General features: G+C 67.1%; 87 protein-coding genes, 1 other RNA gene and 1 pseudogene (2 of these 89 only partly in view). 66 read left to right on the top strand and 23 right to left on the bottom strand.

The window, feature by feature from the left end:
- Together EO139_RS11150 and folK are read left to right on the top strand one after the other, a co-directional pair.
- Positions 1–267 carry the end of a hybrid sensor histidine kinase/response regulator gene (locus EO139_RS11150; protein ID WP_119129579.1) on the top strand. The gene continues 1,236 nt to the left of window position 1, outside the view, so 267 of the gene's 1,503 nt are visible here — the last part of the coding sequence; the start codon falls outside the window, past its left edge; its stop codon occupies positions 265–267.
- Between the two features lie 92 nt (positions 268–359).
- Positions 360–872, top strand: a complete 513-nt coding sequence (gene folK, locus EO139_RS11145; RefSeq protein ID WP_126970628.1) for a 2-amino-4-hydroxy-6-hydroxymethyldihydropteridine diphosphokinase — start codon at positions 360–362, stop codon at positions 870–872.
- A gap of 12 nt (positions 873–884) precedes the next feature.
- On the opposite strand, the gene EO139_RS11140 is transcribed toward folK, so the two are convergent.
- Positions 885–1,622, bottom strand: a complete 738-nt coding sequence (locus tag EO139_RS11140; RefSeq protein WP_115676035.1) for a pteridine reductase — start codon at positions 1,620–1,622, stop codon at positions 885–887.
- Here EO139_RS11140 and EO139_RS11135 point away from each other — a divergent pair.
- Positions 1,621–2,874, top strand: a complete 1,254-nt coding sequence (locus tag EO139_RS11135) for an SAM-dependent methyltransferase (RefSeq protein WP_206515138.1) — start codon at positions 1,621–1,623, stop codon at positions 2,872–2,874. The two genes, EO139_RS11140 and EO139_RS11135, sit on opposite strands and share 2 nt — an antisense overlap.
- Positions 2,862–3,278, top strand: coding sequence for a VanZ family protein (locus tag EO139_RS11130; protein ID WP_104583797.1), 417 nt, complete (start codon positions 2,862–2,864; stop codon positions 3,276–3,278). Before EO139_RS11135 ends, EO139_RS11130 begins: the two co-directional genes overlap by 13 nt.
- A gap of 665 nt (positions 3,279–3,943) precedes the next feature.
- Here the strand turns inward: EO139_RS11130 and EO139_RS11120 are convergent.
- Positions 3,944–4,804 (bottom strand): 2OG-Fe(II) oxygenase, encoded by an 861-nt coding sequence (locus EO139_RS11120; protein ID WP_126970624.1) that lies wholly within the window; start codon positions 4,802–4,804, stop codon positions 3,944–3,946.
- A 189-nt stretch (positions 4,805–4,993) separates the two neighbouring features.
- Between EO139_RS11120 and EO139_RS11115 the strand changes: the two genes are divergently transcribed.
- The 25 genes from EO139_RS11115 to EO139_RS10995 all read left to right on the top strand — a co-directional run bounded on the left by EO139_RS11115 (position 4,994) and on the right by EO139_RS10995 (position 40,848).
- Positions 4,994–6,472: a hypothetical protein gene (locus EO139_RS11115; RefSeq protein ID WP_104649732.1), complete on the top strand. Its 1,479-nt coding sequence runs from the start codon at positions 4,994–4,996 to the stop codon at positions 6,470–6,472.
- Between the two features lie 79 nt (positions 6,473–6,551).
- The gene (locus EO139_RS11110; protein ID WP_126970622.1) at positions 6,552–9,203 is read left to right on the top strand and encodes a TonB-dependent receptor; all 2,652 of its coding nucleotides are present in this window, start codon (positions 6,552–6,554) and stop codon (positions 9,201–9,203) included.
- Positions 9,204–9,361: 158 nt separating this feature from the next.
- Positions 9,362–10,174, top strand: coding sequence for a type II secretion system protein N (locus tag EO139_RS11105; RefSeq protein ID WP_126970620.1), 813 nt, complete (start codon positions 9,362–9,364; stop codon positions 10,172–10,174).
- Positions 10,171–12,252 carry a type II secretion system secretin GspD gene (gene gspD, locus EO139_RS11100; RefSeq protein WP_126970618.1) on the top strand — a complete coding sequence of 694 codons (2,082 nt, stop codon included), beginning with the start codon at positions 10,171–10,173 and terminating at the stop codon, positions 12,250–12,252. Before EO139_RS11105 ends, gspD begins: the two co-directional genes overlap by 4 nt.
- 4 nt (positions 12,253–12,256) lie before the next feature.
- Positions 12,257–13,744 carry a type II secretion system ATPase GspE gene (gspE, locus tag EO139_RS11095; RefSeq protein WP_126970616.1) on the top strand — a complete coding sequence of 496 codons (1,488 nt, stop codon included), beginning with the start codon at positions 12,257–12,259 and terminating at the stop codon, positions 13,742–13,744.
- The gene (gene gspF, locus EO139_RS11090; protein ID WP_126970614.1) at positions 13,731–14,927 is read left to right on the top strand and encodes a type II secretion system inner membrane protein GspF; all 1,197 of its coding nucleotides are present in this window, start codon (positions 13,731–13,733) and stop codon (positions 14,925–14,927) included. Before gspE ends, gspF begins: the two co-directional genes overlap by 14 nt.
- Positions 14,928–14,955: 28 nt before the next feature.
- On the top strand, positions 14,956–15,420 hold the full coding sequence (gene gspG, locus EO139_RS11085; protein ID WP_126970612.1) for a type II secretion system major pseudopilin GspG: 465 nt from the start codon (positions 14,956–14,958) through the stop codon (positions 15,418–15,420).
- A gap of 27 nt (positions 15,421–15,447) precedes the next feature.
- Positions 15,448–15,930: a GspH/FimT family pseudopilin gene (locus tag EO139_RS11080; RefSeq protein ID WP_126970610.1), complete on the top strand. Its 483-nt coding sequence runs from the start codon at positions 15,448–15,450 to the stop codon at positions 15,928–15,930.
- Positions 15,914–16,294 (top strand): type II secretion system minor pseudopilin GspI, encoded by a 381-nt coding sequence (gene gspI, locus EO139_RS11075; RefSeq protein WP_126970608.1) that lies wholly within the window; start codon positions 15,914–15,916, stop codon positions 16,292–16,294. Before EO139_RS11080 ends, gspI begins: the two co-directional genes overlap by 17 nt.
- The gene (gene gspJ, locus EO139_RS11070) at positions 16,291–16,914 is read left to right on the top strand and encodes a type II secretion system minor pseudopilin GspJ (RefSeq protein ID WP_126970600.1); all 624 of its coding nucleotides are present in this window, start codon (positions 16,291–16,293) and stop codon (positions 16,912–16,914) included. Before gspI ends, gspJ begins: the two co-directional genes overlap by 4 nt.
- The gene (gene gspK, locus EO139_RS11065; RefSeq protein WP_104583807.1) at positions 16,911–17,903 is read left to right on the top strand and encodes a type II secretion system minor pseudopilin GspK; all 993 of its coding nucleotides are present in this window, start codon (positions 16,911–16,913) and stop codon (positions 17,901–17,903) included. The genes gspJ and gspK overlap by 4 nt, the downstream gene beginning before the upstream one ends.
- Positions 17,900–18,988 (top strand): type II secretion system protein GspL, encoded by a 1,089-nt coding sequence (gene gspL / locus EO139_RS11060; protein WP_104583808.1) that lies wholly within the window; start codon positions 17,900–17,902, stop codon positions 18,986–18,988. Before gspK ends, gspL begins: the two co-directional genes overlap by 4 nt.
- The gene (gene gspM, locus EO139_RS11055) at positions 18,985–19,461 is read left to right on the top strand and encodes a type II secretion system protein GspM (protein WP_104583809.1); all 477 of its coding nucleotides are present in this window, start codon (positions 18,985–18,987) and stop codon (positions 19,459–19,461) included. The genes gspL and gspM overlap by 4 nt, the downstream gene beginning before the upstream one ends.
- Before the next feature lie 5 nt (positions 19,462–19,466).
- Positions 19,467–20,177, top strand: coding sequence for a type II secretion system protein N (gene gspN, locus EO139_RS11050; protein WP_126970656.1), 711 nt, complete (start codon positions 19,467–19,469; stop codon positions 20,175–20,177).
- Positions 20,178–20,902: 725 nt separating this feature from the next.
- The gene (locus EO139_RS11045) at positions 20,903–23,611 is read left to right on the top strand and encodes a TonB-dependent receptor (protein WP_126970598.1); all 2,709 of its coding nucleotides are present in this window, start codon (positions 20,903–20,905) and stop codon (positions 23,609–23,611) included.
- 165 nt (positions 23,612–23,776) lie between these two features.
- Positions 23,777–26,671 carry a beta-galactosidase GalA gene (galA, locus tag EO139_RS11040; RefSeq protein ID WP_126970596.1) on the top strand — a complete coding sequence of 965 codons (2,895 nt, stop codon included), beginning with the start codon at positions 23,777–23,779 and terminating at the stop codon, positions 26,669–26,671.
- The gene (locus EO139_RS11035) at positions 26,668–29,091 is read left to right on the top strand and encodes an alpha-N-acetylglucosaminidase (RefSeq protein ID WP_126970594.1); all 2,424 of its coding nucleotides are present in this window, start codon (positions 26,668–26,670) and stop codon (positions 29,089–29,091) included. Before galA ends, EO139_RS11035 begins: the two co-directional genes overlap by 4 nt.
- 121 nt (positions 29,092–29,212) lie before the next feature.
- Positions 29,213–30,379 carry a heparan-alpha-glucosaminide N-acetyltransferase domain-containing protein gene (locus tag EO139_RS11030; RefSeq protein WP_126970592.1) on the top strand — a complete coding sequence of 389 codons (1,167 nt, stop codon included), beginning with the start codon at positions 29,213–29,215 and terminating at the stop codon, positions 30,377–30,379.
- Between the two features lie 256 nt (positions 30,380–30,635).
- On the top strand, positions 30,636–31,358 hold the full coding sequence (locus EO139_RS11025) for a GntR family transcriptional regulator (RefSeq protein ID WP_164739039.1): 723 nt from the start codon (positions 30,636–30,638) through the stop codon (positions 31,356–31,358).
- Positions 31,359–31,404: 46 nt separating this feature from the next.
- Positions 31,405–32,682: a sugar MFS transporter gene (locus tag EO139_RS11020; protein WP_104583815.1), complete on the top strand. Its 1,278-nt coding sequence runs from the start codon at positions 31,405–31,407 to the stop codon at positions 32,680–32,682.
- A 40-nt stretch (positions 32,683–32,722) separates the two neighbouring features.
- Complete coding sequence (locus EO139_RS11015) at positions 32,723–33,790, top strand: LacI family DNA-binding transcriptional regulator (protein ID WP_104583816.1); 1,068 nt, start codon at positions 32,723–32,725, stop codon at positions 33,788–33,790.
- Between the two features lie 5 nt (positions 33,791–33,795).
- Entirely contained in the window at positions 33,796–34,824 is a 1,029-nt protein-coding gene (locus tag EO139_RS11010; protein WP_104583817.1) for an SIS domain-containing protein, read from the top strand.
- Between the two features lie 2 nt (positions 34,825–34,826).
- Positions 34,827–35,981, top strand: a complete 1,155-nt coding sequence (gene nagA / locus EO139_RS11005; protein ID WP_126942753.1) for an N-acetylglucosamine-6-phosphate deacetylase — start codon at positions 34,827–34,829, stop codon at positions 35,979–35,981.
- Positions 35,982–36,201: 220 nt separating this feature from the next.
- On the top strand, positions 36,202–37,569 hold the full coding sequence (locus EO139_RS11000; RefSeq protein ID WP_206515137.1) for a S41 family peptidase: 1,368 nt from the start codon (positions 36,202–36,204) through the stop codon (positions 37,567–37,569).
- Between the two features lie 747 nt (positions 37,570–38,316).
- Complete coding sequence (locus tag EO139_RS10995) at positions 38,317–40,848, top strand: TonB-dependent receptor (protein WP_126970652.1); 2,532 nt, start codon at positions 38,317–38,319, stop codon at positions 40,846–40,848.
- Positions 40,849–41,030: 182 nt separating this feature from the next.
- On the opposite strand, the gene EO139_RS10990 is transcribed toward EO139_RS10995, so the two are convergent.
- On the bottom strand, positions 41,031–42,263 hold the full coding sequence (locus tag EO139_RS10990) for a multifunctional CCA addition/repair protein (protein WP_126970650.1): 1,233 nt from the start codon (positions 42,261–42,263) through the stop codon (positions 41,031–41,033).
- Positions 42,264–42,721: 458 nt separating this feature from the next.
- Entirely contained in the window at positions 42,722–44,695 is a 1,974-nt protein-coding gene (locus EO139_RS10985; protein WP_206515136.1) for a transglycosylase SLT domain-containing protein, read from the bottom strand.
- A 265-nt stretch (positions 44,696–44,960) separates the two neighbouring features.
- Here EO139_RS10985 and EO139_RS10980 point away from each other — a divergent pair, with 265 nt between their 5' ends.
- Entirely contained in the window at positions 44,961–47,840 is a 2,880-nt protein-coding gene (locus tag EO139_RS10980; protein ID WP_126970590.1) for a TonB-dependent receptor, read from the top strand.
- Between the two features lie 934 nt (positions 47,841–48,774).
- Here the strand turns inward: EO139_RS10980 and betA are convergent.
- The 7 genes from betA to EO139_RS10940 all read right to left on the bottom strand — a co-directional run bounded on the left by betA (position 48,775) and on the right by EO139_RS10940 (position 57,488).
- Complete coding sequence (gene betA, locus EO139_RS10970; protein WP_126970588.1) at positions 48,775–50,445, bottom strand: choline dehydrogenase; 1,671 nt, start codon at positions 50,443–50,445, stop codon at positions 48,775–48,777.
- Positions 50,446–50,617: 172 nt separating this feature from the next.
- Positions 50,618–52,090, bottom strand: a complete 1,473-nt coding sequence (gene betB, locus EO139_RS10965) for a betaine-aldehyde dehydrogenase (protein ID WP_104586016.1) — start codon at positions 52,088–52,090, stop codon at positions 50,618–50,620.
- Between the two features lie 40 nt (positions 52,091–52,130).
- Positions 52,131–54,110: a choline BCCT transporter BetT gene (gene betT, locus EO139_RS10960; RefSeq protein ID WP_104586014.1), complete on the bottom strand. Its 1,980-nt coding sequence runs from the start codon at positions 54,108–54,110 to the stop codon at positions 52,131–52,133.
- A 136-nt stretch (positions 54,111–54,246) separates the two neighbouring features.
- A complete protein-coding gene (locus EO139_RS10955) occupies positions 54,247–54,984 on the bottom strand; it encodes an endonuclease/exonuclease/phosphatase family protein (RefSeq protein WP_104533297.1) in 738 nt (245 codons plus the stop codon).
- A 49-nt stretch (positions 54,985–55,033) separates the two neighbouring features.
- On the bottom strand, positions 55,034–55,849 hold the full coding sequence (locus EO139_RS10950; protein ID WP_126970586.1) for a thiol:disulfide interchange protein DsbA/DsbL: 816 nt from the start codon (positions 55,847–55,849) through the stop codon (positions 55,034–55,036).
- A 91-nt stretch (positions 55,850–55,940) separates the two neighbouring features.
- Entirely contained in the window at positions 55,941–56,591 is a 651-nt protein-coding gene (locus tag EO139_RS10945; protein WP_126970584.1) for a thiol:disulfide interchange protein DsbA/DsbL, read from the bottom strand.
- A 96-nt stretch (positions 56,592–56,687) separates the two neighbouring features.
- Positions 56,688–57,488, bottom strand: a complete 801-nt coding sequence (locus EO139_RS10940; RefSeq protein ID WP_164739813.1) for a c-type cytochrome — start codon at positions 57,486–57,488, stop codon at positions 56,688–56,690.
- Positions 57,489–57,632: 144 nt separating this feature from the next.
- Here EO139_RS10940 and yihA point away from each other — a divergent pair, with 144 nt between their 5' ends.
- Entirely contained in the window at positions 57,633–58,256 is a 624-nt protein-coding gene (gene yihA / locus EO139_RS10935; RefSeq protein WP_024939454.1) for a ribosome biogenesis GTP-binding protein YihA/YsxC, read from the top strand.
- Between the two features lie 73 nt (positions 58,257–58,329).
- Here yihA and EO139_RS10930 read toward each other — a convergent pair whose 3' ends face one another.
- Entirely contained in the window at positions 58,330–59,304 is a 975-nt protein-coding gene (locus tag EO139_RS10930) for an MBL fold metallo-hydrolase (protein WP_126970582.1), read from the bottom strand.
- 104 nt (positions 59,305–59,408) lie between these two features.
- Positions 59,409–60,245, bottom strand: a complete 837-nt coding sequence (locus EO139_RS10925) for a helix-turn-helix transcriptional regulator (protein ID WP_104649709.1) — start codon at positions 60,243–60,245, stop codon at positions 59,409–59,411.
- Positions 60,246–60,557: 312 nt separating this feature from the next.
- On the opposite strand from EO139_RS10925, the gene EO139_RS10915 reads away from it, so the two are divergent.
- The gene (locus EO139_RS10915) at positions 60,558–61,922 is read left to right on the top strand and encodes a glutamate--cysteine ligase (protein WP_104586009.1); all 1,365 of its coding nucleotides are present in this window, start codon (positions 60,558–60,560) and stop codon (positions 61,920–61,922) included.
- A 121-nt stretch (positions 61,923–62,043) separates the two neighbouring features.
- Here the strand turns inward: EO139_RS10915 and EO139_RS10910 are convergent, their stop codons facing one another.
- Both EO139_RS10910 and EO139_RS10905 read right to left on the bottom strand, forming a co-directional pair.
- On the bottom strand, positions 62,044–63,564 hold the full coding sequence (locus EO139_RS10910; protein WP_126970580.1) for an ATP-binding protein: 1,521 nt from the start codon (positions 63,562–63,564) through the stop codon (positions 62,044–62,046).
- On the bottom strand, positions 63,561–64,280 hold the full coding sequence (locus tag EO139_RS10905; protein WP_104649706.1) for a response regulator transcription factor: 720 nt from the start codon (positions 64,278–64,280) through the stop codon (positions 63,561–63,563). Before EO139_RS10905 ends, EO139_RS10910 begins: the two co-directional genes overlap by 4 nt.
- Before the next feature lie 137 nt (positions 64,281–64,417).
- Here EO139_RS10905 and EO139_RS10900 point away from each other — a divergent pair, with 137 nt between their 5' ends.
- The 7 genes from EO139_RS10900 (at position 64,418) to fghA (ending at position 73,238) form a co-directional block, all read left to right on the top strand.
- The gene (locus tag EO139_RS10900; RefSeq protein ID WP_126970578.1) at positions 64,418–65,518 is read left to right on the top strand and encodes a glycosyltransferase; all 1,101 of its coding nucleotides are present in this window, start codon (positions 64,418–64,420) and stop codon (positions 65,516–65,518) included.
- 227 nt (positions 65,519–65,745) lie between these two features.
- Positions 65,746–66,045 carry a hypothetical protein gene (locus tag EO139_RS10895; protein ID WP_126970576.1) on the top strand — a complete coding sequence of 100 codons (300 nt, stop codon included), beginning with the start codon at positions 65,746–65,748 and terminating at the stop codon, positions 66,043–66,045.
- A 363-nt stretch (positions 66,046–66,408) separates the two neighbouring features.
- Positions 66,409–69,978: a PAS domain S-box protein gene (locus EO139_RS10890; protein WP_241235950.1), complete on the top strand. Its 3,570-nt coding sequence runs from the start codon at positions 66,409–66,411 to the stop codon at positions 69,976–69,978.
- Positions 69,979–70,256: 278 nt separating this feature from the next.
- Positions 70,257–70,532, top strand: a complete 276-nt coding sequence (gene frmR / locus EO139_RS10885; RefSeq protein WP_016902624.1) for a formaldehyde-responsive transcriptional repressor FrmR — start codon at positions 70,257–70,259, stop codon at positions 70,530–70,532.
- Positions 70,533–70,595: 63 nt separating this feature from the next.
- Positions 70,596–71,705, top strand: coding sequence for an S-(hydroxymethyl)glutathione dehydrogenase/class III alcohol dehydrogenase (locus EO139_RS10880; protein ID WP_104585998.1), 1,110 nt, complete (start codon positions 70,596–70,598; stop codon positions 71,703–71,705).
- Between the two features lie 68 nt (positions 71,706–71,773).
- A complete protein-coding gene (gfa, locus tag EO139_RS10875) occupies positions 71,774–72,349 on the top strand; it encodes an S-(hydroxymethyl)glutathione synthase (RefSeq protein WP_104586020.1) in 576 nt (191 codons plus the stop codon).
- A 58-nt stretch (positions 72,350–72,407) separates the two neighbouring features.
- Complete coding sequence (gene fghA, locus EO139_RS10870; protein WP_126970572.1) at positions 72,408–73,238, top strand: S-formylglutathione hydrolase; 831 nt, start codon at positions 72,408–72,410, stop codon at positions 73,236–73,238.
- A gap of 579 nt (positions 73,239–73,817) precedes the next feature.
- Here the strand turns inward: fghA and EO139_RS10860 are convergent.
- On the bottom strand, positions 73,818–75,227 hold the full coding sequence (locus EO139_RS10860) for a PLP-dependent aminotransferase family protein (protein ID WP_126970568.1): 1,410 nt from the start codon (positions 75,225–75,227) through the stop codon (positions 73,818–73,820).
- Positions 75,228–75,309: 82 nt separating this feature from the next.
- On the opposite strand from EO139_RS10860, the gene EO139_RS10855 reads away from it, so the two are divergent.
- Both EO139_RS10855 and EO139_RS10850 read left to right on the top strand, forming a co-directional pair.
- Positions 75,310–75,603, top strand: coding sequence for a PhzF family phenazine biosynthesis protein (locus EO139_RS10855; RefSeq protein ID WP_241235949.1), 294 nt, complete (start codon positions 75,310–75,312; stop codon positions 75,601–75,603).
- Positions 75,600–76,526, top strand: a complete 927-nt coding sequence (locus EO139_RS10850) for a DMT family transporter (protein ID WP_126970564.1) — start codon at positions 75,600–75,602, stop codon at positions 76,524–76,526. Before EO139_RS10855 ends, EO139_RS10850 begins: the two co-directional genes overlap by 4 nt.
- A 39-nt stretch (positions 76,527–76,565) precedes the next feature.
- Here the strand turns inward: EO139_RS10850 and EO139_RS10845 are convergent, their stop codons facing one another.
- Positions 76,566–76,904, bottom strand: coding sequence for a hypothetical protein (locus EO139_RS10845; protein ID WP_161960113.1), 339 nt, complete (start codon positions 76,902–76,904; stop codon positions 76,566–76,568).
- A 1,261-nt stretch (positions 76,905–78,165) separates the two neighbouring features.
- On the opposite strand from EO139_RS10845, the gene EO139_RS10835 reads away from it, so the two are divergent.
- From EO139_RS10835 to EO139_RS10810, 6 genes are read left to right on the top strand one after another with little or no spacing between them, the layout of a single operon-like run.
- Complete coding sequence (locus tag EO139_RS10835; protein ID WP_006452907.1) at positions 78,166–78,258, top strand: potassium-transporting ATPase subunit F; 93 nt, start codon at positions 78,166–78,168, stop codon at positions 78,256–78,258.
- A 15-nt stretch (positions 78,259–78,273) separates the two neighbouring features.
- Positions 78,274–80,088, top strand: coding sequence for a potassium-transporting ATPase subunit KdpA (gene kdpA, locus EO139_RS10830; protein ID WP_126970562.1), 1,815 nt, complete (start codon positions 78,274–78,276; stop codon positions 80,086–80,088).
- A gap of 11 nt (positions 80,089–80,099) precedes the next feature.
- Positions 80,100–82,148, top strand: a complete 2,049-nt coding sequence (gene kdpB / locus EO139_RS10825) for a potassium-transporting ATPase subunit KdpB (protein ID WP_126970560.1) — start codon at positions 80,100–80,102, stop codon at positions 82,146–82,148.
- 3 nt (positions 82,149–82,151) lie between these two features.
- Complete coding sequence (gene kdpC, locus EO139_RS10820) at positions 82,152–82,805, top strand: potassium-transporting ATPase subunit KdpC (RefSeq protein WP_126970558.1); 654 nt, start codon at positions 82,152–82,154, stop codon at positions 82,803–82,805.
- Positions 82,806–82,860: 55 nt separating this feature from the next.
- Positions 82,861–85,521 (top strand): sensor histidine kinase KdpD, encoded by a 2,661-nt coding sequence (locus EO139_RS10815; RefSeq protein ID WP_126970556.1) that lies wholly within the window; start codon positions 82,861–82,863, stop codon positions 85,519–85,521.
- On the top strand, positions 85,511–86,227 hold the full coding sequence (locus EO139_RS10810) for a response regulator transcription factor (protein WP_104584534.1): 717 nt from the start codon (positions 85,511–85,513) through the stop codon (positions 86,225–86,227). The genes EO139_RS10815 and EO139_RS10810 overlap by 11 nt, the downstream gene beginning before the upstream one ends.
- A gap of 10 nt (positions 86,228–86,237) precedes the next feature.
- On the opposite strand, the gene EO139_RS10805 is transcribed toward EO139_RS10810, so the two are convergent.
- The 4 genes and pseudogenes from EO139_RS10805 to EO139_RS10795 form a co-directional block, all read right to left on the bottom strand.
- Entirely contained in the window at positions 86,238–87,632 is a 1,395-nt protein-coding gene (locus tag EO139_RS10805) for an FAD-linked oxidase C-terminal domain-containing protein (protein ID WP_206515141.1), read from the bottom strand.
- A pseudogene (locus EO139_RS21575) lies at positions 87,629–88,166 on the bottom strand (metal-dependent hydrolase). Before EO139_RS21575 ends, EO139_RS10805 begins: the two are co-directional and overlap by 4 nt.
- 16 nt (positions 88,167–88,182) lie before the next feature.
- Entirely contained in the window at positions 88,183–88,551 is a 369-nt protein-coding gene (locus EO139_RS10800) for a YraN family protein (RefSeq protein WP_104584541.1), read from the bottom strand.
- Positions 88,552–88,555: 4 nt separating this feature from the next.
- The gene (locus tag EO139_RS10795) at positions 88,556–90,286 is read right to left on the bottom strand and encodes a penicillin-binding protein activator (protein WP_104584544.1); all 1,731 of its coding nucleotides are present in this window, start codon (positions 90,284–90,286) and stop codon (positions 88,556–88,558) included.
- A gap of 82 nt (positions 90,287–90,368) precedes the next feature.
- Between EO139_RS10795 and rsmI the strand changes: the two genes are divergently transcribed.
- Positions 90,369–91,190 (top strand): 16S rRNA (cytidine(1402)-2'-O)-methyltransferase, encoded by an 822-nt coding sequence (rsmI, locus tag EO139_RS10790; RefSeq protein WP_104649691.1) that lies wholly within the window; start codon positions 90,369–90,371, stop codon positions 91,188–91,190.
- Positions 91,191–91,353: 163 nt separating this feature from the next.
- Positions 91,354–91,780: RNase P RNA component class A (rnpB, locus tag EO139_RS10785), an RNA gene on the top strand.
- Between the two features lie 665 nt (positions 91,781–92,445).
- Here the strand turns inward: rnpB and EO139_RS10780 are convergent.
- Positions 92,446–93,201 (bottom strand): NRDE family protein, encoded by a 756-nt coding sequence (locus EO139_RS10780; protein WP_126970552.1) that lies wholly within the window; start codon positions 93,199–93,201, stop codon positions 92,446–92,448.
- Positions 93,202–93,515: 314 nt separating this feature from the next.
- On the opposite strand from EO139_RS10780, the gene mraZ reads away from it, so the two are divergent.
- The 15 genes from mraZ to lpxC all read left to right on the top strand — a co-directional run bounded on the left by mraZ (position 93,516) and on the right by lpxC (position 111,188).
- Positions 93,516–93,971, top strand: coding sequence for a division/cell wall cluster transcriptional repressor MraZ (gene mraZ / locus EO139_RS10775; protein WP_016903087.1), 456 nt, complete (start codon positions 93,516–93,518; stop codon positions 93,969–93,971).
- Between the two features lie 14 nt (positions 93,972–93,985).
- Positions 93,986–95,044 carry a 16S rRNA (cytosine(1402)-N(4))-methyltransferase RsmH gene (gene rsmH / locus EO139_RS10770; protein ID WP_164739816.1) on the top strand — a complete coding sequence of 353 codons (1,059 nt, stop codon included), beginning with the start codon at positions 93,986–93,988 and terminating at the stop codon, positions 95,042–95,044.
- Positions 95,041–95,304 carry a cell division protein FtsL gene (gene ftsL / locus EO139_RS10765; RefSeq protein WP_005991913.1) on the top strand — a complete coding sequence of 88 codons (264 nt, stop codon included), beginning with the start codon at positions 95,041–95,043 and terminating at the stop codon, positions 95,302–95,304. The genes rsmH and ftsL overlap by 4 nt, the downstream gene beginning before the upstream one ends.
- A 79-nt stretch (positions 95,305–95,383) precedes the next feature.
- Entirely contained in the window at positions 95,384–97,252 is a 1,869-nt protein-coding gene (locus EO139_RS10760) for a penicillin-binding protein 2 (RefSeq protein WP_104584549.1), read from the top strand.
- An 8-nt stretch (positions 97,253–97,260) separates the two neighbouring features.
- Positions 97,261–98,736 carry a UDP-N-acetylmuramoyl-L-alanyl-D-glutamate--2,6-diaminopimelate ligase gene (locus EO139_RS10755; protein ID WP_206515140.1) on the top strand — a complete coding sequence of 492 codons (1,476 nt, stop codon included), beginning with the start codon at positions 97,261–97,263 and terminating at the stop codon, positions 98,734–98,736.
- Entirely contained in the window at positions 98,733–100,226 is a 1,494-nt protein-coding gene (gene murF / locus EO139_RS10750) for a UDP-N-acetylmuramoyl-tripeptide--D-alanyl-D-alanine ligase (protein WP_126970548.1), read from the top strand. Before EO139_RS10755 ends, murF begins: the two co-directional genes overlap by 4 nt.
- Complete coding sequence (mraY, locus tag EO139_RS10745; protein WP_104538520.1) at positions 100,216–101,301, top strand: phospho-N-acetylmuramoyl-pentapeptide-transferase; 1,086 nt, start codon at positions 100,216–100,218, stop codon at positions 101,299–101,301. Before murF ends, mraY begins: the two co-directional genes overlap by 11 nt.
- Positions 101,301–102,674: a putative lipid II flippase FtsW gene (ftsW, locus tag EO139_RS10740; RefSeq protein WP_119129623.1), complete on the top strand. Its 1,374-nt coding sequence runs from the start codon at positions 101,301–101,303 to the stop codon at positions 102,672–102,674. Before mraY ends, ftsW begins: the two co-directional genes overlap by 1 nt.
- Positions 102,671–103,951 (top strand): undecaprenyldiphospho-muramoylpentapeptide beta-N-acetylglucosaminyltransferase, encoded by a 1,281-nt coding sequence (gene murG, locus EO139_RS10735; protein WP_126970546.1) that lies wholly within the window; start codon positions 102,671–102,673, stop codon positions 103,949–103,951. Before ftsW ends, murG begins: the two co-directional genes overlap by 4 nt.
- A complete protein-coding gene (gene murC / locus EO139_RS10730) occupies positions 103,948–105,381 on the top strand; it encodes a UDP-N-acetylmuramate--L-alanine ligase (RefSeq protein WP_104584564.1) in 1,434 nt (477 codons plus the stop codon). Before murG ends, murC begins: the two co-directional genes overlap by 4 nt.
- Positions 105,378–106,334 (top strand): D-alanine--D-alanine ligase, encoded by a 957-nt coding sequence (locus EO139_RS10725; protein ID WP_126970544.1) that lies wholly within the window; start codon positions 105,378–105,380, stop codon positions 106,332–106,334. Before murC ends, EO139_RS10725 begins: the two co-directional genes overlap by 4 nt.
- Before the next feature lie 106 nt (positions 106,335–106,440).
- Positions 106,441–107,277, top strand: coding sequence for a cell division protein FtsQ/DivIB (locus EO139_RS10720; protein ID WP_115676112.1), 837 nt, complete (start codon positions 106,441–106,443; stop codon positions 107,275–107,277).
- Entirely contained in the window at positions 107,274–108,509 is a 1,236-nt protein-coding gene (ftsA, locus tag EO139_RS10715) for a cell division protein FtsA (protein WP_003485272.1), read from the top strand. Before EO139_RS10720 ends, ftsA begins: the two co-directional genes overlap by 4 nt.
- A 290-nt stretch (positions 108,510–108,799) precedes the next feature.
- On the top strand, positions 108,800–110,044 hold the full coding sequence (gene ftsZ, locus EO139_RS10710; protein ID WP_126970542.1) for a cell division protein FtsZ: 1,245 nt from the start codon (positions 108,800–108,802) through the stop codon (positions 110,042–110,044).
- A 232-nt stretch (positions 110,045–110,276) separates the two neighbouring features.
- Positions 110,277–111,188 carry a UDP-3-O-acyl-N-acetylglucosamine deacetylase gene (gene lpxC, locus EO139_RS10705; protein ID WP_126970540.1) on the top strand — a complete coding sequence of 304 codons (912 nt, stop codon included), beginning with the start codon at positions 110,277–110,279 and terminating at the stop codon, positions 111,186–111,188.
- 186 nt (positions 111,189–111,374) lie between these two features.
- On the opposite strand, the gene EO139_RS10700 is transcribed toward lpxC, so the two are convergent.
- Positions 111,375–111,821: a DUF721 domain-containing protein gene (locus EO139_RS10700; protein ID WP_104543326.1), complete on the bottom strand. Its 447-nt coding sequence runs from the start codon at positions 111,819–111,821 to the stop codon at positions 111,375–111,377.
- Here EO139_RS10700 and EO139_RS10695 point away from each other — a divergent pair, their 5' ends adjacent.
- Both EO139_RS10695 and secA read left to right on the top strand, forming a co-directional pair.
- Positions 111,822–112,766: a M23 family metallopeptidase gene (locus EO139_RS10695; RefSeq protein WP_104649684.1), complete on the top strand. Its 945-nt coding sequence runs from the start codon at positions 111,822–111,824 to the stop codon at positions 112,764–112,766.
- A 155-nt stretch (positions 112,767–112,921) separates the two neighbouring features.
- On the top strand, positions 112,922–115,343 hold the 5' portion of the coding sequence (gene secA, locus EO139_RS10690) for a preprotein translocase subunit SecA (RefSeq protein ID WP_104584574.1). The gene runs 317 nt beyond the window's last position; the window shows 2,422 of its 2,739 coding nt (coding positions 1–2,422); it begins with the start codon at positions 112,922–112,924; the stop codon falls past the right edge of the window.

Here is a 115,343-nt window from a genome sequence, read left to right as displayed (position 1 = left end):
GGCGCAGCGGCGCTGCAGCTGGTGCAGCAGCACGCGATGCCGGACCTGGTGATCATCGACAGCGACATCATCCAGCTGTCGGCGGTGAGCGTATTGTTGAGCATGCAGGAGCTGGGCTATCACGGCCCGGCGATCGTGCTCGAAGATGTCGGCGCGCCGCTGCAACGTTCGTACTTTCCGCCGGATATCCCGGTGCATGTGCTGCGCAAACCGCTGGAGATGCGCCGGGTGTTCCGCGCTGTGGCGCACGCGCTCGAAGTGGCCTGAGGCCAGGGTTTGGCGCGTTGCGGGCGGGCATGGGCGCATGCGGCACGATGGCAACAGTTGACGCTGATGCGGGCTGCATGCGCGAATAACGCATGACCACCGTGCTTCTCAGCCTCGGCAGCAATGTCCAGCCGACCCACTACCTGCGCCTGGCCGTCGACGCCTTGCGCGCGCGCTTCGGCCCACTTGCCATCTCCCCGGCGTATCGCACGCCGGCGGTGGGCTTCGACGGGCCGGACTTCATCAACAACGCCGTGGCGCTGGACACGGACATGGACCTGCCGGCGCTGGACCAGTGGCTGCATGCGCTGGAAGATGTGAACGGCCGCGATCGCAGCGGCCCGCGTTTCAGCGACCGCACCCTGGATGTGGACGTGGTGTTCTTCGGCGATTGCATCGTCCAAGGCCCCGGACATCTGCGCATCCCGCGGCCCGAGCTCAAGCATGCCTTCGTGTTGAAGCCGCTGGCCGATATCGCGCCGGACTTCGTCGACCCGCTGAGCGGGCAGACCCTGGCCGCGCTGTGGCAGGCGCATCCGCAGCACGGCGTCGCGTTCACGACGGTGCAGCTGGATCCGGCCCCGGCGCTGGATGTGGCGCGCTAGCGTCGTTGCAGCTCAACTGAGCTGACGGCCGCCATCCACATGCAGGGTGTGGCCGGTGACGAAGCCGGCATCGTCCAGCAGCCAGCGCACCGCCTCGGCGATTTCCTCGGGCGTGCCGATGCGCGCCAGCGGCGTGCGCGCCAGCAGCGCCTGCCTGGCGTCTGCAGACTTGCCTTGCTCCGGCCACAGGATCGCACCGGGCGCGACCGCGTTGACGCGCACCTCTGGGGCCAGCTCCAGCGCGAGCGAGCGGGTGAGCATCTCCAGCGCGCTTTTGGACGCGCCATACAGCGGATGGTTGCGCATCGGCTGCTGCGCATGCAGGTCGGTGAGGTTGACGATGGCGCCGCGGTGCTGGCGCAGCTGCGCGGCGGCCGCCTGGGCGATGAAGAACGGCGCGCGTGCGTTGACGGCGAACAACTCGTCCCATTGCGCCGCCGTCGCTGCGCCAAGCGCGGTGGGATAGAACGCGGAGGCATTGTTGACCACGCCATCCAGGCGGCCGAACGCGGCGATGCAGTCGGCAACCAGCTGCGCCGGCGCCTCCGGCAAGCGCAGGTCGGCGTGCAGGGCCTGCGCACTGCCGGCGCGCTGCGCGCAAAGCTCCGCCACACGCGCGCCGAGCGCCTCGCCGGAGCGGTGCGCATGCAGGGCAACGCGGTAGCCGGCCGCATGCAGCGTGGTGGCGATCTGCGCGCCGATACGGCGACCTGCACCGGTGATCAACACCACCTTGGAACTGTCTGTCATGGCGTACTCGCTCGGCGTTGCAAAGGGCTCGGCTATCCTGTGCATTGTCCCCGCAACCGGTGCCCGCATGCACGCCGACCTTCCTATTCCCGATCCGGACGCCCTGGCGCACAGCGAGCAGCTGGCTGCGCATCTGCGCGCCGAGATTGCCGCCGCCGGTGGTGCGATTCCGTTTTCGCGTTTCATGGAGCTGGCGTTGTATGCGCCGGGCTTGGGCTATTACAGCGCCGGCTCCAGCAAGTTCGGCGAGGCCGGCGATTTCGTCACCGCGCCGGAGCTGGGACCCTTGTTCGCGGCCACCGTGTCCGGTGCGCTGGCGCCGGTGCTGCAGCAGCTCGGGCCGCAGGCGCGCGTGCTGGAAGTGGGCGGCGGCAGCGGCGCATTCGCCGAAGTCACGCTCAAGCGCCTGCTCGAGCTGGATGCGCTACCGGAGCGTTACGCAATCCTGGAGCCCAGCGCCGACCTGCGCGAGCGTCAGCGTGAGCGGCTGGGACGCAGCCTTATCCCGCCGGTGTTCGACCTGGTCGAATGGCTGGACGGTCCGTTCCCGGACGATTGGGATGGGGTGCTGTTCGCCAACGAGGTGATCGACGCATTGCCCACGCCACGCTTCACGCTGCGCGACGGCGAGGTGTATGAGGAAACCGTGGTGCTGGATGCGCAGCAGCAGTTCGCGCGCGGCGAGCAGCCGGCCGACGCATTGCTGGGCGCGGCGGTACGGCACCTGGAACGCTATCTGGGGCAGCCCTTCGCCGATGGCTATCGCTCCGAGTTGCTGCCGCAGTTGCCATACTGGATCCAGGCCGTGGCCGGCGGGTTGAAGCGCGGTGCGATGCTGTTCGTCGACTACGGTTACCCGCGTGGCGAGTTCTATCGTGCACAGCGCGAAGACGGCACCTTGCGCGCGTTCTATCGCCATCGCATGCATGAGGATCTGTATCGCTGGCCGGGCCTGCAGGATCTGACCGCGTCGGTGGACTTCACCGCGTTGGCCGAGGCTGGCACCGGGGCCGGTTTCGAGTTGGCTGGCTACTGCACTCAAGCCAGCTTCCTGCTCGGCAACGGCCTGGATGCGTTGCTGGCACAGGCCGATACGCGCACCGATGAAGTAGGGCGCATGCGCTTGCGCGAACAGATCAAGCGGCTGACCTTACCCAGCGAAATGGGCGAGCGCTTCCAGGTGATGGGGTTTGCGCGCGATGTCGATTTTGCGCCGGCATTTCTGGCGGGCGATCTCACATGGCGGTTGTAAGCCCGGCGCTGCGGCCGTTCCATCGACCACGGTTGTGGGTAGGCCTGTGGATTGCCGCAATCCTGGTGGTGATTGCAGTGTGCATGGGGCCGCCGCCGGAGTTTCCGGAACTGCCTTCCAACAGCGACAAGGGCGAGCACTTCTTGACGTTCGCGTTGTTGTGCTGGGGGGCGGTGCAGCTGTTCGCCACCCGGCGCGCGCTGTTGTCTGCGGCATTCGGATTGGTGCTGCTGGGGATCGGCATCGAGATCGCGCAAGGGGCACTGACCACCAACCGCAGCGCGGATCCTTATGATGCGTTGGCCGATACGCTGGGCATCCTCGCCGGCTTGTGCCTGGCGTGGACGCCGCTGCGGTGGGTGATGCTACGGATGGACAAGCGCATGTTCGGGCGGCGCGGATAGGTCTCGTGCAGATCGGTTGATTCGTGGTTTTTCTGCAGGATCCTTGCCGGCCCACCATCGCGGGACACGCTGCAAGGAGGAGTGGCCGATCGACGGCTCTGCGGATAGATCAGCTGTAGAGCGGGTGATGTGCCGTTTTTCTGCAGGGCCCTTGCCCGCCCACCATCGCAGGACACGCCGCAAGTACGTCCATGTAGGCTCTTACGCGGCATCCATGCCGCGTAAGGTCCCGCGACGGTGAGCGGGCAAGGACCTGTGGAGATGGTCGGTGCGCATGTAAGAGCAGTGCTGGATGTGTGCCTTGTTCGATCTTGAGGCATCGGCTCCGCGTCTGATGTACGCCGCACCACAGGCAGCTTTTCAGATGAGGGCCGACCAACTGTCTGGTGCGGTGCCCTCGCCGGTTGCGGGACCGTGTGGGGGCATGGATGCCGCCACCGAGCCCCCAGGGACGGGTTCACGGCGTGTCCCGCAAGTGGTGAGGGCGCCGCGCCCTCGACTCACCGTGCTTTTGATTCAAACATCCGATCGCGACTGAAGAACCATGCCGTTGCAGATCTCGGCTGCGTTGTACGTCGTGTATCTGAGTGGATCTGCATGGGGATAATCCGGTTGCATCACGATCATCGACGACCGGGCGATTACGTACGTCTGTGGCGCAGCTCTCAGCCGGGCAGGCGGACTGCACGCTCGCGCAGCCACTTGGTCGCGACCCACTTTTCGCCGGCCAGTACCGGCGCGCCGGCGTGCAGGCTGCGTGTCATCGGATGCGGGCGGTCGTAGCTGAAGAACACCGCGTTGCCCTTGACGGCGGCCACGTCCAGATGCGCATCGGGAAAGCGCGTGGCGCCGCCGCGTTCCGGCGTGTTGAGATACATCACCAACGATGCGACGCGCTGACCGCCGGCCTGCAGCAACACCGGTGTGCCTGCGGCAGCAGGGTCGAAGTAATCGTAGTGCGGCTGATATTCGGCGCCGGTGGCATAGCGCAAGACTTGCAGTCCTTCGCCGTGGTCGACCGGCCAGTCGAGCAGGCGTGCGATGCGTGCTTCGACGCGTTGGCATAGCGCGTCCTGCCCCAGCTGCAGGCACATGCTGTGGCTGGTGCGCGCGGCATGCACGATCTGCGCGCCGTTGTCGTTGTCCACGGTGCGCGAACGCACCAGGCGTGGCTGCGCCAGCGCAATCAATGCATCGCATTCGGCATCGGACAGAAAATCGCCCAGCACCACCACGCGCGGCAGCAACAGGCTGACCAGCACGCGTACCTGGCGATCGCCCAGGTCCAGCAGCGAGGCATCGTTGTCCTGCAGCAGCGCTGGCACGCGTACCGGCACCGGCAGGCCATGCGTCTGCGCGTGGTGCTGGATGTGGTTACGCAGCAGGGCTTCGACTGCGTCGATGGCGTCCTGTTCGCTCCAGCCTTGATCCAGGAGCGGCTGCAGCGCCTGTTCGGGCGGCTGGCCGGCCATTGCCTGCGCAATGATCCAGTCGCCCAGGGCGGCGGGGATGGTGGTCGAGGTCATCCCGCTACAGTGCATGTCACTGTGTGGCAGGCATATGTCAATTGTGTCGTGGTAAGACAAATGACACAGACACCCCCTATAAAAGTGACGGGGATCTAGAACGTGCTCGCCACTGCAGTGGGCGGAACGCAGCCAATTCTTGACGACTCCTCTTCATACCGGACCTTTTTTGACCTGGAGATCAGCCGCATGTCCGTTCGCAATAGCAGCAAGACACTTCTCATGACGTTTGGTACCGCGCTGGCGTTGTCGGCCTGCGGTGGTGGTGCAGATCGTGTCGCCTCGCCCGGCGAGGGCGCATTTCCGCCGGCACCGACGCCGGCTCCCGCACCGACTCCGGCGCCCACGCCGGCACCGACGCCGGCTCCCGCACCGACCGGCCCGGCCGCCGATTGCCCGACCGGTTTTTCCAATGTCGGCACCATCGCCAACAACACGCTGCGCGCCTGCCAGCTGCCGGACACCATCAACGGCAATCTGGTGGTGCCGGCACGTGCGGGCACGGCGTATTCGATCAGCGGACGCGTCAACGTGGGCACCGACCGCGGCGGCAATGCCATCGCTCCGGCCGCCGGCAGCACGCAGGGCATCCTGACCATCGAACCGGGCGTGACCTTGTTCGGTTCGGCCGGTAGCGACTACATCGTGGTCAACCGCGGTTCGCAGATCTTTGCCGAAGGCAGCGCCACTGCCCCGATCGTGTTCACTGCACGCCAGGCCCTGGAGGGCCAGGTCAGCGCCAACACCATCGGCTTGTGGGGCGGCATCGTGGTGCTGGGCCGCGCGGCCATCAACAACTGCCCGGGCACCACGGTCTCCGGCACGCCGGAATGTCAGGCGCAGGTGGAAGGCACCAACGCCTTCTACGGCGGTAACAGCGCCACCGACAACAGCGGTTCCCTGCGCTACCTGCGGGTGATGTATTCGGGGTTCGAAATTTCGCCCAACAACGAGCTGCAGGGCATCACCCTGGCCGGCGTGGGCAGCGGCACGCGCCTGGATCATGTGCAGATCCACAATAGCTCCGACGACGGGATCGAATGGTTCGGTGGCACCGTCAATGGCAGCCACATCGTGATCACCGGCGCCGACGACGATTCGCTGGATACCGATGCCGGCTGGAGCGGCGCCCTGCAGTTCGGCATCGTGGTGCAGCGCGCCGGCGGTGGCGACCGCATGAACGAGTGGAGCAGCCTGCGTCGCCAGCCGTATTCGCGTCCGAAGGTGGCCAACTTCACCTACGTGGGCAATGCGCGTGCCGGTGCGGCGATCATGCTCAACCAGGGCACGCAGGCCGCGTTCTACAACTCGGTCGTCACGCGTCCGGCCGGTGGCACCGGTGATGGCCTGGTGTGCTTCAACTTGGCCGATACCGACACGCTCGGGACCTTCAACTCGGTGTTCTTCGCCTGCCCGACCGCCTTCGGCAGCGATGCGCGTGCGGCCACCCAGTTCGCGGCCGGCACCAACAATGTCGCCAATGGCGTATCCACGTTGCAGAACACCTTCGTCAATGGCGCCAACGAAAGCGCCGTGCCGGCCTTCCAGGGCTTGAACGGGGTGAGCAGCTTCTTCCAGCAGGTGAACTACATCGGTGGCGTGCGCGATGCCAACGACACCTGGTGGCAGGGCTGGACCTGCGGCCTGACCGCCGATCGTCCCTGCTGAGGCACAGCATCGCCAGGCAGCCCACGCGGCTGCCTTGTGATGCGTCCAGCTTCATCTTTCAGTTGCCAGGGCTCCCACGATGCGAACCTCCGCTGTCGCCCGTCTCTCGCGGACGGGCCTGTCTCTTTCCATTTCCACCTTGCTGTTTTCCGGTGCTGCGCTGGCGCAGTCGACCAGCACCGATGCCGGCTCCACCACTGGCACCAGCAGCACCACCAGTGCGCCCAAGCAACTCGACCAGGTCGTGGTGCGTGGCGAATACATTCCCGAACCGATGCTGCAGACCTCGGAGGTGGCCTCGTTCGTCACCCGCGAGGACATGGAGCGCACCGGCGACAGCAGCGCGGCGGTGGCGCTGACGCGTGTCACCGGCCTGAGCCTGTCGCGCGGCAAGTATGTGTATGTGCGCGGCCTGGGCGAGCGTTATTCCTCGGCGTTGTTCAATGGTTCGCCGTTGCCCAGCCCCGAGCCGATGCAGCGGGTGGTGCCGCTGGACCTGTTTCCCAGCGATGTGCTGGACAGCGTGACCGTGCAGAAAACCTATTCGGCCGATTATCCGGGCGAATTCGGCGGCGGCGTGATCGATCTGCAATCGATGGCGGTGCCGGACAAGCCGTTCCTGTCACTGACCGTGGGCGGCGGCGTCAACAGTGTCAGCACCGGCGAAAAAGGCCTGACCTACTACGGCTCCGGCGATGACGAGTGGGGCTATGACGATGGCACCCGCAAGCAGCCCGGCGCGTTGCGCGATGCGATCCAGAGCGGCCGGCGCGTGGACCTGGGCAGTTTCTCGCGCGAGGACATCCGTAGCATCGGCCGTAGCTTGAACAACGCCAACCTGTACGTGCTGCAGGAAAAGGACAGCATCGCCCCGGACGTCAATGTCGGCGGCAGCGCCGGTTACAGCATGGACGTGGGCGAGGCCAAGCTGGGCATCATCGCGGTGGCCAGCTACGACAACGAGTGGCGCACGCGCACCGGCAAGCAGCAGGATGGCATCTTTGTCGGCGATACGGTCGAGTTCAATTCCAACTACGACTTCGCCACCACCCGCAACAACGTGCGCACCAACGGCATGCTGGGCCTGGGCTGGGAGTACGGCAGCCACACCATCGGCTGGACCACCTTGTATGTGCACGATGCGTTGAAGGTCGCGCGCAGCCGCGCCGGCCGCGACGAACTGGCCGGTTTCGATGTGCGCGACGACAACACCGAGTGGTACGAGCGCCAGCTGATCAACAACCAGCTACGCGGCACGCACGCGTTCGGCGAGTACGACGACTTGAAGATTGAATGGCGCGCAGCGGTGGCCAACGCCAGCCGCGATGTGCCGTACGAAACCGGCATTCGCTACGAGCTGCTGGATGGCTACTGGGCGCACGATGCCTCGCGCGTGCAGAACTACACCCGCTTCAGCAAGGTCGACGACACCGTGGCCAGCGGCGGGGTGGACGTGACCTGGCGTTTGCCGATCGAGCACGATGTCACCATCAAGGGCGGTCTGGCCTATCTGGACAACGACCGCAGCGCGTGGAGCCGCGAGTTCCGCTTCCTGGCGCTGGATGGCCCGCTGCCGTTCTACAACCAGTTCCAGCGTGTGGATTACCTGATCTCCGATTACAACCTCAGCAACGATCTGCTGCGCCTGCGCGAGACCACCGGCAGCTTTGGTGCGGCCGCGTACGATGCGACCCTGAAGGTCAAGGCGGCGTATCTGCAGATGGAGGGCGAGATCGTGCCGACCCTGCGCGCCACCGTCGGCGTGCGTTACGAGGACGCCACGCAGGCGGTGCATCCGTACGACATCTTCACCGGCGCGCGCCAGGACAGCGTGGCACCGCTGGAAAACAGCTACGCGCTGCCATCGGCCACGGTGACCTGGAATTTTGCCGAGAACCAGCAGCTGCGCTTTGGTGCGTCCAAGACCATTGCCCGCCCGCAGTTCCGCGAGATGGCGCCGCAGCAGTATCTGGACCCGGATATCGACCGCCAGTTCTTCGGCAACCCGTTCCTGGTCGATAGCGAGCTGGTCAACCTGGATGCGCGGTACGAGTGGTTCTTCGAGCCGGGCGAGTATTTCACCGTCGGCGCGTTCTACAAGAGCATCGACAAGCCGATCGAAGCCATCGTCAACGATGCACCCGGCGGCGGCATCGTGCAGAGCTTCATCAATGCACCCGAGGCCACCTTGTACGGCATCGAGCTGGAGGCCAAGAAGTATCTGGACCTGCCGATCGGGGCCGACTGGTGGGGCGACAAGCGGGTGTTCGTGTCCGGCAACTACACGCGCACCAAGTCGGAGGTGAGTGCCAGCGATGGCGACACCGTGCAGCCGTTCGGCTTCACCGCACCGGTGCAGGCGACCTTGTTCATCCGCGATGGCTCGGCCTTGCAGGGGCAGTCCGATGACATCGCCAACCTGCAGATCGGTGTGGAAAGCGAGAGCACCCACAGCCAGGCCACCTTGATTGCCAACTATGTCGGCGAGCGGGTGTCCGCGCGTGGTCGGCCGGGGCAACCGGATTACATCGACAAGCCCGGCACCTCGCTGGATCTGGTGATCAAGAAGGGCCTGGTATGGTCGGGCAATACGCTGTCGTTGAACTTCGCCGCACGCAACCTGCTCAAGACCAAGTACCAGGAATATCAGAGCCTGGGCAGCAATCGGGTGGACCTGTACGAGTACCAGCCCGGCGTGACGTATGACCTGAGTGTGACAGCGCGCTTCTGATCCGACGCCCGCTGCCGGTATCGCAAACGCCCGCCCTGCCTCGCATGGCGGGCGTTTGCATCTGGGTCCGTGTCACCGTATGTCGGCCTGTGTCATCACTTTCTTCGAACTGACACATTGCGGCCGCATTCTGTCATCCGACCGCAATCCTGAGACGGATGTCCGCTTTGCAGCGCGTTTTGCCCTCCTTGAAACCCCTGATGTCGGCGCGTGGCCGCAGCGCACTGGCCTGCGTGCTGCTCGCGTTGCTGGCGCTGCAATGCGCGCGCGTGTTGTGGGTGGTGATCACCCCGATCGGGCCGCTCGGCACCGCCCAGGTCGCCACGCCTGCACAGGCGGAGCTGCCCGCACTGCGCCGCGATGTATTCCATCGCAGCGTTCCGGAGGCCAGCAGCGACGGCATCGTGTTGCATGGTGTCCGCACAGGCGGCACGCAAGCGGCCGCGTTCCTGAGCAGTGGCGATGGCCGACAAGGCGCGTATCGCATTGGCGATGGCGTGGCGCCTGGCGTGACGGTGCAGGCGATCGCGAGCGATCACGTGCTGCTGCGTACCGGTGGTGGCGTGCGACGTCTGGCCTTGGTGGAATCCACAGCGTCGTCGGCACCCCCCTCGCCAGCAACGAGCGCGGCAGCAGCCACCAGCGCCGCACCTGCGGTGATGTCGAATGTCGGCGCAGCGGCTGGCGCAGCCACGGCAATGGCTGTCGACCCGCAACAACTGCTCACCACCGCCGGCCTGCGTGCAAGCGAAGACGGCAGCGGGTTCACCGTGATGCCGCGCGGCGATGGCGCATTGCTGCGCCAGGCCGGCCTGGCCCCAGGCGATGTGCTCACCCAGCTCAATGGCCGCGCGCTCGATGCCGAACACCTGCGCGAGCTGCAGGACGAACTGCGCGATGGCCAGGCGGCCACGCTGACCTACCGCCGCGATGGCCAGACCCACACCATGACCTTGAAGCGCCCGCAATGACTGCTGCCCGCCCCGCATGGCTGCTTTCGGCCACCTTGTTGCTCGCACTGCCGGCGGTGCCGATGGTGTCGCTGCATGCCGCCGACGCACCGGCCGTGCGCCTGCAGGACGTGGACCTGCGTGCCTTCATCCAGGACGTGTCGCGTGCCACCGGCATCACCTTCATCGTGGACACGCGCGTGCAGGGCACGGTCAACGTAGCGCGCGCGCAGGCGATGTCGGAACAGGACCTGCTCGGCATGCTGCTGGCGGTCTTGCGTGCCAATGGCTTGATCGCGGTGTCCAGCGGGCCGTCGACCTATCGCATCATTCCCGACGATACCGCTGCGCAGCAGCCCGCCAGCGCCGCCAACGGCAACCTGGGGTTCGCCACGCAGGTGTTCACCCTGCAACGCGTGGACGCGCGCAGCGCTGCGGAGATTCTCAAGCCGCTGATCGGCCGTGGTGGCGTGATCATGGCGATGCCGCAAGGCAACAGCCTGCTGATTGCCGACTACGCCGACAACCTGCGCCGTGTGCGTGGCCTGGTCGCGCAGATCGACACCGACCGCGCGGCAATCGACACGGTGAGCTTGCGCAATAGTTCCGCGCAGGAACTGGCGCGCACGCTGACCTCGCTGTTCGGGCAGGCCGGCGAACGCAGCAACGTGCTGTCGGTGTTGCCGGTGGACAGCAGCAACTCGCTGATCGTGCGTGGCGACCCGGCACTGGTGCAGCGCGTGGTGCGCACTGCGGTGGATCTGGATGGGCGCGCCGAACGTCGCGGCGATGTCAGCGTGGTGCGGCTGCAACACGCCAGCGCCGAGCAATTGCTGCCGGTGTTGCAGCAACTGGTCGGGCAGAGCCCGGGCAACGAGGCGCAGCCCGGGCAGGACACGCGCTCCAGCGCGGTGGATGTGGCCGCCGCTGCTGCGGGCGCCGCGCAGACGCAGGTGATCACACCGGCCGCCGGCAAGCGCCCGGTGATCGTGCGCTACCCCGGCTCCAACGCCTTGATCATCAATGCCGACCCGGAAACCCAGCGCGCCTTGATGGATGTGATCCGTCAGCTGGACGTGCATCGCGAGCAGGTGCTGGTCGAAGCGATCGTGGTGGAGATCTCCGACACCGCCGCCAAGCGTCTGGGCGTGCAGCTGCTGTTGGCCGGGCGCAATGGCACGGTGCCGTTGATCGCCACGCAGTACAGCGGCGCGTCGCCGGGCATCGTGCCATTGGCTGCGGCGGCGGCCGGCACGCGCAGCAACAACGGCGACGACGACTCGGTGCTGGAACAGGCGCGCAATGTGGCCGCGCAATCGCTGCTGGGCCTGAGCGGCGGCCTGATCGGGCTGGCCGGGCAGAGCAATGATGCAGTGTTCGGCATGATCATCGATGCGGTCAAGAGCGACACCGGCTCCAACCTGTTGTCCACCCCGTCGATCATGACCCTGGACAACGAGCAGGCACGCATCCTGGTCGGCCAGGAAGTGCCGATCACCACCGGCGAAGTGCTGGGCGCGGCCAACGACAACCCGTTCCGCACCATCCAGCGCCAGGACGTGGGCGTGGAGCTGGAAGTGCGCCCGCAGATCAATACCGCCGGCGGCATCACCCTGGCGATCAAGCAGGAAGTCTCGGCCATTGCCGGGCCGGTCAGCGCGCAGTCCTCGGAGCTGGTGTTCAACAAGCGCCAGATCGAAACCCGCGTGGTGGTGGAAAACGGCGCCATCGTCGCGCTTGGCGGCCTGCTCGACCAGAACGACCGCCAGACCGTGGAGAAGGTGCCGCTGCTGGGCGATGTGCCCGGGCTGGGCGCGCTGTTCCGGCACAAGTCGCGCAACCGCGACAAGACCAACCTGATGGTGTTCATCCGCCCGACCATCATCCGCGACGCGGCCGATGCGCAGCGCATGACCGCACCGCGCTACAGCTACCTGCGCGATCGCCAGCTGGCCGATGGCGACCCGGAAGCCGCGCTCGATGCACTGGTGCGCAACTACCTGCGCGCACAACCGCCGCAGCTGCCGGGGGCGCCGTCGCCAGCCGTGCCGGCGCCGGCAACAACGCCTGCGCCCGGTGCGCGTCCCGCGCAGCGCTGATGCCATGAACACTGCGCGCGCCAGCATTTCCTATGCGTTCGCCAAGCGCCACGGCGTGGTGCTGCTCGGCAGCGACAGCGCCGCGCAGATCGGCCTGCGCGAAGGTGGCGATGTGCAGGCGCTGATCGAGCTACGGCGTGCGCTAGGCATGCCGTTGCAGGTGCGCACGCTGGCGCCGTCGGTGTTCGACCGGCATGTGTCGGAGATCTACGCCGATGCCGGCATGGAGCAGGGCGTGCAGGTGGAGGCGCTGGACCTGCACGGCAGCCTGGATTCGTTGATCGACGACATCCCCACCGCCGATCTGCTCGACAGCCAGGACGATGCACCGATCATCCGCCTGATCAACGGCATCATCGCCGAGGCCGCGCGCCTGGGTGCCTCGGACGTGCATCTGGAATCCTACGAATCGCGGCTGCGCGTGCGGCTGCGCGTGGACGGGGTGATGCGCGAAGCGGCCACCTTGCCCGGACGCATCGCGCCGCTGCTGGTGTCGCGCGTCAAGGTGATGGCGCGGCTGGATATCGCCGAAAAACGCATCCCGCAGGATGGCCGCGTGTCGCTGGTGATGGGCGCCAAGGCACTGGACGTGCGTGTGTCCACGCTGCCGACGCGCAGCAGCGAGCGGGTGGTGCTGCGCATCCTGGACAAGGAACAGGGCACCTTGTCGCTGGCCCAGTTGGGCATGCCGCCGGCGGTGATGCACACGGTGGAGCGCGCCCTGCAGGTGCCCAACGGCATCGTGCTGGTGACCGGGCCGACCGGCTCGGGCAAGACCACCACGCTGTATACGGCGCTGAGCCTGCTCAACGATGGCTCGCGCAACATCCTCACGGTGGAGGACCCGGTGGAATACGCCATCGACGGCGTCGGCCAGACCCAAGTCAATGCACGTGTCGGCATGACCTTCGCGGCCGGCTTGCGCGCCATCCTGCGCCAGGATCCTGACGTGGTGATGATCGGCGAGATCCGCGACACCGAGACCGCGCAGATCGCCGTGCAGGCCAGCCTCACCGGCCACCTGGTGCTGTCCACCGTGCACACCAACGATGCGGTGGGCGCAGTCACGCGGCTGCGCGACATGGGCATCGAACCGTTCCTGCTCGCATCGAGCCTGCGGCTGATCCTGGCCCAGCGGCTGGTGCGGCGCCTGTGCACGCAGTGCCGCGCCCCGCGCCCGCTGGATGCCGGTACCCGCCAGATGCTGGAGGCGCCGGCCGATGCAACGCTCTACGGCGCGGTGGGCTGCGCGGCCTGCCATCACAGCGGTTACGCCGGGCGCGTGGGCGTCTACGAAGCCATTGCGGTGGATGATGCGATGCGTCGGCTGATCGGCGACAACGCCGATGAAGATGCCCTGGCGGCGGTGGCCTTCGCACGCGCACCGCGCCTGGGCGATGCCGCGCGTGCAGCGGTGCTGCAAGGCCTCACCACACTGGAAGAGGCGCTGCGGGTGACCCGCCAGCAGGACGATGCGCATGCCGCGGTTTGACTACACCGTGCTCGATCTGCACGGGCATCGACGCCAGGGCGTGATCACCGCCGACTCGGCGCAGGGTGCACGCGCGCAACTGGAGCAGCGTCAGTGGGTGCCGGTGCGCGTGGAGGCGGCGGTGGCTGCCAGCAGCGTGCGTCCGGCGCGTTTCAGCGGCAAGGATCTGGTGCTGTTCACCCGCCAGCTGGCCACGCTGGTGGAGATCGCTCCGCTGGAGGAAGCGCTGCGCACCATCGGCACGCAGTCCGAGCGTCGCGGCGTGCGCCGGGTCACCAGCCAGACGCATGGGCTGGTGGTCGAAGGCTTCCGCCTGTCGGATGCGATGGCGCGCCAGGGCAGTGCGTTTCCGCCGTTGTATCGGGCGATGGTGGCCGCCGGCGAAAGCGCCGGCGCGTTGCCGCAGGTGCTCGAGCGCCTGGCCGATCTGCTGGAGCGGCAGGCGCAGGTGCGCAGTAAGCTGCAGTCTGCACTGGTCTATCCGGCTGCGTTGGCCCTGACCGCCGGTGCGGTGGTCATCGTGCTGATGACCTTCGTGGTGCCCAAGGTGGTCGACCAGTTCGATTCGATGGGCCGCGCATTGCCATGGCTGACGCGCGCGGTGATCGGCGTGTCGAACTTCCTGCTGCATGCAGGCATTCCGCTGCTGGTGGCACTGGTCATTGTGGTGATCGCCGCATTGCGCCTGCTCAAGCGCCCGCAGCTGCGCCTGGCGGCCGACCGCGCCGTGCTGCGTGCGCCCTTGCTCGGCCGGCTGATCCGCGACCTGCATGCCGCACGCATGGCACGCACGCTGGCGATCATGGTCAACAGCGGGTTGCCGTTGATGGAAGGCCTGATGATCGCCGCGCGCACCGTCGACAACCGCGCCTTGCGGCTGGCCACCGACAATATGGTCACGGCAATCCGTGAGGGCGGCAGCCTGGCCGCGGCAATGAAGCGCGCCGGCGTGTTTCCACCGACGCTGCTGTACATGGCCTCCAGCGGCGAAAACAGCGGGCGCCTGGCGCCGATGCTGGAACGTGCCGCCGATTATCTGGAGCGCGAGTTCGCCTCCTTCACCACCGCGGCGATGAGCCTGCTGGAGCCGGCCATCATCGTGCTGCTCGGCGGTGTGGTGGCGGTGATCGTGCTGTCGATCCTGCTGCCCATCCTGCAATTCAACACCCTCGCGCTTGGTTGAGCGCGGCCGCCTATTTCTGGAGATCCTCATGCAGTCCATCCGTCATCGCCAACGTCCTTGCTCGCTGTCCTCGCAAGCGCGAACGCGCGGCTTCACCCTGGTCGAGTTGATGGTGGTCATCGTCATCATCGGCCTGCTTGCCACGGTGGTGATGATCAACGTGATGCCCAGCCAGGACCGCGCCATGGTCGAGAAAGCGCGCGCCGACGTGGCTGTGCTGGAACAGGCGCTGGAGACCTATCGCCTGGACAACCTCAGCTACCCGAGCACCGAACAGGGCCTGCAGGCCTTGCTCACTGCGCCGAGCGGCCTGACCCGGCCGGAGCGCTATCGCCAGGGCGGCTATATCCGCCGCCTGCCCGAAGATCCGTGGGACCATGCGTATCAATACCGCCGCCCGGGCCGCAGTGGTGGCTTCGACGTCTACTCGTTCGGTGCCGATGGCGCCGAAGGCGGCGACGCCGACAATGCCGATATCGGCAACTGGCGCTGAGGCCGGGCAGTGTTCGCGCAAGCCGCCATGGCAAGCCAATCCCGTGGACGCGCGTCGCCGGCGCCTGCGCGCGGCTTCACCTTGCTCGAGTTGCTGGCGGTGCTGGTGATCACCGCACTCGCCAGCACGTTGGTGGTGCTGACCTTGCCGGATACGCGGCGCGACCTGCACGACCAGGCCGATGCATTGGCCGGTGCCTTGGGCAATGCCCGCGACGAGGCGATCCTGAGCCTGCGCATGGTCGAGGTGAGCATCGATGCCGGTGGTTATGCATTCCGCCGCCAGGCGCAGCAACGCTGGGTGCCGCTGGATGAAAGACCTTTCGCCGCGATGCGTTGGCCTGCCGGTGTGCAGGCGCAGATGCCGGTGGGTGGCACGCAGGTGAGCGTGCGCTTCGACCCCACCGGTGCGGCCACGCCGCAACGCATCGCGCTGGCCGACGGCCAACAACAGCTGCTGGTCGTGGTGGACGCCACCGGCGTGGTACGGGTCGATGCACCACGGCCGTGATCCCCGTGCCTGCGCCGGGTTCTCGCTGCTCGAACTGATGGTCGCGCTGGCGATCTTCGGCATGGCCGTGGTCGGTCTATTGAACGTGTCCGGCGAAAGCACGCGTACCGCGGTGGTGCTGGAAGAGCGTGCGCTGGCCGCGGTGGTGGCGGAAAACCAGGCGATCGACGCGATGCTCGCGCCTACGGCCGCAGCACTGGTACCAGCCAACGGGCAGGAAACGCTGGGCGGACGCAGCTGGGACTGGCAGCGTCAGTCGATGCCGGCCGGTGCTGCGGGCATCGTGCGCATCCAGGTGCAGGTGCGGGCCGCAGCGCAGGCGCAGGAACTCGCCAGCCTGAGTGTGCTGCGGAGTGCCGAATGAGCCGCGCACGTCGCAGCGCAGCGTGTGTCCGTGGCAGCGCGGGCTTCACCTTGATCGAGCTGCTGGTCGCCCTGGCGGTGTTCGCGCTGGTGGCAGTGGCGGCGGTGGTGGTGATGCGGCAGAGCATCGACCAGCACGATGCCGTGCGTGCGCGCCTGCAGCACGTGCGCGAGTTCCAGCTTGCGCATGGCCTGCTGCGCAGCGACCTGCAACAGGCCGCAGTGCGGCGCACGCGCAATAGCGAAGGCAGCGCTGCACGCACCGCGTTCGTCGCAAGCCCGCCCGGTGTGCCCGGGCCCCTGTTCGGTTTTGTGCGACGCGGCTGGAGCAATCCGGATCACGCGCCGCGCGCGTCGCTGCAATATGTGGAATACCGCGTGGTCGACGGACGCCTGGAGCGCAGTGCGCGTCCGGCCCTCGACGGTGCGGTCGCCGGCACGCCGCAGGTGGTGTTGCATGGCGTGCGCTCGGCGGTGGTGGGGTTCCACTATCGCGCGCAGTGGAGCGACGGCTGGAGCGGGGGGCTCGACGCGCTGCCGGATGCGATCTCGCTGGAGCTGGACCTGGAACAATGGGGCCGCGTACGCCAGTTGTTCCTGCTGCCGGAGGGGCGCGGATGACGGCCTTGAATGCACGCAGGCAGCAACGTGGCGTCGCACTGCTGACGGTGCTGTTACTGGTCGCGGTGATGACGCTGCTGATGGTCGCGGTGCTGGACGATCTGCGCTTTGGCCTGCGTCGCACCGGCAACGGCGAGGCGATGACGCAGGCGCAGTGGTATGCGCTGGGCACCGAAACCGTCGCACGCGCGCGCCTGCAGGCACTGGCCAGGCGTGATCCGATGCGCACCACGCTGGAAGGCGGCTGGAACGATCAGCCGATCATCTTCCCGCTGGACGACGGCACGGTGAGCGTGCGCCTGCGCGATCGCGGCGGCTGCTTCAATCTCAACAGTGTGGTCGCCGGTGCGCCCGAGCAATGGCAGCGCAGCGACGATGGCGCAGGCCAGTACCGCGCATTGCTGGACGTGCTGGGCATCGCACCGCAACAGGCACAGGCGCTGACCGATGCGCTGGTGGACTGGATCGACAGCGACAGCCAACCCGGCGCACAGGGGGCCGAAGACGCACACTATCTGCAATTGGCAGTGCCGCGACGCACCGGTGCGACCCTGCTGGCGGGCGTCGGCGAGCTGCGCGCCATTGCCGGCTACACGCCGCAGGTGATCGCGCAGTTGCGGCCGTATGTGTGTGCACTGCCGGAGGCGCGCCTGTCGCCGATCAATATCAATACGCTGCGCCCGCAAGATGCGCCGGTGTTGGTGGCACTGACCGAAGGCGTGCTGGAACTGCCGGCCGCGCGCCGCGTCATCGCCGCGCGGCCGGCCGCAGGATGGCGCGACGTCAGGACCTTCCTGAGCCAGCCTGCGCTGATCCAGGCCGAGCCTTCCAATGCGGTGCTGGAACAGATCGCACTACGCACCAGTTACTTCTCGCTCTACAGCCAGGTCGACCATGCAGGCGCGCAGGTGATGCTGGATGCCTTGCTGCAACAAGACCCTGCAGGGCGCGTGCGGCTGGTGGCGCGTCAATGGAGTTCCGACGAATGAGTACCAGCTTGCTGTTGCTGCCCGCCGATGCCACTGCGCCGGCGATCGCCGTGCGGGTGGATGCGCAGGGGCAGGTGCTGTCGCAGCGCCCGGCCAGCGCGCCGTGGGAACCGTCCGCACGTACCGTGCTGGTGGTGCCGGGCGTGGATGTACATCTGCGCTGGCTGCGCTTGCCCGGCCGCAGCATCGCGCAATCGGTCGCGGCTGCACGCCTGCACCTGGCCGAGCACCTGGCGGTCGAGACGCCTGGCCTGCATGTGGTGATTGCCGATCGCGTCGAGGCCGATGGCACGCGTCTGGTCGCTGCGGTGGACGACGCGGTGATGCAGCAGTGGCTGGCGCGCGCAGCGCAGCTGGGTGTCGTTCCCGACGCGGTGGTGCCCGATTGCCTGTTGCTGGAACCCGGCGCGGACGCTGCGGCAGCAGTGATGGACTGGGATGGCCGCTGGCTGATCCGCGGCGCAGGGCTGGCCTGCAGCCTGGAGCCGGAGGCCGCGCGCATGCTGCTGGGCGAACGCGCACCGGCACCGCCGCCGGCACCTGACGCCGCGCAAACCATTGCCGGCTTTGCGCGAGGCGCCATGCGCGCGCCGATCAACCTGCTGCAACACGCATTCGCCGCAAGGCCGGCCGCTGCACAGACGGTCACTCCGCGCCGTCTTGCGGCGCTGGCCGCGCTGGTGCTGCTGTCGCCGCTGGTGCTGTTGCTGGCGCAGACACTGCGCTACGAACTCGGCGCGCGCCTGCTGCAATCGCGCGCCGCTGCGCAGTTGGGCGTGCGCGATGCGGCGGCGGTACCGGCCGCATTGCAGGCACGCCGGCACGCGGGTGCGGCCGCCGATGTCCTGGCCGTGCAGCTCGGCAGCCTGTTCGCAGCGGTCGATGCCGTTCCGGCGGCGGAACTGGACCAGCTCGACTATCAGGCCGCGCAGCCGCTGCGCGGCACACTGCTGCACAGCGATGGCGCCAGCCTGCAACAGCTGTCCGCGCGGCTGGCCGAAGCAGGATGGCAGCTGCAGCCGGGCAGTAGCCAGACCGAAGACGAGCGCATGCGGACACCGTTCGCACTGGAGCCAGTGCGATGAATGCACGCCTGCAACGCAGCACGCAGTGGTGGCAGGCGCGCGCGCCGCGCGAGCGGTTGATGCTGGGCGTGATGTGCGCCGCGCTGGCCGCGTTTGTCGGCTGGTACGCGCTCTACACCCCGTTGCGGCACTGGCACGCCCAGGCGCAGGCGCGCTATGCCGTTGCGGCGCAGCTGGTGCTCGATGCATCTGCACAGGCATCTGCGAGCAGGCGTACGGCGGCACCTGGTACGACGGCACTGAACGAGCGCATCGCCAGCAGCGCACGCGATGCCGGCGTCAGCATCACCTCGCAGCAGCGCAGTGCAGCGGGTGGGGTGGAGGTGCAGATCGATGCGGTCAGTGCCGTCACCTTGTTCGGCTGGCTGGAGCGGCTGCGCCAGGCGCATGGACTGGTGCCGACCCAGCTGAGCATCGTGCGCGACCAGGGCCAACTCCGGGTACGCTGCGGGTTTGCGGAGCCTGCACCGTGACGCGCCTGCGCTGGATCCTGATCTTCCTGCTGATGGTGGGTGTCGCGCTGCTGGCATGGCTGCCGCTGCGCCTGGTGCTGCCACGGGAGGGCCTGCCATTCTCGGCGCTGGACGTGGAGGGGCCGGTATGGGCCGGCACCTTGCGGCAGGTGCAATGGCAAGGCATCGCCTTCGGCGATGTCACGGTACGGCCGCGGCTGTGGCCACTGGTGCGCGGAGAGCGCCAGGTGCACCTGCAGGCCACGCAGCTGCAACTGCTGCTGGTGGATGGCGCGCAACACGGCATCCGCGATGCGCAGGGCCAGTTGCTGTTGCGCCAGCCAGCGGGCATGGCGTTGATCGATCTGGCATTGGAGCTGCAGCAGGTGGATCTGTTGTTCGATGCCACCGGCTGCGTGCAGGCAGCTGGGCGGGTCGGCCTGCAAGTGCTGGCAAGTGGGGCGGGCGAGCTGCACGGGCTACCGCCGTTGCGCCTGTCCGGACAGCCGCGCTGCGTGGGCGACACCGCCGTGCTGACCCTGCTGCCCGACGCCGCGCTGCCTGCCGGCGTACAGGCCGATGCACAGCTGCAGCTGTGGCGCGATGGACGCTGGCAGCTGCAGTCGCGTGTCGATCCGGGGCAGGACGCGGTGCTGGGCGTGGGCCTGCAGTTGCTGGGCTTTGCCGCCACCCCGGAGCGCACCTTGCTGCGCGTCGACCAGGGGCAACTGCGCTGAGCGCAGCTTTGCTGGCCGGGCGTGGCGCGATTTTCCATCTGCACCATTCGCGTGCATGGGCACGGCCGGTGTCCTTGTCCCGGCCAACGCAGCGCCGCTTCTATCCAGTCCGCTGACATCGTTGTCGCCCTGGCGCGGCTTGCAGTCATCGCTGCAGGGCGTGGATGCGGCGACGCGGCAGGCATGCCGCCCTCGATGACGTAGAAGCGCGCGGCACCGGACTGTGATGCCACCCACAGTGCTTTCGGTGCATCGGCTGCCGCCGGATCTTTGGAGAATTGGTCTGGTTACCGGCGATTGGTCGGTGACTGGTCCTGTGACAACGATACCCGCGCCGCACCCAAATGACCCTGCGCGCACCGTCGAAGGTCTTGGAAAACAAGCCTTAGGGCGCGATCCCGGCCGGGCGGAAAACGCTTTCGACAGTGACTGTTGACAGGATCTTTTAAAGACCATAAGAATCAAATCCACTGAATTGGTATTTGCCAGTCAGGGCCGTTGATCAGCAATGGCAGGCGATGACCGTCCTGGGAGGGAGACGGCATCGGCACCCACGGGGGGCCGTACGGGGTGCTCGTAGACAACAGATCGCAGGCGGTTCCGGACGTCCGGGACTGGTGGCCTGTGCGCGCGTGGGTGGGTTGCCCAACGCCGGGATCTGTCAGCGCTGATCGATCGGAATGCCAGCCGCGTCGTCGTCCAGCCATTCCACCTCAGGATCTCCCATGTCACCTGTCCCGCGTGCCGCGTTGCGTTGTTGTTCGCCCTCCTCGCTGTCCCTCGCCATTGCGCTGTCGCTGCTTGCCTGCGGCGCCAACGCGCAGGCGCAGGAATCGCCGCCGGCGGCATCGGCGCAGATTTCCCAGCTCGACACCGTCAAGGTCACCAGCTCCTACCAGAAGAGCCTGATCACCGCGATGGACAACAAGCGCGACGACGTGCGCATGACCGATGGCATCTCCGCGCAGGACATCGGCAAGTTTCCCGCCGAAAACATCGCCGAGGCGATCCAGCGCATCCCGGGCGTGCAGATCTCCACCATCAACGGGCGCGGCTCCACGATCAGCGTGCGTGGCCTGGGCCCGCAGTACTCGGCCACCACCATCAACGGCCAGGTGATCAAGAGCGCCGACTTCACCGATGGGTTCCGCTACGACATCATCCAGCCGGAAGTGGCCGCCGGGATCGAGGTGATCAAGTCGCCGTCGGCGGACATGGATGCCGGTGGCCTGTCCGGCACGGTCAACATCAACACCACCAAACCACTGGACTACCAGCAGACCAAGCTGCTGTTCTCGGCCAAGACGCAATATGCGGAGTTCGCCGGTGGCTCGCCCACGCCCAAGGGCGTGCTGACCTATATCGACCAGTTCAAGGCCGGCGGCGGCGAGCTGGGCGTATTCCTCAGCGCCGGCTACCAGAAGCTCAAGGACCGCGCCGATTATCTGTGGATCGACCGCTGGTACACGCAGGACACCGACGCCGGCAGCTTGTACATCCCGCGCCGCCCGCGCTATCGCTCGATCGAGCGCGAGACCACCCGCAAGATGTTCAACGGCGGCTTGCAGTGGAAGCCCAACGACCAGCTGGAGATGAACCTCACTGCGCTGTATTCGCAGGACAAGACCGCCAACGACATGAACCAGCTGGTGTACTCGTTCGAGCGCACCCCGCTGACGGTGCTGCAGACCAACGGCCTGACCGCCACGCAGGTGGCGGCATCGGACTACTGGCTGGAAAACAATCGCCAGATCGAACAACACGACCTGTCCACGCAGTTGCTCACCTACGACTTCAAGTGGAAGGGCGATGCCTGGACGCTCAGTGGCGCGGCCAATTACACCCAGGGCAAGACCGACGAGAACGAACGCGCCGCGATCCTGGGCCGGATTCCCTCGGCGACATTGCTGGATACCTCCAATCCCGACGCGATCTCGCTGACCACCGATGCCGACGCCACCGATGCCAGCGCCTGGGACAAGCGCAATCTGGTGCGTAGCGAGTATCCCAACGGTTCCATCCAGTCGCTCAGCAACAAGGAATGGTCGCTGCAGCTGGATGCCGAACGGTATCTGGAGCTGGGTGCGTTGAACGCGGTGCGCTTCGGTGCCAAATACCGCCGCGAGACCTTCGAGCGCGACGTGCGCCGGCGCGACTTCCTGTATCTGCTCAGGACCGGTGCGGTGTCGGGCTTCGACATGTTCCCGGAACTGTCGGCCGCCAACAGCACGGTGAGCAACTTCCTCGACGGGCAGCTCGCCTCGCAGGACAGCTGGGTCACTCCGGATATCGCCGCCTACGCGCGCTCGCTGGCGGCCGCCGGCATCAGCGTGCCGGTGCTGTTCGCGCCGCAAAGCAGCTACAGCATCGAGAACGACATTTCCTCGGCCTATGCGATGGCGCGCATCGACACCGACATCGGCAGCATGCGCCTGCGCGGCAACCTTGGCCTGCGCTACGAAAACACCAAGCGCACCACCGACACCTACCTGACCCAGGCACAGGCCGCCAGCGACGATGCCAATGTGGTGATCGGCACCGCGCGTGCGCCGTACGACTATTCCAACTGGCTGCCCAGCCTGAACCTGGTGCTGGACATGCGCGACGACCTGCTGCTGCGCTTTGCCGCCGCCAAGGTACTGGTGCGGCCGATCCTGGACAGCAATACCGCCATCGCCTCGACCATTTCCACCGGCACCAATACCGGCGGCACGACGACCTATGTCGTCACCCAGGGCCAGACCGATCTGAAGGCGCTGACCGCCGACCAGGCCGACCTGAGCCTGGAGTGGTACTACGGAAACGGTGGCGCGCTCACCGTGGCCGGCTTCTGGAAGAACATCAAGAACGGCACCTTCAACAGCATCGTCTGCCCGGCCGCCTTCAACGGCACTGCGCTGTCCAGCAACGCGGCCGGCGACTGCGTGGACAGCGGCGGCGATATCTACGAGATCACTGCCACCACCAACGATCCGAGCAAGGTCAAGATCCGCGGCTACGAACTGGGCTGGACGCAATCGCTGGACGCCTGGTTGCCGATCGACGGCTTCGGGGTGACCACCAACTTCACCCGGGTGATTCCGCAGCGCGATACTGATTTCCAGATCCGCAACCTGTCCGAACAGACCTGGAACGCCACCGCGTACTGGGAGAGCACGCATTATTCGGCGCGCGTCTCGCTCAACCACCGCAGCGAGTACGAACAGGACAGCAGCGACAGCTTCTTCGCGCGCGAAGGCCACACCATGAAGGCGCGCACGCAGCTGGATGCGGTGCTTGGCTACCAGGTCAACGACACGCTGAGCTTCCAGCTGGGTGGCCTGAATCTCACCAACCGCACCGAGGAGGCGTACAAGGACATCGCCAGCCGCTGGCAGATGACCGGTGTCACCGGTCGCAGTTACTACCTGTCGATGCAGTGGGACATGCTGTGATGCCGGGCCAGCGAGCGCTGCGCCGGCAGGCACCGCTGCGGGCGGCAGCCAGCACTGCAGGCAGCGCCGCAGGCGTGATGGACGCGCGCCCTGCAGTGGCCGCGCGCGTGGCTGCGCCGCGTGCATCACGGAGCACGTCTGCGGTGCAGGCTGGCGGGCGCTGTCATGCGCAGGCGTGAATTCCTTGCCGGCAGCGTCTGCGCCTCTTCGCTGCTTGGCGTGCCGGCGTTGCTGCCAGGCGCGGCGAGCGCTGTAGCACCGCGCGCGGGTGATGGGGGCAAGCCGCGTCCGGCGCCACCGCCAGCGGGCACCGATGACGCTGGCCAATGGCTGGATCTGGACGAAGGTTGGCGCTTCCATGCCGGCGATCTGCCGTTGCGGCGCCTGCTTGCGCAAGACGAGACCTACGACAACGCCAAGGCCGGCCGCGCCTGGGGGGCGGCGGCACCGGACTTCGACGACACCGGCTGGCGGCAACTGCAGTTGCCGCACGACTTCGTGGTGGAGCAGGCGGTCCGCGCCGATGCCAACATCGCGCAGGGGTATCGCCCGCGCGGGATTGCCTGGTACCGACGCACGCTGCGGCTGGACGAGTCCCTGCGCGGCCAGGCGGTGGAGCTGCGTCTGGACGGCATTGCCAGCCATGCCACCGTGTGGGTCAACGGCATGCTGATGGCGCGCAGCTGGAGCGGCTACACCGGGCTGGTCATCGACCTCACGCCGGTCGCGCGCTACGGCAATGCCTTGAACAGCATTGCCATCCGCGTCGATGCCGAGGCCATGGATGGCTGGTGGTACGAGGGCGGCGGCATCTACCGGCACACCTGGCTGGTGCTGCGTGCGCCCTTGCATATCGCCGGCGACGGCCTGGCGGCGGTGCCGCGCGAAGGCGCTGGCGATGTCTGGCAGCTGCCGGTGCAGCTGGACCTGGTCAACAGCGGCGAACAGCCTGCCGAGGCGTGGGTGGATGTGGCGCTGCGCGACCCGAACGGTGCTGTCGTGGCGAGTGGCCAGACGCAACTGCGCGTGGCTGCATTCGGCACCGCGCAGGCGACGGTCAGCGTCGCGGTGGCGCAGCCGCAGCGCTGGAACGTGGACACGCCGGTGCTGTATCGCCTGCAGGCCAGCGTGCGTGGCGCAGACGGCCGCAGCGACCGTGCCGGGTGCGAAATCGGCTTTCGCAGCCTGAGCTTCGATGCCGACCACGGCTTCTTCCTCAATGGCCGCCCGCTCAAGATCAAGGGCGTCTGCCTGCATCAGGACCATGCCGGCGTCGGTGTGGCGCTGCCCGATGCCTTGCACGCGTTTCGCCTGCAGCGCCTGAAAGCGATGGGTTGCAATGCCATCCGCCTGCATCATGCGGTGGCACCGGAATTGCTGCAGGCCTGCGACCGGCTCGGCATGCTGGTGATGGCCGAGAACCGGCTGTTCAATCCCGCACCCGAGTACGTGGCGCTGCTGCGCAGCATGGTGCGGCGCCAGCGCAACCATCCCAGCGTGTTCCTGTGGTCGCTGCTCAACGAAGAGCCGCTGCAGGGCACCGCCACCGGCTACGCCATCATGGCGCGCGCCGCCAGCGCGGTGCGTGCGCTCGATGACAGCCGCCCGATCACCGCCGGCATGAACGACGGCATGTTCGCCGCGCGCGGCGCGGCCGACGCGGTGGATGTCCTCGGTTTCAACTATCGCCAGTTCAACTACGATCGCGTGCATGCCGCGCGGCCGCGCACACCGATGCTGTCCAGCGAGGACACCAGTGCGTTTCAGACGCGCGGCGCATGGTTCACCGACCTGGACGCGCATGTGGTGGCCGAAGACGACAGCCTGGCCGCGGACTGGGGCAACACCCATCGCCGCGCCTGGCAGCTGATTGCCGAACGCCCGTTCGTCGCCGGCAGTTTCGTGTGGACCGGCTTCGATTATCGCGGCGAACCCACCCCGTTCGAATGGCCGTCGGTGGGGTCGTTCTTCGGCATCATGGACCAATGCGGATTTGCCAAGGGTGCCTACTGGTTGCGCCGCGCGTTGTGGATCGACGATGCGCCGGTGCTGCACCTGTTGCCGCACTGGAACTGGCCCGGCCGCGAAGGCCAGCCGATCAAGGTGATGGCGTTCTGCAATGCCGCGCAGGTGGAGCTGTGGCTCAACGGCCGCTCGCTGGGAAAGCAGGTGGTGGATCGGGCGCAGATGAATCAGTGGCAGGTGGACTATGCGCCGGGCGTACTCGAAGCGGTGGCCTGGCGCGATGGCCGCGAGGTGGCGCGCACGCGGGTGGAAACTACCGGCGCAGCGGTCGCGCTGCGGCTCACGCCGGACCGCACCCGGCTACGCGGCGATGGCCGCGATGCGCAACCGGTGACCCTGGAAGCGCTGGATGCGCAAGGCCGCCACGTGCCCGATTGCAATGCACCACTGACGCTGCAGATCAGCGGTGGCCGCTTGCTGGGTGTCGGCAATGGTGACCCGAATGCGCACACGCCCGATCAGGGCATGCAAGTGGCCTTGTTCAACGGGTTGGCGCAGGCAATCGTGCAGGCCGGGCATGGCGCAGGCGTGTTACGGCTGCAGGCGCGCAGCGCAGGCTTGCGCGATGCGGTGCTCGAGATCGCGTGCGCGGCCGTGCCGCTGCCAGCCACGGTGCCGATCGTGGCGCCGGTGATGGTGGTCGAGAGCTGGCGCCACACCGCCGCCTTCGCGCAGCCGCCGGCGCCGGATCTGCCGCGCCGCCCCAACGACAACAACAGCTGGAGCAATACGCTGCCCGGCACGCTGGAAACCGCACCCGAACGCGCCGGCTACGTGCTGTACCGCACCGAGTTCACGCCGTGGCAGGGCGTGCAGACCCACGGCGGCATGCTTGACCTGGGTCGTCTCAGCGGGCCGGTACAGGTATTTCTGGATGGCCGTGCAGTTGCCCAGGCACCTGCCGGCACGCCGATTCACGTGACGCTTGCACCCGCGACCGGCGCGCGCACGCTGGCGGTGATCCTGCAGGTCGCTGCCGATCAGCCGTTTGGATTCCACGACGTCGTCACCGTGCACTACGGGAACTCGCCATGATTGCTTCACCGTTTTTCCCGTCGACGTCTGTGCGCCTGTTTGCCGGCGCCGTGCTGGGCGCGTTGCTCGCCATTCCGCATCTGGTGCTGGCCGCACCGCCCGCGCAGGCGGTACTGCAACGCCTGATCGGCCCGCGCGCCGCACAGTTCGAGATGACGACGGCGCCGCGCGGCGACGGCGCGGACTGGTACCGCATCGACGCCGGTGGCGATGCGGTGCGCATTGCCGGCTCCTCGCAGGTGGCCTTGGCGCGTGGCGCCTATGCCTATCTCGGCCAGGCCGGTGCGGCCTCGATGAGTTGGGAGGGCGACCGCGTGGCGCTGCCGGCGCAATGGCCGGCCTACCGCAGCGGCCAGGTGCGCACGCCGTTTGCCCACCGCGCCTATCTCAACACCTGCACCTACGGCTACACCACGCCGTTCTGGGACTGGCCGCGCTGGCAGCGCGAGATCGACTGGATGGCGCTGCACGGCATCGACATGCCGCTGGCGATGGAAGGGCAGGAGGCGATCTGGCAGGCGCTGTGGCGCGAGTTCGGCGTGGGCGATGACGCGCTGGCGGAGTATTTCTCCGGCCCCGCGTTCACCCCATGGCAGCGCATGGGCAATATCGAAGGCTATCGCGCACCGTTGCCGCAGCACTGGATCGACAGCAAGCGCGTGCTGCAGACGCAGATCCTCACCCGCATGCGCGAGCTGGGCATGCAGCCGGTGCTGCCGGCGTTTGCCGGCTACGTGCCCAAGGCATTCGCGCAGGCGCATCCCAACGCGCGCATCTACCGCATGCGCGCCTGGGAGGGCTTCCACGAAACCTATTGGCTGGATCCGCGTGATCCCTTGTTCGCCAAGGTCGCGCGGCGGTTCCTGGAGCTGTACACGCAGGCCTACGGTGCAGGCGAGTTCTATCTGGCCGATGCCTTCAACGAGATGCTGCCGCCGGTGGCCGACGACGGCAGCGACGTGGCCGCCGCCAGGTACGGCGACAGCATCGCCAACTCCGATGCTGCACGTGCCAAGGCGGTGCCGGCGGCGCAACGCGATGCACGCCTGGCCGAGTACGGGCAGGCGTTGTATCGCTCCATCGCGCAGGTCAATCCGCAGGCCACCTGGGTGATGCAGGGCTGGCTGTTCGGTGCCGACAGAGCGTTCTGGCAACCGCAAGCGATTGCCGCGTTTCTCGGCAAGGTGCCGGATGCGCGGTTGATGGTGCTGGACATCGGCAACGACCGCTACCCCGGCACCTGGAAGGCCTCGCAGGCCTTCGACAACAAGCAGTGGATCTACGGCTATGTGCACAACTATGGCGCCAGCAATCCGCTGTATGGCGACTTCGCGTTCTATCGGCAGGATCTGCAGGCCTTGCTGGCCGATCCGGACAAACGCAATCTGCGCGGCTTCGGTGTGTTCCCGGAAGGGCTGCACAGCAACTCGGTGGTCTACGAGTATCTCTACGCGCTGGCCTGGGAAGGACCGCAGCAGTCCTGGTCGCAATGGCTCGCGCAATACACCCGCGCGCGCTACGGCCGCAGCGATGCGGCCTTGCTGCAGGCCTGGTCGGATCTGGAAGCGGGCATCTACCAGACCCGCTACTGGTCGCCGCGCTGGTGGAACAAGCGTGCCGGTGCCTACCTGCTTTTCAAGCGGCCGACCGCCGACATCGTCGGCTTCGACGACCGCCCCGGCGACCCGCAACGCCTGCGCCGCGCCATCGATGCCTTGCTGCAGCAGGCCGGCCGCTATGCCGATGCACCGCTGTACCGCTATGACCTGATCGAAGACGCGCGGCACTACCTGAGCCTGCATGCCGACCGTCAATTGCAGGCGGTGGTGCAGGCCTACGACGCCGGCGAGTTCGCGCGTGGCGATGCGCTGCTGGCGCGCATCACGCAATTGGTGCAGGGGCTGGATGCACTGGTCGGCGGCCAGCATGAAACCCTGGCCGACTGGACCGGCCAGGCCGCCGCGGCCGCCGGCAACGATGCCGCATTGCGTCGCGCCTATGTCGGCAATGCGCGTGCGCAGGTCAGCATCTGGGGCGGCGACGGCAACCTGGCCGATTACGCGTCCAAGGCGTGGCAGGGCATGTACGCGGATTTCTATCTGCAGCGCTGGACACGCTTTCTGCGCGCGTATCGCGCCGCCCGCAAGGCCGGCACGCCGTTCGACGCAGCGGCGGTCAACACGCAGCTTGCAGCCTGGGAACGCCAATGGGCCGAACAGGACACGCTGCCGAAGCGACAGCCACCGCGCGATCCCTTGGCGTTGCTGCACACGTTGCTGGCGCAGGTGGATGCGCAGGATGGCGTGCAGAACGCAGCGGGAAGCGCCAGGCAAGACGCGACGCAAGGCTTCGACCAGGGCAACGTGCAAGAGATTGCGCACGGCGCCGCGCACAGCACCACGCAAGGAACTGCGCAATGAACAGATCCGCATTGCACCTGATGCTCGTGCAAGAGCACGGTAGCGCCGATGCAAGGACGCAGGGCATAGGCAGCGCCTATGCATGTCGTCCCCATCGGCAGTCACTGGGCAAGGAGCTGCGATGAACGCACACCCATTCCCTGCTGCAGCTGGCACCGCAACCACACCGCCGACGCGCGAACGCTTCCTGTCGCTGGACGTGTTCCGCGGCCTGACCATCTTCCTGATGATCCTGGTCAACACCGCCGGGCCGGGCGCGCAGCCATACGCACAGCTGACCCACGCGGCCTGGTTCGGCGTCACGCTGGCCGATCTGGTGTTTCCCTCGTTCCTGTTCGCCGTCGGCAGCGCAATGAGTTTTGCGTTGGCCACCCGCATGCCGCATCGGCAGTTCCTCGGCCGTGTGGGCAGGCGCGCCGCGCTGATCTTCTTATGCGGCGTGCTGATGTACTGGTTTCCGTTCTTCCATCCGCAGCCCGATGGTGGCTGGGCGTTCACGGCGGTCGATCAACTCCGCCTGACCGGCGTGCTGCAGCGGATCGGCCTGTGCTACCTGCTCGCGGCGCTGCTGGTGCGCTATCTGCCGCCACGCGGTATCGCGCCGGTCTGCGTGGCGCTGCTGCTGGGCTACTGGGTAGTGCTGTATGCGTTCGGCCAGCCCGGCGCGGAGTTGAGCAAGACCGGCAATGCCGGCACCCGGCTGGATCTGTGGCTGTACGGGCGCGCGCATCTGTATCGCAAGGATGACGGCTTCGACCCCGAGGGCCTGCTCGGCACGCTGGCGGCCACGGTCAACGTGCTGGCCGGGTATCTGAGCGGGCGCTTCCTGCAACGGCACGGCAAGACCGCTGCCGCCACGCGCAGCATGCTGCTGGCGGGCGCGGGGCTGGTGCTGCTGGCGCTGCTCTGGCACCCGGCCTGGCCGCTGTCGAAGAAGCTCTGGAGCGGGTCCTTCGTCGCCTGCACGGTGGGCCTGGATCTACTGGCGCTGGGCGTGCTGGTCTACCTGCTGGAGCTGCGTGGCTGGACTGGCGGCAGCGGGTTTTTCACCGTGCTGGGGCGCAACCCGCTGGCGATCTATCTGTTCTCCGAATTGTTCGTGGTGGTATTGCGGCTGCTGCCGGCCGGCAGCTCCGGCCTGGACCTCTACGCCTGGGCCGGCATCCGCGTGTTCCAGACCATCGCGCCGGGCCCGCTCGGGTCGCTGCTGTGCGCGCTGAGCTACACGCTGCTGTGCTGGGGCGTGGGCTGGTGGATGGACCGGCGGCGCTGGTACCTGCGGCTGTGACGGCATCGCCAGCCAGGCGATGGCGCAGCCACTGGGCGCCTGCACGCGCCGGTGACGGGAAGCGGGCGTTGACCACGGCGTCCAGTCAGCGGGCCGCGGGAACGCGGGTCAGCGCCTGCCGCGCTGCCGGGGCCGACTGCGGCTAATGCGCCGCAGGCAAATTGGTACTATATTGGACCTAACGAATCCAAGTCGGTCCGGAGGACAGGCAATGGCCAAACCGAAAACCGAAGCCAGGACGGACACCGACCCCCGGATGGACGCGCTGACGCTGGATGCCTCCGCGCCGACGCCGCTGTATCTGCAACTGGCGAGCAAGCTGGACGAGCAGATCCGCGGCGCGCAGTGGAAGGCCGGCGAAGCGCTGCCGGCCGAGCGCCAGCTGTGCGAGCGGCTGCAGATCTCGCGGGTGACCCTGCGCCAGGCCGTGGACGTGCTGGTCGAGCAGGGCCTGGTCTCGCGTCGGCAGGGCGCCGGCACCTTCGTCACCACGCAGATCCAGCATCAGCTCAGCGGCCTGACCAGTTTCAGCGAGACGCTGCGCATCAAGGGCTACGAGCCCGGCACCCGCTGGCTGGAGCGGCGGCTGCGCCCGGCGCATGGCGAAGAGATCCTGCGCCTGGGGCTGTCGCCGGATGCGGCGGTGGCCTCGCTGACCCGCCTGCGCAGCGCCGACGAGCGCGTCATGGCCTACGAGCACGCGGTGTTGCCGCAACGCATCGTCGCCGACCCGCAGCAGATCGGCGATTCGCTCTACAGCTACCTGGATGCACAGGGCACCCCGGTGGTGCGCGCCCTGCAGTATTTCCGCGCGATCAATCTGCCCGCGCGGCTGGCCGAACACCTGCGCATGAAGACCGGCGAGGCGATCCTGCATGTGGTGCGCGTGGGCTATGCGCGCGACGGCAGTGCGATCGAATTGACCGACACCTATTGCCACAACGATTTCTACGATTTCGTCGCCGAACTGCGTCGCTGATCCAGCGCGGCGCCCCCCAACCGACAACTCAAGAGCCCGCCGATCCATGACTACCGCCAGGCCCGCAAATCCCGTTGTCTCGATCGCCATCGTCGGCGTGCTGTTCTTCATCATCGGCTTCTTCACCTGGATCAACGGGCCGCTGATCACCTTCGTGCGGCTGGCGTTCGACCTCAACGAGGTCAATGCCTTCCTGGTGCTGATGGTGTTCTACCTGTCGTACTTCTTCCTGGCGCTGCCGGCGTCGTGGATCCTCAAGCGCACCGGCATGAAGAAGGGGTTGGCGCTGAGCCTGGTGGTGATGGCGGTGGGCGCGGCCGGCTTTGGCCAGTTCGCCACCCAGCGCTGGTATCCGGGCGCCTTGGGCGGCCTGTTCGTGATCGGCAGCGGCCTGGCGCTGCTGCAGACGGCAATCAACCCGTACATCAGCATCCTCGGGCCGATCGAAAGCGCGGCGCGGCGGATCGCGCTGATGGGCATCTGCAACAAGATCGCCGGCATCCTGGCGCCGATCCTGATCGGTTCGCTGGTGCTGCACGGCATCGGCGATCTGTCTGCACAGGTGGCCAGCGCCGATGCCGGCACCAAGGAACAACTGCTCACCGCCTTCGCCGCCAAGATCCACGCACCGTATCTGGTGATGTCCGGCGTGCTGCTGTTGCTGGCGATCGGCGTGCTGTTCTCGCCACTGCCGGAGCTGCGGGCCTCCGAAGCCAATGCCACGCCCGGCAGCGCGGCCGGCGTGCAGAAGTCCAGCATCTTCCAGTTCCCGCATCTGTGGCTGGGCGTGCTGTGCCTGTTCGTCTATGTGGGCGTGGAAGTGATGGCCGGCGATGCGATCGGCACCTACGGCCACGGTTTCGATCTGCCGCTGGACAGCACCAAGATCTTCACCTCCTACACGCTGGGCGCGATGCTGCTGGGCTATCTCGCCGGCCTGGTATTGATCCCGCGGGTGATCTCGCAGGCGCGCTACCTGAGCGTGTCGGCGGTGCTGGGCGTGCTGTTCTCGCTGGGCGCGCTGCTGACCCACGGCTATGTGTCGGTGGGCTTCGTGGCCGCGCTCGGTTTCGCCAACGCGATGATGTGGCCGGCAATCTTTCCGCTGGCCATTCGCGGGCTTGGCCGCTTCACCGAGATCGGCTCGGCACTGCTGGTCATGGGCATTGCCGGCGGCGCGATCATTCCGCAGCTGTTTGCCATTCTCAAACAGCACTACGACTTCCAGGTCGTGTTCGCTGCGCTGATGGTGCCGTGCTATCTGTACATCCTGTTCTATTCGCTGCGCGGTTACCGTGTGGGCCTGCCGGCCCAGGCCAAGTGAACCGGGCGGCATGATGCGTTCCGACGAACAAGGTACACCCATGCGCAGGCCCACCATCAAAGATGTCGCCGAGCGCGCCAAGGTCTCGTTGAAGACCGTGTCGCGCGTGATCAACAACGAACCGTCGGTGATGCAGGCCACGCGCGCGCGCGTGCTGCGCGCCATCGCCGATCTCGACTACGAACCGGATCCGTCCGCGCGCAACCTGCGCAGCGGCACGCCGTTCGTGATCGGCCTGGTCTACGACAACCCCAACCCGTACCACATCATCGGCATCCAGAATGGCGTGCTGGCCGCCTGTCGCGAGACCGGCTTCGGCCTGCAGATCCATCCCTGCGATTCCACCTCGCCATTGCTGGCCGAGGAACTGGCCGAATGGGTGCAGCGCTCGCGGCTGGCCGGCGTGGTGCTGACCGCACCGATGTCCGAACGCCCCGAGCTGATGGCCGGCCTGGCCGCGCGCGGCATCAAGAGCGTGCGCATCATCGCCGCCACCGACGATCCGGGCGATGGTCCCTGCGTGTATATCGACGACCGTGCTGCCGCCTACGAGATCACCGAGCATCTGGTGCAGCTGGGCCATCAGCGCATCGGCTTTTTGTGGGGCGGCCCGCAGCACCGCTCCAGTGGCGAGCGCTACGCCGGCTACGAAGCCGCGTTGAAGGACTACGGCATCACCCTGGACAAGCACCTGGTGATTCCCGGCGATTACACCTTCGACGACGGCTTCCGTGGCGCGCGCCGCCTGCTGTCGCTGCGCGAGCCGCCGACCGCCATCTTCGGCAGCAACGACGAAATCGCCGCCGGCGTGCTGGCCGCGGCCAAGTCCACCGGCATGAACGTGCCGTACCAATTGTCGATCGCCGGCTTCGAGGACAGCCCGTTCTCGCGCCAGTCCTGGCCGGCGCTGACCACCGCCAAGCAGGCCACCGACGACATCGCACGGCATGCCGCACGCCTGTTGATCAGCCAGTTGCGCAGCGATGCCTACGACGACCAGCCCGCGCAACTGCAGAACCGCGGCTTCGTGCCGCAGCTGGTGGTGCGCGGTTCCACCGCACCGGCGCAGACGCCGGCCGCCAAATCCTTTCCCCCCGAATCCGCCTGAGCCTGATGAGCCTTCCCACCGAAACCGAGACCTTGATGTTCCGCGAGGCGGCGCAGACTGCCGACGTGGTCGCCGCACAGTTCGCCCGTAATGCCGACACCGTTGCCGCACTCGCGCAGTCGCTGCGCGATACGCCGCCGCCGTTCGTGGTGACCTGCGCACGCGGCAGTTCCGATCACGCCGCAACCTACGCCAAGTATCTGTTCGAAACCCAGCTCGGCATCGTGACGGCCTCTGCATCGCCGTCGGTGGGCTCGGTCTACGCAGCGCCGCTGCAGTTGCGCGGCGCGCTGTACATCGTGATTTCGCAGTCGGGCAAGAGCCCGGACCTGTTGCGCAATGCCGAGGCCGCCAAGGCGGCCGGCGCGCGCGTGGTCGCCCTGGTCAATGTGGAGGATTCGCCGCTGGCGCAACTGGCCGAGGTGGTGATTCCGCTCGGCGCCGGCCCGGAAAAAAGCGTCGCCGCCACCAAGAGTTATCTCGCCTCGCTGGCCGCCGTGCTGCACCTGGGCGCGGTGTGGAAGAACGACCCGGCCCTGCTCGCGGCGGTGGATGCATTGCCGCAGCAGTTGCGCAGCGCCTGGCAGGCCGACTGGTCCGCACTCACCGCCGGCCTGGTGCCTGCGCACAACCTGTTCGTGCTCGGGCGTGGCCTGGGCCTGGGCGCGGCGCAGGAAGCGGCGCTGAAGTTCAAGGAAACCTGCGGCCTGCATGCCGAAGCGTATAGCTCGGCCGAGGTCAAGCATGGCCCGATGGCGCTGGTGGGGCCGGGCTTCCCGGTGCTGGTGTTCGCCCAGCCCGACGAGACCGGCGCCGGCACACGTGCGCTCGCTGCCGAATTCCGCGCCCGTGGCGCGCAGGTGTGGCTGGCCGCGCCCGATGGCGATCTGCCGCTCGTCGATGCCGTGCATCCGGCCAGCGCACCGCTGCTGACCGTGCAGAGCTTCTACCGCGCGATCAACGCGCTGGCCCTGCAGCGCGGCCATAATCCCGATCTGCCGCCGCATTTGAACAAGGTCACGGAAACCGTTTGAACATGGATGCTTCCCCGATTCAGGCGTTATGCAATGCACGCGTGCTCACCGACGACGGCCTGCAGGATGGACTGGCCGTATTGCTGGCCGGCACGCAGATCCTGGCGATCGTGGCAGCCGACGATGCGCGTGTTGCGCAGGCGCACACGCGCGTGGATCTGGGTGGCGGCACCTTGCTGCCCGGGTTTATCGACATCCAGGTCAATGGCGGTGGCGGCGTGTTGTTCAACAACGCGCGCGACCCGCAGGCGCTTGCCACCATTGCCGCAGCACATCGCCGCTACGGCACCACCGGCATGCTGCCGACGCTGATCAGCGACACCGCCGAGGTCATGGCCGAGGCGATCGACGCCACGCGCAAGGCCATCACGCAAGGCGTACCCGGCGTGCTCGGCATCCATCTGGAAGGCCCGTACCTGAGCCCGGCCCGCAAGGGCACGCACGACGCGCACAAGTTCCGCCTGCCCGACGCGCACGAGATTGCCGTCGATACCTCGCTGGACAACGGCGTCACCCTGATCACGCTCGCGCCCGAGCGGGTGCCGCTGGACGACATCCGCGCCTTCGTCGCCGGTGGCGCGATCGTGTTCGCCGGCCACACGGCGGCGACGTACGAGCAGGCGCACGCTGGCATTGCCGCCGGCGTCAGCGGGTTCACCCATCTGTACAACGCGATGTCGCAACTGACCGGGCGCGAGCCCAGCGCGGTGGGCGCCGCACTGGAAGACCCCGCTGTGTGGTGCGGCATCATCGTCGACGGCGTGCACGTGCATCCGGCCAGCCTGCGCCTGGCGCTGGCCGCCAAGCCGCGCGGCAAGCTGTTGCTGGTCACCGACGCCATGCCGATGGTCGGTGCCGACAGCCCCAGCTTCGACCTGTACGGCGAAACCATCACTGCCGTCGACGGCGTGGTGCGCAATGCCGACGGCGCCCTGGCCGGCTCGGCGCTGGACATGGCCACCGCAGTGCGCAACAGCGTGCAGTGGCTGGGCGTGGACCTGGCCGAAGCCGCACGCATGGCATCGACCTATCCTGCGCAATGCATCGGCCTGGGCGACCGGCTGGGGCGCATCGCACCGGGCTACCAGGCCGATCTGGTGCTGGTGGATGCCGATGTGCAGGTGCTCGGCACCTGGGTGGCCGGGCAGGGCGCGTAAGCATATCGGCCGGGCCGCAGACGCCCGCGTCAAGCGGGCTTGATGACTGCGCGACGCCGCATGTGTTGTTCAACCACCGCGGTTGTTGCGCGCGATCTGCGGCTGCAGTGCCCCTCGTCGCCACGTCCGGCGGGTTGGATGTCGCAGCTCGCGTACGGCATGCAGCGCATTCAGATGACTGCTAGAGTTGCGTCCGACCTCAGCTTGCGACGGGTGAAGGATGAACTACGCATGGACGCGATGGTGGCTGCTGAGCCTGTTGTGCAGCGTGCATGCGGTGGCAGCGATTCCACACTGGTACGCGGCTGCCGGTGGCGCTGATTACCAACTGACTGCCGTGCAAGGCGACGTGCAGTCCGGTGAAGGGGCGCAATTGCGTCTGACCGCAGTTGCCGCGCGCACTGCGCAGTTCGGGGCTGCCTCCGCAGCGTTGGACGCGGTTTCCTTGCGCGGCCAGTCGTTGCTGTTGTCCGGTGTATTGGCAACCTCCAACGCACCGCAGGGCGCTACGTTGTGGATGCGCGCCGACGATGCGCATGGCAAACGCCTGGCGTTCGAAAGCTCACAAACCGACCCGGTCGTCGGTACGACGCGTGCAAGCCGCTCCATTGCGCTACAGGTACCGATGGGTGCGCAGAAGGTGTTGATCGGTGTTGTGCTGCGAGGCGATGGAGCGCTGGACGTAAGCCAGCTGCGTTTGATTGCAGAGCCGCTGGCCGATGCGGCATCGGCCAGCGCGATCCTGGATGTCGCCATCCCCGCGATCCGGGAGAACGCCTTGCACAGCGCACGCATCGATTGGACCACGCGTGAACCGCAGCTGCGTGCGCAGGCCGCACACATGCGCGAAGTGGACGCCTATGTCGCCATCGATGCATTGGTCGCCCAGCTCGATGACGGCCATAGTTTCCTGATGCGTCCTTCCAGGCGACATGCCGTGGAAGCCGTTGCACAGCGCGAGCGGCCCACCATGCAGGCGCGTCTGCTGCCATCCGGCATCGCCTATCTCGAGGTCCCCGGCCTGATGACGTCCTCCAAGGAAGTCAGCAATGCTTACGGGACATCGCTTGCAACGGCGCTGGATCAAGTCGCCGCACAGGCCAGCTGTGGCTGGATCGTCGATGTACGCAACAACACCGGCGGCACGATGTGGCCAATGATCAACGGGCTGCATCCGCTACTGGGTGATGCAGTGCTCGGCAGCTTTGTCGATGCGGCAGGCAAGCAATCGCCCTGGCGGGCACGATCTTCGGCACGCGCGACTGCCTCGCTGCAAATAGATCGCCCGGTCGCGATCTTGATCGGCCCCAGGACCGCAAGTGCGGGCGAGATGGTCGCGATCTCCTTTCGCGGCCGTGCAAATACGCGCAGCTTCGGTCAGCCAAGCGCTGGCCAGACCACCGGCAATCGCTCTGTGGACCTGCCTGGCGGCGCTGTCCTTGCGATTGCCAGTAGCCACACGCAGGATCGCAACGGGCGTCGCACCGACGGCCGGCTGCAGCCGGATGTCCTGCTTGGCTCGCAGGTGGATATGATCGATACTGCTGCACAGTGGCTGCGGACGCAGGCCTGCATCCGTTCTAGGTGATCGCCTGTTCGAGGGCTGACGTATCCGCCAGACATGTGACGATCGACCGGTGTCGGTGCGCTTTCAGCCGTATGGAACCGACGTGGGCGCAATGGCTTGCTTCGCCGCCGAGTGCCGCGATCGCAAGGCGATCTGCAGTGCGCGAATACTGCCTGCGGAACAATAAACGCTTGCACGCACCACATCGATGTCTGCAAACACGCGGCATTCGGCTGCGCGGCCTATGGCGGCCGCCCTCTAACGGCAGTGGTCTATTCATCGAGGCGAAGGAATGCGGTCACGATTGCGTTGTCATTCCAATTTCTGCACTCAAGGCGCGGCTTCAGGCATGAAAGTGGCTATTTGTGTCGTTGAGTTGACAGCGCCGCGTGGGGAAGGCACCTTCGCTGATAACGTTGTCAGCGATCAGGAGCGTGCTCCGACTTCATGAAAGACGTTGCCGGCCGGTCATGCATCGGCCTGGCGCCTTGCCCCGCACGCCGCCACCGGCCTGCGGGAAGACGCTGCTCGCCGTCCGGTGTACAGGGGGACGGATCGCGGGTGTGGCGCGCGCTCTGCGCGTTCTCAAGCAACCGGACGGTTGCGACCCGACGCATCAGCCAAGAGGTCCACGCAATGCTGCAAGCCCGTGTGTGTGAGTTGTCCCGTGATTCCGCCAACGCTGCCGAGCGTGCGCCATGTCGCTCGCGACTGAGCGTTGCCGTCCGTCGCCTGCTGCTGGGTGGCGCTGCCCTTGCCGGTGCCAGCATGCTTCCCGCGTTTGCGCAGGAGGCGGAACCCGCCCAGCAACAGCCGCCCGCGCAGACCAGCCCATCGGTGTCCACGCTGGACGAGGTCAAGGTGGTCGGCTATCAAGCCAGCCTCGGCAAGGCACTCAACGTCAAGCGCAATGCCGATGCGATCGTCGATGCGATCAGCGCCGAAGACATCGGCAAATTCCCCGATACCAACGTCGCCGAGTCACTGTCGCGCCTGTCCGGCATCACCGTGGACCGGCAGTTCGGCGAAGGCGAGAAGGTCAGCATCCTCGGCACCGATCCGGCGCTCAACCGTGTGCTGCTCAACGGCCAGACCATTGCCTCCACCAGCTGGGGCGGCGACCCCAACGACCCGGACAGCCGCTCGTTCAACTACAGCACGCTGGCGCCGGAAGTGGTCGGCCTGATGGAGGTCTACAAAACACCGGAGGCGCGCATCGACGAAGGTTCGATCGGTGGCACCGTGATCGTGCACACGCGCAAGCCGCTGGAGCTCGAACGCAATACGCTGACCGGTACGGTGAGCTACGGTTACAACGACCGGTCCGACGAAGGCAAGCCGAACGCTTCGGCCCTGTACAGCTGGAAGAACCAGGATGAAACGTTCGGTGTCCTCACCTCGGTGATGCATTCGCAGCGCGTGCTGCGTCGCGATGGCGTGGAGATCTTCGGCTACGACGATGTCGCCGGCGCTGCGTTTCCGCCGGCCGTGGTCGGCACTAACACCGGCGTATTTCCGACCTCGATCAACACCGCCTTGTTTCAGCAGACGCGCAAACGCGATGGTGTCAGCGCTGCATTGCAGTGGAAGCCGGATGCCGATTTCGAGCTCAACCTGACCGGCCTGTACGTCAAGGAAAGTTTCGACAACTACAACCAGAGCCGCTACGGGTACTGGGGCTCCAACCCTGGCGATGCGCAGGCGCTGGGCTTCGAGAACGGCGTGGCGACCTCGGGCACCTTCGGCGATCAGTCCACCACATTCCTGGATGGCTACCTGCGCAACAGCGATGTCAGCACCGGCAGCATCCATCTGCGCGCGGACTGGCATGGCGACGGCTGGAATGCATCCAGCCAGGTGGGGTATACCAGTTCGCAAGGCGGCGCCGAGCGCATCTACGGCATCCAGTTCCGTAATCTCGCCGGTTACAGCTACGACATCGACGGGCGCCGCACCGCGATGGACTACAGCACCGACCCCACCAACGCGGCGGCGATGCAACTCAACAATGCCTCGGCCAGCCACAGCCCGCAGTACGACAAGGAGCGCTACCTGCAGCTGGATTTCGACCATGCGGTGGAGTGGGGGCCGTTCACGCAGATCCTGACCGGCATCAAGCTCACCAATCACGCCACCGGGCAGTCGTCCTACAGCCGTACCTGGACACCGAACGACGGCAGCACGCTCGCAGATTTTTCGCCAGGCACCACGCCGTCCGGCTACCTGGACGGCCTGTCCACCAGCGCCGACATGCAACGCTGGTCCACCATCGGCCGCAGTGCGATCGGTCGCTACATCGGTGGCCTGGAAGGCGATGCCGGCCTGCCGATCAGCTACGCCGGCAACTACAGCATCGAGGAGCAGAACCGCGCCTGGTTCCTGCAGGGCAATTTTTCCGGCGAGCGCTATCGCGGCAACATCGGCGTGCGGTACGTGCACACGCGTGATTCCACCGATGGTTTCAGCTACGCGCCCGGTGGCGGCTACACACCGGTCAACTTCCTCAACAGCTACGGCAAGTGGCTGCCGTCGTTCAACATCGCCTACGACCTGCGCGATGACCTGATGCTGCGCCTGGCTGCCTCCAAGGTGATTGCGCGGCCGCGCTACACCAACATGACCCCGTACGTGGCCACCGACGACACCACGCTTACCGCGTCCACGGGCAATCCCGGCCTGAGCCCGTACGAGTCCACCAACCTGGGCGCATCGCTGGAGTGGTATTTCTCCGACAGCAGCCTGCTCAGCGGCGAGTTCTTCTCGCGCGATATCTCCAACTACATCCTCACCACAGTGGAAGACCGGGTGTTCTTCAACAACGCCACCGGCGGCTCAAGCACCTACCAGACCTCCGTGCCGACCAACGCCGGCGATGCCAAGGTGCAGGGCGTGGCGCTCAACCTGCAGCACAACTTCGGCAACGGGTTCGGCGTGGTGGCCAACTACACCTATTCCGACTCGAAAACCGATGGCGATTACAGCCTGCCGTACAACTCGCGCAACGCCTACAACATCAGCCCGTACTACGAGCAGGGCAAATGGAGCGCACGGGTGAACCTGGGCTGGCGCTCGGAATATTTCACCCAGATCGGTCGCCTCAACGGGCAGCAGATGACCGATGCGTTCACCCAGGTCGATGCGTCGTTCGGCTACCAGGCCACCGAGCGGCTGCGCGTGGCGCTGGAAGCCACCAATCTGCTGGACGAAACCTACTTCAGCTACATCGGCAACAAGAACCAGCCGTACTACATCTACAAGAACGGCCGCTCCTTCATGCTGAGTCTGAACTTCAAGCTGTGACGCACGGCCAGGCGGCTGCTGTTCTGCAGCCGCCTGGTTGAATGGCGAACACCCTACGTGTGCCCCGCATCCCTGACGTCGACCGGGTTGGGTGGTCGCCAGCCCGGAGCGGTGCAGCCACGTCCTGCCTGGCGCGCTCGTATCTTTGTTGCGTTGCTACGACGGTATGCGCGATGCCCTGGCTATGCGCTGGTCTTGCGCGCCGCCGCAATCGCCGCAATCCGTGCCTTCGCCAACGCCTCGCCGATTTGCGGGCCTTGCAGGCCTTCTGCGGCCAGGTCGCGCGCATTGATGGCCAGCGCAGCAGCATGCAGGCGTTTGAGTTGGTCGCCCTGTGGATACGCGGCCTCTTCGCTGCCCCGCCGGCCACGCTTGTCGGCTTCGCACACCAGCGCGAGTTGCGCGATACGCTCGGGGCGGCGGAAGGCATCGCAGCGCACCAGCAGCTCGTGCACGGTGCGGTCGCGCAGCTCGGCCAGGCGGTGCACGTTCAGATGTTCGCGGCAGGCGGTGATGGCGAGCTGGCGATAATCCTGCGGCACCTTGAGGCGCTCGCACACTGCCTGCAGCGGGACGACACCGCGCTGTTCGTGCATGATGTGGCGCGGCCATTCCTCCGGCGGTGTGAGCGCCTTGCCCAGGTCGTGGGTCAGTGCGGCAAAGCCCACCAGCGCATCGCCGGGCGCCAGTCGCGCGGCCATGTCGCTGACCATTTCCTGGTGAATGCCGGTATCCACCTCCGGATGAAACTCGGCACGTTGTGGCACGCCATACAGCGCATCGATCTCGGGCAGGATGACGCGCAGCGCATCGGTGTCGTGCAGCGTGCGCAGGAAGGCCGACGGCTGCGCACTCTCCAGCACGCGGCGTAATTCCTGCCACACGCGTTCGGGCACCAGGCTGTCCAGCTCGCCGCTGGCGGCCATCTCGCGCATCAATGCGGCAGTTTCGGGCGCAAGAGTGAAACCGAGCGGCGCCAGCCGCGCCATGAAGCGGGCAGCGCGCAACACACGCACGGGATCTTCGACAAAGGCCGGCCCCACGTGCCGCAGCACGCGCGCTTGCAGATCGCGCGCGCCGCCATATGGGTCGAACAACTCGCCGGTGTCTTCGTCGCGTGCAATCGCGTTGATGGTGAAGTCGCGGCGCAGCAGGTCTTCTTCCAGCGTCACCGACGGATCGGCATCCACCACAAAGCCGCGATAGCCGCGCCCGGACTTGCGCTCGGTACGCGCCAACGCATATTCCTCGCCGCTACGCGGATGCAGGAACACCGGGAAATCTTTCCCCACCGGTTTGAAACCCAGGCGTTCCATCTGCGCCTGATCGGCACCGACCACGACCCAGTCGCGGTCGCCAGCGGGCTGGCCAAGCAGGGCATCGCGGACTGCGCCGCCAACGAGATAGATCTTCATCGCGACATGATGCCCGATGCGGTGCGCGGGTCGAAACACCATGCATCAATTGCTGTGGGATTTCCGCGCAGCGTTTTGGAATGCCAGGTGACGCCAACATGCAAATCTCGGCAGCTGGTCCCGATTGGTCAATGCGGGTCATTCAGTCGTAGCGCTGAGAGCGGCGGATCTGCGGCTTGGCTGCAGGGCCCTTGCCCGTCCACCATCGCGGGACACGCCGCAAGTACGTCCTTGTAGGCTCTGGCGCGGCATCCATGCCGCTCAAGGTCCCGCGACGGTAGGCGGACAGGGACCAGTCGAGATGGTCGGTGCGCATGGGGCAAGCACTGCCTGGAACGCGTTGTTCGGTAATGGTGCCCCCACCCAGCTCTCGCACCCGTGGCCGAGCGACAACCATCCGCAACCGCGCAACAGCGACCACCTCATCCGGCGGTGGTGCCTGGCGGCTGACTTGAAGCTCAGTCCTGCGCCGCGTTGGTGGTCGCCTGGCCTGGCGTGCACACCGGCTTCAGGCGCTTGTCCACCAGTTTGCCCATCAGGCGATCACTCAGCGGCAGCATGTCGCCGTTGAGTTGCCAGTCGTAGATCACGCTGAAAGCCAGCACGCGTGCGACGTACTCGCGGGTTTCCTTGTAGCTGATGGTCTCGATCCAGAAATCCGGCTCGAAGTTGGGGCGTTGCGATTGCCAGCGGCCGGTCGGCCCGGGGCCGGCGTTGTAGGCGGCGATGGTGAGGTAGGGCCGGCCGTAGGTATTGAGCAACTGGCGCAGATAGGCGGTGCCGATGGCGATGTTGGTGTCCGGCTCGTACAGGCTGGTGGCGCCCGCGTAGCCGGGCAGGGCGATGCCCTTTGCCACCGCCGCGCCGGTGCCCGGCAAGACCTGCATCAGGCCCATCGCGTTGGCAGGCGAACGCGCGCGTGGATTGAAGATGCTCTCGGCACGGATCTCTGCTGCCACCCAGGCCGGGTCGATCGCATTCTTGGCCGCTTCGCGGCGAATGCTGTCGTCGTGATGCAGCGGAAAGCGCAACGCATACAGGCGCTGTTCGTCCGGCTGCTTGCCGAGCGCGAACACTGCGCGATCGAACCAGCCGTTTTCGCTGGCTACCTGCACCGCCAGCCGGCGCTGGGGGTCGTCGAAGCGGCTCGCGGCATCGTTCCACTCGGCCACCGCCCAACCCGGCCGGTCGATCTGGAACAGGGCGATGGCGCGGATCAACGCCGGATCGCGTGCGACGGCGGCCTTGGCCTGCGGGGTGTCCTTGGGCTCCCACGGGCACAACCGATACGGCTGCTGCAGGCGATCGGCGGCCAGGAAGCCGTGGAAGGTCGGCGATTGCGCGGCTGCGCGATACAGCCGCTGTGCGGCTGCGGCCGCGCCGGTCTTCTCGGCCAGGCGCGCTTCGAAGTACTGCCAGCGCGAATCGCTGCGCTGGGTCGCCGGCATCTTGCGGATCGCCGCCAGGGCCGCCGGCCAGTCGCCACGCGACATCGCTTCGCGCGCGCGCCATTCGTGCAGGCGCTCGTCGTATGAGGCATCGGGGACTGCATTGAGGCGCCGTGCCGAATCCGGCAGGTAGGACGCCACCGTCCACAGCGCGATCTGGTACAGCACCTGGCCGCGCTGCGCCTCGCTGAAGCCAAGCGCGGTCGCCAGCTGTGGCAACTGCTGCTCGGCCGCGTCCGGATCGCTCTTGGCCAGTTTGGCCAGGCCGTCGACGGCGATGCGACGGCTGCGCTCGGTCTTTGGCCAACCGAGTGCACGCGGGTGCACCTTGTCCAGAAACGCGGCGTAATCGTTAGCCAATGCCAGATCGGCCGCCGGCAAGCCGCGCGCGGCCGTGCGCATCACCGCAGGCTGCTGTGCATCGGCCGCCGCCTCCACGCGCTCCCAGCGCAGCGCCGGGGTGAGTTCGCCCCGCGCTTCCAGCCCGGCAACCACCGGATCGCAGGCATCGGGCAGGCCCTTGCCGGTGCGCCACAGGGTCAACGCGTCGCGGCTCCACTGTGCATCCAGCTTGCCGGTCGCCTGGCGCGCGGTCAGCTGCGCGCAGCGCAGGCCCAGGTTGTCGGTGGGCTTCCAGTTGGCCAGCAGCGTGTTCCAGTCCTGGCGGCGTGCCACCGCCGGCAACCAGGTGCCACGGAAGCTCTCGGCCACCGGCTGGCCTGCATAACGCTGCAGGAATCCCTGCGCCTGTGCCGTGGAGACGTTGTCGATGTTGCGCTTGAGCGTGGCAAATTCCAGCCAGCCATAGAGCGGGTGGCGGTTCAACGCGGCCAGCTGACCGGCATCGGACTGGCCGCGCTCTGCAGCCGCGATGGCATCGCGCATGGCGGTCAATTGCGGGTCCAGGCTCTGGGCATGCAGCGCAGTACTGCCAAGGCACAGCAAACCGACGAAAACAGTGGCAAGACGGGGGGTATAGGTCATTGCGCGATGATACCGAAGCACGCCGGCGCGCCTGAGTGAATGCGCAGCAGACCGGTGCCGCCCGTCGCTGCCGGCAGCGATGGGCGTGCGATGCCGGTGCGTACCGCGCGTGTGCACCGTGGCCTGCCGCTGCGGAGCACTGCGGACCACTTCCCACTGCGTCACGGCTGGCTTGCGGGGCGTTAAGGTTTCGTTTAAAAGTGGGGGCGGACCGCAGGGCACGGGGGCGTGCGGACACTCAAGAATCCTTCTGGAGAGAGAGAGGATGAAGCGTCTGATTGGCCCCCGTCGGTCATGCCTGGCCGTGCCGTTGTCCTTGTGTCTGGTTCCTACACTCGCCTGGGCGCAACAGCCCGAGGCCGCCCCGAGCACGCGCACGCTCGACAGCGTGCAGGTCACCGGCACGCGCATCCGGACCGCAGAGTTGCAGGGCCAGGTGCCGATCCAGACGCTCAACCGCGCCGACATCGAACGCACCGGCCTGACCTCGATCGGCGAGGTGCTGCAGGAACTCACCGCCTCGGGGTCGGCGCTCAACGCCAAATTCAATTCGTCCGGCAACTTCGGCTTCCCGCCCGATGGCGGTGGTGTGGGCGCCGGCTCGGCGCAGGTGGACCTGCGCCACCTCGGTTCCAAGCGCGTGCTGGTCCTGGTCGATGGCATCCGCTGGGTCAACGAATCCTCGGCCTCGGGCGTGGGCTCGTCGACCGATCTCAACACCATTCCGTTGGCGATCGTGGAGCGCATCGAGGTGCTCGAGGACGGCGCCTCGTCGCTATACGGCTCGGACGCGATTGCCGGCGTGGTCAACATCATCACCCGGCGCAGCTTCGACGGTGCGCAGGTCACGCTCAACTACGGGCAATACGGCAAGGGCGACGGCGCCAACCAGGGCATGGACCTGGCCTGGGGTACCAGCGGCGAGGACTTCAGCCTGTTTCTGGGGGCCAGCTACGTCAAGCAGGATCCGATCTACGCGCGCGATCGTGCGCAGGCCCGCTTCCCGATTCCGGGTACAGGGCTGACCTTCGCCAGTTCGGCAACGCCGGACGGCCGCTTCCAGTTCGTCGACCCCAACACCGGCGTGCGCCAGAACCTCACGCCCAACGCCGGCGTTGGCACGCCGCAATACGATGGCAGTGCCGGCTGTACGCGCAGCGACGATTACCATTGTTTCGGCACCGCTGACCGCTACAACTTCGCCGAACAGAATCTGTTGCTGACGCCGTCCGAGCGCAAGGGCGTGTTCGCGCAATTCCGCTACTACTTCAACGACGACGTGCAGTGGTACGTCAAGGCGCTGGGCAACCGGCGCGAGTCGACCAACCAGGCCGCGCCCGAGCCGATCTTTCTCGGCCCCGATGCCGGCACCGGCAATCCGCTGGCCGACAACATCGTGATTTCCGCGCTCAATCCGTTCAATCCATTCGGCTTCGCGTTGAACTCGGCCACCAACCTGATCCAGATTGGCCGCCGCCCGGTGGAAGGCGGTGCGCGCCGGTTCGAGCAGCAGGTCGACACGCAGTATTTCGGCACTGGCCTGGTGGGCACCTTCGAAGGCGCGGCGCGGACCTGGTACTGGGACGTCAACGGCATGTACAGCAAGAACAAGGCCGAACAGACCAACTACGGCAGCTACAACCTCTACAACATCAATCTGGGCCTGGGCGATCCGGCCGCATGTGCGGCGGTGGCCGGCTGCGTGCCGCTGGATATCTTCGGCGGCGCCGGCAGCATCACGCCGGAGATGTTGCGTTGGATCCAGCCGGTGGTGCGCGACCGCAGCCAGAACGAGTTGAGCCTGTTCACCGCCAACCTCAGCAGCGAGTTGTTCCAGCTGCCCGGCGGCGCGGTGTCGTTCGCCACCGGCTACGAGTACCGCAAGTACGAAGGGTCGTACCAACCCGATCCGCTCACCGTGGCGGGGCGCTACAACGGTGTGCCGTCGTTGCCGACCTCGGGCAGCTACGACGTCAACGAGGCCTATCTCGAACTCAATATCCCGATCTTCGCCAATTCGTCGCTGGGCGACAAACTCGATTTGAACATCGCTGGCCGTTATTCGGATTACTCCACCTTCGGCGGCGAGTTCACGCCAAAATACGGCTTGCGTTGGCAGGTCACCGATGAGTTGGTGCTGCGCACCAGTTACGCGGAAGGCTTCCGCGCGCCGACCATCGGCGAGTTGTTCGGTTCGGCGGCGCGCGCCGACCTGCAGTTGTCCGATCCATGCTCGATCGGGTTGGGTGGCACGGCGCCGCGTGGCAGCGCCGCCAATTGCGCATCGCTCGGTGTGCCGGCCGGCTACCAGCAGGCCAACCAGCAGATCTCGGTCACCACCGGCGGCAACGAGCAGCTGGATCCGGAGCGCTCGCGCAGCTTCAGCGCCGGCTTCGTGTTCAGTCCTGGCTTTGCCAGCAATGCCAGTTGGTCCGATCGCCTCGATCTGGAGATGACGTTCTATCGGCACCATGTCGATGGCGCGATCCAGGCGATCAACGCGCAAACGCAGCTGGACCTGTGCGTGGATACCCTGGACGCGCTGTATTGCAATGGCATCGGGCGCGCGTCCACCGGCGGCATCAATGCGTTCAACAATCGCTTGACCAATCTGGGCTCGATCAAGACCGACGGTTGGGATATGGATCTGTTCTGGACATTGCCGGAGACGGCGTTTGGCCGTTTCAAGGTGTCCTGGCAGAACACCTTCGTGGGCCGCTACGAGGCGCTCGGTGCGGCGGGGCAACGGCAGCCGCAGGGGCCAGGCATCGAAGTGGTGGACAGCGCGATCCCGGAATGGACCAGCAACGCGGTGCTGGACTGGTCGCTGGGCCGCTGGACTGCATCATGGACCGCGCGCCACATCTCCAAGCTCACCGAGCAATGCGGCGATGCGGTGGAATTTGCGGTGTGCTCCGATCCTGCAGTGGGCACCAACCGCCTGGATGCGATCACCTACCACGATGCGCAGCTGGGCTATCGCGTCGATTGGCTCAAAGGCCTGCAACTGACGGCCGGCTTGAACAACGTCTTCGACAAGGATCCGCCGCTGTGCCTGTCGTGCTCCCTCAATGGTTATGACGCGTCCACTTACGACATCCCCGGTGGGCGCTTCTGGTATGCGCGGGTCGACTTGAAGTTTTAGTCTGTCTGGGCAGTCGTAAAGCGGAGAGCGGCTGATCTGCGGATTTGCTGCAGGGCCCTTGCCCGCCCACCATCGCAGGACACGCCGCAAGTACGTCCGTGTAGGCTCTTACGCGGCATCCATGCCGCGTAAGGTCCCGCGACGGTGGGTGGGCAAGGACCAGTCGAGATAGTCGGTGTGCAGGGTAAGAGCGTTGCTGATGCGCCTCGTTCGATCATCAAGCATCGGCTCCACGTGATGCACGCCGCACCACAGACAGCTCTTCGAACAAGGGCCGACCAACTTTCTGGTGCGGTGTCCTCACCGCGCCCTCGACGCTGTGAGTTGGCTGCAGGGCCCTTGCCCGCCCACCATCGCAGGACACGCCGCAAGTACGTCCGTGTAGGCTCTTACGCGGCATCCATGCCGCGTAAGGTCCCGCGACGGTGGACGGGCAAGGACCAGTCGAGATAGTCGGTGTGCAGGGTAAGAGCGGTGCTGATGCGCCTCGTTCGATCATGAAGCATCGGCTCCACGTGATGCACACCGCACCCTCGACGCTGTGAGTTGGCTGCAAGGCCCTTGCCCGCCCACCATCGCAGGACACGCCGCAAGTACGTCCGTGTAGGCTCTTACGCGGCATCCATGCCGCGTAAGGTCCCGCGACGGTGGGCGGGCAAGGACCAGTCGATATAGTCGGTGTGCATGGTAAGAGCGGTGCTGATGCGCCTCGTTCGATCATCAAGCATCGGCTCCACGTGATGCACGCCGCACCACAGACAGCTTTTCGAACAAGCGCCGACCAACTGTCTGGTGCGGTGTCCTCGCCGGTTGCGGGACCGTGCGGCGGCATGGATGCCGCCACCGAGCCTACAAGAACGTACTTCCGGCGTGTCCCGAGAGCGGTGAGGGCGCCGCGCCCTCGACCCGGGGCGGTGCGCCGCGTTTTCCAGCGTCACCCGCGCACGGGCGCATCGCCGGCCACGTAGTAGTCGGCCGTGCTGCGTGGCAAGGGCGTGCGGCCACGCATGCGGTCGGCGATCTTCTCGGCGATCATGATGGTGGTGGCATTGAGGTTGCCGGTGATGATGCGCGGCATGATCGATGCATCGATCACGCGCAGGCCTTCCATGCCGTGCACGCGGCCCTGTCCATCGACCACCGCCATGTCATCGCTTCCCATCGCACAGGAGCAGGACGGGTGATACGCCGTCTCTGCGCGCGCGCGCACGAAGGCGTCCAGCTCGGCATCGGTCTTGCAGTCTGCGCTCGGGCTGATTTCGCGGCCGCGGTAGGCATCCAGTGCGGGCTGGGCGATGATCTCGCGGGTGATGCGGATCGCATCGCGAAATTCCTGCCAGTCCTGATCGGTGGATTGGTAGTTGAACAGGATCGACGGATGCTGGCGCGGGTCGCGCGACTTGGCATGCACGCGCCCGCGGCTGGGAGTGCGCATCGAGCCTACATGCGCCTGGAAACCGTGTTCCTTCACCGCATTGCTGCCGTTGTAATTGATCGCGACGGGCAGGAAGTGGTACTGGATATTGGGCCAGTCGAATTCCTCGCGCGTGCGGATGAAACCGCCGGCTTCGAATTGATTGCTGGCGCCGGTGCCGGTGCCGGCGAACAGCCACTGCGCACCGATGGCCGGCTGGTTCCACCATTGCAATGCCGGATACAGCGACACCGGCTTGGTGCAGGCGTACTGGATGTAGACCTCCAGATGATCCTGCAGGTTCTGGCCGACGCCGGGCAGGTCGTGCACCAGTTGCACATCGAGTGCGCGCAGCAGGTCGGGCGCGCCGACGCCGGAGCGCTGCAGCAGCTGCGGCGAGGCAATTGCTCCGGCACACACCAGCACTTCGCGGCGCGCATGTGCGTCGATGCCTTCGCTGCTGTTGCCGACCAGATAGTGCACGCCGACTGCGCGCTTGCCGGCAAACAGGATGCGGTCGGTAGTGGCATGGGTGACGATGTGCAGGCCCTCGCGCGGGCGCGCCATGTCCAGATAGCCGCGCGCCGTGCTGGCACGGCGCCCCTGCGGCGTCACCGTGCGGTCCATCGGCCCGAAGCCTTCCTGCTGATAGCCATTGAGGTCGTCGGTGCGCGGGTAACCGGCCTGCACGCCGGCATCGACCATGGCGTGGAACAGCACGTTGTTGTCGTTCTTCGGCGTGGCCACGCTGACCGGGCCTTCGCCGCCGTGATACTCGTTGGCGCCGATGTCGCGTGTTTCGGCCTTGCGGAAGTACGGCAGCACATCGCGGTAGCTCCAGTCCTCCAGGCCCGGGCGCCTGGCCCAGTGGTCGAAGTCCAGCGCGTTGCCGCGGATGTAGCACATGCCGTTGATCAACGATGAGCCGCCCAGCCCCTTGCCGCGCCCGCATTCCATGCGCCGGTTGGCCATATGCGGCTCCGGCTCGGTCTCGTAGGCCCAGTTGTAGCGGCGGCCCTGCAACGGGAAGGCCAACGCCGCCGGCATCTGGGTGCGGAAGTCCAGCCGGTAATCCGGACCGCCCGCTTCCAGCAGCAACACGCTGACGCCCGGATCCTCGGTCAGGCGCGCAGCCAGCACGTTGCCTGCCGAGCCGGCGCCGATGATGATGTAGTCGTATTCGCGTTGCATGGGGTTCTCCTTGTTGCGGTGCCGGTGTGAAGCGGCTTTCAAAACGATTGCGCGGTGGACCGGCGGCCGCTGTTCGAAACGGCAGCGTTCAAGCCGGCAGCGCGGTCCGCAGGTTGCGGCTGGCGCATGGCGCGGTGCCGGTGGCGGCTGCCTGCCAGGTGGTGTCGGCCCGTCAGAACACCGACGCGTAGCGTTCCAGTTCGACCTGGATGGATTTGGTGCGGGTATAGGCCTGCAGCGTCGCCAGGCCGTTTTCGCGGCCCACGCCGGATTGCTTGTAGCCGCCCACCGGCATCGGTGCCGGCGATTCGCCCCAGGTGTTGATCCAGCAGATGCCCGCTTGCAGGCGATGGATCAGGCGATGCGCGCGCGCCAGATCCGGCGTCACCACGCCTGCGGCCAGGCCGTAGGTGGTGGCATTGGCGCGTGCGATCGCTTCGTCTTCGTCGTCGTAGGTGAGCAGGCTCAGTACCGGCCCGAAGATCTCCTCGCGCACGATGGTCATCACGTCGGTGCAATCGCTGAAGATGGTCGGTGCGACATAGCAGCCCTGTGCCAATGCGCCGTCGCGCAGACGTTCGCCGCCGCACAGCAGGCGTGCGCCCTCGGCCTTGCCCTGTTCGATGTAGTCCAGCACCCGCTGCATGTGCGCGGCGCTGACCATCGGGCCGAAGGTGGTGCGTTCGTCCAGCGGGTCGCCGATGTGGATGCGTTGCACGCGTGCCAGCAGCCGCGCCTCGAAAGCGGTGCGCAGCGCGCGCGGCACGAACACGCGCGTGCCGTTGGTGCACACCTGCCCGGAGCTGTAGAAGTTGGCCATCATCGCGATGTCGGCGGCCAGATCCAGGTCCGCGTCGGCGCAGACGATCAACGGCGACTTGCCGCCCAGTTCCATGGTCACGTCTTTCAGTGACGAACTCGAGGCGCTTGCCATCACCTTGCGTCCGGTCGCGGTGCCGCCGGTGAAGCTGATCTTTTCGATCTGTGGGTGTTCGGTAAGCGCAGTGCCCACGCTGGCGCCGTCGCCGGGCAGCACGTTGAACACGCCATCGGGCAGGCCGGCCTCGGTGAACAGTTCGGCCAGCTTGAGCGCGGTGAGCGGGGTCACCTCGCTGGGTTTGAAGATCATCGCATTGCCGGCCGCCAGCGCGGGCGCGGCTTTCCACAGTGCGATCTGGATCGGGTAATTCCATGCGCCGATCGCGCCGACCACGCCCAGCGGCTCGTGCCGCGTGTAGAAGAAGCTGCCTTCGCGCAACGGCACCTGTGCGCCTTGCAGCGCCTGCGCCACGCCGGCGTAGTACTCCAGCACGTCCGCGCCGGTGACGATGTCCACGCTGCGGGTCTCGCTCAGTGGCTTGCCGGTGTTGAGCGTTTCCAGTTCGGCCAGCGCGTCGTTGCGCTCACGCAACAGCGCCACTGCACGCAGCAGGATGCGTGAGCGTTCCACCGTGGTCAGTGCCGCCCATTGCTGCTGGCCGGCCTTGGCGCTGTCGACTGCAGCATCCAGGTCGTCGGCGCCGGCATTGTGCACATTGGCCAGCACCTCGCCGGTGGCGGGATTGACCACCTCGAAGGTGTGGCCGCCGCGGGCGGGGACGTAGCGGCCGCCGATATACAGCAACTGGTCGGGGAAACGTGGCATGGCAAACCTCCTGTGGGGCGCACGCGGCAGCGGCGGCACCTCAGCGCGTGAGATGCAGGAACTGCAGGTGACGCTCGTATTGATCGATGATGTCGTTGATGATCTGTTCGCGGCTGTAACCGACCAGGTCGTAATCCTGGCTGCCTTCGTACAGATACACTTCGGCGCGGTAATAGCGTTGGTTGCGCAGGCGCTGCGCGGCAAATGACGGTGTCAGGTAGCCGCGCATCACCACCTGGTAGCGGAAGTCCTGCTGCTCGCCGTGGTCGACGCTGATCTCCATGTCGTCGTCGTCCAGCCGGCTGCTGACCTGCCAGCCTTCTTCCTGCAACTGCGCGGTGACCGCTTCGATCGCCGGGCGCACTTGGTCGTGCATGAAACGATAGACCTCATCGCGTGCCGGGAAGTGCATCGCCTGGCCCAGGCGTTGACGCCAGCCGCGGTGATGCCGCGATTGCCCGATCAGCGGGCTGGGGCTGTAGAGCTGCGCACGCTTGCGCTGCGATTCCTGGCTGAGCGCGCGCGACAGGCCCCAGGCCATCAGCAGCAACACCGCGGAGAACGGCAGCGAGGCCAGCACCACGGCCGATTTCAGCGCGTCCATGCTGCCGGCCAGCAACAGGCCGCCGGTCACCACCGCGGTGAGCACGCCCCAGAACACGCGCAGCCAGCGCGGGCCATCGTCGTGCGGTTCGCCGCCGTGGGAGGACAGCGTGGACAACACCACCGTGCCCGAATCGGCAGAGGTCACGAAGAACACGAAGCTGATCGCCACCGTCACCGTGATCACCGCGCGGCTCCACGGGTAGCCCTGCAGCAGCGCGTACAACACCGTCTCCGGTGCAGCGATGGCCTGTTGCGCCAGCGCACCCTGGCCGTGATGCAGCAACTGATCCAGCGCGCTGTTGCCGAAGATCGACAGCCACGCCAGGGTGAAGCCGAGCGGGATCAGCAGCACGCCGAGCACGAACTCGCGAACGGTGCGGCCGCGCGAAATGCGTGCGATGAACAGGCCCACGAACGGTGCCCAGCCGATCCACCATGCCCAGTAGAACACCGTCCAGTTGCCGAGCCAGTCGCTGCGGCCGCCGTAGGCGTACACATCGAAACTCTTGTTGACCACACTGCCAAGGTAGTCGCCCAGATTCTGCATCAGCGCGTTGAGCAGGTACTGCGTGGGGCCGGCGAACAGCATGAACAGCAGCAGCGCGATCGCCAGCAGCATGTTGATGTCCGACATCCAGCGCACACCTTTTTCCACGCCGGACACCGCCACCACGATCGCCGCCCCCATCATCGCCACGATCAGCGCGACCTGCACCCAATGGGCGTGCGGCACCTCCATCAAGGTGCTCAGGCCGGCGTTGAGATGCAGCACGCCAAAGCCCATGTCCGCGCCCAGGCCGAACACGGTGGCCACGATGCCCAGTGCATCCACGGTGTAGCCGATCGGCCCGTTGATGCGCTTGCCGATCAGCGGATACAGCGCCGAACGCAAGGCCAGTGGCAAATTGTGGCGGAACGCGAAATACGCCAGCGCCATCGCTGCCAGCGCAAACACGCCCCAGCCATGCAGGCCCCAATGCAGGAACAGCAATTGCATCGCCTGCCGCGCCGAGGCTTCACCGCTGCCGGTGCCGCCTTGCGGCGGTTGCAGGTAATGGGTGAGCGGTTCGGAGACGCAGAAGAAGAACAGCGTGATGCTGATGCCCGCAGCGAACAGCATGCCGGCCCAGGAGAGATAGCTGAATTCCGGCTCGTCGTGATCGGCGCCGAGCTTGATGTTGCCGTAGCTGGACAAGGCCACGCCGAGCACGAACACCAGATACACCGTCATCGCCAGCAGGTAGTACCAGCCGACATTGCGCGAGGCCCAGGTCTGCGCGTCCAGCAGCACACGGCCTGCATCCAGCGGAAACAACGACACCAGCAACGCAAACGTGCAGACCACGGTTGCCGCCAGCACGAACACCGGGCGCAGGGTGCGCACCGGCAAGGGTTGCGGCGCGACCGCACTCATGCCGACACACTCATAAGATGCGTATCACGTGCTGTGCTCCCAACGAAAAACCGCCTGCGTTATCGCACAGGCGGCGTCGAGGGGGTGTCATCGGTCGAGTCCGCCAGTGCGAACCCGTAGCCACTTTGCGTGGCTGTCAGCGCAGCAGGTGCAGCGGCACGCGGATATCCATGCCGACCGCAAGATGGTCGGAGAACGCTGCGGGAATCGCTTCGATATGTTCGATCGTCAGGCTGTCGCTGACCAGGATATGGTCGATCGCCCGGTCCGGACGCCAGCTCGGAAACGTATGCACCTCGCAGCTGGGCGGTTGCAAGCGCGTGTGCCGATACAGCGCCTGCATTTCCGGCCGGTCGGCCATGCAGTTGAAATCGCCCATCAACATCGCGTTGGGATGCTCGGACAACAACTCGGCGATGAAGGCCAGCTGCGCCATGCGCGAATTGGCGCCCAGCGACAGGTGCGCCACTGCCACCGCCAGGCCTTCGCGGCCCTGCCCGAACTTGGCCAGCAGGATGCCGCGCCCGCCGATCCGGCCGGGCAGGGCATGGTCCTGCACTTCCAGCGGTTCCAGCTTGCTGAGCAAGCCGTTGGCGCTGGAGGCGACCCCGCCCATGCGGCGGTTGGGCTGGTGGCTCCAGTAATGGAAGCCGGCGCGCTCGGCCAGATAGTGGGTCTGGTTGGTAAAGCCCGAGCGCAGGCTGCCCGGGTCGGCCTCCTGCAGGCCGACGATGTCGCGCTCGCCGGCCAGCTTGGCGATGCTGTCCAGGCTGGTGCGCTTGCTGCCCAGCGGCAACGCATGCGACCAGCTGCGCGTGACGTAGTCGCTGTACCGGCGGGTGCTGGAGCCGGCCTGGATATTGGCCGTCAGCACCCGCAGGGTGCGCGAATCCGAAGCGTTCACAGGGCTGCGATCGACAGGATCACTTGGCCAGCGTGGCGCGTTCGCGCGCGATCAGGTGATCGGCGATGCGCAGCATGTCCGGGAAGCTCTGGCCCTTGACCAGGTACTTGCCGTTGACGATCAGCGACGGGGTGCCGGTGAGCTTGCTGCGGGTGGCGAACTGCTTGGCACGGTTGGTCTTGGCCGACACGCCGAAGCTGCTCATGGTGTCGATGAAGGTTTTCTGGTCCACGCCGTACTTGGCGTAGAACGCGGCGATGTCCTGCACCGAATCCTTGCCGCGCTCGCCCTTGAGGGTCTGCTCGGTGTGGATGGCCTTGTACAGCGCTTCGTGGGTCTTCTCCTGTACGCCCAGGGTTTCGGCGGCGTAGAACGCACGGCCGTAGTCGTCCCACGGGCCGCCGAACATCGCCGGCACGTAGACGAAATGCACGTCCGACGGCAGGCCGGCCTTCCACGGCCCGATCAGCGGCTGGAACGCGTTGCAGGCGGGGCAGACATAGCCGAAGACTTCGGCCACTTCGATCTTGCCGGCAGCCTGCTGGTAGGGCTGGCCGCCTTCGATATCAAGATAATCGGTGCCGGCGACCGGCTCGGGGCCGTTCGGCGCCCGCGGTGCGGCGCTGGGGGCGGCGGCCGGCGGGGTGCTGGCGCTCTCGCCCACCGCAGGCGGTGCGGCGGGGTCGGCGGCCGGCGTGGCAGCGGCCGGAGCAGGTGCCGTCTTGGCGGCCGGCGTGGTGGCGGCAGGTGCGGTATCGGACGAGCCGTCCTGGGCCTTGCAGGCGACCAGGATCGGCAGCAGCGCCATCAGCGTCAGGGCGAAGCGGGTCTTCATCGGATTGGATCTCCAGCGTGGGGCGAGGAAAGGGCCGGACGGCCGCGGGGCGCATGATGCCACGGGCGGCCGTTGGTGGCGGTTACGCGGTTCAGCGCTTGGCAGGCGCGGCGTGTTCGCGGGCGATCAGGTAATCGGCCACGCGCAGCATGTCCGGGTAATTGCGCGCGCCGATCAGGTAGCGCCCGTTGATGATGATGGCCGGGGTGCCCGGGAGCTTGCTGCGCTTGGCGAATTCGCGCGCCGCATCGAGCCTGGCATCCACCGCCTGGCTCTTGTAGGTCTCTATGAAGCGCTGCTGCGGCACGCCGTAGCCGGCGTAGAACGCGGCCAGTTCCTCCGGGGCGACGTTCTGGGTCGGCACGGTCTGCTTTTCGTGGATGGCCTCGAACATGGCGCGATGGCTGCGCTTGGCCACGCCCAGGATGTCGGCGGCGAAGTAGGCGCGTGCGAACGCATCCCAGAACCCGCCGAACGCCGCCGGCACCGGGGTGAAGCGCACATAGGACGGCTGCTTGGCCACCCAGGCCTCCAGGGTGGGCTCGAAGTGCGCGCAGTGCGGGCAGGTGTAGCCGAACACTTCGGTCACTTCGACCTTGCCGGCCAGCGGCGCGTACGGCTGGCCGCCGTCGATCACGATGTAGTCGTCGCCTTCCACCGGCGGGGCGTTCTTGTCGGCGGCGCAGGCCGCCAGCGGCAGCAGCACCAACAGCATCAGGGACAGACGGGAAAGCAGATTCATGCGGGCTCCGTGGGGATGGGGAGGGGAGAGCGGGAAACGACGACGCCGGTCGCGGGACCGGCGTCGTGACACGGTGTGGCGATTGCGGCAGTCAGTTCATGAGCGTGCGGGCGTTGCTGCGGGTGGCTGCTGCGCGGCGGCCGCATCGTCGGCGCGGTCGTGCAGACCCTGCAGATAGCTGGCCAGCGCCTGGATCTCCTGCTCGGTCAGCGGGTGCGCCACCTGCGCCATGATATTGAACAGCGCCGGGTTGCGCTCCTGGGTGGTGCCGGCCTGGTATTCCTTCAGGCGCCGCGCCACGTACTCGGCATGCTGGCCGCCCAGGCGCGGATACGCCGGGCCCGGATTGCCGCTGCCGGCCGGGCCATGGCAGGCCATGCAGGCCGGCACGCCGCGTGCGATGTCGCCGCCGCGGTAGAGCTTTTCGCCGACCTCGTAGAACTTCAGCCCCTGGTACGGCCCCTCGTTGACCACCGCGTCGTCGGCCACGCCGGCTGCGGATTTCTGCGTGGCGAAGTAGGCGCCCAGGTCGCGCATGTCCTGCGCGGTAAGGTCCTTGACGAACGGCACCATCACCGCCGACATGCCGGTATTGCGCTCGCCGCTGGCGATCAGGGCGACCTGGTGCGCCACGTAACGCTCGGTCTGGCCGGCAATGCGTGGGTACATGGCCACCGCCGGGTTGCCGTCCGGGCCGTGGCAGGCCGCGCAGGCGGCGGCCTTGGCCTGGCCGGCCTTGGCATCGCCCCAGGTGGTCTTGGACAGGTCCACCTCCAGCGGGGCAATGCGCACCGGCGGCGGATCGGGGATCGGCGTGACTGCCGATTGCGCAAACGCCACGGCGGCAATGACCGGTACGGCGACGGCGGCGAGGACTAGCACACGAGCATGGCGCATCAGCTAAAGCTCCGTATGGACCCGGCCCGCGCGCGTTGGGTGCTGGCTGTGGCAGGCGTGCTTCGATTATCGACACGCCTTTGCGCCAGGGTCAACGAACAGTGCAGCAAAACCGTCAGGCCCCGAACGTGCGATCCTAGGGAGATGTCGCTCCTTATCGAACAAGCCCGCTACCACCTGTCCGCCCATAACGCCCGGCAATTGCCCGACGATGGCGGCTACGAGGTCGCCTTCGCCGGCCGCTCCAACGCCGGGAAATCCAGCGCGCTCAATGCGTTGACCCGCCAGAACGCGCTGGCCCGCGTGTCCAAGACCCCTGGCCGCACCCAGCAACTGGTGTTCTTCCAGATCCAGCCCGAGCGCTATCTGGTGGATCTGCCCGGTTACGGCTACGCCAAGGTGCCGCAGGACCTGCAGGCGCATTGGCAGGCCTTCATCGACCGCTATTTCCGCACCCGCGAGGCCTTGCGCGGGCTGGTGGTGGTGATGGACATCCGCCATCCGCTCAAGGATTACGACCTGCAGATGCTCGGCTATGCGGCCGAGCGCGGCCTGCCCGCGCATGGGTTGCTGACCAAGGCCGACAAGCTCGGCCGTGGCCAGCAGATGCAGACCCTGCAGAAGGTCAAGAAGGAAGTGACCTCGCGCTTCGGCGACAGCGTGACCGTGCAGACCTACTCGGGCGAGTCGCGCCAGGGCGTGGACGAGTTGCGCGGCATCGTCGGCGGCTGGCTGGGCCTGGACGTAGCGGCGCCTGCCGCAGAGTGAGCCGGGCCGGGCTGGCGGATGACGCCTGGCCCTGCAGACAGCCCACAACGGCGAGCCAGGGCTCGCCGTTTTTTCATTGTGGCACCGGGCCGAACTCGGTCGGCACCCAGGCGAACGCGGCGCCCTCGCGGCGGACATGGCCCAGGCCCGGGAACGGCAGATGCGCGCCGGCCACCCACCAGCGGCCGTCGGCGGCCTGCGCCAGCAGGCGACGCCGTGAGGCGATTGCCTTGGTGCGATCGCTGTCGGCCTCGAACGACGCGTCCGGCTGGGCAAACTGCACGGCGTGGTAGTGCAACACATCGCCCCACACCAGCAGGGTGCTGCCAGCGCCGCCGTCGAAGCGGTAGGAGACGTGGCCGGGCGTGTGGCCCTGGCTGTCCAGGGCGGTGATGCCGGCCGGCAATGTGGTTTTGCCCGGCTGGAAACGGCGCAGCCGACCCTGGGCCTGATAGGGCGCGACGGCCGCGCGCGCCAACGGGAAGGCGAACTGCAGCGTCGGCGCGGCAGCGGCCTCCGAGGCGGGATCCAGCCAGTACGCGGCATCGGCGTCGGACAGCCACACCGTGGCGTTGGCAAAGGCCGGTGTGCCCTGCGCATCGAGCAGGCCGCACAGGTGGTCCGGATGCGCGTGGGTGAGCAGCACATCGTCGACCTGGGCGGGGTCGACACCGGCGGCGCGCAGGTTGGCCAGCACCTGGCCCAGGCCGGGCCCCAGGCACTGCGCGGTGCCGGTATCGACCAGGCTGAGGTGGCTGCCGTCCTGGATCAGGTAGGCGTTGACTGCGGTCTGCAGCCCCTTGGCGTCTTCAGGCACGTAGCCCCGCGCAAGCAGGCGGTCGCGCTCTGCCGGGTCCACATTGGACAGTTGTTGACGCGTCAGCCCCACGCGGCCGTCGAACAACGCGGTGACGCGCAGCGTGCCGATGTGCTGCAGGTAGAAGCCGGGAACCTGCGCGTGGGGGGATGCGGGCGCAGCGGCGTGCGCCAGCGTGGTGCTTGCGGCCAGTAACAGCGGCACCAGCGTACGCAGGACGGAAACAGACATGAGCAACTCCAGGACAGGCGGCAACTGCCGCGGTGTCGCCATGCTGGCGGCAGCGAGCTGCGCGATTCGCTCAATGCGCTGCGCCAAGCGCTCGCGTTGGCGCCCTAGCGGCTATTGCCGATGCTGGCCGGGTCCAGCCCGTAGCGCTGCTGGAAGCGCTGGCTGAAGCTGCGGGTGGAGCGATAGCCGGCGCGCGCGGCCACGGTCTTGAGCGGCCAGCGCGTGCTGTAGAGCAGGGCCATCGCGTGCGCCAGCCGCGCATCGGTGATCAGTTCGCGCAGCGAGCGTTGTTCGGCGGCCAGATGCCGGCGCAAGGTGGCGCCACTGATGCCCAGGCTGTCTTCGATATCGCGCGAGCGCCACGCCCGCTGCGGTTGCGCGACGATCAGCGTACGCACCTGCTCGGCGATGCTTGGCGCCGGCGGCAGCAGCAGGCCGCCATGGCCGCGACGGCACACGTGGATGACCAGTGAGGCCAGCGCCAGGCGTGCTTCGGTATACAGGCCGCGTTGCAGCGCATCGCGCCATTGCCGCAGCGGCAGTGCGACATCGATCGCCGGCAGCCGCGCGATGTCGGCGCCGGCCTCGGGCAGCGGCTCGTTCCACAACGCGCGCGCAGCGGCCAGTGCCTCCTCGCACAGGGGTACCACCGCGCTCATGTAGAGCCCGGTCTGCGGGTCGGGCGTGTTGATCAGATCGATCCGGCAACGGCGCGTTGCCAGGAACAGATCGCCCGGCACGAGTTGCAGCGACTGGGTCGCGCTGCGCACCTGTTGGCGGCCCTGCAGCACAATCGCGAACTGCGGCTGGGTCAGGTCCACCGAGCGCGCCCCGTGTTCGCGCCGTGCGCTCACGCAGGCGTAGCCGTCGGCGCGCTCGCAGTGCATCAGAGTGGTCATCTGCGCGAGCAGGGCGTCGGTGGGTGTGGGCGCAACGGTCATGGCCGGGCGATGCTACAGGATCGCGGGTGCGCGGCCTGGGTGATCGAACGCCGTGCATCCTGCCTGCGGGGATTTGCGGGTGTCCGCGTTCAGCGTGAACGGCTGCGGTCTGCCGCACCCTCCGTCACGCCTGCCCTCGGGCGGTGGGGTCGCGCTTGCTGCTGCGTCGGCCACGCCGTGCGCATGGATGGAAATCTCAGACCCGGTCGATGGCAGCAATTCTTTCCATGCCCTGCGGTTATAGTGCGGGCCTTGCGGTGGCAGGGGAGGATCCCCACATCGTTCCCCTAAATTTTTCCTGCGAGCCTGCCCTTGTCGAGTCCCAGCCACGTTGCCGAAACGCCGATCACCGAACGCGCGGAACTGGTCCAGGTGCTGGCCTCCGGCGAGAAGCCCAGTGCTGACTGGCGGATCGGCACCGAGCACGAAAAGTTCGGCTTCCAGCTCGACGACCTGCGCGCGCCCACGTTCGAAGGCGCGCGCGGCATCCAGGCGCTGCTGACCGGCCTGACCCGCTTTGGCTGGGAGCCGGTGCAGGAAAACGGCCACACCATTGCGCTGCTGCGCGACGGCGCCTCGGTGACGCTGGAGCCGGCCGGCCAGCTGGAGCTCTCCGGCGCGGCGGTGGAAACCCTGCATCACACCTGCGTGGAAACCGGCACCCATCTGGACGAAGTGGCCCAGGTGGCCGGCGAGTTGCAGCTGGGGTTCCTGGGCATGGGTTTCCAGCCGAAGTGGCGCCGCGACCAAATGCCGTGGATGCCCAAGGGCCGCTACCAGATCATGAAGAACTACATGCCCAAGGTCGGCTCGCTCGGCCTGGACATGATGACCCGCACCTGCACCGTGCAGGTCAACCTGGATTACGCCACCGAAGCGGACATGGTGAAGAAGTTCCGCGTGTCGCTGGCGCTGCAACCGATCGCCACCGCGTTGTTCGCCGATTCGCCGTTCACCGAAGGCAAGCCGAACGGCTACCTGAGCTACCGCTCGCACATCTGGACCGACACCGACGCCGATCGCACCGGCATGCTGGATTTCGTGTTCGAAGACGGCTTCGGCTACGAGCGCTACGTCGATTACCTGCTCGATGTGCCGATGTATTTTTCCTACCGCGACGGTGTCTATGTCGACGCCAGCGGGCAGAGCTTCCGCGATTTCATGCAGGGCCGGTTGCCGGCACTGCCGGGCGCGTTGCCGACGCTGCGCGATTGGTCCGATCACATGACCACCGCGTTCCCGGAAGTGCGTCTGAAGAAGTACCTGGAAATGCGCGGCGCCGACGCCGGCCCGTGGGATCGGCTGTGCGCGCTGTCGGCATTCTGGGTCGGCTTGCTGTACGACGACACCGCGCTTGATGCGGCCTGGGATCTGGTCAAGGATTTCAGCACCGCCGAGCGTCACGCGCTGCGCGACGGGGTGCCCAGGCAGGCACTCGGCCTGCCGTTCCGCAACGGCACGCTGCGCGAGCTGGCGGTGGAAGCGGTCAAGATCGCCCGCGAGGGCCTGCGCCGGCGGGCGCGGCTGAATGCCGATGGCCAGGACGAGACCGGCTTTGTGGACGTGATCGCCGAGATCGCCGAGAGCGGCGTGACCGCCGCCGAGCGCAAGCTGGCGCTGTATCACGGCGCATGGAACGGCGATATCGATCGGGTGTTCCGCGAGTTCGCGTACTGAGCGCTTGCGGAGAGCCGTAGCGCCTCGCCGGGCAGTCGCGCGGCGCGTTGCTGGCAGGCATGGACCCGGGCGCGGCGGTACCGCCGAGCGCGCGTGCGCAAAACCGCATTCCCGCCCGGCTTTAGCGCCGCTCCGGCATGCACGGCAGGCGCACCGTCACGCGTAGGCCGCCACCTGCTGCACGGTTGTCCAGGCGCAGGTCGCCGCCATGCGCCAGCACGATGCTGTGCGCCACCGACAAGCCCAGCCCGATGCCGCCGGTGTCGCGATTGCGCGAGGACTCGCCGCGCACGAAGGGCAGCAGCAACTGGTCGCGCTGGGTCGGGTCGATGCCGGGGCCGTCGTCGTCGATCCACAGCACGCCGTCCTCGCCATCGCGCTGCAGCTGCAGGCGTGCGCGCTTGCCGTACTTCAGCGCGTTCTCCAGCAGATTCATCACCGCCCGACGCAATGCCAGCGGGTCGCCATCCAGGGTGATTTCCGGGCCGGGCAGCAGTTCGGCATCGGCACCGATGTCGGTGGCATTGTCGACCACGCTTTCCACCAGCAGGCGCAGATCCAGCGGCGCGCGCTTGCCGCGGTGGCGATCGTTCTGGATGAAATCCAGCGCGGCGGAAATCATCGCCTTCATCTCGTCGATGTCGGCCAGCGCCTTGTCGCGCAACGGTGGCTGCAGGCCGTCCAGGCGGAACGACAGGCGTGCCAGCGGCGTGCGCAGGTCGTGCGCGATCGCCGCCACCATATGGGTGCGTTCGTTGATCAGGCGATTCAGGCGTGCCTGCATCGCATTGAACGAGTCGGCCGCGCGCACGATCTCCGGCGGGCCGCTGCGTTGCAGTGCGGCCGCATCCGGATTGCGGCCCAGCCGGTCGGCGGCCTCGGCAAAGCGCTTGATCGGCGCCGACAGCGCACGCGAGAACCACCACGCCAGCGGCACGTTGGCCAGCAGGCCGGCCAGGAACAGCAGCACCACGTGGGTCTTGAACTCGGCCGACAGCTGCCGTGGCGGCGATTCGACCGTACGCCAGCGGCCATCGGGCTGCTGCAGCGCGGCGGTGAAGCCATCCAGCAACGGCACGCCCGGGGTCAGCCGCTCGCTTTCCCAGGCGGCGGGGGGAGCGTCCGGACCCAGCCCGTTGCCGACCGGCGGGATGCCGGGGGCAGGGTCGCCCGGCCAGGCGCCTGCCGCTGGCGGCGATCGCTGCGCGGCATCGCGGCGATTGCCGGCGGGGCTGGCATCGGCGCCAGCGGCCCCGGGGCGCTGCGGCTGGTCAGGCATTGGCGGCCGCGCCATGCCGAGCTGCGGGCCCTGGCGATCGTCGGCGCTGCGGTAGAAGCGCACGCGCTGTTCGGGGACATCCAGCCAATGGGCCAGCAGCATTTCCGCAAACCCATCGCGCACATGGCCTGCCGGCGGCAGCGGGGCCTGGGCCGATTCGCGCACCGTCAGGGTCTGGGTGCCGGCCGGCATGCGGGTGGACAGCAGCGCCACCACCTCCGGCGGATGCACCGGCGGCTCGTAGACCGGGGTGCGCATCACCAGCAGCGCGATGCCGACCGCCTGGGCGGTGAGCAGCGCCACCGCCAGCAACACGAAGGTACGGGCAAAGATCGACAGCCCGCGACGTGCCGGTTTGCTCACAGACGCGAAACGCCCGGCAGCAACATGTAGCCCTCGTTGCGCACGGTGCGGATCAACTCGGTATGCACGCGCTCGTTGATCTTGCGGCGCAGGCGGCTGATCTGGCTGTCGATGGCGCGGTCGTAGACGTCGGTGTCGCGGCCACGGGCGTAGTCAAGCAACTGGTCGCGGCTCAGCACCCGCTGCGGATGCTCGACGAAGGTGCGCAGCAATGCGAACTCGCCATCGGACAGGTTGATGAAGATGCCGGTGGGGTCGCGCAGGTCGCGGCGGACCACGTCCAGCCGCCAGCCGGCAAACTCGTAGACGTTGCCGCGCTGGTCGGCCTGCTCGCTGCTGGCCTGGCTGCGGCGCAGCAGGGCGCGCACCCGTGCCAGCAGCTCGCGCGGATTGCAGGGTTTGGCCAGGTAATCGTCGGCACCCACTTCGAGGCCGATGATGCGGTCGGTGTCGTTGCCCAGCGCGCTGAGCATGATGACCGCAGGTGAACCACGCTCGCTGGCCAGCGCACGCGCTGCGCTCAGGCCGTCTTCTCCCGGCATCATCACGTCGAGTACGATGAGGTCCGGGCGGCGCTGCGCGATGCGCTTGCGCATCTCCGCCACGTTTTCGGCAACCTCGACCTGGTAGCCGTGGGCGCTGAGGAACTCGCCGATCAGCTTGCGCAGGTCCGGGTCGTCGTCGACCACGAGAACGCAGGGTTGTTGCATGTCCATGGAGGTCATCGTCGGTGGCGCGGAGCTTGGCCCGCGCAGGGTGGTGGCTACCGGATACATGGTGCTCGCAGTTGCAAGGCTGGAGCACGCATCATAATGATTGAATTTGTCAACCTTTGGCACACGCGTGACGCACCATGACAGAACGGAACATCGTGCAGGAAACCGGGCAAACGACGCTGCGCCGCTGCAATGGCGAGTGTACGCATGACAAGGCGTTTCCGATGATGCGGGTGATCAGCCGCGACAACGGCGTGGGCCTGACCCGGGACATGGTGCTGATGGCGCAGACGCTGCGCGCCGGCGGCATCCCGGTGCAGGAAGTGGGCTTCACCAGTCAGCGGCTGCACGACACCGCGCGCGAAGCCCGTCTGTGGGCCAGTCGCGCGCTGTTCGGGCGGGTGCCGGTGCAGATCTTTTCCGAGCGTGTGTATGCGCGCTGCCTGCCGCTGGGCCAGACCAACCTGCTGGTGCCCAATCCGGAGTGGTTGCTGCCCAAGTGGCTGCCACGGTTGCCGCAGTTCGACGCGGTGCTGTGCAAGACCCATCACGCGGAACGGATTTTTCGCAGCCTGGGCTGCACCACGCGGTTCATCGGCTTCACCAGCCCGGATCGCCACGATGCGCAGGTCCCGCGTCAGCGTGCGTTCTTCCACCTGGCCGGGCGTAGCACCGCCAAGGGCACCCAGGTGCTGCTGGAAACCTGGCAACGGCATCCGGAATGGCCGCTGCTGACGGTGGTGCAGAGCCCGCGTACCGCCGGCAAGCCGGTGGTGGCGCCGAACATCGACCACCGCGTCCGCTATCTCGACGATGCCGAACTGCGGCGGCTGCAGAACGCGCATCTGTTCCATCTCTGCCCGTCCGAGGCCGAAGGCTTCGGGCATTACCTGATGGAAGCGCTGAGCGTGGGCGCGGTGACCCTGGCCACCGACGGTGAGCCGATGAACGAACTGGTCAGGCCCGAGCACGGCGTGCTGATCCCGGTGGCCGAGGTGCGCCAGCGGCGTCTGGCGTCGTACTACTACGTGGATGCGGCGGGCATCGCGCAGGCGGTGGAAACCGCGCTGGCGTTGCCACAGGCGCAGCTGGATCGGTTGTCGGCCAATGCACGCGCGTTCTACCAGGCCAACAATGCCGCATTCGCAGCGCGCTTTCGCAATGCGGTGCTGGCGTCGTTGCCCGCAGATGTGGCGGACCTCAGCGCGGGCGTGGCCCCGGCGATCGTCGAAAACTGACACGTTCGCCCGGCCTGGTCTTCAGCACGGTCCGGGCACATCGCCTGCAGTGCCCGCGTGGTTGCAGACCTTGTGCGCTGCGTGGCGGCGTACGCCAGCGGACGGCGCGCAGCGGCAAATGCACGACATGGCGCGATGCGACGCTCTCCCTGACCAAGCGGGGACGTCCCGCAGTGCCATGTGCGTGCAGGACGCGCATGTGCGCCATCCAGCCAGGGAGATCGACGATGGTCCAGACACGCACCACAGCCGCCATCACCGCACTGCTGGCAGTGCTCGGCCTGGGCGGCTGCGCCAGTTTCTGCGGCGCGCCTGCCGGCGGGCCACCGCCGCCGCCTGCGCCGCCACAGGCACGTCGTGGCCCGCCACCCCATGATTCCGACTTCGACGCCGCGTTGCAGGCCTGTGCCACCGTGCAAGGCATCGCATGGGCTGCGCCTGACGCATCGTCCCTCGGCCCGCCATCGCCAGCGCTGCTGCAATGCCTGCAGGCCCAGGGTTTCGGGCCGCCGCCCCGGCATGGCTGATCCTGCTGGTGTGGAGATCACGTCCACCGTCGCTGCCAGCTACCCACGGCGATGCTGCAGCTGGTGAACTCCGCACGTGCGACAGTCGCCCTGCTCGCTGTAATGCGCAACCCGAGCGAAGCGGACGCTTGCCGCGCTTGGCGGTCTCTGCACCGGAGGTCCGGCAGCCGGCAGGCCGAATTAAACGATTCCCCTCGGCTTCGCTTCAGCCGTCTTGTCCGCACGCGCGGCACCGGCAACAACCCGCTGTGTCGAGCACGCTACTGACAAGCCCTTCGCCATCGAGTGCGCACTGTGTGGGCTCACCCGGTACGAATGATTGATCACGATGGGCGCAGGCCAGGGCCGGACACGATGAGTGCCATGCCCGACAACACCAGGCAGGACAACGCGGCACTGCAGGACGAACTCGCCGGCATGCGTCGCCTGCATGCCTTGCAGGTCAGCCTGGCGGCACAGGCCGACGCCCGTATCGCGCTGCAGGACATCACAGCGCTTGCCTGCGTCTTCGCGCGTACCGACTGCGGCTGCGTGCAACTGGTCAGCGCACACAACAGTGAGATGGAGTTGCGCGTCTATCGCGGACATGACGAACGCAGCGCCTTCGTCCAGCAATTCCTGAAAGACGGTTTCCAGGCCACCTGCGACACCGTGCGGCGCGAACGCCGGCAGTTGGTGATCGAGGACATCGAAACCTTCACCCCGTTGAAGGGAACGCCCGATTACGAGGCAGCGCTGTGCAGCGGCATCCGTGCTGCCCAGTTCACACCGTTGTTCAATCGTGCCGGTGGCCTGCTGGGATTGCTCGGAACCCAGTTCACCGTGCCGTATCGGCCCGCGGAACACGAACTCAGATTGCTCGAACTGCTCGCATGGACGGCCGCCGACTACATCGAGCGCCATCGGGCCGAGCTGGCATTGCGCACCAGCGAGTCGCGGCTGGCCGCGCTGTCGGCGGCAAGTTCCGAGGTGCATTACCGCATGAGTGCGGACTGGGACGAGATGCACCAGCTGACCGCCGGCACGCGCGCCGCCGATGCGCCGGCGACCAGCCGTTCGTGGATCATGGATTACATTCCCGCAGAGGATCAGGCGCTGGTGCGCAGCAGGATCGATGCAGGAATCCGCTCGCGCAGCGCGATCGTGTTCGAGCACCGGGTACGACGCGCCGATGGCAGCATTGCGTGGATGGCGACCAAGGCGGTCCCGGCACTGGATGCGGAGGGACGCATCACCGAGTGGTTCGGTGCCGGAACCGACGTCACGGCGCGCAAGCAGGCCGAGGAATGCCTGCGCGATAGCGAGGCGCGGCTGACGTACGTGCTCGACCAGGTCCCCATCGGGATCGGCCTGTTCGATCTGCAAGGTCGCTTCACCTACCGGAATCCACAACTGCGGGACCAGCTGGCCGCACGGGTCCCCTCGTGCGCGCCGCCGCTGGAGCAGCCGCGCGCCGGTGTCGATCAGCAAGGGCAGGCGGTTGCGATCCAGGACTTTCCCTGCGCCCGCGCGCTGCGTGGCGAAGACACGATCGCGCCGGTGGACTTCCTCGACCCCCATGACGCTGCACAGCGCTGGTTGCGGATTACCGCAGTGGCGCTGCGCGAAGCCGGCCGCGTCACCGGTGGCGTTGCAGTGTTGCAGGATGTCACTGCGCAACGCCGGGTGCAGATGGAGGTGGGTGCGCTTGCCGAGCGCAATCGCGACATTCTCGAAAGTATTTCCGACGCGTTCTACGGCGTCGATGCGGACGGGCGCTTCACCTACATCAACCAGAAGGCCGAGTTGCTGTGGGGGCGCGCGCGCGATCAATTGCTCGGGACCTTGTTGTGGGAACAATTTCCCGATTCGATCGGGTCGCTGCCGTATCAGGCCTATGTGCAGGCGTCGCAGACCCGCCAGGTGGTCAGGCTGGAAACCGTGTCGCCGGCATTGGGGTACTGGGTGGATGTCAGCATCTACCCCACCAACGATGGCGGAATGTCGGTCTACTTTCGCGACATCTCCGACAAGCGCCGGGCCGACGAGCGGCTGCGTGCCAGCGAAGAACGCTTCCGCACCGCGTTGACGATCGAAACCGTCGGCGCGACGTATTTCGACATGGGCGGTCGCCTCACCGATGCCAACGACACGTTCTTGAAGATGAGCGGCTACAGCCGTGCCGACGTGGAAGCGGGCACGCTTTCCTGGCAGGCGCTGACGCCAGCCGAATTCAGGGGCGTGTGCGAGCAGGCCTTCGAGGAGCTCAAGAGCAAGGGAAGTGCCACGCCTTACGAGCGCCAATATCTGTGCAAGGACGGAACCCGGCGCTGGGCCCTGTTTGCGTCCAAGTGCCTGCCGGATGGCACCGGCTTCGAGTTTGTACTCGACATCACCGACCGCAAGCTCACCGAGGCGGCGCTACGCGAGGTGCAGGACCGCAATGCCTTCCTGCTGAAACTCTCCGACGCCTTGCGGCCGCTGCCCGATCCGGCCGCCATCCCGGCCGAGGCCGCGCGCGTGCTCGGCGAGCATCTGAACGCCGGCCGCGCCTACTACGTGGACGTGGATGCCAGGGCGCACCAGTACGTGGTTGAACGCGACTGGCATCAACCCGATGAAACCAGTCATGCGCATCGCTTCGCGTCGACGGACTGGCCGATGCCCTGGCTGCTCGACGCGCAGACCTGGGTGGTGCGCGATGCCGTCGCTGACCCTGCATTGCCCGACGATCGGCGCCCGGCCGATGCGGGCCACGAGATCGGCGCGCTGATCGTGGTGCCGCTGATCAAGGGCGGGCAGCTGGTGGCCACCTTCGTGGTCAATCAACGGACCGCGCGTAACTGGAGTGCGGCCGAGATCCGCCTGGCGGAGGAGACCGCCGAGCGCACCTGGGCGGCGCTGGAGCGCGCGCGCGCGCAGGCCGCGCTGCTCGAAAGCGAAGAGCGCTACCGGGTGATCGTGGAGAGCGCGCTCGACTACGCAATCTTTACCACCGATACGCGCGGACATATCCAGACCTGGCCGCCGGGTGCCGAAGCGGTCTTCGGCTGGACCGCCGAGGAGGCGATCGGCCAGCACATCGCAATGACCTTCGTGGCCGAGGACCGTCTCACCGGCGTGCCGCAGCGCGAGATCGAGCAGGCGCATTACACCGGCGGCGCGCCGAATGTTCGCTGGCATCAACGCAAGGATGGCCGGCGCGTGTTCATCGAAGGCGCGACGCGGCCGCTGCGCGACGGCCGCGCCGAGCCGCTGGGCTATCTCAAGATCGGCCAGGACGTGACCCGGCGACGGCAGTGGGAAGATCGCCAGCAGGTGCTGCTGGCCGAGCTGCAGCACCGCACCCGCAATCTGATGGGGGTGGTGCGCGTGGTCTTCAATCGCACGCAACGCAGCAGCACGACCATCGCCGAGCTGACGCTGATCTATAACGACCGCCTGGACGCCCTGGCGCGTGTGCAGGGGCTGCTGTCGCGCCTGAACGAAGGCGATCGCATCCTGTTCGATGAATTGATCCGGGCCGAGCTGTCGGCGATGGGCGCGATCGATGCGCACGGCCGTGGCGACCGCGTCACCCTGGACGGCCCGGACGGCGTGCGTCTGCGCTCCAGCACCGTGCAGACCTTCGCGCTGGCCCTGCACGAACTGGCCACCAACGCCACCAAGTACGGCGCGCTTGCACAGGCCGGCGGACAGTTGCAGGTGCGTTGGCGCTTGCTGCGTCCGGCCCAGGGCACCCGCCTGCGCATCGAGTGGAGCGAGACCGGCGTGCACATGCCGGCGCCTGGCGAGGCGCCGCAAGGGTCCGGCTACGGCCGCGAGTTGATCGAACGTGCGCTGCCGTACCAATTGCAGGCCGAGACCACCTACGTGATGGGGCCGGACGGGGTGCGCTGCACCATCGAACTCCCGGTGTCGGAGAGCATGCGCCTGGACAGCGACGAGGGCTGACACTGCGTGCTGCGCCTGCACATGCCTGCCAGTGCCGTGCTGCAGTGCGACGACAGCGGCTGCCGGCGCGCGGAATCCGCAGCACCCCGATACAACGCGTGGATCACCGGCAGGCGCCTGAATGGACGTGCAGCGCCATGGCTGACGCGAAAGGTGTCGCAACGGACGACCGGCCCCGGCTGCGGCCGCCCCGGCTTTGTTCGAGCGGGCGTGTCCGCAGGCGTGGCTTTTTTTGAGCGGATCCATATACTACCCCCCAGTATTTGACCGGGGGCGCCATGCCGCATTCGCCACAGGAGAAAAAGCGGGCGCTTGCGCGCGTGCGACGCCTGCGCGGGCAATGCGACGCGCTTGAGCGCGCGCTGGAGGCGGGCGCAGACTGTGCCCCTGTCCTGCAGCAGATCGCCGCGATCCGGGGTGCCGTCAATGGACTGATGTCGCAGGTGCTCGAAGCGCATATCCGCGAAGACTTCGGCCACGCCGCCGCTTCCGATGCGCAGCGTGCCGAGCGGGTGCAGGAATTGCTCGGGCTGGTCCGGTCCTACCTCAAATGAACTCCCACCGGGCCGGCGCATGCCGTGCCCGTCCTTGAATCTCATCGTCAGGAGCGCCATCACATGAAATCCCGTGCAGCAGTTGCATTCGGACCCGGCAAGCCGCTGGAAATCGTCGAGATCGACGTCGCACCGCCGAAGGCCGGCGAAGTGCTGGTCCGCATCACCCACACCGGTGTGTGCCACACCGATGCATTCACCCTGTCTGGCGATGACCCGGAAGGCATCTTCCCGTCCGTGCTGGGCCATGAAGGCGGCGGCATTGTCGAGCAAGTGGGCGAGGGCGTGACCAGCGTCAAGGTGGGCGATCACGTGATCCCGCTGTACACCGCCGAATGCCGCAAGTGCAAGTTCTGCCTGTCCGGCAAGACCAACCTCTGCCAGGCGGTGCGCGCCACCCAGGGCAAGGGCCTGATGCCCGACGGCACCACGCGCTTCTCCTATAACGGCGAGCCGATCTACCACTACATGGGCTGCAGCACCTTCAGCGAGTACACCGTGGTGCCGGAGATTTCGCTGGCCGTGGTGAACCCGGACGCGCCGCTGGAAAAGGTCTGCCTGCTCGGTTGCGGCGTCACCACCGGCATCGGTGCGGTGCACAACACCGCAAAGGTCAAGCCGGGCGAAAGCGTGGCGGTGTTCGGCCTGGGCGGCATCGGTCTGGCGGTGATCCAGGGCGCGGTGCAGGCCAAGGCCGGGCGCATCCTGGCCATCGACACCAACCCGGGCAAGTTCGACCTGGCGCGCAGCATGGGCGCCACCGACTGCATCAACCCCAAGGACTACGACAAGCCGATCCAGGAGGTCATCGTCGAGTTGACCGATGGCGGCGTGGACTTCAGCTTCGAGTGCATCGGCAACGTCAATGTGATGCGGTCGGCGCTGGAGTGCTGCCACAAGGGCTGGGGCGAGAGCGTCATCATCGGCGTGGCCGGTGCAGGCCAGGAAATCAGCACCCGTCCGTTCCAGCTGGTGACCGGCCGCGTGTGGCGCGGCTCGGCCTTCGGCGGTGTCAAGGGACGGACCCAATTGCCGGGCATGGTGGAGCAGTCGATGACGGGCGAGATCGATCTCGACCCGTTCATCACCCACACCATGCCGCTGGAAGAGATCAACGAGGCCTTCCACCTGATGCACGAAGGCAAGTCGATCCGCACCGTGATTCATTTCTGACCGTACGGCCAGAATCGGCGCGCGGCCGCTTCCGCGCACGTGGTACCCGATACTCCGGGAGGGGCATGATGACCAGCGTCTCGATTCATCCTTCGGTAGACAGTGGTGTAGCGCGTGGAGGTGCGGAAAGTTTTCAGGGCGGAACCCTTGCGTGCCACTGCGCCAGCGACAAGGTGACCGTGGACGTGGCTGCGCAGACCGCGCACAACCACGCCTGCGGCTGCAGTAAATGCTGGAAGCCGGAAGGCGCGACATTTTCGGTGATTGCAGTGGTGCCGCGCGACAAGGTCACGGTGACCGCGCATGCGGAAAAGCTCAAGGTCGTCGACGAAACTGCGGCGATCCAGCGGCATGCATGCACCGGCTGCGGTGTGCATATGTTCGGTCGCATCGAAGACAAGGAACACGCGTTTTACGGTCTGGACTTCATCCATACCGAGTTGTCGCAGCAGTCGGGCTGGTCGCCGCCGGGCTTTGCGGCGTTCGTGTCCTCCATCATCGAAACCGGCACGCCGCCGGCTGCCATGGACGGCGTGCGCGCCCGTCTCAACGAGCTCGGGCTGACCCCGTACGACTGCCTGTCGCCGGGATTGATGGATGCACTGGCTGCCAACGTGGCACGCAAGAAGGGCCTGCTGCACTGATCGCCCCACCCCGCGGCCGGCACGCATGCCGGCCGCAGGTTCTTATCGAAGGAATCTCATGGAACGTATCGAACACCATGCCTGCTTCGGCGGCTGGCAAGATGTCTATCGGCATCAATCGCAGAGCTTGAACTGCAGCATGCAGGTGGGCATCTATCTGCCGCCGCAGGCCGCCGATGGCCCGCTACCGGTGCTGTACTGGCTCAGCGGCCTGACCTGCACCGAACAGAACTTCATCAGCAAGGCCGGCGCGCAGCGGTACGCGGCCGAGCATGGCGTGATCCTGGTCGCCCCCGACACCAGCCCGCGTGGCGACGATGTGGCCGACGCGGACGGCTACGACATCGGCAAGGGCGCCGGCTTCTACGTCGATGCCACCGAGCAACCGTGGGCGGCGCATTACCGCATGTACGACTATGTGGTGAACGAATTGCCGGCATTGATCGAAGCGCACGTTGCCACCACCGGTGCGCGCGCGATCAGCGGCCACTCGATGGGCGGCCACGGCGCCCTGACCATCGCATTGAAGAATCCGGGCCGCTATCGCAGCGTGTCGGCGTTCTCGCCGATCGTCGCGCCCAGCCTGGTGCCATGGGGCGAGAAAGCGTTTGGCCAGTATCTGGGGCCGGACCGCGCAGCGTGGAAGGCGTACGACGCCACTGCGTTGATCGCACAGGCACAGGAGCGCCTGCCGTTGTTGATCGACCAGGGCGATGGCGATGAATTTCTCGAGAACCAGCTGAAAACATCACTGTTCGAAGAGGCCGCTAAGGCCGCCGGTTATCCGGTCACGGTGCGGCTGCAGCCCGGTTACGACCACAGCTATTACTTCATCGCCAGTTTCATCGGCGAGCATATTGCGCACCACGCTGCGGCGTTGCGTGGTTGATCGTTTTGGGCAAGCGGGTGGTGCTGCGTGCCATGAGACGGCGCATGGCGGTGGTGCGCATCGCGTTGCGTTGCTGCGCTGCCGTATTGCGCGCGCCGTGGCATGAGTAAGGTGTCGAGCTGAACTCCCTTCCCCCCCGAGAGAAGGAGCCCCGCAGGGGCTGATGAGGGGAGGGCCGACGCCCGGCGAAGGGGAGGCCAGCTGGTAAAACGGCTGACGTGCGGCCTGGCTCCCTTCTCCCCTCGGGAGAAGGTGCCCCGCAGGGGCGGATGAGGGTACGGGCTCACTGGCGGATGAGGGACGGGCGACGCCCGGTGGAGCGGGTAGCTGGCCTTGTAGAGCAGCCGATCTGCGCGTGGCTGCGGGGCCCTTGCCCGCCCACCTCGCCTCGCGGGACACGCCGCAAGTACGTCCGTGTAGGCTCTTACGCGGCATCCATGCCGCGTAAGGTCCCGCAACGGTGGGCGGGCAAGGACCAGCCAGGATGGTCGCTGTGCATGGTGCAAGCAGGGCATGACGGCGTTGCCTGGATGACCGCGTCCAGCCAGCGCGCAAGTTGATGCGAACCACCAGGAACGGCTAACGCGCCACCTGCGCCGCAAGCCTGCCCAGTCGCCGCATCGCGCGCTCCAGCGTATCGCTCCACGGCTGGCCACAGGTCAGGCGCAGGTGATCTGCGTAGTCGCCACGGCTGGAGTACAGATGGCCGGGCGAGGTGCCGATGCGCTCTGCCAGCGCGGCTTCGAACAGGGCTTGCCCGCTGCCGGCGTCGGGCAATTGCAGCCATAGCGATAATCCGCCGGCCGGCTCGCCCACGCGTGTGTCCTGCGGCCAGTGCCGCACGATCGCATCGCGCAGCCGCTGCCCGTTGTCGGCCAGCGTGCGGCGCAGCTTGCGCAGGTGCCGTTCCAGATCGTGTTGCGCCAGATAATCGGCCAGTGCCAGTTGCGGCAGGCTGGCGCTGCCGACAGTGGAAAAGTACTTGGCGCGTACCAGGGCGTCGGTCCAGTCGCCACCGAGCAACCAGCCCACACGCAAGCCGGGTGACAGCACCTTGGAGAACGAGCCGCAGGTGATCACGTTGGCATGGGTGTCGAAGTGGCGCAGCGGGCGCGGGCGCTGGCCCGACCAATCCAGTTCGCCATAGATGTCGTCTTCGATCACCACCGTGCCATGGCGGGCGCAGCTGTCGAGCAATGCGCGCTTGGCGCTGTCGGGAGTGAGGCTGCCGTTTGGATTGTTGAAGTTGGGGATCAGCACTGCCGCACGCACCGGGGTGCGCTGCAGCAGCGCATCCACACGTGCGACATCGATACCCTGACCGGGGCGATTGGGTACCTCCAGCACCTTGAGGCGCAGCGCAGCCACCGCCTGCAGGATGCCGTGATAGGTGGGTGTTTCGACCAGCACCACATCGCCCGGTGCGGTGAGCGTGCGCAGCGCCAGGCTGATCGCTTCCATCGCGCCGGCGGTGATCACCACTTCGTCGGCATCGACGGTGGTTGCGCAGTGTGCATACCGCTGTGCGATCTGGCGGCGCAATGCGGCGTGGCCCTGCGGCGGTGCGTAATCCAACGCAGCCGTGCGCTGGCGACGCAACTGCCGCGCCAGGGCTGCGGCCAGGTGCGCGGTGGGCAACAGCGCAGGCGCGGGCGTGGCGGTGTGCAGCGGCACCAGGTCGGTACGCGCCAGGGTCTCGAGCACGCGCTGCAAGGCCGGGTTGTCGACCATGCCCGGTTTGCGCCGACGCGGGAGGAGCGCTGCGGCCGGCAATGCAGACGCCGTGCCGCGCACGAAGTAGCCCGAGCGCGGGCGCGCCTGCACGCGGCCTTCGCGTTCGAGTTGCAGGCAGGCCTGCACGGCGGTGGCGGTGCTGATGCCGTGGTTGGCGGCCAATTGCCGGATCGAGGGCAGGCGCTCGCCGGCACGCAGGGTGCCACCTTCTATCTGCTGCCGCAGCTGCGTGGCCAGCGATTCATACAGCAGCATCCGCGGGCGCCTCCCATCTGTATTGGTCGATTTGCAGCGTATCTGAATCTGTCATGGTCGTGTGGCACGTTGCAGACTGGGCGTGCCCGGTGAATACGCCAGGTACGTGTTCTCTTCTGTGAGGTTGGCCGTGCTGCTTGCTGCGTTTGCTGTTGCCCGCTATTTCTGCCCTTCCGATGGCGTTGGCGAGGGGCCGCTCACCCAATCGATCGATGCTGCGCATGCACCACGCTGGGCACAGCGGCTGGTCAGCACGTGGCTCACTGCGCTGCAGGGCCTTGCGCGGGGCGGCCAACTGCAGTGCCGGGTCGTACCGCAGCACGTCTACGTGCGCGGCAGTGCCGTCCAGTATCTGCAGGGAACCATTACGCCATGAGCACGCCCGTGCCTGTGCAAGCGGTATCGGCCGGCGCTGGGCGACGTGCGATCTGGCAATTGCTGGTTGCCGAAGTGTTGATCGGATCGGTCGGCGTATTCGTGCACGAAAGCGGGCAGGATCCGGTGACGGCGGTGTTCTATCGCTGCCTGTTCGGCGCGCTGTTTCTCAGCGTGTGCGGGGTGATCGGTGGGCAGCTGCAAGGACTGTGGCGCGAGCGTGCGCTGTTGCGTGATGCCACCATCAGCGGCGTGCTGCTGGTGTTGAACTGGGTGGCATTGTTCGCGGGGATGGCGCGCTCGTCGATCGGCGTGGCGACCATGGTCTACCACGTGTTCCCGTTCGTGATGCTGCTCCTGGCCGCATTGTTGCAGGGCGAGCGCACGCGGCGTGCCGATCTGGGCTGGACGCTGCTGGCATTCGTCGGCGTGGCCTGCTCGGCAGATCCGGCACGCTTGTGGCAGGCGGCCGATCGTGGCTACCTGATCGGCATTGCGCTCACGCTGTTGGCAGCGTTGCTGTGCGGCGCCTCGTTGCTGATGTCGCGTCGCATCAGCCGTGAACGGCCGCTGGCGGTGGTGACCGTGCAGTGCTGGGTCGGCACGTTCCTGCTGGCCGGGTTTTCCAGCGGCGCGGCATTGCATCCGGGCCTGCATTGGCTGTGGCTGGTGGGCCTGGGCGTGATCCACAGCGGCATCGTCTATGTGCTGTTCTATTCGTCCTATCGCCATCTGCATGTGGCCACGATCGCGGTGCTGGCGTTCGTGTATCCGCTGGTGACGCTATTGCTGGACTATCTGCTCTACGGCCACGCATTGGTGCCGGTGCAGTGGTTGGGCCTGGCGCTGATCGTGGTTGGCACGCTGGCGGTGAATCTGAAATGGCGCTGGCCGCGGCGGGTGGCACACAGTGCACCGACCTGAGCGAAATGCCGCCGCGCTGTACGCACGGCGGCAATAGAGTCAACGCACGTCGCGCAGTTCCCAGTGGTGTCCGGCCAGGGCCTGCATGCGCTGCTTGAGCAGGTCGCCGGGGATGCTGGTGGTGGCGACCAGGTCGATCCGCAGGTCGCCCTGCTTGCCGGTCACCGTCGCCGAGGGATCGGTGACGCCCAGGCTGGGGTCCACCGCATCCGGGTCGGCCTGCAGCAGGCGCCAGCGATCGAACCAGGCCGGATCACGCAAGGCGGCCTGCAACTGTTCGGCAAAGGCCTCGGCACCATGGGCGGTGAAGCTCACGCTCGCATCGCCGCCACGGGCGAGCTTGGGGTCGGGCAGGCTGATCGAGTAGCTGACAGGCATGTGCAAGGACTCTGATGGATGACGCCGGCACGTTAGTGCAGCGGCAGTGAGCGTTCCGTCGACAGGCCGCACACGTGGGAGCCTCCAGGTACGCAGTTACGGCCTGCTCCGCCAGTAGCTAGGACGCCGTGCCCTCGGCGCTGTGGGTTTGCTGCAGGGCCCTTGCCCGCCCACCATCGCGCGACACGCCGCAAGTACGTCCATGTAGGCTCTTACACGGCATCCATGCCGTGTAAGGTCCCGCGACGGTGGGCGGGCAAGGACCAGTCCAGATAGTCGGTGTGCATGGCTAAGAGCAGTGCTGGATGAGCCTTGTTCCACCATGAAGCATCGGCTCCAGGTCTGATGCACACCGCACGAGAGACAGCTTTTCAGATGAGCGCCGAGCAACTGCCTAGTGCGGTGTCCTTGCCGGTTGCGGGACCGTGTGGCGGCATGGATGCCGCCACCGAGCCCCCAGGGATGGGTTTACGGCGTGTCCCGCAAGCGGTGAGGGCGCCGCGCCCTCGATGCTGCGAGTTTGCTGCGGGGCCCTTGCCCGCCCACCATCGCAGGACACGCCGCAAGTACGTCCATGTAGGCTCTTACGCGGCATCCATGCCGCGTAAGGTCCCGCGACGGTGGGCGGGCAAAGACCTATCGAGTTGGTCGGTGTGCATGGAAGAGCAGTGCTGGATGCGCCTTGTTCGATCATTGAAGCATCGGCTACAGGTCTGATGCACACCGCATGAGAGACAGCTTTTTTAGATGAGCGCCGACCACTTGTCTGGTGCGGTGTCCTTGCCGGTTGCGGGACCGTGTGGCGGCTCTGATGCACACCGCATGACACACAGCTTTTCAGATGAGCGCCGCGCCCTCGACCGGCAGAGCGTTGCTACAGCTTCATAACGCCCCGACTCAAAAGCTGGTCGTCCTGAGCTGGCGCCGGAGGGTGTGGACGAACTAGAAGTCGTGGTTGCCTGGAACGGCTGCATGGTCGGGATACCCGACTGCACACCGTCGCTGCGCAGCATTTATGCGGAATTTACGCGAGGGCTGTCGCAGGTCCATAGCGACTTTACGTAGCCGGGGAAGACACTGCGCAGGTTGGCGGAGCGGTTCCGCCCTGGACGATTCCGATGCATCCCTTGACCTGTCTGCTCCATCGCCGCTGCGCGCGCGGTGCGGCAGCGCTTTGCCTCGTCGGCCCGCAGATGCTGCATGCGCCGCCGCACACCGTCTCCACCGCGCCGCGTTGCGCGCGTCTCGGGGAGTAGCCGACATGCCTGCCTGGTTGTCCCTGTTGTGCGGCGTGGCCGTGCTCGTTGCCGCTGCGTACCTGTTGTACGTGGTCCTGCGCCCCGAAGACTTCTGATGCGAGTGCGCTCCAATGATTGAAACTCTCCTTGTCTATGCGCTGGCCATCGTGCTGGCCTGGCCGCTTGGCCGCTATCTGGCGGCGGTGATGCGCGGCGCCCCGATGCGTGGCGATGCGCTGTTCGGTTGGATCGAACGGCCGCTGTATGCACTGCTCGGCACCCGCCCGCAGCAGGGCATGTCGTGGCGCGGCTATGCGGTGGCGTTTTTGCTCAGCAACCTGGTTGTCGGCCTGCTCACCTGGGCAGTGTTCATGACCCAGGCGTGGCTGCCGTTCAACCCGGACGCCGTCCCGAACATGCGCTGGGATACCGCGTTGCACACCATGGTGTCGTTCGTCACCAACACCAACCAGCAGCATTACTCGGGCCAGGCGCAGTTGTCGTATCTGGCGCAGATGACCGGCATCGTCGGCCTGCAGGTGGTGACGCCGATGATGGGCCTGGCGTTGGCAGTGGCGACCTTGCGTGCATTGTTCGGTGGGCGAGGTGCCGCAACGGTGTCCGATGCCTCGCTGCTGCCTCCTGCGACAGCGGGCGCCAAGTCACTGGCGGCTGGGCCGGACGAGCAGGAGATGGGCATGCCGCGCCAGGGACGGCAGCCGTCGGGTTCCGGCGTGGAGGACCTGCCGGACGCGGATGTCGGCAATTATTGGGCCGATGTGATCCGCGCCAGCGTGCGCGTCCTGCTGCCGTTGTGCCTGCTGTGGACGGTACTGCTTGGCTGGCAGGGCGTGCCCTCCACGTTGCAGGGTGCGGCCACTGCCGCACCGCTGGACAGCAGTGCCGGCATGCCCAAGCAGACCATACCGGTCGGGCCGGTTGCGGCGATGGTCGCGGTCAAGCAGCTCGGCACCAATGGCGGCGGCTGGTACGGCCCCAACAGTTCGGTGGCGCTGGAAAATCCCACGCCGCTGAGCAATCTGCTGGAGACGCTGGCGCTGGTGCTGTTGCCGATGAGCGTGGTGTTCATGGTCGGCTACCTGACCGGGCGCAAACGTCTCACCGCCCTGGTATTGGGCACCATGCTGACGATGTCGGCCGCGTCCACCGCGCTGTTGCTGTGGTCCGAAGCGCATTCGGCCAGCGCCAGCTCGCCTGCCCTGATGGAAGGCAAGGAGGTGCGCATCGGCGCGGATGCGTCCGCGTTATGGGCGGCGTTGACCACGCAGACCTCCAACGGCTCGGTCAACGCGATGCACGATTCGCTGGCGCCGTTGAGCGGCCTGGTCACGCTGGTGGACATGCTGATCAACGCGATCTGGGGCGGCGTCGGCTGCGGTTTGCAGCAGTTCGTGGTGTATCTGCTGCTGAGCGTGTTTCTGGCCGGTTTGATGACCGGGCGCACGCCGGAGCTGTTCGGCCGCAAGATCGAAGCGCGCGAGGTGCAGCTGCTTGCGCTGCTGATCCTGCTGCAGCCGTTGGTGGTGCTGGGCTTCACCGCGGTGGCACTGGCGGTGCCTGCATGGACGGCCAATTCCAATCCCGGCTTCCACGCGATCAGCCAGGTGTTCTACGAGTACACCTCGGCCTTTGCCAACAATGGCTCCGGTTTCGAGGGGCTGGGTGATGCCACGTACTGGTGGAACCTGAGTTGCTCGGTGGTGTTGGCACTGGGGCGCTATCCGGCATTGATCCTGCCGCTGATGGTGGCCGCGCGCATGGCCGTGAAGCGGCGTGCGCCCGAGTCGGCCGGCAGCCTGCAGGTCGAAACACCGACCTTTGCGCTGACCCTGATGGCGATCGTGCTGGTGCTCACCGTGCTGCAGTTCATGCCGGCACTGGTGCTGGGTCCTATCGCTGAACACCTCGCCCTGGCGGCGTCCTGAGAGTTTGAGCAATGTCTACGATCGATACGACTGAAAAACGCGAGCGCGGTGACGCAGCGTTGTTCGATGCCGCCGTGCTGGTGGCGGCGATACGCGCAGCCTTCCGCAAGTTGGCGCCGCGGCATCTGCTGCGCAGCCCGGTGATGGCGGTGGTGATGGGCGGCACGGTGCTGGCGGCGGTGATCACCGCCAGCGGGCATGGCAATGCCGGGTTCGGCTGGGCGGTGACGGCGATCCTGTTCGTGACCGTGCTGTTCGGCAACTTTGCCGAGGCCATCGCCGAAGCGCGCGGGCGTGGGCAGGCCGCATCGCTGCGCCGTGCGCGCAAGGATCTGGTCGCGCGCCGGGTGGAAACCGCACTCGGTGGCCGCGAGACCCGCGTGCCGGCGGCCGAGCTGCGCCCGGGCGACTACGTGATGGTGTCCGAAGGCGAGTTCGTCCCGGCCGATGGCGAAATCGTGCGCGGTGTTGCAACGATCAACGAAGCGGCGGTGACCGGCGAATCGGCACCGGTGCTGCGCGAGGCCGGCACCGATCGCAGTGGCGTGATCGGCGGCACGCGCGTGCTTTCCGACGAGATCGTGTTCAAGGTCACCGCCGAACCGGGGCAGAGTTTTCTCGATCGCATGATCGCCCTGGTGGAAGGCGCCAACCGGCAGAAGACGCCGAACGAAATCGCGCTCACCTTGTTGCTGGCGGCGATGACGCTGACCTTCCTGATCGTGGTTGCCTCGTTGCCGGCAATTGCCGGTTTCGTCGGGGTCACGCTGGATCCGCTGTTGTTGATCGCGCTGCTGGTATGCCTGATTCCAACCACCATCGGCGGGCTGTTGCCGGCCATCGGCATCGCCGGCATGAACCGCGCGCTGTCGGCCAATGTGCTGGCCAAATCCGGCAAGGCGGTGGAAGTGGCCGGCGACGTGGACGTGCTGTTGCTCGACAAGACCGGCACCATCACCTACGGCGACCGCCAGGCTACCGCGTTCCATCCGCTGGCCGGTATCGACCGTGCGCAACTGCGCGATGCGGCGATGCTCGCCTCGCTGGCCGACCCGACGCCGGAAGGCAAGTCCATCGTCAAGCTGGCGCGCCAGCAGGGTGCCGTGGCTGTCGAGCCGGAGGGCGCGCATTTCATCGCCTTCACCGCGCAGACGCGCATGTCCGGCGTGGATGTGGCCGGGCGCAGCATCCGCAAGGGCGCTGGCGATTCGATCATGGCGTATGTGCAGGGCATGGGCGCGACGGTGTCGCCGGAATTGCAGGGACGTATCGAAGAGGTCGCACGCGGCGGCGCCACACCGCTGGTGGTGGCCGAAGGCCGGCATGTGCTGGGCGTGGTCGAGCTGAGCGACGTGGTCAAGCAAGGCATCAAGGAGAAGTTCGCGCAGCTGCGTGCGATGGGCATCAAAACGGTGATGATCACCGGCGACAACCCGCTCACCGCCGCCGCGATTGCCGCCGAAGCCGGCGTGGACGACTACATCGCCCAGGCGCGGCCGGAAGACAAGCTGGCCCGCATCCGCGCCGAGCAGGCCGGCGGGCGGCTGGTGGCGATGGTGGGCGACGGCACCAACGATGCGCCGGCGCTGGCCCAGGCCGATGTGGGCCTGGCGATGAACTCAGGCACGCAGGCCGCCAAGGAGGCCGGCAACATGGTGGATTTGGATTCGGATCCGGCCAAGCTGCTGGCGGTGGTCGAAGTGGGCAAGCAGCAGCTGATCACGCGCGGTGCGCTGACCACGTTCTCGCTGGCCAACGACGTGTCCAAGTATTTCGCGATCCTGCCGGCATTGTTTGCCGCGGCGATTCCGTCGATGGCCGCGCTCAACGTGATGCAGCTGTCCAACCCGCGGCATGCGGTGCTGGCCGCCTTGATCTTCAATGCGTTGATCATCCCGGCATTGATCCCGCTGGCCTTGCGCGGCGTGCGCTTTCGTCCGTCCAGCGCCACGGCCCTGTTGCGCCGGAACATGCTGATGTACGGCGTGGGCGGCGTGTTGCTGCCGTTTGCCGCCATCAAGTTGATCGACCTGGCGCTTGTCGCCACTCTTGGGAACTGAGCCATGACGATTTCTTCGAAAACCGGTACACCCGCTTCGCTGCCGTTGCGCGACGACGGCGCCCTGCGCGGGGCAGTGATGCTGGCGCTGTTCATTCTGCTGGGCCTGGGCCTGAGCTATTCGCTGGTCGCCACCGGCATCACTGGCGCGCTGTTCCCGGTGCAGGCGCACGGCTCGCTGCTGCGCGATGACGCGCGGGTGGTCGGCTCGGCCCTGGTGGCCCAGCCGTTTGCCGATGCGCGCTACTTCCAGCCACGCCCCTCGGCCGCCAAGTACGACCCGACCGCGGCGGCCGGCAGCAACCAGGCGCGTTCCAATCCAGACCTGCAGACCCGCATCGCCGCCACGCGCGCCGAGGTGGCGGCACGCGACGGCATCGCGCCGGAGGCAGTTCCCGGCGAATTGCTGACCCAGTCCGGCAGTGGCCTGGACCCGCACCTGAGCCCGGCCGCGGTGCAGGTGCAACTGCGCCGCGTCGCCACCGCGCGCGGCTGGCCGGAGCAACGCGTCGCCGCGCTGGTCCAGGCCGCCACCGAATCGTCACAGTTCGGCCTGCTCGGGCAGCCGCGGGTGAATGTGCTGGCGCTGAACCTGGCGCTGGATCGCGCCGGGAATGGGGAGTCGGGAATCGGGAATGGGATGAAGCAAAAGCACTAGGATCAGCGGGCAGCTGTAGGCTTTGCGATTCCCCATTCCCTATTCCCCATTCCCGATGATCGACGCCCGCACCCAACAAGCCGACGCGCTGATCGGCGAACTGCAGCGCGAACATGGCGGGCGTCTGACCGTTTTTCTGGGCGCCGCGCCGGGCGTGGGCAAGACCTACGCCATGTTGTCGCGCGCGCGCGAGCGCCTGCGCCAGGGCATGGATGTGGTGGCCGGAGTGGTGGAAACGCACGGCCGCAGCGAGACCGCCGCACTGCTGGATGGCCTGCCGTTGCTGGCGCGTACCCGCATCAGCTACCAGGGCCGGCAGCTGGAAGAGCTCGACCTGGACGCCTTGCTCGCGCGCAGGCCCAAGCTGGCCCTGATCGACGAGCTGGCCCACCGCAACGTGCCGGGCAGCCGGCACGAGCGGCGCTGGCAGGACATCGTGGAACTGCTCGATGCCGGCATCGATGTCTACACCACGGTCAACATCCAGCATCTGGAAAGCCTCAACGACATCGTGCTGCGCATCACCGGGGTACGCGTGTCCGAGACCGTGCCCGATGCGGTGTTCGATCGCCTGCGCGACATCGTGCTGGTGGATCTGCCGCCACGCGAACTGATCGAACGCCTGCAGCAGGGCAAGGTGTATCTGCCCGAACAGGCGACCCAGGCCCTGCAGGCGTTCTTCTCGCCCTCCAACCTCACCGCCCTGCGCGAGCTGGCGATGCAGACCGCGGCCGACCGCGTCGACAGCGATCTGCGCGACACCCAGGCCGCGCGCGGCCTGCCCGGCACCGCCGCCTTGCGTCGCCGCGTGGTGGTGGCCATCGATGGGCGTGGCGGCTCGGATTATCTGGTGCGGGTGGCGCGGCGGCTGTCCGAGCGGCGCGATGCGCCGTGGACGGTGGTCACCGTGCAGACGCGCACCGTGGCCGATGCTGCCTGGCAGCTGGAGATCGACCGCGCGTTCGCACTGACACGTCGCCTGGGCGGCGATACCGCGCTGCTGCATGGCGCCAACGTCGCGCAGGCATTGCTGGATTTCGCTGCGCAAAACGGCGTGTCCACGCTGGTGCTGGGGCGCACGCGCGAGCGTCCGCTGGCGCGCATGTTCAACCGCACGCTGACCCAGCAACTGCTGCAGCGTGGCGCGCATTACGAGCTGGTCATCGTCAGCTCCGCCGATGCACGTGCACGCGCACGCCAGCGTTGGCGCAATCCGCGCCAGTGGCTGCAGCGCTACGACCTGGCGTTCGCGGCGATCGCCGCCGCTGCAGCGGTCGCGGTGGCGTGGGTGATCCAGCGCTGGACCGACATCGACGACCTGTCGATGGTGTTCATCGTCGCGGTGGTGCTGGTGGCCTCGCGCACGCGCATGGCCGCGGCGGTGATCGCCGCGCTGCTGAGTTTTGTCGCCTACAACTTCTTCTTCATCGAACCGCGCTTCACCCTGCACATCAGCGCGCGCCAGGGCGTGGTGACGGTATGCCTGTTCCTGATCGCCGCGCTGGTCGCCGGCCGCCTGGCCTCGCGCCTGCGCAGCCAGGTGCTGGCCCTGCGCGCCGCCAACGCGCATGCCAATGCACTGCAGGCGCTGGCCCGCGAGCTCAGCACCGCCGCCGACCTGGGGCAGGTGCTGGAAGCCGGCCGCCGTGCGCTGGCCACTGCACTGGATGCCGAGGCCTGGTTGCGGCTGGAGCAACGCGAAAGCGATGCGCCGGCCAGCTTCGGCGCACTCGATCGCAGCGCGGCGGAGTGGACCCAGCGCCACGGGCAGCCGGCCGGCCACTTCACCGATACGCTGGCCGGCGCGCAGTGGTGGTGCCTGCCGGTGCGGCACGAACGTGGCAGCCTGGGCGTGGCCGCGTTGCGCTTTCGTCAGAGCGTGCAGCGGCCCGGCCTGGAGCAACGTCGGCTGGCCGAAGCGATGGTGGAGGACATCGGCCAGGCAGCGCTGCGCACGCGCCTGGTCGCCGATCTGGAGGGCGCGCGCGTCAGTGGCGAAACCGAGCGCCTGCGCTCGGCATTGCTGTCCTCGGTCTCGCACGATCTGCGCTCGCCGCTGGCCTCGATGATCGGCTCGGCCAGCAGCCTGGCCAGCTACGGCGATGCGATGGACGCACAGGACCGCCACAGCCTGCTGGACACCATCCAGCTGGAAGGCGAGCGGCTGGATCGCTACATCCAGAACCTGCTCGACATGACCCGGCTCGGCCATACCGGGCTGACCTTGAAGCGTGACTGGATCGGCGTGGACGAGTTGATCGGCTCGGCCACGCGGCGGCTGCAGCGCTACCAGCCGGCAGTACGGCTGCAACTGGAGCTGGCCGCCGACCTGCCGGCGATCTGGGTGCACCCGGCACTGGTGGAACAGGCGATCTTCAACGTGCTGGAGAATGCGGCGAAATTTTCGCCAGCCGGCGTGGCCGTCACCGTGCAGGCGCGGCTGCAGGCCGGCGCCCTGCAGATCGATATCGGCGACCAGGGCCCCGGCATTCCCGAGGACGAGCGCGCGCGCATTTTCGACATGTTCTACAGCGTGGAGCGTGGCGACCGCGGCCGCCACGGTACCGGGCTGGGCCTGACCATCTGCCAGGGCATGATCGGCGCGCATGGCGGCAGCGTGGAGGCGCTGGCCGGCGCCGATGGTCACGGCACCACGATCCGCATTACGCTGCCGTTGCTCGTTCCCGCCGCGCCACCTCGCCCCGATGCCGACTGACCCCACTGCCATCCCGCCTGCCCGCGTGCTGATCGTCGACGACGAGCCGCAGATCCGCCGCTTTCTTGACATCAGCCTGCGCGCACAGGGGTATCGCGTGCTGCAGGCCGGCACCGCCGAGGAAGGCCTGGCCATGCTGGCCGGGCAGGGCGCCGAACTGGTGGTGCTGGACATCGGCCTGCCCGATCGCGACGGCCACGAGGTGCTGCGCGAAATCCGCCAGTGGTCCAGCGTGCCGGTGATCATGCTCACCGTGCGCGCCGGCGAAACCGAAAAGGTCGCCGCGCTCGATGCCGGCGCCAACGACTACGTCACCAAGCCGTTCGGCGTGCAGGAACTCATGGCGCGCATCCGCGCGTTGCTGCGCCAGGCCGGCGCCGGCAGCACGGTGGAGGAGAGCGTGTTCGACGACGGCCGCCTGCACATCCACCTGGGCCTGCGCGAGGTCACCCTCGATGGCGAAGCGGTGCCCTTGAGTCGCAAGGAATACGCCCTGCTCGCACTGCTGTTCAAGCACGCCGGCCGCGTGGTCACCCAGCCGCAGCTGCTGCGCGAGGTGTGGGGCCCCACCCATGAAGACGACACCCATTACCTGCGTATCCTGGTCGGCAAGCTGCGCCAGAAGCTGCACGACGATGCCGCCGCCCCGCATTACATCGTCACCGAACCGGGCGTGGGTTTGCGTTTCATCGGGGTGACGCGCTGAGGCGGCAGCGTCACTCGAGCGGTGGCAACACCTTGCCCGGATTCAGGATCCCGTCCGGATCCAGCGCGGCCTTGATCGCACGCATCGCCGCCAGCGTCGGTGCGCTGAAGGCCTGGGCCATGAAATCGCGCTTGGCCACGCCGATGCCGTGCTCGCCGGAGAGCGTGCCTTCCAGCGCCAGCACCAGCGCAAACAGGCGCGGCAATGCGGCATGGGCGCGTGCGTCTTCGTCGGCATCGGCCGGGTCGTACATGATGTTGACGTGCAGGTTGCCATTGCCGGCATGCCCGAAAGCCACAATCGGCAGCGCGAATTCCGCAGCCAATGCCTCCACGCCGGCCACCAGGTCGGGGATGCGCGAGACCGGCACCACCACGTCTTCGTTGATCTTGCCGGGCTTGATCGTGCGCAGCGCCGGCGACAGTGCGCGGCGTGCCGCCCACAGCTTGTCGCGCGCGCTGCCATCGGCGGCCACGTCCAGGCTCACCACGCCCTCGCCCTCGCCCTCGGCCGCAGCGTGCAAGGCCTGCAGTGCGTAGGGCAGGGTGTCGTGATCGCCATCGGCTTCGATCAGCAGCATCGCGCCGGCCTCGGGGACATCGCTGCCGTTGCGGCGCAATAGCGCAATCGCACTGGCATCCATGAATTCCAGCATCGTCGGCGTGGTCGGTTGCGCCATGATGCGCGACACCGCTGCCGCGGCGCTGGCCGCGTCGCGATACAGCGCGCGCAAACCGGCTTGTGCGATCGCACGTGGTGTCAGCTTCAAGGTCGCCTCGACGATGATCGCCAGGGTGCCTTCGCTGCCGACCAGCAGATGCGTCAGGTCGTAACCGGTGGAATTCTTCGTGTATGCACCGCCGCAGCGGATCACCTCGCCGGTGCCGGTCACAGCGACCAGGCCGAGCACGTTGTCGCGGGTGGCGCCATATTTCACCGCGCGCGGGCCGCCGGCATTGGTGGCCAGGTTGCCGCCGACGCTGCAGATGTCCGCGCTGGACGGATCCGGTGGCCAGAACAGGCCGTGCGGCTGCAGGGCCTGCTGCAGTTCGCCGTTGAGCAGGCCCGGTTGCACCACGGCGCAGCGGTCTTCCGGGCGCAATGCCACGATGCGATTCATGCGCGCCATCGACACCACCACGCCGCCGAAAAACGGCACTGCCGCACCGGTGGTGCCGGTGCCCGCGCCACGCGCCACGATGGGCACGCCATGGGCGCGACAGGCCTGCACGATCGCCACCACCTCCTCGGTATCGCGCGGCAGGGCGACGGCGGCGGGCAAGGCCCAGCGGCGCGAATCGTCTTCGCCATGGCGGCGCCGCGCGTCGGCGCCGGTCAGCCAGCCATCGGGGCCAAGCCGCGCGGCCAGCAAGTCGGCCAGGGCAGTGGGAAGCACATCGGTCATGACAGGTGATCCTGTGGTGCCGCGCTGGATACATCTCCATCCCAGCGCGGCGGCGGTGAGCGGCAGCCAGACCCAGCGCAGCTCGGAGAGCAGCGTGGCCAGGCCGCGCGCATTGAAGAAACCATTGACGAAGGGCGACACGCGGATCGGCCGCCACGGCGCGAACCAGCGTGCCTCGCTCCATGGCCAGGCCAGCGCAACACCCAATCCGCCGGAGGTCATCGCATCCAGCAGCGGATGCGATGCGGCGCAGACGCACAAGAACGTTGCTGCCTGCAGCGCGTCCGCACGCAACAGGCGATGCGCAACACCGCCCAGCAGCGCAATCAGCACGGCGAACAGCAACGAGTGGCTGGCGCCGCGATGGCCGAACGCATCGGCGTACGGAACATGCAACGCGAACGCCAGCACATCGGCATCCGGCAACATCGCCGCGACGATGCCGGCAGCGAGCAGGCGTGGCGAGAGGCGGCCGCGTTCACTGGCGCACCAGAGCGCCAACGGCACGGCGGCGTGGGTGATGATGGTGGGCATCGCGCGTGGGTCGTTGTCAGCAGTCGTCGGCGCGGAAGGCGTCGCGGATCCAGTTCAGCACCGGCGGCTCGCCGCTGGCTTCCACCACATCGAAGCGGCACGGCAGTGTCGCCAGTGCCGGGTGATAGGCAAGGAACAATTGCGCGGCCAGCACCAGCTTGCGGCGCTTGCGCGCATCCACCGATGCCGCGCCACCGCCGAAGCGGTTGTCGCGGCGATAACGCACCTCCACGAACACCAGCGCCTGCCCGTCGCGCATCACCAGATCCAGTTCGCCGCCGCGGTAGCTGGCATTGCCCACCACCAGCCGCAGCCCGGCCTGCTCCAGCAGCGCGCGGGCGGCCGCTTCCACCGCCGCACCCCGTTGCTGACGCGCCGCCGGCATGGTGTCAGCGGCCGTCGGCGATCGGCACCGGGCGGCCACCGTTGAAGGTGGACCAGGCCGGGGTGCGCAGCACATTGCCGAAGCCGTCCAGATGCAGGGTGCCGGTGGCGCCGCGCAGGCCGCCATCGGTGCCGGTGGCGAGCTTTTCCAGATACGCGCTGATCTTCCAGGCGTCGTAGCCGAACGCGAACAGGCGCGCACCCGGTCCGCGTGCGCTGGGCAACGTGCTGGCGACCTGGGTGGAGGCCGGCAGCCCGGACACGCCCAGCGCGGTCCAGGTCTCGCTCGGGTAGACGATGCCGTCCAGGGCCAGGTCGTCTTCGACCTTGCCGGTGCCGGCCACCAGCTGCGAGGTGCCCACGCGCGACTTGCCGGCGAACCCGCTCAAGGCCAGTTGCGGCGCCAGCGCGCGCGCGGTGTTGCCACGCACTGCCAGGAACACCGCATCGGCGGTGCCGTAGTTGCGCAGCTGCGCACCGATGTCGCCCGGCACCTCGGCCACGCTGATGCTGCCGGCGATGGTGCCGCCGCGTTCGCTGAAGCGGTCGCGGAAGGCCTTGATGGTGCGCTTGCCGTTGTCGTCGCTGGTGCCGACGATCAGCACGTTGCGACGTTCGCGCGAGAGCAGGTATTCGGCGGCCATGATGCCGTCGTCTTCCGGCGCCAGCGAGAAGCCGGCGCTGCCGCTGGGCGGTGCCTTGTTGTCGGTGGGGCGGTTGAGTGCCAGCACCGGCACCGCCAGCTGGCCGCGTGCGAACACGGCGCTGACTTCGTCGCGCCCCAGCGGGCCGACCACGTAATCCACCCCGGCGCTCACTGCCTTGTCGTAGGCGGCATTGGCGCCGGCGGCAGTGCCGGCGGTGTCGAAGAAGCGCAGTTCCGGGCGGCGGCGGGTTTCGGCGTAGTAGCCGGCCAGCAGACCGTCGCGCACCGGCGCCGAGGCGGTGGCCAGGTTGCCGCTGAGCGGCAGCAGCACGCCCAGCTTGATCGGCGGGCGATAGCCATCGCGTTCGGCCGGCGGGCGCTTGCTGGTGTCAAAGCCCCATTGCGCGTCGCGGTCGAACGCGCGCGGCAGCGCCAGGCCGCGGCTGATCAGGGCGCGGCCGGCGAAGTTGTACAGCGGATCGCCCGCCGGCAGCGCCGCGGTGCGGCCCTTCAGCGTGGCGTCGTCGAGTGCGGCCAGCAGGCGCACGATCGCGCGCTGGTTCTCGCTGCGCGGGGTGCCGGTCAGGCTGGCATCGGCGCGTGCGCGGTCGGCGGCGGCGCCGAACAGGTCGCCGGTGCCTTCCAATGCGGCGGCGCGTGCCAGCAGCCAGCGGGTCTGCAGCGGCTGGGGCAGGCCTTGCGGGCTGTCGCCCAGGGCCTGCAGCGCCTGCGCGGCCTGCTTGTCGATCACCGCCAGCTCGCCGGTCAGCAGCGCGAAGCGGGCGCGGTCTTCGCCGCCGAGATGCCGCGCGGTGACCTGCGCCAGCAGCGTGCGCGCACGTGCGTCATCGCCGGCGTCATGCCAGCCGAACGCGGACGCGGCCAGCAGGCGGCTGCGCTGCGCACCGCTGGCGCCGGCGGCCTCGGCTTCCAGCTGCTGCGCCGCCTCGCGCGGCTTGCCCTGGTCCAGCAACGCCAGCGCCGCGCTCTGGGTCGGCGAGGCGGTCTGGGTGACGCTGCTGGTGGCGCAACCGGCGGCCAGCATCACCATCAGCGACAGGGCGGAGATCCTTGCAACACGCTTGTTCATTTCAGATCCATTGGACGGGGCCCGCCGGGGCGGACCGTTAAAAACGCTACGATTCTACCCTTTGCCCTACGGAATACCGTCGATGACCTCCCCTGGAACCCTGCACGTGGTCGCCACGCCGATCGGCAACCTGGCCGACCTGTCGCCGCGTGCGCAGGAGGTGCTGCGTGGCGTGGCCGCGATCTGCGCCGAAGACACCCGCCACACCCGCCAGCTGCTCGGCCACTTCGGCATCGACCGCCCGCTGCTGGCCCTGCACGACCACAACGAAGACGCCATGTCCGAGCGCATCGTCGCGCGCCTGCGCGAGGGCGAGTCGCTGGCCATCGTCAGCGATGCCGGCACCCCGCTGGTCAGCGATCCTGGCTTCAAGCTGGTGCGCGCCGCCCGCGCGGCCGGGATCCGGGTCAGCCCGGTTCCCGGCGCCTGCGCGGCGATCGCCGCGCTCAGCGTGGCCGGCCTGCCCAGCGACCGCTTCGGCTTCGAGGGCTTCTTGCCGGCCAAGAGCGCCGCACGTCGCGAGCGCCTGGCGCACCTGGCCGGCGAGACCCGCACCCTGGTGTTCTACGAGTCCTCGCACCGCATCGTCGAATCGCTGGCCGACCTGCGCCTGGCCTTCGGCGACGAGCGCCCGGCGGTGATCGCCCGCGAGCTGACCAAGCTGTTCGAAACCGTGCTCGACGGCACCCTGGCGCAGTTGCAGGCCAAGGTCGAAGCTGACGACAACCAGCGCAAGGGCGAGTTCGTGGTGATGGTGCAGGGCGCCGCCGATGCTGCCGAAGGCCTGCTGGCCGAAGGCCGCCGCGTCTACGCCAAGCTTGCCGAGCACCTGCCGCCGTCCACGGCCGCCAAGTTGGCCGCCGAACTGACTGGTGCGCCGCGCAAGGCCTTGTATGGCGGCTAGGTGTGCTGTTGCAGGAGCGGGTTTACGTGCATTGGGATTTTTCTCGGTAAGGCCTTTCGCGCCCGGGTGCGCTCCTACGGGCAATTGCGGGCCTGCCGGCAACGGCGGGGGGAAGTCGCGGCGCCGTTGTGCACGGTGGCGATAGCGTATAGTGCGCCCCGGCGGAGTCGGCCAGACAGTCGCGTCACTCGCAAGAGTGCCGAGGAAAGTCCGGGCTCCATAGGGCAAGGTGCCAGGTAACGCCTGGGCGGCGCGAGCCGACGGAAAGTGCAACAGAAAGATACCGCCTACGTCCCTCGTCACCCCTCTGCCGCCACTGACGCGTGTCGGCGATGCGCAGCATCGCCAAGTGCGTTTAGAGGCTGCAGAGGGGTGGCGAGGGGCCGGTAAGGGTGAAATGGTGCGGTAAGAGCGCACCGCGAGTCCGGTAACGGACCGGCACGGCAAACCCCACCTGGAGCAAGACCAAATAGGGATCCATTGGCGTGGCCCGCGCTGGATCCGGGTAGGTTGCTTGAGCGCTGCGGTGACGTAGCGCCTAGACGAATGACTGTCCACGACAGAACCCGGCTTACCGGCCGGCTCCGCCACCTTCGTTCGGGCGTTCGCCCTTCTCGAAGGTGCCCACGCTTCATACCGCCGTTGGCGGTACAAACCGCGGGCCCCGCTCCGGGCATGCCACACCCCTGCGGCTGTCGCCGCGCCCCCTTGACTCAAGGGGGCTTGCACTCGGGGGCACTGCTGGAGCGTCGGGTCGTCTGCCATCGATGGAACTGCTGTCGATGGAATTGCTTGGTAATGACTGCTGCTTTGTTCTCCCGGCTTGCGGAGGGAACGGGCGGGTCCAGACCTTTTTTGCCTTCCACCGCCTGCGGGGGAGGGTGCCCGAAGGGCGGATGGGGGCAGCGCGGGAATGCGTGGCGGATCCCACCCTCATCCGGCGCTGGGCGCCCCCTTCTCCCGCGAGCGGGAGAAGGAGAGCGAAGCGGTCTGCTTCCTCCCGGCTTGCGGGAAGGGGAAGAGCGGTCCCGGAGATCTCTGCCTTCCACCGCTTGCGGGGGAAGGTGCCCGAAGGGCGGATGGGGGCGCCGTGGGGACGGGGTGCCCATTCCCTCATCCGGCGCTGCGCGCCCCCTTCTCCCGCAGGAGGGAGAAGGGGGCTGGGCGATCTGCATTTGCCCGGCCTACGGGAGCGATGCGTGGGCCAGGCCCTTTGTTTCTCGCCTCATCGTCCCGCCACGCTGTTCCGGTGTCTCTAAATCTCCAGCCGGGTCTCGCCCTGGAAGATGCCGTTCGGGCCGAAGCGCCGTTCGTGGATGAAGCCGTTGGCATGGTGGTCCACCGCGACGATGGTGCTGGCGCGGGTGCCGTAGCTGGCGCCGCTGATGAAGGTGGCCGACAGCAGGCGTTCGGTGGGCAGGTCCACGCCGGTGTGGGGCAGGGCGTGGTCCGGCGCGATGGCGGGGTTGCCCAGGGCGGTCCACAGCGGTTGCAGGTCGTCGCTGCCTGCGGCGCACCAGTCGTGCAAGGCCGCGGTCAATGCAGCGGTCTTGGGCCAGTGCGCGTCCAGCGGGCCGTTGGACATGCCGTGGATGCCAGGCGCCAGCGTACGTGCCAGGGGCGGGTGATTGCTGAGGTGTTCGCAGCGCTCGGCGTCGCACACCACCAGATTGAACGGCGGGAACTCGTGCGCGGCGGCCGCCAGGTCGCCGGCGTAGACGGCCGCGCCCAGGCTGCCGGCCAGGTAATCGGCAATCAGCTGACCGCGCGAGCGGCCGGACGCGCTGGCGAGCGGGTCGCGCACGTTGGTCACCACCGCGGCGCGGCCGTCACTGCCCAGGCCCACCCAGCTGCCGCCCGAGCGCAGGTCGCGGCCCGCCAGCACCCCGTCGGCGGGTGCTGGCCAGCGCGCCAGCGCAGCGGTCGGGCGCTCGTGGAATTCATCGCGGTTGCCCGCCAGCAGCAGGCGCCAGCGCGGGTGGGTTTTCCAGGCAAGAGCGACCAGGCACATGCCGCCGATTGTCGCCTGTTTGCGCATTGACCATGTGCAGCTGGCGCAGTGTGAAGTGAGACTGCGGTCGGGTTTACATGGCCTTCACGCCCCTGAATTTTTGTTCAATCTCAAAATCTGAGATGAAACAGCAACTTGTGGATAACCTTTGAACAAGTCTCTAAAGAGTGCCGCAACTCATTGATGCGACTGGCGATTTGTGGCCCTCAAAGTTGTTGACAACCTTTGACGCGCTGCTAAGGTGGGCAACGGAGGGAAAACCAGGTGTTTTGTGGTTTTTCGTGGTTCAATGATCCCCCAGCGGGTATTCGAGGTTGTATTCGGTGTTTCAGGGCGAGACTGCCATCACGGTGGACGACAAGGGGCGTATGGCGGTGCCAACCGCGTACCGCGACCTGGTCACGCGCGTGAGCGGCAATCGCCTGGTGCTCACCTACAACCCGTTCGAAGCCGGCTGCCTGTGGCTGTATGCGGAAAAGGAGTGGGAGCGGGTGCGTGACGATGTGATGTCCAAGCCCAACACCCAGCGCGTGGTCCGCACGCTGCAGCAGAAACTGGTGGGTTCTTCCGCAGTGCTGGAGCTGGACGCCAATGGCCGTCTGAGCATCCCGGCCAGCCACCGCAACGCGGTCGGCATCGAGAAGAAGGCCGTGCTGCTGGGCATGGGCGACAAATTCGAACTCTGGAGCGAGCAGGCACATCGCGCACTGATCCAGCAGACATTGTCTGACGGGGATCTGGGCGATGAATTGCTCGATCTCAGGTTGTGAGCCGGGGTGCCCGGATGCGCGGTGAAGCGCAGCCCGGTCACCCGGTGTCGCAGCCGCCGGCGGCCCACGTGCCGGTGCTGTACACGCAGGTTCTGGACGGCCTGCAGGTGATCGAAAACGGAACTTATCTCGATGGCACGTTCGGACGTGGCGGACACGCCCGTGGCGTGCTGCAACACCTTGGCCCGGGAGGTCGACTGCTGGTGATGGACAAGGACCCCGACGCGATCGCCGTGGCCGAACAGTCGTTCGGTGGCGATGCGCGCGTGTCCATCCATCGCGGTAGCTTTGCCGGTCTTGGCCAGGTGGTCGCTGCGGCAACCGTCGACGGCATCCTGCTGGATCTGGGCGTGTCCTCGCCGCAGCTGGATGTGGCCGGGCGCGGTTTCAGTTTCGGCAAGGACGGCCCGCTGGACATGCGCATGGACCCGGATGCCGGCCAGAGCGCGGCCGAGTGGCTGGCGCAGGCCAGCGAGCGCGACATCGCCGACGTGCTGTGGACCTATGGCGAAGAGCGCCAGAGCCGCCGCATCGCGCGCGCCATCGTGGCGCGCCGCGCCGAACAGCCGCTGCTGCGCACCGCGCAGCTGGCCGAGCTGATCGCCTCGGTGATGCCGCGCGGCGACAGCAAGACCCATCCGGCCACGCGCAGCTTTCAGGCGATCCGCATCTATATCAACCGCGAGCTGGACGACCTGGAAGCCGGCCTGGATGCCGCCCTGGGCGCGCTCAAGCCCGGCGGCCGCCTGGCGGTGATCAGCTTCCACTCGCTGGAAGACCGCATCGTCAAGCAGTTCATGGCCCGCTACGCCAAGGCGCCGCCGAGCAACCGCCGCCTGCCCGAAGCCCAGCCTTTCGTGCCGACGCTGCAGCTGATCAGCGGCGCCATCAAGGCCGACGACGCCGAACTGAGCGTGAACCCGCGCGCCCGTAGCGCGGTGTTGCGGGTGGCCGAAAAGCTGGGAATGGGAAATGGGGAATCGGGAATGGGCAAAGGCAACAGCGGCGCTGCTTCCCGATTCCCGAATCCCGATTCCCGATTCCCGGCGTCTTCGAACGGAGACGCCGCATGAGCCGCCTGCTGCTCATCGTGCTGCTGGCCTGCAGCATCGCCTCGGCGATCGGTGTGGTGTACATGCGCCACATGCATCGCAAGCTGTTCGTGCAGTTGTCCAAGCTCGAACATACGCGCGATGAATTGAATATCGAATTCGGCCGGCTGCAGCTGGAGCAGGCCACCTGGGCGGAAAGCAACCGCGTGGATCAGGTCGCGCGTGCGCGCATCGGGATGAAGTTCCCGGAGACCAACGACATCGTGGTGGTGCGCCCATGACGGTGCGGCAGGACAACCGTTTTGCACCGCGAAGCCGCCCGCAGGGTGGCGCACTGGGTGGCGCACACGGAGGTGCGCCATGAAAGCCGGCCGCAACCGCGCGCGCAGCAACTTCAACCTGCGTGGCCGCCTGACGCTGGTCGGCATCGCGCTGGGCCTGTGCTCGGTGACGCTGATCGGCCGGGCGGCGTTCGTGCAGCTGGTCAACCGTGACTTCTACCAGCGCCAGGGCGAAGCGCGCTACCTGCGCGAGCTGCCGATCGCCACCTCGCGCGGCATGATCACCGACCGCAACGGCGAGCCGCTGGCGGTGTCCACGCCGGTGGAATCGATCTGGGTCAATCCGCAGGAGCTGTTGCGCAATCCGGACCGCATTCCCGAGCTGGCCAAGGCGCTCGGCCAGCCGCTGGACGAATTGAACGCCAAGCTGGCGCAGAAGGCCGGCAAGGAATTCATGTACCTGCAGCGCCGGATCAACCCGGACAAGGCGCATGCGATTGTCGATCTGAAGATTCCCGGCGTGTTCTCGCAGCGCGAGTTCCGGCGCTTCTATCCGCAAGGCGAGGCGATGGCCCACGTGCTGGGCTTCACCAATATCGACGACCGCGGCCAGGAAGGCCTGGAGCTGGCCTTCGACGAATGGCTGCGCGGCAAGCCGGGCTCCAAGAAGGTGGTGCGCGATGCGCGCGGCGCGATCGTGGAGAGCGTGGATCTGGTGCGTCCGGCGCAGCCGGGCAAGGACCTGACGCTGAGCATCGATCGCCGCATCCAGTTCCTGGCCTACAAGGAGCTGCGTAACGCGCTGGTCGAAAACAATGCTGCCGGCGGCTCGATGGTGGTGATGGATGTGGCCACCGGCGAAGTGCTGGCGATGGTCAACCTGCCGACCTACAACCCCAACGCGGTCACCGGCATCAACCCCTCGGCGCGCCGCAACCGTGCGGTCACAGATCTGGTCGAGCCGGGCTCGACGATGAAGCCGCTGACCGTGGCCACCGCGCTGACTGCCGGCGTGGTGACCAAGGACACCGTCATCGACACCAACCCCGGCTACATGTCGGTGGGGCGCTTCACCATCCGCGACGTGCCGCGCAACAACGGCGTGCTCAACGTCACCGGCGTGATCACGCGCAGCTCCAACATCGGCGCGGCCAAGATCGCGGCCAAGGTGCCGGACCAGACCTTCTATCAGTCGATCCGCAACTTCGGTTACGGCGCTGCGCCGCATAGCGGGTTTCCCGGCGAATCGGCCGGTGTGGTGCTGCAGCCGGCACGCTGGAGCGGCCCGTCCAAGACCACGATGTCGTACGGCTACGGCCTGTCGGTAACGCCGCTGCAGATCGCGCAGGCGTACGCCACGCTGGGCAATGGCGGCAAGCTGACCCCGCCGACCTTCGTGCGCGGCCAGCACAACGAAACCCGCCAGGTGGTCACCCCCGAAGTGGCGCGCCAGGTCATCGACATGATGGAAACCGTGGTCACCCAGGGTGGCGCCAAGGGCGCGGCGATCCTGGGCTACCACGTGGCCGGCAAGACCGGTACCGCGCGCAAGAACGGCGCCAACGGATACGAGCGCGGGCATTACAACGCGCTGTTCGCCGGCCTGGTGCCGGCCACGCGTCCGCGCTTTGCCACCGTCATCGTGATCAACGATCCGCAGGGCAAGGTGTATTACGGCGGCCTGGTGTCGGCACCGGTGTTCCATCGGGTGATGGAAGGCGCGCTGCGGCTGATGGACGTGCCGCCGGACGACATCCAGTCGTGGCTGGCCGCGCAGGCTGCCGGCAAGACCGGGCAGCCGGTGGTCAAGCCGCAGCCGGCCGACCTGGACCCGGCATTGGTGCCGGATCCGGTGGACGAAGTGTCCGCCGGCATCCCGACCGCGATCGCACCGCCGGCCGCGCCCACCACCGCCCAGCCCGCGCCGTTGCAGGAGAGCCGCCAGTGAGCCGCGCCATGCCGCTGTCGCAGCTGTTGCCGGACGTGCGGCTTGCGCACGACGTGCAGGTGTCGGGCCTGGTGATGGACAGCCGTGTGGTGCGTGCAGGCGATGCCTTCGTGGCGATCGCCGGTTTCGGCGCGCACGGCCTGGGCTTTGTCGACCAGGCGCGCGCCAATGGCGCGGTGGCGGTGTTGTTCGAGCCGCCGGCGCCGGCCGATCTGCCGGTACCGGTCGATGCGATCGCCGTGCCCGGTCTGCGTGCGCGCCTGGGCGCTATGGCCGATCAGTTCCACGGCCAGCCCTCGCGAGCGATGCGCATGGTCGGCGTCACCGGCACCAACGGCAAGACCTCGACGGTGCAATTGCTGGCACAGGCCCTGACACTGCTCGGCACGCCCGCCGGCACGCTCGGTACCCTGGGCGTGGGCCTGTACGGCAGCGCCGTGCCGACCGGGTTCACCACACCGCTGGTGCTGCAGACGCATGCCTTGCTGGCGCAACTGCGCGACGAGGGCGCGCAGGCCGTGGCGATGGAAGTCAGCTCGCATGCGCTGGACCAGGGCCGCGTGGATGCGGTGCATTTTGACGTGGCGGTGTTCACCAATCTCACCCGCGACCATCTCGATTACCACGGCGACATGGCGCAGTACGGCGCGGCCAAGGCCAGGCTGTTCGCGCGCGCCGGATTGAAGGCCGCCGTGGTCAACCTGGACGATGACTTCGGCCGCACGCTGCTGGCCTCGCTCGACCCCGCGCTGCGCGCGATCGGCGTGAGTTCGCGCGCGCAGGCCCAGGCAAGCGTGCGTGCACAGGCGCTGCAGCTGGATCACAACGGGATCAATTTCGCGCTGCATATCGACGGTCACGTGCATCCGGTGCACTCGCCGCTGCTGGGCCGTTTCAACGTGGACAACCTGCTGGCCGTGGCCGGCGCGTTGTCTGCGCTGGACATCGCGCCGGCACGGATCGCCGAGGTGCTCGGTCGGCTGCAGCCGATCCACGGGCGCATGAACCGCCTCGGTGGCGCGCATGGCGCACCGCTGGTGGTGATCGACTACGCACACACGCCCGACGCGCTGCAACAGGCACTGGCCAGCCTGCGCGCGCATGCGCAGGACCGGTTGATCTGCGTGTTCGGTTGCGGTGGCGAGCGCGACACCGGCAAGCGCCCGCAGATGGCGGCCATTGCCGAGGTCAACGCCGACGTGGCGATCGTCACCGACGACAACCCGCGGGGCGAAGATGGCGATGTGATCGTGGCCGACATCCTGCGCGGCTTCGCGCGTCCGGATGCGGCGATCGTGCAGCGCGACCGCGCCGCGGCGATCCATCAGGCCATCAGCATGGCCGGTGCCTCCGACATCGTGCTGATCGCCGGCAAGGGCCACGAGCCATATCAGGAGGTCGCCGGTGTGCGGCATGCCTTCGACGACGCCATCGTGGCGGCGCAGGCCTTGTTGCCGCGGACCGGGCTGGGAGTGCGCGCATGAAGCTCACTCCATTGTCGTTGATCGCCCACTGGGCCGGTGGCGAGCTGCATGGCGAGGACGCCATGATCGACACCGTCGGCAACGACACCCGCACGCTGGCCAACGGCAGCCTGTATGTGGCGCTGCGCGGCGAGCGTTTCGACGGGCACGACTTTGCCGCAGACGCGGTGGCACATGGCGCCAGCGGACTGCTGGTCGATCGGCTGCTGCCGGCGCTGAGCGTGCCGCAGGTGCTGGTGGGCAATACCGAACTGGCGTTGGCGCGTATCGCCGCCGGCATGCAGCGCGACCGCGCCACGCGGGTGATCGCCTTGACCGGCTCCAACGGCAAGACCAGCGTCAAGGCCCTGCTGCTGGCCATCCTGAGCGAGGCCGGGCGTGTCGACGGCACCACCGTGTACGCCACGCCGGGCAACCGCAACAACGAAATCGGCCTGCCGCTGGCGGTGATCGCCGCCCCGGACGATGCGGATCTGGCGATCTACGAAATGGGCGCCGGCAAGCCGGGCGATATCGCCTATCTCACCGAGATCGCGCAGCCGCACGTGGCCCTGGTCAACAACATCGCACCCGCGCATCTGGAACGCCTGGGCAGCCTGCTCGGCGTCGCCCGCACCAAGGGCGCCATCTATGCCGCATTGCCGGCCGATGGCGTGGCGGTGATCAATGCCGACGATGCCTTCGGTGCCTGGTTCGAGCAGCAACTGCAGGCGCAGCCGGTGCAGGGCCGCCGCGTGTTGCGCTACGGCCTGCAGGCCAGTGCCGAGATCACCGCGCATGGCCTGCGGCTGCAGGCGGGCGGGGCGCAGTTCACGCTGGTGACCCCGCAAGGCCAGGCGCAGATCGCGCTGCCGTTGCCGGGCCGCCACAACGTGCTCAACGCGCTGGCTGCGGCCGGCCTGGCGTTGGGTGCGGGCATCGCCCTGCCGATCATCGCCGCCGGTCTGGCGCAGGCACGCCCGGTGGCCGGTCGTCAGATCACCCACACCCTGCCCGGCTGCGCGGTGTTGATCGACGACAGCTACAACGCCAATCCCGGTTCGCTGGACGCGGCCATCGACACGCTGGCCGCGGCATCTGGCCAGGGCTGGCTGGTACTCGGCGACATGCGTGAACTCGGCCCGGAAGGCGCAGCCTTGCATGCGGCCGCCGGACGTCGCGCGCGCGCGGCCAAGCTGCAGCGCCTGTACGCGCTGGGCGAGCTCAGTGCCGCCGCCGCGCAGGCGTTCGGCGAGGGCGGCCGCGTGTTCGCCACCCATGCCGCATTGATCGCGGCCTTGCAGGCGGATCTGGCGCAGCTCGCCGTTTCGCCGACTCAAACGCAGGAATCTTCTTCGATGTACGAACACACCGGTGCGGCGGCGCAGACTGCCGCCACCACGGCGCACACCCCGCCCACGCTGCTGGTGAAAGGCTCCCGTGGCAGCGCCATGGACCGCATCGTCGCCGCGCTGCTGGCCCCGGCGGAGGACGCATCCCATGCTGCTTGAGCTGGCGCGTTGGCTGCAGCAACTGGAGAGCCTGTTCGGGCTGTTCAACTATCTGACCTTCCGCGGCATCCTGGCGGCGTTGACGGCGCTGTTCCTGTCGTTGTGGATGGGCCCGGCGGTGATCCGCAAGCTGGCCCAGTTCAAGGGTGGCCAGCCGATCCGCCAGGATGGCCCGCAGACGCATTTCTCCAAGGCCGGCACCCCGACCATGGGCGGCTCGCTGATTCTGCTGACGGTGACCTTGTCGGTGCTGCTGTGGGGCGACCTGCGCAACCGCTACGTGTGGCTGGTGCTGGCGGTGATGATCTGTTTCGGCGCGATCGGCTGGTACGACGACTGGATCAAGATCGTGCGCCGCGATCCCAACGGCCTGAAGTCGCGCTGGAAGTACCTGCTGCAGTCGATCTTCGGCCTGGCAGCGGGGCTGTTCCTGTACTACACCGCCGACGTGCCGGCCGCGATCACCTTCTACATTCCGATGTTCAAGTCGATCGCGCTGCCGCTAGCCGGCGTGAGCTTTGTGGTGATCGCCTATTTCTGGATCGTCGGCTTCTCCAATGCGGTGAACCTCACCGACGGCCTGGACGGCCTGGCGATCATGCCGACCGTGCTGGTGGCCTGCGCGCTGGGCGTGTTCGCCTATGCCTCGGGCAATGTGGTGTTTGCCGAATACCTGAAAATCCCGCTGATTCCGGGGGCTGGCGAGCTGATCATCATCTGCTCGGCGATCGCCGGTGCAGGCCTGGGCTTTCTGTGGTTCAACACCTATCCGGCCATGGTGTTCATGGGCGACATCGGCGCGCTGTCGCTGGGCGCGGTGCTCGGCACCATCGCGGTGATCGTGCGCCAGGAACTGGTGCTGGTGATCATGGGCGGCGTGTTCGTGATCGAGACGCTGTCGGTGATGATCCAGGTCGCCAGCTTCAAGCTGACCGGCAAGCGCGTGTTCCGCATGGCGCCGATCCATCATCACTTCGAACTCAAGGGCTGGCCGGAGCCGCGCGTGATCGTGCGCTTCTGGATCATTTCGGTGGTGCTGGTACTGATCGGCCTTGCCACGTTGAAGGTGCGCTGATGAACGACATGTCCCGCCAGGCCACGCGACTGGACGCCATCGGCGGCCGCTACGACCCGTGGCTGCTCGGGGCCGCGGCCACGCTCGCCTCGCTGGGCGTGGTGATGGTGGCGTCCAGCTCGATCGAGCTGTCCGACAACCCGTTCTATTACCTGACCCGCCACCTGCTGTTCCTGGGCATTGGCGTGGGCCTGGCGTTCTGGGCGATGCGTACCGAGCTCAAGACCATCGAGCAGTACAACCAGGTGCTGCTGCTGGCCTGCTTCGGCCTGCTGATGGTGGTGTTCGTGCCCGGCCTGGGCAGCAGCGTCAACGGCGCCAAACGCTGGATCAACCTGGGCGTGTCGAAGTTCCAGACCGTCGAAGCGGTCAAGGTGCTCTACATCGTGTGGCTGTCCAGCTATCTGGTGCGCTTTCGCGACGAGGTCAACGCGACCTGGCCGGCGATGCTCAAGCCGCTGGGCGTGGCGATCGCCCTGGTTGGCCTGCTGCTGATGCAGCCGGACTTCGGCTCGTCCACGCTGCTGCTGGCGATCACCGCCGGCATGCTGGTGCTGGGCGGGGTGAACCTGCCGCGCATGTCGATGCCGATCGTGTTCGGCCTGCCGGTGTTCGCCTTCATCGCGATCCTGGAGCCGTACCGGCTGCGCCGCATCACCTCGTTCCTGGACCCGTGGGCCGACCAGCTCGGCTCCGGCTACCAGCTGTCCAACGCCTTGATGGCGGTGGGCCGCGGCCAGTGGACCGGCGTGGGCCTGGGCGCCTCGGTGCAGAAGCTCAACTACCTGCCCGAAGCGCATACCGACTTCATTTTCTCGGTCATTGCCGAAGAACTCGGCTTTGTCGGCGTGTGCGGGGTGATCGCGCTGTACGCGCTGCTGGTCGGCCGCGCGTTCTGGCTGGGCATGCGCTGCGTGGAAATGAAGCGTCACTTCTCCGGCTACATCGCCTTCGGCATCGGCTTGTGGATCAGCCTGCAGAGCTTCGTCTCGGTGGGCGTGAACCTGGGCATCCTGCCGACCAAGGGCCTGACCCTGCCGCTGATTTCCTCCGGCGGTTCGTCGGTGCTGATGACCTGCGTGGCGATGGGCCTGCTGCTGCGCGTGTCCTACGAGATGGATCGTGCCGAGCGCCTGCGCAGCAAATTGTCGCCGCAGGGCGCGGGCGCGCCGTCGGCCGAGCCGGCCGAACCGGTGGTCGAATCGGTCGCGCCAGCCTATGCGCCGGCGCACAAGCCGCAGCGTGACCCGGTTGCCGCCGCACCCGCAGCCGCACCGGTCGCTGCCGCATCGGTGGCACCGGCGTCGGCCATCCTGCGCGGCACCAGCCGCATGCAGCCGCGTGTGGAACCGACCTTCGGGAGGATTGCATGAGTGCCCATGCGAATCCCGCGCAAACGCCCGCACATCCATGTGCGGGGAGTCGACCAGTGATGGTTCTGGCTGGCGGCACCGGCGGGCACATCTTCCCGGGTCTGGCCGTGGCCAAGGTGCTGCGCGCGCGTGGCGTGCCGGTGACCTGGCTGGGCGCCGATGGCGCGATGGAAACCCGGCTGGTGCCGCAGCACGCCATTCCACTGGACACGCTGGCCATCAGCGGCCTGCGCGGCAAGGGGCTGGTGAAATTGCTCGGTGCACCGGTGCGGGTGATGCGCGCGGTGCGCGCCGCCGGTTTCGTGCTGCGCAAGCGCCAGCCGCGTGCGGTGATCAGTTTCGGCGGCTTCGCGGCCGGCCCGGGTGGCCTGGCGGCGCGGCTGCTCGGCGTGCCGTTGCTGGTGCACGAACAGAACCGCGCGCCCGGCATGACCAACAAGGTGTTGTCGCGGTTTGCGCGCCGCGTGCTGACCGGTTTCCCGGGCAGCTTCACTGGCGAAGAAGCGGTGGGCAATCCGGTGCGCGCGGAAATCGCAGCGCTTCCGGCGCCGGCCACGCGCCTGGTCGGCCGTGGCGGTGCCGTGCGTGTGCTGGTGCTCGGTGGCAGCCAGGGCGCGCGCGCATTGAATCAGGCCGTGCCGGCCGCCCTGGCCGCGCTCGGCCACCCGGATGTGGACGTGCGCCACCAGTGCGGTGAAAAGCTGCGCGCCGAAGCCGAGGCGGCGTACGCGCAGGCGGGCGTCAACGCCAGCGTCGAACCGTTCATCGCCGACATGGCCGCCGCTTACGCCTGGGCCGACCTGGTCGTGTGCCGCGCCGGTGCATCGACGCTGGCCGAACTGTGCGCCGCCGGTATCGGCAGCGTGCTGGTGCCCTTTGCCGCCGCGGTGGACGACCACCAGACCCGCAATGCCGAATACCTGGTCGGTGCCGACGCCGCCGTGCTGCTCAAGCAGGACGACACCCTGGCCGTGCGCCTGCAGCAGGTCTTGCAGACCCTGCTCGCCGACCCCGCACGCCGCCTGTCGATGGCACAGGCCGCCCGCACCCTGGCCAAACTGGATGCAGCCGAACGCATCGCCGACATCATTCTGCAGGAAGCCGGGAGTGGGGATTCGGGAATGGGGAATGGGCAAAGCTCAGAACAATTGCAGGAACACAGATTGATGCACGCAGACAAGCGCACCGACCAAGTATCCGTCGCTGCAGGCGCTCCGCTCCACACGATTCCCGATTCCCGATTCCCGATTCGCACCTCCACAGGAGGTGCCGCGTGATCCGCCGTCTGCAGGACAGTGGCGATCTGGTGCGTGCATTCCCGCGCGTGCATTTCGTCGGTATCGGCGGCACCGGCATGAGCGGCATTGCCGAGGTGATGCTGACGCTGGGCTATGAAGTCTCCGGTTCGGACAACTCCGATAACGTGGCGACGCGGCGGCTGGCCAAGCTGGGCGCGCGGGTGATGCGCGGGCATTCGGCGGCCAACGTGCTCGGTACCGATTGCGTGGTGGTGTCCAGTGCGATCCGCGAAGACAACCCCGAGCTGATGGAAGCGCGCAGCCAGCGCATTCCGATCATGCCGCGTGCGGCGATGCTGGCCGAGCTGATGCGGTTCCGTCGCGGCATCGCGGTGGCCGGCACGCATGGCAAGACCACCACCACCAGCCTGGCGGCGGCCGTGCTGAGCGAAGGCGGGCTGGATCCGACCTTCGTCATCGGCGGGCAGTTGCTGGCCGCCGGTGCCAACGCCAAGCTCGGCGGTGGCCAATGGCTGGTGGCCGAGGCCGACGAGAGCGATGGCAGCTTCCTGCGCCTGAATCCGTTGATGGCGGTGATCACCAACATCGATGCCGATCACCTGGAAAACTACGGCAACGATTTCGCGCGCATCCAGGCCGCATTCGCCGAGTTCCTGCAGCGCCTGCCGTTCTACGGGCTGGCGTTGCTGTGCATCGACGACCCGGAAGTGGCCGCGCTGGCCGGCAAGACGCCGCGCCACGTGATGAGCTACGGCATGAGCGAGAACGCCGACGTGCGCGCCGAAGACGTGGTGCAGGACGGCCCGCGCATGCGCTTCACGCTGCGCCTGCCCGAAGGCACCACCACGCCGGTGACGCTGGCATTGCCGGGCCGTCACAACGTGCTCAACGCACTGGCCGCTGCCGCGATCGGCTGGCAGCTGGGCGTGGCACCGGAGACCATTGCGCGTGCGCTGGAAAACTTCGCCGGCATCGGCCGCCGCTTCAACGACCTGGGCGAAGTCACCACCAGCACCGGTGCGCGCGTGCGTGTGGTCGACGACTACGGCCACCATCCGCGCGAGCTGGAAGCGGTGTTCGCCGCCGCCCGCGGTGGCTGGCCGGACAAGCGCCTGGTGGTGGCGTTCCAGCCACATCGCTACAGCCGTACCCGCGATCAGTTCGACGCCTTTGCCGCGGTGCTGAGCACCGTCGATGCGCTGGTATTGAGCGAGGTCTATCCGGCCGGTGAAGCGCCGATTCCGGGTGCCGATGCGCGCGCGCTGGCGCGTGCGATCCGTGCGCGCGGCCGCAGCGAACCGGTGGTGGTCGGGCAGATTTCCGGCCTGGCCGAAGTGCTGCCGGACGTGCTGCAGGACGGCGATCTGCTGCTGATGATGGGCGCCGGCGATATCGGTTATGTCGCACAGCACATCATCAACAACGGCTTCACCGGAGCGACTGCATGAGCGCGGTGATTCCCAACGCACGCATCAGCGATCCGGCCGCGTTCGGCCGCGTCGCCGTGTTGCTCGGCGGTACCTCGTCCGAGCGCGAGGTGTCGTTGAATTCCGGCGGCAACGTGCTCGAGGCATTGCGTGCGCGCGGCGTCGATGCGCAGCCGGTCGACGGCATTCCGGCCCTGGCGCAGGCCCTGGTCGAGCAGCGTTTCGATCGCGTCTTCAACGTGCTGCACGGCCATAACGGCGGCGGCGAAGACGGCATCGTGCAAGGCCTGATGGAAGCCTTCAAGGTGCCCTACACCGGCTCCAATGTGCTGGGCTCGGCGTTGAGCATGGACAAGATCCGTACCAAGCAGGTGTGGCTGTCGCTGGGCCTGCCCACGCCGCGCTATGCGCGCCTGGCTGCCGGTGCCCGTGCCGATGACATCCATGCCGCCGCACGGCAGATCGGCCTGCCGGTCATCGTCAAGCCGGCCAACGAAGGCTCCAGCGTCGGCGTCAGCCGCGTGTTCGACCAGTCCCAGCTCGAAGAGGCGGTGGTGCTGGCGGCGCGCTACGACGGCGCGCTGCTGATGGAGCAGCTGATCGAAGGCGACGAACTCACCGTGGCCGTGCTCGGCGAGGTCGCGTTGCCGTCGATCCGCATCGTGCCCAAGGGCCAGTGGTACGACTACGACGCCAAATACGTGGCCGACGACACCCAGTACCTGTGCCCGGGCCTGGACGGCGATGCCGAGACACAGATTCGCCAGCTCGCGCTCGATGCCTTCCGCGCCGCCGGCGCGCGCGGCTGGGGCCGCGTGGACGTGATGCGCGACCGCGCCAGCGGCCAGTTGTATCTGCTGGAAGTCAACACGGCCCCGGGCATGACCAGTCACTCGCTGGTGCCCAAGGCCGCGCGCCAGCTCGGCATCGATTTCGAAGAACTGGTCTGGCGCGTGCTGGAGCAGACGCTGTGAGGCCGGGAATGGGGAATCGGGAATCGAGAATCGTGAACAGCGGCTGCGCTGTTGCCGTTGCGATTCCCTATTCCCGATTCCCCATTCCCGCGCGCGGAGCGCGCGCATGAACGCCACCCTGCGCATCCTGGCGTGGTTGCTCGCGGTGGCGCTGGTCGCGTTGCCGGTGGTGGCCGTGCTCAATGGCTGGGTCGGTGCCGAGCGCTGGCCGTTGGCGCGGCTGCGGGTGTCGGGCGATTTCAAGCGGGTGCCGGCCGAGCAGTTGCGTGCGGTGGTCTTGCCGTATGCGCGCGCGGGCTTTTTCGCGGTGAAGTTGCAGAACGCGCAGGACGCCATCGCGCGCCTGCCGTGGGTGGAAAGTGCGCAGGTGCGCAAGCGCTGGCCGGACGTGCTGGAAGTGCACGTCACCGAGCACAAGCCGTTCGCGCGCTGGGGCACCGACCGCATGTTGTCCGAGCAGGGCCGGTTGTTCCGCACCCCGCCGTTGTTGAAGGACTTCAAGCTGCCGCAGCTCGGCGGCCCGGACAGCAAGACCCAGGACGTGGTGGCGCTCTACAACGAGTCGCGCGCGCTGTTCGCGCCGACCGGGCTGGATGTGGAACGTCTGGAAATGGACGCACGCGGCAGCTGGTCGCTGGGCCTGAGCAACGGCGTGCAGATCGTGATCGGCCGCGACGACGCCCGCGCCCGCCTGCAACGCTTCGCCCGCGTGCTGCCGCAACTGGCCGACCCGCAACGCCCGATCGCCCGCGCCGACCTGCGCTATACCAACGGCTTCACGGTGGAACGGCGAATGGAGAATGGGGAGTCGGGAATGGGCAAAAAGCCAAAGCCAGTGTCGCCCGCTGCGCCGCACACGCTTGTCCTGAACTCTCCCCGCATCCGTGCACCGCTGTTGACCATTCCCCATTCGCTATTCCCTATTCCCGGCTTTAAGACATGAACCGCAAAGGCGACAAATCCCTCATCGTTGGACTGGACATCGGCACCTCCAAGGTCGTCGCGCTGGTCGGCGAGTACTCGCCCGGCAATCCGATCGAAGTGATCGGCATCGGTTCGCATGAATCGCGCGGTCTCAAGCGCGGCGTGGTGGTGGACATCGAATCCACCGTGCAGTCGATCCAGCGCGCGGTCGAAGAGGCCGAGCTGATGGCCGGCTGCGAGATCCGTTCGGTGTATGCGTCGATTTCCGGCAACCACGTGCAGTGCAAGAACTCGCCCGGCATCGTGCCGATCCGCGACGGCGAAGTGACCTGGAGCGATCTGGAGCGCGTGCTGGATGCGGCCAAGGCCGTGGCCATTCCCGCCGACCAGCGCATCCTGCATGCGATCCCGCGCGAATACGTGCTGGACGATTCGCAGGAAGGCATCCGCAATCCGGTCGGCATGACCGGCGTGCGCCTGGAGGTGCACGCGCATCTGGTGGTGTGCGCACAGTCGGCCGCGGCCAACATCACCAAGTGCGTGCAGAAGTGCGGCCTGCAGGTGGACGACCTGGTGCTGTCGTCGCTGGCTTCCAGCGTGGCGGTATTGACCGCCGACGAGCGCGAACTGGGCGTGGTGCTGGTGGATATCGGCGCCGGCACCACCGACCTGGCGGTCTACGTGCAGGGCGCGATCTGCCATACCGCCTCGCTGCCGATCGCCGGCGACCACGTCACCAACGACATCGCGCACATGTTGCGCACGCCGACCCCGGAAGCCGAGCAGATCAAGGTGCGCTACGCCTGCGCGCTGGCGCAGCTGGCTACCGCCGAGGAAAGCATCCAGGTGCCGTCGGTGGGTGATCGCCCGCCGCGCCGCATGCCGCGGCATGCGCTGGCGCAGGCGGTGCAGGGCCGTTACGAGGAAATCTTCGAGATGGTGCAGGCCGAATTGCGCCGCTCCGGTTTCGAGGAAATGGTGCGCGCCGGCATGGTGCTCACCGGTGGCGCGTCGAAGATGGAAGGCGTGGTCGAACTGGCCGAAGAAATGTTGCAGATGCCGGTGCGCGTGGGCATTCCCCAGCACGTCACCGGCCTGGGCGAAGTCGTCGGTAACCCGGTGCACGCCTCCGGCGTGGGCCTGTTGCTGATGGGCAGCCAGATCGAACACCCGCGCCGCCCGTCGATCCCGACCGGACGGGCCGGCAGTTTGTTCAAGAAATTGAAGAATTGGTATCGCGGGGAATTCTGAAGAATCGGGAATCGGGATTCGAGAATTGGTTGAAGCAAAGGCAAAGCGGTTGCGGCAGATTTGAGTGGAGAGCGGTGAGAGCGGGCAGGGCGTAAATACTTTTGTGGTTCCGCTGAGAAAGTGAAGTTGGTGTGGAGATCGCTCGCAGTTGCGATTCCCCATTCCCAACTCCCCATTCCCGGCATTCAAACAACAACATTCGCCGACATGCGGGTGTTGGGCTGGCGAACGGAGCAATCCGATTCCCCATTCCCGATTCCCCATTCACGGCATCTAAAGAGGACACTGACATGGCACATTTCGAACTGATTGAAAAAATGGCTCCCAACGCGGTCATCAAGGTCGTTGGCGTGGGCGGCGGCGGCGGCAACGCGGTCGCGCACATGGTCAACACCAATGTCGATGGCGTGGAGTTCATCACCGCCAACACCGACTCGCAGGCGATCAAGAACTGCGGCGCCAAGCTGCAGCTGCAGCTCGGCACCAACGTGACCAAGGGCCTGGGCGCCGGCGCCAATCCGGAAGTCGGCCGCCAGGCTGCGCTGGAAGATCGCGAGCGCATCATGGACGCACTGCAGGGTGCGGACATGGTGTTCATCACCGCCGGCATGGGCGGCGGCACCGGCACCGGCGCGGCGCCAGTCGTTGCACAGCTGGCCAAGGAAATGGGCATCCTCACCGTTGCCGTGGTCACCAAGCCGTTCCCGTTCGAAGGCCGCCGCCGCATGCAGGTCGCGCTGAAGGGCATCGAGGAACTGAGCCAGCATTGCGACTCGCTGATCACCATCCCCAATGAAAAGCTGATCACCGTGCTCGGCCGCAACGCCACCATGATCCAGGCCTTCCGCGCTGCCAACGACGTGCTGCAGGGCGCCGTGCAGGGCATCGCCGACCTGATCGTGCGTCCGGGCCTGATCAACGTCGACTTCGCCGACGTGCGCACCGTGATGTCGGAAATGGGCCTGGCCATGATGGGTACCGGTTCGGCACGCGGCGACGATCGCGCGCAGGCCGCTGCCGAAGCCGCCATCCAGAACCCGCTGCTGGACGACGTCAACCTGGCCGGTGCCAACGGCATCCTTGTCAACATCACCGCCGGCCCGGACTTCACCATGTCCGAGTTCGACGAGATCGGCCGCACCATCGAGGCGTTCGCCTCGGAAGATGCGACCGTGGTCGTCGGCACCGTGCTTGACCCGGACATGCAGGACGAAGTGCGCGTCACCGTGGTGGCCACTGGCCTGAACCGTGCGGTTGCCCGCCAGACCCAGCGCCCGGACCAGCGCGCGCCGATCAAGCTGGTACGCAACGCCACCACCGGCCAGCCGGAGTTCGGCGATTTCGACACCAGCGGCGGCGATGCGGTGTCCAAGGCCGTCGGCGGCAGCATGGGCCTGGGCCTGCGTCGTCCGAGCAGCGACTCGGTCGGCAGCAGCAGCGGTAGCAACAACGGCGGCGGTTCCGTTGCGCCGGCTGCAGACCTGCCCAACGACTACCTGGATATCCCGGCGTTCCTGCGCCGCCAGGCCGACTGAGGAGCGTCGGCCGCGTCGCTGCGGCGGCGCGGTCCGTCCCGCCCCGGGGTTCGCCCCGGGGATGCTGTGCCATGTCCTTTCTGCCGGATCGGCCACGATCCGGCAGCTTTTGCAGTTGCGTGACCCGGGAATTACAGTTCCCGTCACGCGCGGCTTGTTAAAATTCGGATAATCTCTACGGATTAGACAGCCGGTTCAGCGTCTGTCTGCATTGTTCATCCAGACTTCGCATATGACCCAGCAACGCACTCTCAAGAACACCATTCGCGCCACCGGCGTCGGCCTGCACAGTGGCGACAAGGTGTACATGACGCTACGACCGGCTCCCGTCGATCATGGCGTGGTGTTCCGGCGTGTGGACCTGGAGCCGATCGTCGAAGTCCCCGCCGATGCCGAACTGGTCACCGAGACCACGCTGTGCACCGGCCTGACCTGCAATGGCGCCAAGATCCAGACCGTCGAGCACCTGATGTCGGCACTGGCCGGCCTGGGTGTGGACAACGTCATCGTCGAACTGTCCTCGGCCGAGTTGCCGATCATGGACGGTTCGTCCGGCCCGTTCGTGTTCCTGCTGCAATCGGCAGGCATCGTCGAGCAGAACAAGGCCAAGCGCTTCATCCGCATCAAGCAGACGGTGGAAGTGCGCGAAGGCGACAAGGTCGCGCGCTTCGAGCCGTACGAAGGCTACAGGCTCGGCTTCACCATCGAATTCAACCACCCGATGATCCCGGCCAAGCAGTCGCGCCAGGAAATCGAGTTCTCCACCTCGGCCTACGTCAAGGAAATCTCGCGCGCCCGGACCTTCGGTTTCATGCGTGATCTCGAGTACATGCGCGAGCGCAATCTGGGCCTGGGCGGGTCGATGGACAATGCCATCGTGCTGGACGAGTTCCGCGTGCTCAACGAGGACGGCCTGCGCTACACCAACGAATTCGTGCGGCACAAGATCCTGGACGCGATCGGCGACCTGTATCTGGCCGGCGGCGCCATCCTGGGCGCCTACGAAGGTTTCAAATCCGGCCACGCGCTCAACAACAAGCTGGTGCGCGCGCTGCTGGCGGATCAGGCCGCCTGGGAATGGGTCAGCTTCCCCGAGGGCAGCGTGCAGCCACCGGTCACCTACGCCAGCCCCGTCTACGCCTGATGTCGGGGAATGCCGTAATCGGCGTTCGAAGTGTGAACTGCGTCGGATTTACGGCCCGTTCTTAACTTTTATTTAAGACTTCTCTAACTCCTGCGCGGCCCAGGCCCGCTAGGATGCGTCGGGTCGTGCGCGGCCTTCGCAACTCTTTCACGCCGCGATGGCCGTCGCGTAACAGGCCGCACCGACTCACCGTTTGGTGGGTGGAACGTCCTGCAGGGAGGCCAGCGCATCGCGCAGACCTCGGTGCGTGGCCTCCGACACAGGACGTGGACGCTCGCGATTCTGCTGCGTTGGGGAATGCAGCGGGGTGGTGGTGGTCTTGATGGTCACTGCGGTGGCCTTCAGTCCGATGGATCGGGCGGCATCCAGTAATTGGGTCTCGGCAAGTCGCAACTTGGCATGCCAGACAGGTGAATCAACCAGAAAAACCAGCTGTTCGTCTCTGACATTGGCCAGCCGGCAACGGGTGGCCAGATGAGGCGGTAACAGGGGGCGCAACTGCCGGTCCAGCGCATCGAGCCACAAGGCGCGGCGCAAGGGGTCGCCAGCCTTTTCACCCAACGCGGCCTCGATGGCCGGTTGTGGGACGGAAGGGTTGCGTGCGTTGGACTTGGGCTTGGACATGACACTCATATGGCGTTGAAGAAAGTTGTAATCAAATCTCGCGAAACCCGGGCGCAACGGTTGGCCCGGCAGTTCCAGGGCTTCGCTGCGGATCGACCGATGGTAGTCCTCGGTGCCGTGCTTGGGCTGGGCATGTTGATCGGCATCGGTGCCAGCACCGCCACGGGCATGGTGACCAATTCCGCGTTGCAGGCCAAGGTTGCCCGGCAGCAGGCCGAGCTGGCCCAGGCGCAGCGCGCCTCGCAGGCGCAGGTCAACGCACTGGCCGCGCGCATGGGCGAGCTGCAGGCGCAGGCCACCCGTCTCAATGCACTGGGCGAGCGGCTGACCGAAATGGGCAAGCTGAAGGACGGCGAGTTCGACTTCGACGCGCCGGTCGGCGTCGGTGGCGGCGATGAGCCGGTCAGCGACATGCCGGTCGAATCGCTCAAGCAGACGCTAGGGCAGGTCGAACAGCAGTTCTCCGCCTCCGGCCAGCAACTGAACGTGCTGGCCACGCTGATGTTCGATCATCAGCTCGAACAGAATTCGGTGCCCTCGCGGATGCCGATCCGCAACACCTACATCACCTCCGGCTTCGGCGGCCGCGCCGATCCGTTCGACGGCGGCTCGGCCTTCCACAAGGGGGTGGACTTCCACGCCAACGTGGGCGACCCGGTGATGTCGGTCGCCGATGGCGTGGTCAGCTACGCCGGCGTGCGCGGCGGCTACGGCAACGTGGTGGAAGTGGACCACGGCAACGGCTACGTGACCCGCTATGCACACAACTCGCGCCTGGTGGTGAAGGTGGGCGATCTGGTCCGCGCCGGCCAGCAGGTGGCCAGGGCCGGCTCCAGTGGCCGCTCCACCGGCGCGCACGTGCATTTCGAAGTGTGGGCGGACGGGCGGGTGGTCAATCCGCGCAAGTTCCTCGGCGATACCAATACGCCGGTGGGCCGCCGCGGGCGCGGTTGACGACGGCGCGGGTGGTGCTTGATTCGTGAAGGCCCGCCCCAAGCTACAATAGGGTGTTGCCATCGACAGGGCGCAGTGCGCCCTGTTTCGTTTACGGCGGCCGGGTCTTGGGGACCGGCGTCGGTCAAACCGTTCCTTTTCAACCGGTTTCTTCAATGATCAACAGTCTGCTTACCCGTGTCTTTGGCAGTCGTAACGAACGCCAGCTGCGCCAGCTCAACCGCCTCGTCACCCAGATCAATGCGCTGGAGCCGACGATCGAGAAGCTCTCCGACGCCGAGCTGCAAGCCAAGACCCCGGAGTTCAAGCAGCGACTTGCCGCCGGCGAGTCCCTGGACAAGATTCTTCCCGAAGCCTTTGCGGTGTGCCGCGAGGCCAGCCGCCGCGTGCTCGGCATGCGCCATTACGACGTGCAGCTGATCGGCGGCATGGTGCTGCACCTGGGCAAGATCGCCGAGATGCGCACCGGTGAAGGCAAGACCCTGGTGGCCACGCTGCCGGTGTACCTCAACGCGCTGCAGGGCGAGGGCGTGCATGTGGTCACGGTCAATGACTACCTGGCCCGACGCGACGCCGCGCAGATGGGCAAGTTGTACAACTGGCTGGGCCTGAGCGTGGGCGTGGTGTATCCGGGCATGCCGCACAGCGACAAGCGCGAGGCCTATGGCAGCGACATCACCTACGGCACCAATAACGAGTTCGGCTTCGATTACCTGCGCGACAACATGGCGCTGTCCAGGGCCGACCGCTACCAGCGCAACCTGCATTACGCGATCGTCGACGAAGTCGACTCGATCCTGATCGATGAGGCGCGCACCCCGCTGATCATCTCCGGCCCGGCCGACGAATCGCCGGAGCTGTACATCCGCGTCAACCGCATCGTGCCGCAGCTGACCCGGCAGGAAAGCGAAGAGGGCGAGGGCGATTACTGGATCGACGAGAAGGGCAAGCAGGTGCATCTGTCCGAGGCGGGCATGGGCCACGCCGAAGAATTGCTGATGCAGGCCGGCATTCTCGAGAATGCCGAGGACGGCCTGTATGCCGCGCAGAACCTGAGCGTGGTGCATCACCTCAATGCCGCGCTGCGCGCGCATGCGATCTACCAGCGCGACGTGGACTACATCGTGCGCGATGGCGAAGTGGTCATCGTCGACGAATTCACCGGCCGCACCCTGTCCGGGCGTCGCTGGTCCGACGGCCTGCATCAGGCGGTCGAGGCCAAGGAAGGCGTGCCGGTGCAGCGCGAGAACCAGACGCTGGCCAGCATCACCTTCCAGAACCTGTTCCGCATGTACAAGAAGCTGTCCGGCATGACCGGTACGGCCGATACCGAAGCCTACGAATTCCAGAGCATCTACGGCCTGGAAGTGGTGGTGATCCCGACCAACCGCCCGACCGTGCGCAAGGACCATCCGGACCAGGTGTTCCTCAACCGCAAGGGCAAGTTCAACGCGGTGCTGGCCGACATCGAAGACTGCGCCAAGCGTGGCCAGCCGGTGCTGGTGGGGACCACCTCGATCGAGACCTCGGAGATGCTGTCCGAGCACCTGCGCAAGGCCGGGGTCAAGCACGAGGTGCTCAACGCCAAGCAGCACGAGCGCGAAGCCACCATCGTGGCCAACGCCGGCCAGCCGGGCGCGGTGACCATCGCCACCAACATGGCCGGTCGCGGTACCGACATCGTGCTGGGCGGTTCGCTGGAAACCGAACTGCATGCCATGGGCGAGGACATCAGCGACGAGCAGCGCCTTGCGGCCAAGACCGAATGGCAGCGTCGCCACGACGCGGTCAAGGCGGCCGGCGGCTTGCACATCATCGGTACCGAGCGGCACGAATCGCGGCGTATCGACAACCAGCTGCGCGGCCGTGCCGGTCGTCAGGGCGACCCGGGTTCCTCGCGCTTCTACCTGTCGCTGGAAGACAACCTGATGCGCATCTTCGCCTCGGACTGGGTCCAGAAGGCGATGCGCATGATGGGCATGAAGGAAGACGACGTCATCGAAGACCGCCTGGTCAGCCGGCAGATCGAAAAGGCCCAGCGCAAGGTGGAGGCGCACAACTTCGACATCCGCAAGAACCTGCTGGATTTCGACGACGTCAACAACGATCAGCGCAAGGTGATCTACGCCCAGCGCGATGAATTGCTGGATGCCGAATCGGTCAAGGACAACGTCGACGGCATCCGTGGCGATGTGATCTACGACCTGGTCGCGCGCTTCGTGCCGCCCAATTCGGTCGACGAGCAGTGGGACCTGAAGGGGCTGGAAGCCACGCTGGAATCGGAGCTGGGCATGCCGCTGGCGTTGAGCGAGATGGCACGCACGCAGGAAGAACTGGACGCCGAGCAGATTGCGGCCAAGGTGCAGGCGGCGGTGGATGCGCACTTTGCCGAGAAGGAAGTGGCGGTGGGCAGCGACACCATGCGCGCCTTGGAGAAGCACGTGATGCTGACCGTGCTGGACCAGGGCTGGAAGGAGCATCTGGCCAAGATGGATTACCTGCGCCAGGGCATCTATCTGCGCGGGTATGCGCAGAAGCAGCCCAAGCAGGAATACAAGAAGGAAGCCTTCGAGCTGT

The sequence above is a fragment of the Xanthomonas sp. BRIP62411 genome (assembly GCF_003993525.1).
Classification (GTDB): Bacteria; Pseudomonadota; Gammaproteobacteria; order Xanthomonadales; family Xanthomonadaceae; genus Xanthomonas; species Xanthomonas euroxanthea.
Note: the sequence above shows the minus strand (reverse complement) of the source record. Positions and strands in the feature narration are given on the sequence as shown.

Excerpts from the sequence above, each read along its gene's own strand:
- folK (WP_126970628.1), top strand. The coding sequence starts at position 360 with ATGACCACCGTGCTTCTCAGCCTCGGCAGCAATGTCCAGCCGACCCAC.
- EO139_RS11135 (WP_206515138.1), top strand. The coding sequence starts at position 1,621 with ATGGCGTACTCGCTCGGCGTTGCAAAGGGCTCGGCTATCCTGTGCATT.
- EO139_RS11140 (WP_115676035.1), bottom strand. The coding sequence starts at position 1,622 with ATGACAGACAGTTCCAAGGTGGTGTTGATCACCGGTGCAGGTCGCCGT.
- EO139_RS11130 (WP_104583797.1), top strand. The coding sequence starts at position 2,862 with ATGGCGGTTGTAAGCCCGGCGCTGCGGCCGTTCCATCGACCACGGTTG.
- EO139_RS11120 (WP_126970624.1), bottom strand. The coding sequence starts at position 4,804 with ATGACCTCGACCACCATCCCCGCCGCCCTGGGCGACTGGATCATTGCG.
- EO139_RS11115 (WP_104649732.1), top strand. The coding sequence starts at position 4,994 with ATGTCCGTTCGCAATAGCAGCAAGACACTTCTCATGACGTTTGGTACC.
- EO139_RS11110 (WP_126970622.1), top strand. The coding sequence starts at position 6,552 with ATGCGAACCTCCGCTGTCGCCCGTCTCTCGCGGACGGGCCTGTCTCTT.
- EO139_RS11105 (WP_126970620.1), top strand. The coding sequence starts at position 9,362 with ATGTCCGCTTTGCAGCGCGTTTTGCCCTCCTTGAAACCCCTGATGTCG.
- gspD (WP_126970618.1), top strand. The coding sequence starts at position 10,171 with ATGACTGCTGCCCGCCCCGCATGGCTGCTTTCGGCCACCTTGTTGCTC.
- gspE (WP_126970616.1), top strand. The coding sequence starts at position 12,257 with ATGAACACTGCGCGCGCCAGCATTTCCTATGCGTTCGCCAAGCGCCAC.
- gspF (WP_126970614.1), top strand. The coding sequence starts at position 13,731 with ATGCCGCGGTTTGACTACACCGTGCTCGATCTGCACGGGCATCGACGC.
- gspG (WP_126970612.1), top strand. The coding sequence starts at position 14,956 with ATGCAGTCCATCCGTCATCGCCAACGTCCTTGCTCGCTGTCCTCGCAA.
- EO139_RS11080 (WP_126970610.1), top strand. The coding sequence starts at position 15,448 with ATGGCAAGCCAATCCCGTGGACGCGCGTCGCCGGCGCCTGCGCGCGGC.
- gspI (WP_126970608.1), top strand. The coding sequence starts at position 15,914 with ATGCACCACGGCCGTGATCCCCGTGCCTGCGCCGGGTTCTCGCTGCTC.
- gspJ (WP_126970600.1), top strand. The coding sequence starts at position 16,291 with ATGAGCCGCGCACGTCGCAGCGCAGCGTGTGTCCGTGGCAGCGCGGGC.
- gspK (WP_104583807.1), top strand. The coding sequence starts at position 16,911 with ATGACGGCCTTGAATGCACGCAGGCAGCAACGTGGCGTCGCACTGCTG.
- gspL (WP_104583808.1), top strand. The coding sequence starts at position 17,900 with ATGAGTACCAGCTTGCTGTTGCTGCCCGCCGATGCCACTGCGCCGGCG.
- gspM (WP_104583809.1), top strand. The coding sequence starts at position 18,985 with ATGAATGCACGCCTGCAACGCAGCACGCAGTGGTGGCAGGCGCGCGCG.
- EO139_RS11045 (WP_126970598.1), top strand. The coding sequence starts at position 20,903 with ATGTCACCTGTCCCGCGTGCCGCGTTGCGTTGTTGTTCGCCCTCCTCG.
- galA (WP_126970596.1), top strand. The coding sequence starts at position 23,777 with ATGCGCAGGCGTGAATTCCTTGCCGGCAGCGTCTGCGCCTCTTCGCTG.
- EO139_RS11035 (WP_126970594.1), top strand. The coding sequence starts at position 26,668 with ATGATTGCTTCACCGTTTTTCCCGTCGACGTCTGTGCGCCTGTTTGCC.
- EO139_RS11030 (WP_126970592.1), top strand. The coding sequence starts at position 29,213 with ATGAACGCACACCCATTCCCTGCTGCAGCTGGCACCGCAACCACACCG.
- EO139_RS11025 (WP_164739039.1), top strand. The coding sequence starts at position 30,636 with ATGGACGCGCTGACGCTGGATGCCTCCGCGCCGACGCCGCTGTATCTG.
- EO139_RS11020 (WP_104583815.1), top strand. The coding sequence starts at position 31,405 with ATGACTACCGCCAGGCCCGCAAATCCCGTTGTCTCGATCGCCATCGTC.
- EO139_RS11015 (WP_104583816.1), top strand. The coding sequence starts at position 32,723 with ATGCGCAGGCCCACCATCAAAGATGTCGCCGAGCGCGCCAAGGTCTCG.
- EO139_RS11010 (WP_104583817.1), top strand. The coding sequence starts at position 33,796 with ATGAGCCTTCCCACCGAAACCGAGACCTTGATGTTCCGCGAGGCGGCG.
- nagA (WP_126942753.1), top strand. The coding sequence starts at position 34,827 with ATGGATGCTTCCCCGATTCAGGCGTTATGCAATGCACGCGTGCTCACC.
- EO139_RS11000 (WP_206515137.1), top strand. The coding sequence starts at position 36,202 with ATGAACTACGCATGGACGCGATGGTGGCTGCTGAGCCTGTTGTGCAGC.
- EO139_RS10995 (WP_126970652.1), top strand. The coding sequence starts at position 38,317 with ATGCTTCCCGCGTTTGCGCAGGAGGCGGAACCCGCCCAGCAACAGCCG.
- EO139_RS10990 (WP_126970650.1), bottom strand. The coding sequence starts at position 42,263 with ATGAAGATCTATCTCGTTGGCGGCGCAGTCCGCGATGCCCTGCTTGGC.
- EO139_RS10985 (WP_206515136.1), bottom strand. The coding sequence starts at position 44,695 with ATGACCTATACCCCCCGTCTTGCCACTGTTTTCGTCGGTTTGCTGTGC.
- EO139_RS10980 (WP_126970590.1), top strand. The coding sequence starts at position 44,961 with ATGAAGCGTCTGATTGGCCCCCGTCGGTCATGCCTGGCCGTGCCGTTG.
- betA (WP_126970588.1), bottom strand. The coding sequence starts at position 50,445 with ATGCAACGCGAATACGACTACATCATCATCGGCGCCGGCTCGGCAGGC.
- betB (WP_104586016.1), bottom strand. The coding sequence starts at position 52,090 with ATGCCACGTTTCCCCGACCAGTTGCTGTATATCGGCGGCCGCTACGTC.
- betT (WP_104586014.1), bottom strand. The coding sequence starts at position 54,110 with ATGAGTGCGGTCGCGCCGCAACCCTTGCCGGTGCGCACCCTGCGCCCG.
- EO139_RS10950 (WP_126970586.1), bottom strand. The coding sequence starts at position 55,849 with ATGAAGACCCGCTTCGCCCTGACGCTGATGGCGCTGCTGCCGATCCTG.
- EO139_RS10945 (WP_126970584.1), bottom strand. The coding sequence starts at position 56,591 with ATGAATCTGCTTTCCCGTCTGTCCCTGATGCTGTTGGTGCTGCTGCCG.
- EO139_RS10940 (WP_164739813.1), bottom strand. The coding sequence starts at position 57,488 with ATGCGCCATGCTCGTGTGCTAGTCCTCGCCGCCGTCGCCGTACCGGTC.
- yihA (WP_024939454.1), top strand. The coding sequence starts at position 57,633 with ATGTCGCTCCTTATCGAACAAGCCCGCTACCACCTGTCCGCCCATAAC.
- EO139_RS10930 (WP_126970582.1), bottom strand. The coding sequence starts at position 59,304 with ATGTCTGTTTCCGTCCTGCGTACGCTGGTGCCGCTGTTACTGGCCGCA.
- EO139_RS10925 (WP_104649709.1), bottom strand. The coding sequence starts at position 60,245 with ATGACCGTTGCGCCCACACCCACCGACGCCCTGCTCGCGCAGATGACC.
- EO139_RS10905 (WP_104649706.1), bottom strand. The coding sequence starts at position 64,280 with ATGGACATGCAACAACCCTGCGTTCTCGTGGTCGACGACGACCCGGAC.
- EO139_RS10900 (WP_126970578.1), top strand. The coding sequence starts at position 64,418 with ATGACAGAACGGAACATCGTGCAGGAAACCGGGCAAACGACGCTGCGC.
- EO139_RS10895 (WP_126970576.1), top strand. The coding sequence starts at position 65,746 with ATGGTCCAGACACGCACCACAGCCGCCATCACCGCACTGCTGGCAGTG.
- EO139_RS10890 (WP_241235950.1), top strand. The coding sequence starts at position 66,409 with ATGCCCGACAACACCAGGCAGGACAACGCGGCACTGCAGGACGAACTC.
- frmR (WP_016902624.1), top strand. The coding sequence starts at position 70,257 with ATGCCGCATTCGCCACAGGAGAAAAAGCGGGCGCTTGCGCGCGTGCGA.
- EO139_RS10880 (WP_104585998.1), top strand. The coding sequence starts at position 70,596 with ATGAAATCCCGTGCAGCAGTTGCATTCGGACCCGGCAAGCCGCTGGAA.
- gfa (WP_104586020.1), top strand. The coding sequence starts at position 71,774 with ATGACCAGCGTCTCGATTCATCCTTCGGTAGACAGTGGTGTAGCGCGT.
- fghA (WP_126970572.1), top strand. The coding sequence starts at position 72,408 with ATGGAACGTATCGAACACCATGCCTGCTTCGGCGGCTGGCAAGATGTC.
- EO139_RS10860 (WP_126970568.1), bottom strand. The coding sequence starts at position 75,227 with ATGCTGCTGTATGAATCGCTGGCCACGCAGCTGCGGCAGCAGATAGAA.
- EO139_RS10850 (WP_126970564.1), top strand. The coding sequence starts at position 75,600 with ATGAGCACGCCCGTGCCTGTGCAAGCGGTATCGGCCGGCGCTGGGCGA.
- EO139_RS10845 (WP_161960113.1), bottom strand. The coding sequence starts at position 76,904 with ATGCCTGTCAGCTACTCGATCAGCCTGCCCGACCCCAAGCTCGCCCGT.
- EO139_RS10835 (WP_006452907.1), top strand. The coding sequence starts at position 78,166 with ATGCCTGCCTGGTTGTCCCTGTTGTGCGGCGTGGCCGTGCTCGTTGCC.
- kdpA (WP_126970562.1), top strand. The coding sequence starts at position 78,274 with ATGATTGAAACTCTCCTTGTCTATGCGCTGGCCATCGTGCTGGCCTGG.
- kdpB (WP_126970560.1), top strand. The coding sequence starts at position 80,100 with ATGTCTACGATCGATACGACTGAAAAACGCGAGCGCGGTGACGCAGCG.
- kdpC (WP_126970558.1), top strand. The coding sequence starts at position 82,152 with ATGACGATTTCTTCGAAAACCGGTACACCCGCTTCGCTGCCGTTGCGC.
- EO139_RS10815 (WP_126970556.1), top strand. The coding sequence starts at position 82,861 with ATGATCGACGCCCGCACCCAACAAGCCGACGCGCTGATCGGCGAACTG.
- EO139_RS10810 (WP_104584534.1), top strand. The coding sequence starts at position 85,511 with ATGCCGACTGACCCCACTGCCATCCCGCCTGCCCGCGTGCTGATCGTC.
- EO139_RS10805 (WP_206515141.1), bottom strand. The coding sequence starts at position 87,632 with ATGACCGATGTGCTTCCCACTGCCCTGGCCGACTTGCTGGCCGCGCGG.
- EO139_RS10800 (WP_104584541.1), bottom strand. The coding sequence starts at position 88,551 with ATGCCGGCGGCGCGTCAGCAACGGGGTGCGGCGGTGGAAGCGGCCGCC.
- EO139_RS10795 (WP_104584544.1), bottom strand. The coding sequence starts at position 90,286 with ATGAACAAGCGTGTTGCAAGGATCTCCGCCCTGTCGCTGATGGTGATG.
- rsmI (WP_104649691.1), top strand. The coding sequence starts at position 90,369 with ATGACCTCCCCTGGAACCCTGCACGTGGTCGCCACGCCGATCGGCAAC.
- EO139_RS10780 (WP_126970552.1), bottom strand. The coding sequence starts at position 93,201 with ATGTGCCTGGTCGCTCTTGCCTGGAAAACCCACCCGCGCTGGCGCCTG.
- rsmH (WP_164739816.1), top strand. The coding sequence starts at position 93,986 with ATGCGCGGTGAAGCGCAGCCCGGTCACCCGGTGTCGCAGCCGCCGGCG.
- ftsL (WP_005991913.1), top strand. The coding sequence starts at position 95,041 with ATGAGCCGCCTGCTGCTCATCGTGCTGCTGGCCTGCAGCATCGCCTCG.
- EO139_RS10760 (WP_104584549.1), top strand. The coding sequence starts at position 95,384 with ATGAAAGCCGGCCGCAACCGCGCGCGCAGCAACTTCAACCTGCGTGGC.
- EO139_RS10755 (WP_206515140.1), top strand. The coding sequence starts at position 97,261 with ATGCCGCTGTCGCAGCTGTTGCCGGACGTGCGGCTTGCGCACGACGTG.
- murF (WP_126970548.1), top strand. The coding sequence starts at position 98,733 with ATGAAGCTCACTCCATTGTCGTTGATCGCCCACTGGGCCGGTGGCGAG.
- mraY (WP_104538520.1), top strand. The coding sequence starts at position 100,216 with ATGCTGCTTGAGCTGGCGCGTTGGCTGCAGCAACTGGAGAGCCTGTTC.
- ftsW (WP_119129623.1), top strand. The coding sequence starts at position 101,301 with ATGAACGACATGTCCCGCCAGGCCACGCGACTGGACGCCATCGGCGGC.
- murG (WP_126970546.1), top strand. The coding sequence starts at position 102,671 with ATGAGTGCCCATGCGAATCCCGCGCAAACGCCCGCACATCCATGTGCG.
- EO139_RS10725 (WP_126970544.1), top strand. The coding sequence starts at position 105,378 with ATGAGCGCGGTGATTCCCAACGCACGCATCAGCGATCCGGCCGCGTTC.
- EO139_RS10720 (WP_115676112.1), top strand. The coding sequence starts at position 106,441 with ATGAACGCCACCCTGCGCATCCTGGCGTGGTTGCTCGCGGTGGCGCTG.
- ftsA (WP_003485272.1), top strand. The coding sequence starts at position 107,274 with ATGAACCGCAAAGGCGACAAATCCCTCATCGTTGGACTGGACATCGGC.
- ftsZ (WP_126970542.1), top strand. The coding sequence starts at position 108,800 with ATGGCACATTTCGAACTGATTGAAAAAATGGCTCCCAACGCGGTCATC.
- lpxC (WP_126970540.1), top strand. The coding sequence starts at position 110,277 with ATGACCCAGCAACGCACTCTCAAGAACACCATTCGCGCCACCGGCGTC.
- EO139_RS10700 (WP_104543326.1), bottom strand. The coding sequence starts at position 111,821 with ATGAGTGTCATGTCCAAGCCCAAGTCCAACGCACGCAACCCTTCCGTC.
- EO139_RS10695 (WP_104649684.1), top strand. The coding sequence starts at position 111,822 with ATGGCGTTGAAGAAAGTTGTAATCAAATCTCGCGAAACCCGGGCGCAA.